Below are 84,853 nucleotides of genomic sequence, written 5' to 3'. Positions count from 1 at the left end.
AAATGCCCTAAAAGTTTCAATCATACAGACAGCAGCTCCTATAAAGGAAAAAGTTCAATTCTGCTATTACCGATTAGCGAAAGGTATCTCTGGTATACTGTCGTATGCAAAAGAAGGTGTCAGGCTTTGGTTCAGAACAAAACGTCCTGCATACCGTCAACTTTGCTTTAAGCTGATCGCATAAATAGATAACATAATATTTCTCTTAAAGTCCGGTCCCCACGGGGCTTGTTTCGGTGACTCTATTCGAAGTATTGTCCTTTTATTTTTCAAAAAAAAGACAGATTGGTACTTTAGGAGAAGTTATATTTTTTAAAAATTACATTTTACGGAAACTCAAGTTTTCTAGCGAATGACCTGGTTATGAATATCCTGCATCCTTAAATCTGTTTCTGCAATGGTATCGGCGCATTCCTTAAGCTCCCGGGAAACACTTTCCGGGATATTTTCCGGATCGACAGCTTTATACCGTAGCTGATGCTCCAGACTTGCCCAAAAATCCATGGCGATGGTGCGTACCTGCACCTCAACCTTTACCTGCTCCTTATGATCTGAAAAGAACACTGGGACCCGTACAATGAGGTGAAGGCTACGGTAGCCATTGGGCTTTGGCTCTTTAATATAATCCGTCACCCGGACTAACTCGATATCATCCTGGGCCTTAAGCAGCTGTTTAACGGTGTAGATATCTTCAATATAAGGGCAAACGATGCGTACCCCTGCGATATCATCTAAGTTCTCCCTGGCAGACTCACAGGTCAGTTCAAACCCTTTGCGGGCCAACTTTTCTACCACACTTTTCGGAGACTTGATTCGACTCTTCATGGTATGGATGGGATTTCGTTCGTGGGCATGCTGAAATTCATCACTTAAAATCTCTAGTTTCGTACTAATTTCTTTAATCGCAGCGCGATAACAATTCTGCATCTCAAAGAGCTCCTGAATTAGTCCCTGGGCAATTTTAAAAGAATCAATCTGATTCTCAGTCTCTGGGATAATTGCGGGATGAATCCGCTCTAAGATTTCTACCATTGGTGTTTTTTCCGTAATTTTTTTATTTAACATAGTTTCTCATTCCTTATTGCGCTGTTTAAAAAGCCTTGACGTTTTGTGGTTCTCCCTCCAGCCAACATCTTACATTATCAAATACAATGACCGCACGTTGGTAAAGAGATTCTTTTGTACTATAAGCAATATGAGGGGTTAAAACTGTATTTTTTGCACTCACAAGGGGTTCAGTCTCACTAAAAGGAGGCTCTTCATTGAAAACATCGATGCCGGCTCCAGCAATAATACCCTCATTGAGAGCTTCAGCCAATGCATTGTTATCCAAAATGCCACCACGGGCGGTGTTAATAAGAATGGCCGTTGGCTTCATCATTGCCAATTCCTTCTTCCCAATAATCTTAGCGGTGGACTCGGTGAGTGGAAGATGCAGTGTCACAATGTCACTGCGCTTTAGAACGTCCTCCATTGGGAGATATTTAATTCCCATATCCTGCCCCGATACCTTAACTGTCCGATTGTAGGCCAGGAGCTCGCAGCCAAAGGCCTTCGCGATTTCTGCCACCCTTAGACCAATGGCCCCTGTCCCGATAATCCCGATGGTCTTACCCTTAAGCTCTGTCCCCGGAATGCCCGTTACCACACCACCTCGCAAATTTTGATCACATGAACAAATTGTTCGGTAAAGGTCCACAATCAAGCCGAATACTAGCTCTGCCACCGCATTGGTGGAGTATCCCGCTGCATTACAGACCATGATCCCCCGTTCCTTACACGCGTCTAAATCCACATGATCCAGCCCCGTAAATGCCACATCCACAAGCTTGAGGTTATGGCACTGTTCAATCACCCTTCGGTTCAAGGGCTGGTTTGCTAAAATAATGACATCTGCATCGGCTACCCGCTCAATGAGTGCCTCTTCATTTTTGGCACGCTCATCGTAAGCGATGACCTGATGACCATCTGCCTTGAGCAGCATTGATAACGCCATAAAAGCATCATTAGAAATTCCCAATGGTTCCATGATTACTATTTTCATCACATTCTCCCTTCTGCCTTACATTCAATTGGATTCATCTTCCCGGTTCATAACCGCATTGATTTCATCGAAGCTAAATCCCCGGGAAGCTAAGTTACGCTTAATCCGCTGGTTCAGTTCCCAGCCGGAGTACCCCTTGCGCTCCTGCATCCGTCGATATTTTTCAAAATAGCCTTCGATATCCGACTGCCTTTTTTCTGCCATGTCCATGGCCGTTTCTAAGGGAACGTCTCCAATCATTGTATTAATCATATCATAAGAGAAGCCTCTACGCTGTAAATATGCTCCTACTTTTTGCAACTTTTTGCGTCCGAACTCTCCTGCATATTTCTTAATCGCCTTTTGCATCTGGCTTCTGCAGCATTCCTCTTCGGACTCTGTGGGGTAAAAAACTTGCAATTGATTCAGCAGCTCTCCCCTTATTCCCCTTCGGGCTAAATCCTGTTTTAATCTTAACCGGCCAAACTGATTTCCCATAAGATTCGTCCGAATGGCACTTTCTAAATAATCCTCATCATTAATATAATGATAAAAAACCAACTTCTCCATTACAGCGGCAATGGTTTGAGGCGATTTTCCTTTTTTTTCTAAGTATTCAACCATCTCCTTTTCCGTTCGGCTTCGATAGCTGAGATATTTTAACGCCAGATCGAAGGATTTCGCTATTTCTTCTTGTCCCACTTTTCTCTCCTTTAAAAAAGCTGCCAACGTTTGTCGGCAGCTACATATTTTTTCCTTTTGCACTTGCCGCCTATAGCGGTAAAAAATCGGTTACGGGTTGGGCCACACCATTATATTTCACTTCAAAATGCACATGATTGGCCGTTGAGGACCCCGTTGATCCCATTTCTCCGATACATTCACCCTGGGTTACCGTTTGCCCGGTGGAAACACCGATGGCACTCATATGACCATACAAGGTGCTATAGCCATTGCCATGATCAATTTCCACACAATTGCCATACCCGCCATACCAACCAGCCCGGGTTACGGTTCCACTGGCAGAAGCATAAATGGGTGTCCCTTCGCTGTTCAGGATATCCACAGCACAGCCACCGGTATGGTTTGAACCGGAATCTCCATCCCGGTAAATTTCACCGATGCTTCCTGCCGCCGGCATCCAAAACTGGCCACTCCCTGTGATGGCCGGATGGCTGCCAGCGCCCTTTGCTGCAGCAGCCCCAACCTTTTTAATACATTTCACAGGCTCCTGAATAATGGTCTCGCTCAGAACGTTTTTGGAAATCTCCTGACCATTCTCATAAGTAATGACGGCTTCAACTTCCTTTGAACCCGCTTGTCCCTCCTGCTGAATGGATTCCTTACCGGCTTCTAAGCTATTATCCGGTTGTTCTTCCGTTTCAAAGGGAATGTTCTCTGCGTATTTCTTCTGAACCGTCGCGGTAACCGTCAGCGCAGGTGCCTTGACCACAGTATTAATGATATCCCCTTCATTCAGGGCGTTCACATCCTTATCTTGATTCATGGCGGCCAGATGATCCAAGGAAGTCCCCCGATTGGCAGCGACTAAAACGCCATTGTTTCCTTCTCCGGCTTTTACCGTATCCTGGGTGACGCTCATGGCACCCTCTTTAAAATAATCCATGGTTTGATTATAATTTTTAGAGCTGCCGGTATCCACAGCGACGGCTGTCACTGATACTTTTTCTTTAAAGTTACAATCAGAAATGCTAATACCAGCAGCATCAGCACATTCTTTCTTATAGTCTTCTAAAACCTGGTCCGCCACTTTTTTTGATTCGACGGCGATGGTTTGATCATTGATGGTGATGGTTGCTCCAGCTAAAAGCACCTCTGGGCAAGTTGTTTGAATTTTAGCAGCACATTCCGTTAAATCCATCTTATCTGATAGGGTACTGGTAGGCTTAATCACCATTTCATCCGAGTCCACGCGATAGGCGTTCTCTTTTCCCGTTTGTTTTTGTGCTTCCCTATTTAAATTATCCACCACTTCTGTTGCCATTGCCGCATCCTGAACATATCCAATGGACTGGCCGTCTAAGAAAACCTCAAAGGAGGCTGTCTGGGCATGCGCAATCCCCGAGCCGGTGGCTACAAGAAAGGCCGCCAATACAACACCTGTGGTCCTTCTGGAAAATCTCTTTTGTTTAAGTGCATGCCACTTTGCTTCGGTACTGGTAAACCATCCTCCGCTTTTATTCTTCATTCATATCCTCCAACGTACAATTATTCCTTCAAATCCATTATTTTGTTTAATTATACCATCACTTGTTTCAAACTGCAATCCAAATGTAACTTTTTCGTTACATTATTGATACGTTTCATTGAAAATTTAAGATTTTATAACAAATGGGATTTTCACAATCCACATTTATGGTATACTTATTTTAATTGCAAATTGAAACAGAGGTACCTACTAATGAAGAATATTTCGATCCCGCGTATTGAGGCTTTTTCTTTTTACCGCTCAATTCTTGGACATTCGATGCTTATGGATTTTCGAAGTCTATGTGAAGCCTACGAGTCAGCTGACAGCCTTGAGGGCTTCGCCGCCTGCCATCGCGATACCTACTATCAGTTAAAATCAAAGATGCTGGCCTATTCCTTTGATAAAAACGAAGAATACCATTACTCCAAAACCCCCTGGTGTGATTATATCATCTCAGAGGTTATTTCGGACGAAAACCCCTTAACGCTGCTTTTTGAGCGCGGGAAAGTGGAGGAGAATCATCCCTTTTATACCAGCATGTCTGGGGAAATCAAGATTTTAAATGATTTGTATCATTTTGATTGGGGCCTCTTTTTAAAAGAAACCCAACTGGATGACAGCAATATTTTCTCTTCTCCTATTTTTTTCCCCATCCCGCCCCATGATCTCATTGATTCAGCTTTTAAAACCGGGGATGAATCGAAAATCTTTAGCGCCGTTAATCGCTATGTCAGTGAGTATGGCCTCGGTATTTTTGAAAACCATGTGTGCTTTAAAGTGGACAGCGCTACGGATCGCTTAGTTCCCATTGAAGCTCAGAGCTATAAAACCATGGATGGCCTGGTGGGACACGAACGACAAAAGGAAGAAATCATTGCCAATACGGCCTCCTTTATTCAAAACAATACGGGGTTAAACGTTCTGCTCCAGGGGGATATGGGAACTGGAAAATCCACCATGGTAAAAGCATTGCTCTCCACCTTCAAAGGCTCCAAGCTACGGATGGTCGAGCTGAAGAAAGAGCAAATTCGAAGTATTCCTGCTGTTCTTCGGGAAATCGCCGGCCGCCCCTATCCCATTATTCTATTTATCGATGATTTATCCTTCGATGATAAAGAAGGGGATTTCAAGCTTTTCAAAAATGTACTGGAGGGCTCCCTGGAGGAAAACCCTAAGAACGTCCGAATTTATGCAACCTCCAATAAACGGCATCTTGTCACAGAAACCCAATCTGAACGCACCGATGCTGTCCATACCAAGGATATCATGGAAGAAAAGCTATCCCTCAGCAGCCGCTTCGGCCTGATTCTTACCTTTACGGCTCCCAATCAAAACGATTATCTGGCCATCGTCCGGAAGATGGCCCAGGATGCCGGCATCGATCTTCCCACTGCCCGCCTGGAAAGCCAGGCCATCCAGTGGGAGCTCCGTCACCTTAATCGTTCAGGGCGTACCGCTGAGCAATTCATCCAATATCTCTTAGTAAACCAAAATAAATAGTACCCAATAAAAAAGCCAGGAAAAAATCCTGGTTTTTTTTCTGTTTTTTGGGGAAGTACAATTCGTTCCGCTTCGCTTCACTCATTCACGGCTATTTCTTTATACTTTTGTTTACTGACGCTTACGCGTAAGCATCAACCTCCAACGAGGTTTAAAAATAGGAGCATGACCAAAGCACCAGCTAAAATGGCATAATTAATATGATGCTGATCTTCCTCCCGATAAATCCCCGGGAGCAATTCATCAAAAAGGAGATAAAGCATAACCCCTGCTGTTACTGCCAGCAGTATTCCCTGAATGGCTTCTGTAATAATAAAGGAAAGAAGCCAATAACACAGAATGGCCAATGCCGATTGGGCAACAACCAGGGCCACCATCCCTTTTTTCGTCTTCCGGGGTGCGATGCCTAAAGCATCTAACTGTGCCACAATGATAAAACCAATGGGAATATTATGAATGGCAATGACCAATGCCAAAAGCATGCCAACGGTCATATCGGAGGCCCCGGCAATCAAAACACTGATGAGTTCGAAGAGGCTGTGAAGCCCAAAGGCAATCAGAGTGATGTAAAACAATCGATCCCGGGTATGGTAAACCGCCTCCTGGGGCGATAAATCATGGTGATGCTGCACCGGTAAAAGCTTTTCGAAAAAAACAATCAGAAATGCCCCCCCAGCCACTGAAAAGGGTAAAAGCCATCCCTGATAGCTGGGAAGTGACGTTTCCATCATTTCCGATGCTTCCGGAATGATACCCACAAAAATAATTGAAAGCAGGAACCCCGCAGATAAGGCCGTTAGGACCGCAATAGTCGAAGGGTTTTTCTTGTTGATTGTGATAAAAATCATTCCTCCCACCAAGGTCATCAGTGATGCAGCGACAATACAAATAATCATTAAAATCAGTGTAATCGACCTCCCATCTTTTAGGTGAAACTAAGGTTGGCAGAGTAGGATTAAAATAAATCAGAAACACAAGGGAGTGAATCTATGAAGCACCAATATAATCAGCTGGTTAGGGATAGAATCCCTGAAATCATTAAAGAAAGCGGACGGCGATGCGAATTCAAGGTATTAAGCAACAGTGAAATGCGAACAGCCTTAACTGAAAAGCTTCTTGAAAAGGCAAATATCTTTTCAAAAAAGCCTTCAGAGGATGAGCTTTCAGATATTTATGAACTCCTGGGGGCCATTACCGAAAACTTTGAATTCGAGCCCATGCATATTGACTACCTTAAGCTCCAAAACAAAGAGCATAAGGGGAGCTATTCCGGTCGCGTCTTTTTGATCTCCGTCGAAGATACGGAGTAAGCAAAGCGGTGGTTTGAGAAAATATCCCAGCCACCGCTTTTAAAATGCCATTAAAAAGGCATTCTCAATATGATTCGCGACGAGCCCTTCTTTAGAATCCAGTAATTCTATCACATCAAAGCGCACATTTTCTTGAAACAAATGCTTTTGCTTGATGTAGCACAAGGCTGTATTTACAATATGGCGCTGCTTTCGATAATCCACAGCCTGGCCAGGCGTTCCGTAGGCCAGTCCACTCCGATATTTTACCTCTGTGAAAACAATGGTATCCCCCAAACGGGTAATTAAATCAACCTCTCCCATTTTACAGCGATAATTTTTAGCTAAGAGACAATGCCCCTTACCCATCAGGATATCCAGGGCCTGGCCTTCTCCCCAGTCCCCCTTCTTTTTATTCTCTTTTTTACTCATCGGAAATTTTGTATAAAGCTTTGCCGATGGATGGAGGTCGGGCCATAGGCCTTTAAAGCCGCAATGTGCTCTGCCGTCCCATATCCCATGTTCCGGGCAAAGCCATACTCTGGATACACGTCATCATAACCACACATGAGCTCATCCCGGTAGACCTTGGCGAGTATACTGGCCGCTGCAACACTATAGCACCGGGCATCACCGTGGATAACGGACTCCACGGGAATGGCCGAAGGAATTTCCAGAGCATCGATGAGGAGTAAATCCGGAACAATGGTTAGGGCTTCCACGGCATCCCCCATGGCCGACTTGGTCGCCTGAAGGATATTGATGGCGTCGATGGTTTCCGGTGATTTAATTCCGATGGACCAGGCCAGAGCCTCTTCACGAATTTGTTCTGCTAATATCTCACGTTTTTTTGCCGAAAGCTTTTTTGAATCATCCACATACAAAAGCTGGGATTCCGGCGGCATAATGACAGCAGCACAAACCACCGGTCCTGCCAAAGGACCTCGCCCGACCTCATCCAGGCCACAAATAGCATGGTACCCCTTCTGCCGAAGCTGTCTTTCAATCTCCAGCATCTCCTGGGTTTTTGCCAGTGCCGTCTGGTACTTTTCGTAATCCCGTTTTAGCTTCATCCCCAGGCTTTGGACTGCCTTTCGGGAATCCATTGCCAATGCTTCAGACAGCATTGGATAGTCCGTTATAGGCGCTTTGGCAACGGCACTTTTAACGGCCGCCGCTGACAGTTCACTAAGCTTCGGGACATTCATCGATGGTAATCCTCCCGATTCTGCCATTTTTAAAGTCCCCCAAAAGCATTTCGCAGGCGCGGTAGTAATCGAGATCGCCGCCTCTAAGGAGCAGACCCCGGCTGATGGCCATGGCATCGAAAACCTCTGGCACGGTCCTGCCGTTAGTGGTGATATTATATTGCGCCTCCACCAATTCCGGATAACGTGCCACCAAAAATTTCATTAAATCCCCGGCAATATTTTCCTTTTCAAAAATCGTATCCTTAATGGAGCCAATCCAGGCTAAATGAATACCGATGGTTTCATCTTCAAATTTGGGCCATAAAATCCCCGGAGTGTCTAGGAGCATTAAGCCATCGGGTGTGGTCAGCCATTGCTGGCCCTTGGTGACGCCGGGCTTGTTGCCGATCTGGGTTTTTTTCTTGCCGATCAGGGCATTGATGACTGTGCTCTTGCCCACATTGGGAATCCCACAAAGCAAACATTTCAGCTGATTTTTTTCCTTTGGATTGTGCTTCCAAATGGTTTCCACCAGCTTTTTTTTATCCTTTAAATCAAAGGCGTTGAATAAAAGTACCGCATCAACACCCTCTTCTTGCTCAAAATAAGCCTTCCACCGTTCACTTTGAACAGGATCAGCCAAATCTGCCTTATTCAAAAGGATGATGTGGCGTTTAAAAGCTGTGTACTGCGCAATGTCCGGATTTCGACTGGCAACGGGCACCCGGGCATCAATGACTTCAATGACGGTATCAATGAGCTTCAGCTTTTCACGAATTTGACGCCCAGCCTTGGCCATATGACCCGGGTACCATTGGATTGCATCACTTTTTGCCATTTATTTCACCACGCCAAAGGTATTAAGAGGCCAAAACCGGAAAATGACATGCCCAATGATGGCATCCTCATCCACAAATCCCAGACTTTGGTAACGACTATCGGAACTATTGGCTCGATTATCACCCATCACAAAATACTTCCCTTCTGGTACGGTCACCATTTCAAAATCTTCATAAGGATCAGGATTGACATAAGCTTCATCCAATGGCTGACCATTTAAATAAACAATCTGATCCTTAATGGCAATGGTATCACCACCCTTGGCGATTACCCGTTTAACATACTCCACATTTTTACTGTAATTTAATACGACAATATCCCCATAATCGGGTGCTCCAATAGAATATTCGATTTTATTAATCACCAGGCGATCCCCGTTTTTAAGGGTGGGGAACATTGAGGAGCCCTGGACCAATACGAAATCAAATAAAAACATTTTGATAACGAAAGCCAGGACGACGGCAATGACAATGGATTGAATCCACTCCCGCAATTCTGATCTTTCGCGTTTCTGTGCTGCCATAGTTTCCAAATCCTTCCCTGGAAGTGCGTTCTGTTGATCTCACTTCCAATTTTATGCTTTTGTTGGCTACGCTATGAAGTATAACTCGTTCCGCTTTAATGGGTCTCGGTTTAAATCAGCCTTGCTAATTTCTCCAGACCGAGCGTTGACTTTGCCTTCAGGCGGTGCTCCCCCTTGGTCGCACCTTGCAGCTGCGCCGTGTAAAGATGCGCTTATAAGAGACCTTATAAAAACAAGTTTTTAACGGGCCCTTCCAATCACATCTTTATACTTCTGTTAGCTAACGCGTAATACAAAACAAGGGGACCGAAATTGGCCCCCTTCTTTTCAAAACGACTAAATACGTTCTTTAACCTTTGCGGCTTTACCGACACGGCTTCTTAAGTAGTTCAGTTTTGCACGACGTACCTTACCCTTACGGAGAACGTCGACCTTTTCAATTTTAGGTGAATGGATGGGGAAGGTTCTTTCCACACCAATTCCGGAAGAAATCTTACGAACGGTGAAGGTTTCACTCACACCACCGTGCTGTTTTTTAAGCACAACGCCTTCAAACATCTGGATTCTTTCCCGCTTACCTTCAATAACACGAACGTGGACACGGACGGTATCCCCCACTCGGAATTCTGGCTTTTCGGCCTTCATGTTTTCCTGCTGAATCTTTTTAATGATATCCATAACAATCTCCTTCTTGGATTTCGACGTTCTTATATGTCACCATACAGCGGACCATCTCATAATTAACATACCTTTATATACTAACTGAAACTCCAGGGAAATGCAAGAAAATATTTTTAAAAATGAAAATAGACTATTCATAAAACTTCTTTGATATAATCATCGGGTATCATAAGTCATACCATTGAGGAGTATCCCCATGAATATACGTCAATTAACCTATTTCGTCGAGGTTTGTAAACACCAAAGCTTCACCCGAGCGGCCGAGGCCCTTTTTGTCACCCAATCTGCCCTCAGCAAGATGATTAAGCAATTGGAAGGAGAACTAGGCGTACAGCTTGTTGACCGGACATCCAAACCCTTTAAGCTTACCACTGAAGGTTCAATCCTCTATGAAAGAGGCCAGCTTGCCATCAAACACATTGACGATGAGATCGCATCCCTTTACGACAGTCTTAATGTTTATCAAGGCCGAATCTGCGTTGGTATTCCCCCAGTCATTGGAACAGCGTATTTCTCGGAATCCATTCATAATTATCGAAATCGCTATCCCCAAATCGAGCTGATTATCCGAGAAGTCGGAGCCAATGCGGTAAGGGACAAAATCGATTCCGGCGACATTGATATCGGGGCCGTTATTCTCCCCTTTGAGTCCAAATGCTATACGGAATACCCGATTATCGTCTCAGAAAACACTTTGATTGTCAATGAGAATCATCCCTTTGCAACGCGGGAATCCGTGACTTTCCTCGAATTGAAGGATGAAAACTGGATACTCCTTGACAACACCTTCATGCTTCACGATCGCATTTTGCAAATCTGTGAAAGCGTGGGGTTTTCTCCGCATATCAGCTGTTTAAGCTCCCAGTGGGATTTCATTGCGAATATGGTCGCCTTTGGTGAAGGGATCAGCATCCTGCCCAAGCCCATCATCAAAAAATTTCGGGATAATCGCATTCGCATGGTCCCCTTAAAGGAGCCTGATTTCCCCTGGGATATCGCCTTGATTACAAGAAAGGACAAATACCTTTCAAAGCCCATCAAATCCTTCATTGAGGAGGCCCGTAAAGTCTAACACCCGGGGATTTTAATCCGCTTTATTTCTTTTACTCATGGTCATTATGATTTTTATCTGTTTTACAAAAAGAGCCTTTCCCCTTTATAATCGGATTAGCAGCAAGAACAGCTGGCCAGCATCATGTTCTTCACTATTTCCTGCGTTCGAATATTGAGTTGTCATAGAAAGGTGAGGTAAATCCTATGATTACACCATTAAAAATCGGAGACAGTTATACCATCAGCAAAAAAATCACTGAAGAAGATGTTGTTAAATTCGCAGAAGTGACGGGAGACAACAATCCCCTCCATTTAGATGCGGACTACGCCAGTAAAAGTATGTTTGGAGGGCGCATTGCCCATGGCATGATTAGCGCCGGCATTATTTCCGGTGCCCTGGGAACCGGGATGCCCGGTATTGGAACGACCTATCTCGGACAGGAGCTTAGCTTCTGTAAACCCGTTAAAATTGGAGATACCTTAACCGTATCCCTCACCGTTGACGAAATTCTTCATAAGAAAAAATTCGACATTGCCAAAATCAAAACCCTATGTACCAACGAGGTCGGTGAAACAGTCGTTAATGGTATAGCTACGGTTATTCCCCCACAATAAGGAGGTGCTTATCATGCAGAAAAAAATCAATGCCCAAAGGGCCGCTTCCTTAATAAAAAATAATGATACCATCGCCATCAGTGGTTTTGCCTTTGGCTTTGGTTTTGCTGAGGAAATTGTTAACGCAGTGGAAAAGCGATTCCTGAGCGAAGGAGAACCCCACAGTCTCACCCTCATCTTTGGTTCTGGTTGTGGGGATGCCGGAAAAAGCAATGCCGGCCTTGATCATTTTGCCCACGAAGGCATGGTCAAACGCATTATTGCCGGGCACATCGGATTAGCCCGAAAACTCAGCCAAATGATTTTTGAGAATAAAATAGAAGCCTATAACCTTCCCCAGGGAACGGTTACCCATTTATTCCGAGAAATTGCAGCGGGCCGCCCAGGGGTTATAACCCATGTGGGACTGGAAACCTATGTTGATCCCAAGCTTGATGGCGGAAGAATGAATACTGCAACAACCGAGGATTATGTTAAGTTGATTGACTTCGAAGGTGAAAAGAAGCTGTTCTATCCTTCAATTCCCATTAATGTGGCCATTATTCGCGGTACCACCGCTGATGAATTTGGCAATCTGTCTGCTGACAAGGAGGGGGTTCTTCTGGAGGCCATGCCCATCGCCCAGGCAACCAAAAATTCTGGAGGCATCGTCATCGCCCAGGCCGAAAAAATGGGGGTGCGTGGCTCCCTAGACCCCAGAAACATCCTGGTTCCCGGAATCATGGTCGATGCAGTGGTCATCGCCCTGCCCAATACCCAACACATGAATTTTGGGACACCCTACGATCCGTCTTTTACCGGGGATCTTCGCCTGCCAACCAATGCCATCCAACCAATGCCCCAAAGTGTCCGTCGGGTGATTGCAAAGCGCTGTGCCATGGAGCTGTCCGTAGATAGCACCATCAATTTAGGAATCGGCGTCCCAGAGGGCATCGCTCAAATTGCCAATGAAGAAGGTACTGGTAATCGTCTAGTGATGACCATTGAGGCGGGTGCTGTCGGCGGTATCCCTGGCAGTGGTTTCGATTTAGGGGCTTCTGCCAATGTGGAGGCCATTATCGGCCAACCTAATATTTTTGATTATTACGATGGTGGCGGCTTGGATCAGGCGTTTCTCGGTTTGGCCCAGGCCGATGCCCAGGGTAATATCAATGTCAGCAAGTTTAACGGGCGTATGGTGGGCTGCGGGGGCTTCATCAATATTACCCAAAACACCAAAAAGGTCATCTTCTGTGGCACCTTCACCGCCGGAAAGTCCGATATCACCATTTCAGAAGGGCAATTGACCATCCACCGGGATGGGACCATTCATAAATTTGTCAAAGCGGTGGAGCAGATCACCTTCAGCGGCTCTTATGCTAAGACACAGCACCAGGAGGTTTTGTACATTACAGAACGGGCTGTCTTTCAGCTCGGACCAAAGGGACTGGAGTTGACCGAGATTGCCCCGGGAATTGATCTTGACCTGGATATCCTCCAGCGAATGGATTTTTCTCCCCTCATCTCTAAGGATTTAAAAATCATGGACCCCAGTATTTTCTCAGAGATCGTCTTACCCGTTGACCCCAATGAATCCGGCGATTCAGATTGTTCCAATGCATCATAACAAGCTATTACATAACCCACAAAAGCCCTGTTCTCTTATAAAGAGCCCAGGGCTTTTTTATTTAGCATCCTCTTTTTCCAAAAGATCCGGTCGGTTTTTCTTTGTTTTTAAAAGGGATTGCTCCTCCCGCCACTGACGGATGGCCCCATGGTTTCCTGACAATAAAACAGACGGCACCTGGAGGTCCTCAAAGGACTCCGGGCGGGTATACTGGGGATATTCCAGCCGTCCATTTTCAAAGGACTCCTCGGACAGGCTTTCGGTATTGCCCATAAAACCCGGCACATGGCGGGCAATGGCATCCGCCATCACCAAGGCTGGCAACTCTCCCCCGGTCAGTACATAATCCCCAATGGAGTACTCCTGGGTGACATAAGCATCAATGACCCGTTGGTCGATGCCTTCATAATGCCCGCACAAAAAGATGAGGCCCTCCACGGCTGCCATCTCTACCGCATCACCACCACTAAAGGTCTTTCCCCCAGGGCTGGTGCAGATAAAGGGATAGCTTTCATAATCCGGAATGCTGCGCAGGGCACGGATAATGGGTGGTGCGGCCATGACCATTCCCGCGCCGCCGCCGTAGGGGTAATCATCCACCCGATTGTGCTTATTTTCTGCAAAATCACGGATATCAATGGCCTCGTACGTTATGACGCCATTTTCAAGTGCCCGCTTCATCATGCTTTCGTTAAAATAGCCGTGAATAATCTCTGGGAATAGGGTTAGAAAATACAGCCTCATAGCTCCATGAGCTCCACAGGGATATCCGCCTGGATTTCGCCATTTTCAAAATCAAAGCTGATGAAATAGATTTTTCGAAAGGGCACATAAATGGGCTTATCCGGGCCATTAATTTCCACCGTATCCACGGACCCTGTTGTTTGAAGGATGTTTCCAACCCTGCCAATGGTCTGGCCATCCGGTACCTTCACCGTCATTCCGATGAGATCGGTAATGAAAAATTCATCCTCCTCTAAATCCACCGCTTCGTCGCGGTCAATCAGGACCTCGGCGCCCTTACAGCTTTCTGCCGTATCACGGTCCCGAATCCCCTTAAGGGTCAGCAATACATTGCCTTTGTGCAGGCGGACCAATTCAATAGGATAGGTGGTTTCCTTCCCCTTAAGGCGAAGGGTCAGCACGTCTAATTCATAGTAACGGCCGGGATCGTCCGTTAGCGGCCGAATTTTTAATTCTCCACGGATCCCATGGACACCGGTGACTTCTCCGATTAACATTTTATCCATTATTTTACCTCGCAACTCATTTTGCTTGGCTGCCATCTGTCAGCTCAGGCGTAAAAAAAATGATTCGTAGCGTGTACGAACCATTTCAAATCCATTTTATTGTCGGAACAGTGCGGCTTAGACAATGTCCAGCATCACACGTTTATCTTCCTTGGTTGCAGCGGCCTTGATGACGGAACGAATGGCTTTTGCGATGCGTCCCTGTTTTCCAATGACCTTGCCCATGTCACTTTCTGCTACCTTGAGCTCCAGCACGATGGAACGGTTTTTAGTCATTTCTGTCACTTCAACCTCATCCGGATGATCCACCAAAGCTTTGGCGATTACTTCAACAAGCTCCTTCACGATCCGTCCTCCGATTAACCGATAATGTTTTCTTTTTTAAGTAATGCTGCTACAGTATCGGTGGGTTTTGCTCCATTTTTAATCCAGCCCTGAATCGCTTCAGCATCAAGCTTCAGTTCGACAGGTTCCTGGCAGGGATTGTAAAAACCAACTTCTTCGATGAATTTGCCATCTCTAGGCGCACGTGCGTCTGCAACGACGATTCTGTAGAAAGGTTTCTTTTTCTTACCCATTCTTTTCATTCTGATTTTAACTGCCATTATTGTTCCCCCTTTCGTTAGAACTTTCCAAATTGTAATGATATGATTTATATTTTACATGAAAGGCATTTTAAATCTGCCCTTTTTGGCTTTACCCATACTGCCCATTTGCTTCATCATTTTCCGGCTTTGTTCAAAACCCTTGAGAAGCCGATTGACATCCGCCACACTCGTGCCGCTGCCGTTTGCAATACGTTTCCGTCGACTTCCGTTGATGATTTGGGGCTTCCGTCTCTCCTCTGGTGTCATGGAGTAAATAATGGCTTCGGTTTGCTTTGTCTGACCATCCGCCATACTTAAATCCATTCCCTTGAGTTTTCCGGCTCCCGGCATCATTTCCAATAGACTGCTTAAATTCCCCATTTGCTGAAGCTGTTTAAGCTGGTCCAGGAAGTCATTGAGATCAAACTCCGAATTTCGGAGCTTTTCTTCCAGCTCCCGGGCCTTTTCTTCATCAACCATACTCTGGGCCTTATCGATTAATGAAAGGACATCCCCCATACCGAGGATTCGGGAGGCCATGCGGTCTGGATAAAACAGCTCAATATCACTAAGCTTTTCTCCAACCCCCATGTATTTAATGGCTTTTCCAGTGGTGTAGGCTATAGATAATGCGGCACCCCCACGGGTGTCCCCATCCATCTTCGTCAAAACCACACCGGAAATATCCAGTTGTTTGTTAAATTCATCGGCCACATTGACCGATTCCTGGCCGGTCATCCCGTCTACCACCAAGAGGATTTCGGTGGGTTCCACCAAATCCCGGATATCCACCAGCTCCGTCATCAGGGTTTCATCAATCTGAAGTCGGCCGGCTGTATCGATGATGACTAGATCGTAGCCTTCATCATTGGCCTTTTTCACACCCTGGCGTGCAATCAACCGGGGATCTGTTTCCCCATCCATGGTAAACACTGGAATATCCAGTTGTTCCCCTAAAACCTGAAGCTGTTTAATGGCTGCCGGACGATAAACATCACAGGCCACCAGCAGCGGCTTTAGTTTTTTCTCTTTTCGCAGGAGGTTTGCTAACTTTCCCGCGGTGGTGGTTTTACCAGCACCCTGGAGCCCCACCATCATGAAGATGTTGGCACCCTTGTCGACAAATTCCATTTTCTGGATTTCGCCCCCGAGAAGCCGGGTCATTTCATCATTGATGATTTTAATGAACTGCTGACCAGGTGTCAGGGATTTTAAAACCTCTGAGCCCTTGGCCCGTTCACTGACGGTCTTGGTAAACTGCTTGACCACCTTGAAGTTGACATCCGCCTCTAATAGGGCCAGCTTAATTTCCCGGCTGGCAGCCTTGATATCGGCCTCCGTCAATTTTCCCTTCCGTTTGAGTCCGGAGAAAATATTTTGAAATTTTTCACTTAAACTATCAAAAGCCATGTCTTCACCTAAAATCCTTCGATGACTTCCTCGATATCCTCTTTGAGCCGCGTCATTTCTGAAAGCACCTCGGGATTTTTGCTAATGCGCTCATCTCCCAGGAGTTTGCTGATTTCATCGGTAATATCGGTGAGCAGTCCCCGGCTTTTTGTATAGCGGGCCACAAGTCCAAGCTTTTCTTCATAATCAGCCATGAGGCCCTTGGCGCGCTTGTAAGCATCATGGATGCCCTGGCGGGTAATGCCCAGTATATCACCGATTTCTGCTAAAGAGTAATCGTCATTATAATAATAATCCAAAATCGTCTTTTGACGCTCCGATAATAATTCACCATAGAAATCAAATCGAAGCTGTTCCAAAACCTTTTCTTCCATAACGTCCTAGGGGTGTAAAGGCATTTGCTTTACACAATAAAGAATTCTACCGTTTCCTGATCCCTTTGTCAAGCTTTTTTCTTGACAGAATGGCTTATTCCAATATTTATTCTTCATCGTCATCCTTTTCATAAAGCATTCTGACAAAATCGCCAACATCGAAGGTAATGAGATCCTCTGGTTTTTCACCAATGCCTACATATTCGATGGGCACCTTGAGCTCATCGATAATGGGGATGACCACCCCGCCTTTGGCGCTGCCGTCCATCTTGGTCATAATGATGCCATCAAGCTTAACGGCGTCATTAAAGGTCCGGGCCTGAATCAGGGCATTTTGCCCCGTGGTAGCATCTAAGACCAGGATATTATGCACGTCAAAGCCCTCGCCCTCCCGTTCAATGATCCGGGTGACCTTTTCCAGCTCCTTCATGAGATTGACCTTATTATGAAGGCGCCCTGCGGTATCGCAAATGAGGATATCAATCCCCCGGGCCCGGGCGGCCCCGATGGCATCAAACACCACCGATGATGGGTCTGCCCCTTGGTTGCTTTTTACAATATCCACACCGATCCGTCCAGCCCATTCCTCTAACTGCTCCGCAGCAGCGGCACGGAAGGTATCCGCAGCGGCAACCATTACCTTTTTTCCTTCATCCAGATAACGCTGGGCCAATTTGGCAATGGTGGTTGTTTTCCCAACCCCATTAACCCCAACCACGGTGATAATGACCGGCAGTGTCATGGGGGCGGCCTCTGTCTCAACCATTTCTGACATGATGCCCTTTAAAAGCTCCACGGCATCCTGGGAATCACTGATTTTATGCTCCTTAATCCGTTCCTTCAAAAGCTCCACAATTTTAAGGGAGGTTTTCATTCCCATATCCGCCAGGATCAGGTTTTCCTCCAGCTCTTCAAAGAAATCATCATCCAGCTTGCCGTAGTACATGACATTTTCAATTTTTTCTTTAAAGCTATCCTTTGTTTTTTGCAGGCGGTTTCGCATCCGCTCATACAGGGTTAATTCTGACATCATACGCTCCTTTACAATTATCCTACGGCCTCAGCATAGTCCGATAAACGGACTGAGACCAGCTTGGAGATCCCGCTTTTTGACATGGATACCCCATAAATAGCATCACAGGCCTCCAGGGTACTTTTTCTGTGGGTGATGATCACGAATTGATTTTCCCGGGCCACCTGCTCCATATAGCTGGTAAACCGAAAAATATTATGGTCGTCCAGGGCGGCATCGATTTCGTCGATGACGCAGAAGGGGGATGGACTGAGCTCCAAAAAGGAAAACAACAGGGCAATGGCCGTCATGGATTTCTCCCCACCGGACAATAATGAAATATGCCGCAAATTCTTTCCCGGGGGCTGGGCCACCAACTCAATACCACTTTCTAGGACATGCTCCGGGTCGGTGTAGGTTATCTGCGCGCGGCCCCCTTCAAACAATACAGAAAATACCCGGGAGAAAATACCCTGGAGCTCTGAAAATCGCAGGGCGAATTGTTTTTCCATGGAGGTATACAAATCCTCGATAATGTGCTCCAATTCGGACTTGGCTTCAATCAAATCGTCAAATTGATTTTTGAGGAAACGGTACCGGTCATTTACCTCGGTGTATTCCTCAATGGCACCGACATTCACCTGACCGAGGGCAGCTAAGCGGCTGCGTAGGGCCCGCTGGTTTTCAGTAGAGCCATCCAATGCCTCCAAATTCAGCCCCTCTAACAGATCCATGGCCATAATATAGTTGAGCTCATAACGGGAATAAATGGTTTCTTCTAAATGATCCCGCTCTGCTACTACCTTACTCTTGGCAATCTCCAAGGGGCTTTGGGCTTCCTTTTGCAAAATCAAATCATGGTTCAAATCCCTAATGCTGCGATCCAGACCCTCAACCTCTGCATTATAGGCCTTTTCCTGCTCTGTCAAGCGGTATTTTTGTTCTTCAGCCTCTTGCTTTTGGGCATCAAGTACTCCTAAATCCTGTCTTCGGCCTTCTAGGAAGGCTTCCTGGGAAGTGGTATCCAAAATGGTTTGTTCCAGATCCCGGGTGATGGATACCAGGCGGCTAGCAACTTCCCTTTGGTGGGACTCTAACATTTCAATGCGTTTATCTACCGATCGTTTTTGTTCCTGGCGACGAGCTAATGCCACTTCATTCTCCGCAATCTGCTCACTGAGTCCCTGGATTTCTGCCTTCACTGTTTCGGCATCATCGGGATGCTCCATGGCAACCACAGCAATTTCCAGGGCTTCCAAATCTCCCAAAATTTCCCGCTCAATTCGCGCCTTCTCATCTAAAGCCAACTGGTCCTGTCCCAGGGATGTATCCAAAGCGGCCATCTGGCTTTCCAGCTCCCGGATGCGGTTCCGACAGGCGGTGCGGGCCTGGGTCTTTTGCCAATGGGCCTGTTCTAACACCGTCATTTTCCCGGTGATTTCATCCATGGTGTGGCGGTGGGACTGGAGAGCAGCCTCCCTTTGGGTACAAAGCCCCTCAATACGGGTCCGTTCCCTTTCCATTTGCCCCTGCTCCTGGGCGAGCTTTTCAATTTCTATTTTCTTGAATAAAGGCGATTGCTTCCCACCCTTGGCTGCACCACCAACGATGGCACCCCCGGGGTAAAAGATTTCACCCTCCAGGGTGACAATGGTATAGCCAGCCATGGATTTACGGATATGGCGGGCCGCCTTAAAATCCTCGGTGACGATGATACGCGCCAGGAGACTCTCCACCACTGGGGTAAAGCGAGGGTTGTAGTCCACCAAATCCGAGGCAATCCCCACCACTCCGGACATCCCGTCCATCAGACTTCGATCCCGTGGCTCCATTTGGCGATAGCGCAGGTTATCCATGGGTAAGAAGGTGGCTCGGCCTGCCCGTCGCCGTTTTAGAACATCGATACAGCGACTGGCGGTATTCACGGTTTCTACCACGACATTTTGAGCTTTTCCCCCCAGGGCCACATCAATGGCCCGGGCATATTGACTTGGGACGGTAATGAGTTCCCCCACGGGGCCGTAAATTTGCTGTTTTACGTCCTGGGTCAGATCCTCAGCCTTCATAATCAGCTGAATACTGGGAAAGTAATCGCTGTAATTCTGCTGAATTTTCTTTAAATAATCGGATTTGGAGATGTTGACCTTCAGATTATTATTCATGACGGCAATCTGATTTTTCAGCCCCGCCACAACCTTTGTAAGCTCAGTTTCCTCTGCGGCCATACGGGAAACATCCTGCCGGGTTTGGGTTAAGCGGCCATCAATATCCGCTACCTCCTGCCCCAAGGCCTGATCCTCAGCTACCTTGGCACTTCGCTCAGCCATTTGCTCCTTGCGCTGCTCCTGTCGCAGGGCAAGCTGGGCCTCCATCCCCCGAACGTCCTGTTTTAAGGTATTCAGCGCTGAATTCAGCTTTTCCCTTTTTAGGGACAGGGCTTCCTCCCTTTGGGATTGCTGCTCCATTTTAAGGCGAATGGATTCTACCCGCTGCTGGGCTTCGGATTTCTTGTGAATCAGTCCTTCTAATGTCTGCTGAATCCCTTTAATTTCTATGGTCGCCTGATCGCTTTCTGCAAACAGCTCCTGGGCTTCTGCAGACAGCCGTTCCGACTCCTGCTGCTGGCTCTTCTGCTGCCCCTTAAGGTGATTGGCATTTTCTGCCAAATGACGGCAGCGTTCTTCCCCCACCAGAATATCTCCGCTGGCTGAGGTCAAGGCCGTATTAATTTCTTCAATACGTTGATCCAATGTACCAGTCTCTGTGGCAATCTGCTTTATCTTGGCCTTAACCTCCTGGTAGCTTGTATCCCGCTGATCGATTTTATTTTGAATCGACCGAATTTCGGTATCCAGCTCCGTCATTTGTTTTTGGGAGGTGTCCAGCTGAGCCTGAATTTCTTCCATCCGTTCCCGGAAACGGAACAAATCAACAATTTTAAGCTCCTCCTGGATGGCCAGATATTCCCGGGCTTTTTTAGCCTGACGCTCCAGGGGCCCCCGACGATTGGCCAGTTCATCTAAAATATCCTGAACACGATCCATATTATCCTGGGTACGCTCCAGTTTCTTTTCGGCTTCCTGCTTTCGGGTTTTGTAATTGACAATACCTACGGCCTCCTCTACAATGCCGCGAAGCTCGCTGGGATTGGAATTGATGATGTTCTCAATCCCCCCCTGGCTGATGAGGGAGTAACCATTTTTACCCAGCCCAGTATCCATAAAGATGCCATGGATATCCTTTAACTTGCAGCTCTTTTGGTTCAGGCGGTATTCACTGTCTCCAGAGCGAAAGAGCCGCCGGGTTACCGAAATTTCATCTCCGGCATCAGCTACGGCACCATCCCGGTTATCCAGGGTGAGGACAACCTCGGCATAGGCCAAGGGGGCTTTCTTCTCTGTCCCTGCAAAAATAACATCCTCCATTTTTTTACCCCGGAGAGTTTTAGTGCTTTGTTCCCCAAGCACCCATCGGATGGCATCCGTTATATTGCTTTTTCCACTTCCATTGGGGCCCACAATGGCAGAAATCCCCTGGGAAAATTCCATTTCTACATTATCTGCAAAGGATTTGAAGCCCTTCATTTTAAGTTTCTTTAAATACATGTACTGCCTTTCCTGCGCTAGAGAGGAAACCCAATCTTAATGATGGGATTGGAGGTAGCGCTTTGCCGCAATTTGCTCAGCCTCCTTTTTGCTCTTTCCCGTGCCTTCACTTTCCTTCACCCCATTGATGTGAAGTTCGATATGGAAGGTTTTATCGTGCTCTGGACCTTCCGATTTCTTAAGAACATATTCAATAACATTGTCACTTTGCTTTTGAATTTGCTCTTGCAGCGCCGTTTTATAGTCATTGTTTAAATCACCATTAAGCGCTAGCTTGATATTTTCATTCAAAAGCTCCAGGATGATGACCCGAACCGTTTCGTAATTGCTATCTAAAAAAACCGCCCCCAGAACTGCCTCAAAGGCATTGGCCAAGTTAGACTTACGCTTTCTCCCACCGGTTACGACTTCCCCTTTTCCCAGGAGCAGATAATCCCCAAGGGATAGTTCATAGGCGGCCTTAGACAGGGACTCCGCACACACAATGCTTGCCCGCAGCTTGGTCATCTCCCCTTCAGATAAATTCGGAAACTGATAAAGATACTCGCTGGTTACCAGCTCCAGCACAGCATCTCCCAAGAATTCCAGCCGCTCATTATTCACGCTTTCACCAATATGAGAGCTATGGGTAAGGGCCAGCTTCAGCAGGTCTCTATTTTTAAACTGATATTTGATTTTTGATTCGATGCGTTCCAAAAAAACACCTCCTTGTTTTAATCGCTTTATTTTATCACAGTTGTCCTGGAATCTCCACAAAATAAAAAAGGACGCCGTACAATGCGGCGATCCCAAAGCGAGGCTGTTCGTCCGCTAGACTTGGTGGCAATGGGGCGGCTGATGCAGCTGCCGTGGCGGTACTTACAAACAAAGGGGAGGCAGACATATCTTTCACGTAAGTCTGCTTCAAGACGAACAAGCGTATGTTCGAAAGTGCGTAGCAGTTTCGGTAACATACCTTGTCCGGATTCGCGTGCAGACGAAGTGAAAGCATATGTCCGCCTCCCCGTTGCTTGCTGAGGGCTATCCCTGACGCCCCACTACCTTTATCCTCACTCTGAGAACGCCGCAAAGCGGCGATCCCTTGTACTTAACCCAATGCTTCGATAATGTCTGCGACCGTCTTGATCTTCTCCAGATCTTCATCTGGGATTTTCATATCGAACTCTTCCTCAAAGGCCATCACCAGCTCGATGATGTCCAAAGAATCCGCTTCCAAATCCTCTAGCAGGTTGGACTCCAGGCTGATCTTGTCCACGGGAATATCCAACTGCTCTGCTATGATGCCCTGGACCTGTGCAAATTTATCACTCATAACTCGACCTCCATATGGATTAATGATTATTTTGTATGGCTGAGGTTATTTTCCCCACCACATCATTTTCAATAAATATCACGCTTTGCTCGACGGCCTTTTTGATGGCATAGGGGCCGCTGCTGCCATGGGTTTTGATAATCCCGCCTTTGACACCTAAGAATGGCGCACCGCCAGCTTCATCGGAATCAAATTGCTTTTTAAAGGCCTTCAAGTCTTTTTTGATTAAGGCGCCGCCCAGCTTGCCCTTGGTCGATCCCATAATGGCGGTTTTAACCCCCCCCATCAGGTAGCTTGCCAGCCCTTCAATGAGCTTTAAAACAACATTGCCGGTGAAGCCATCGCACACCATGACATCCGCATCTGTGCTTGGGATATCCCGGGCTTCAACATTCCCTATAAAATTCAGGGCATCGTTCGCTTTAAGGAGTTGATAAGCCTCTTTTACCATGATGCTGCCCTTTTCTTCTTCTGTCCCGATATTGATGATGCCCACCTTTGGATTTTCAATACCCAGAACACTTTCACAATAAATGCTTCCTAAAAGGCCAAACTGGTCTAAATACTCCGCCTTGCAATCGGCGTTGGCACCGGTATCAATTAAGATGCTCACCCGATCACCCTTGGGCAGGGCTGCAGCTAAAGCAGGACGCTTGACACCCTTAATCCGCCCAAGCTTAAGTAGTCCGCCGGCGAGTAGAGCTCCGGTACTTCCCGCAGAAATCAGCACACTGTCCGGCTGACCCTTCATGGCATCCAGAGCTACTACCAGGGACGAATCGGTTTTCCTTCGGATGGCCATGGCCGGTTCTTCATCAAAACCAATGACGCTGTCCGCATTAAGAATCGTGATGGCATCCGTATTGTACTCATACTTTGCCAGCTCATTCGCTACGATTTCTTCTTTTCCCACCAGGGTGAGGGACACCCCATATTCTTTAACGGCGTCCACCGCCCCTTGTACAATGGCGGCTGGGGCGTTGTCCCCTCCCATGGCATCCACGTAAATATTCACTGTTAACCTCACAAATTATCGCCAAATCGAGAAAAAAAGGTTATCGCATTAAACGCCAAAAAGCATTAATGCGACAACCTTTTAGTCTTCTGCGATTACTTCTACGTCCTTATAAGTCCCGCAAGCTCTGCATACACGATGGGGCAATTTGATTTCGCCGCATTTCGGGCAAACGCTCATGCCGGGCACGCTTAATTTGTAATGCGTTCTTCTCTTATCTCTTCTTGCTTTAGAGATCTTATGCTTAGGTACTGCCATGATTCCACCTCCTGTTCAGTCTTTGCGCTAAAGCAGCTTTTTCAGAGCTTCAAGACGAGGATCAATATCCATCGTATCGTCGCACTGACATGCTTCGCAATTTAAATTTACACCACAACCTGGACACAACCCTTTGCACTCTTCACTGCATAACACCCTAAAGGGCTCATTGATGAAGAGACATTCTTCAACAAAGGGAACCAAATCGATGGTGTCTGAGCCAGCTTCCACAGGGATGGTATCTTCAAAATCGAAGTCTACCGCCACAGGCGTTGGCTTAAGACAGCGGGCACAGGGATAGAGCATGGTCCCTTTCACAGAAAAATCCAGCTCCACTGACTGCGCATTAAGCCGGTTTATTCTGCCTTGGACCAATAAGCCATCCTGATCTGGCCGTCCTTCAAATTCGTCCCCATAACTTTTGAACGCGTCGGCAGTGAGCCTGAATTCAAAACTTCGGGTTTTTTCGTTTGACAATTCAATAATCATCTTTAACTCCAAATGGGCAATCCTCATTATATATAGGATTGCCCATCTTGTCAAGTTTTTTTCTTTACAGAGACCTTGAAATTACGGATTCCCTTACTTGCTGGTTAATTCCACGGTATCCCGGGCAATCATTAATTCTTCGTTCGTCGGAATGACCATTACCTTAGTACGGGATTCTGGTGTGGTAATCACCATGGGTTCCCCACGCTTGCTGTTCTTTTCTTTATCCAGGGTAATGCCCAGGTATTTTAAGCCATTGCAGATTTCTGCACGGTCGATACTGGAATTTTCACCCAACCCAGCGGTAAAGATAATCCCATCGACCCCGTCCATGGCAGCAACATAAGCCCCAATGGTGGTCCGGACGCGATAGTGGAAAATCTTAAGGGCTAAGATTGCACGTTCGTTTCCAGCATTAGCGGCAGCTTCAACATCCCGGAAGTCGGAGCTGATACCGGAAATCCCCAGCACCCCGGATTCGTTATTGAGCATTTTATCGATGGCTTCCCGGGAGAAACCCTGTTCCCGTAGATAGAAGATGATCGCCGGGTCAATATCCCCACAACGGGTCCCCATCATCAGGCCAGCTAAAGGTGTCATCCCCATGGAGGTGTCCACAGATTTTCCAAAACGAACAGCGGCAATACTGGCACCATTGCCTAAATGACAGGAAATCAGCTTCAAATTTTTAATATCTTCTCCCAGGAGCTTTGCTGCTTCTGTGCTGACAAAACGATGGGAAGTCCCGTGGAATCCGTACTTACGAACCCGATATTTTTCGTACATTTCATAGGGCAGTGGATAAACATAAGCTTCCGGCGGCATGGTCTGATGGAAAGCCGTGTCAAACACGCCGACCATGGGAATTCCCGGGAGAACTTCCTGGCAAGCCCGAATCCCAATAAGGTTAGCCGGATTATGAAGGGGTGCCAATTCACTGCAGTCTTCCATTTTTGCAATGACTTCATCATCAATAATAACAGAGCTTGCAAAGGTTTCAGCACCATGCACGGTTCTGTGGCCGACAGCGTCGATTTCGTCCAGGCTTTTTAGAACTCCGCAGGTGGGGTCAACTAAAGCCTTCATGATGATATCCAATGCTTCCTTATGGGTTTCCATAGGACGTTGGAATTTCACCTTATCCTTCCCGGCGGGCTGGTGGGTAACCACTGAGCCTTCAATGCCGATGCGTTCTGCCAAACCTTTTGCTAATACGGCTTCGGTGTCCATATCAAGCATCTGATATTTCAGGGAAGAACTACCACAGTTAATAACCAATACATTCATTGTTTGTTTTTTCTCCTTTTCTCACATCAATATTTAGTTTTTTTATTATTTCTCTTGTATTATAATATCAGTAAACAATGGGCGGTTACAATGCTTTTTTAAAAATAGGCATATAAAAATTTGACCATTCGGAGGAAAAACATGCAAACACTGGGAATCATAGCAGAATATAACCCCTTCCATAACGGCCATGCCTATCAAATCATGGCCGCCAAAAAAGCCAGCGGTGCGACCCATACCCTAGTGGTCATGAGTGGCAGCGCTGTCCAACGGGGCAGTTTTGCCGTAGTGGATAAATGGACCCGGGCCCGACAAGCCGTAGAAAATGGAGCTGATCTGGTTTTAGAGCTCCCCTACGCCTACGCCTGCCAAAGCGCCGAGGCCTTTGCCAGCGGGGCCCTTTCATTACTCGACGATGCCGGCTGTCGGATGCTCTCCTTTGGGATGGAGTCCCCCCAAATAGAGCCCTTAGTCGCCGTCGCGCGTATTTTATGGGAAGAGCCTCCAGATTATCAACGCTGCCTTAAACAGGGTTTAGCTGAGGGGCTCAGTTTTCCTGCGGCCCGGCAACAGGCCATTTCCACTTTAATGGGCGCCCAATCTGCCAGGGTCCTCGCTTCCCCTAACAATATTCTGGCAATTGAATACTTAAAAGCAATAAACCGACAGGGAGCCGCCATCCAGCCGATTCCCATTAAACGCCAATCCGCGGGATACCATAGCCAGACGCTCCATGGCACCTTTGCCAGTGCCTCCGCCATCCGAAAACATCTTATGGAGGGACAAAGTGAGATGATTGGAGCCTGTATTCCCTACGATCCAGCAATCCTTTCCCCAAAGAAATGGCAAACACGGGTCCGAGGTTACCAGGACTACGTTTTAGGCCGATTGCTCACCATGGATCTGGGGGAGCTGCGGAAGTACCCAGGTGTATCTGAAGGTTTAGAATTCGCCTTGCATGGTGCCGTTAAGAAATGGCATACTTATGAGGACATCCTAAAGGCCGTGTCCTCTAAACGCATACCCCAAAGCCGCATTCGCAGAATTCTAATGCATCTATCCACCGAATTCACCACTACAGATTTTTCTGAGCTTACCCAGCCCGTATCCTCACCCTACTTTAGAGTCCTCGCCTTCAATAGGGCGGGCCGCCAGTGGATTCGCAGGCTAGCTCAAGAAAGTGACACACCTGTCATTTCTAATGTGCGCAGTAACCAAACCCGACTGGATGCCCGGGGAGGTCGAATGCTTTCCTTCGATTTAAAGGCCACGGATTTATTCTATTTATTTGGTGGCCAACCCGAAAACATCCATCAGGATTTTACCCAAAGCCCAATTTATATTGAATCATAATCCAAAGGAGAATAAACATATGTATACAGAAAATAAACAAAAGCTTGCCGATATTGCCGTCAACATCGGTGTCAATCTTCAAAAGGACCAGCTCCTTGTCATCAACTCACCTGTCGAATGTGCTGACTTCGCCCGATTGGTGGCCGATGCTGCCTACACCGCCGGTGCCCGGGATGTCATGGTAAATTACGGCGACCAGCGCTTAGCCCGTCTTCGATACGATCATGCCAGCCTGGAAACCCTCACTACCGTCGCCCCCTGGGTGATTGGCAAATATTTATGGATTGTGGATGAAAATGCCGCAATTATTTCCATCCATGCCGAAGACCCAACGGTTTTCCAGGGTGCCGATGCCTCTAAAATCCAGGCAGCCTCCAACGCTATCCAGGAGGCCACCGAATTCTATAGCCAGGCAATTTCCAATAATGATCGCCGCTGGTGCGTCATTTCAGTCCCCACACCGGGCTGGGCAAAAAGGGTCTTTCCGGATTGTACTGAAGCGGAAGCCCTGGACCGCTTATGGGAAGCCATTTTCAAAACCACCCGTACCGATCAGCCCGACCCCATTGCCGCATGGGAAGACCATGACCGTAATTTTGAGAGCAAATGTACCTTCCTTAATGACAAGCAATTTGATGCCTTCATTTATTCCAACAGCCTCGGCACCAACCTGACGGTGGGAATGCCGAAAAACCATGTTTGGGCCGGTGGCAGTGAAGTAGCGGCTGATGGCATCTCTTTCTTTCCCAACATCCCCACTGAAGAGGTTTTTTGTGCCCCCCACAAGTCACGGGTGAATGGCCGCCTGGTAGCCACCCACCCCCTCATCTATAAGGGGCAGCTTATTGATGGCTTTGAATTCACCTTCAAAAATGGTCAGGTTGTGGATTACGCAGCACAAGTTGGATTAGACGCCCTTAAAAGCCTGGTGGAAGCCAACCCTGGCTCTAACTTCCTGGGAGAAATTGCCCTCGTGGCCCACCACTCCCCCATTTCTGATTTAAACCTGCTCTTCTATAATACGCTTTTTGATGAAAATGCGTCCTGTCACTTTGCTCTGGGTTCTGCCTATCCTTCTTGTATTGAAGGGGGTACTCAAATGCACCGGGATCAGCAAGAAGCGGCTGGACTTAATTATTCCCTCACCCATGTGGATTTTATGGTGGGTAGCGCGGATCTTTCCATTATCGGTGTCGATGGGGATGGTCATCAAACACCGATTTTTGTCAATGGGGATTGGGCCATTTAGTATGGCTCAAATTAAAGAAAACTATTCCTGTGCGCTGCAGCTCAGCAATGATCTTATTGGAGGCAAGTGGAAACTGCGTATCCTTTGGCATGTTCTTAAGGGCGAGAACCGCTTTTCCAGCCTTTTAAAGGGTATTCCGGATATTACCGAAAAGGTTCTGGCCACCCAGTTAAAAGAGATGGAGCAGCAAGGCCTGTTGGATCGAAAAATAGAAAGGTCGAAACCCTTGAAAGTGACTTATACCACGACCCCCAATGCCGAATCACTTATCCCCATTGTTTACGCCCTATGTGACTTTGCCCGAGCTTATGCCCAGGAAAATCATGTCATTATTGAGGATTAAAAAATTCTTGATAGAAAGCACTGACTTATTTCTCAGTAATTGTTTTTTTTAACCATCTGGCAGATAATAGAATTATTATAATAAAGCGAGGTTTAAACATGAACGAAATTTTTTTGCGGCATTCGGTTCGCCGCTTTTCCGATTTACCCGTCGAGTCAGAAAAGATTGAAAAACTATTAAAGGCCGCCATGGCAGCCCCCACCGCCGGAAACCAGCGGGAATGGGAGTTTATCGTCGTTACCGATCCAGAACTCCTGGAAAAAGTTGCCCAGGCATCACCATACGCACGATGCACAGCAACAGCCCCCTTGGCGATCATCCCAGTGGCTAATTTACAAACGGCCCGTTTTCCTGAAAATTGGGAGCAAGACCTTGGTGCGGCAATGGAAAACATTCTCCTAGAAGCTGTTCACCTCAAGCTTGGCGGTGTCTGGCTTGGGATTGCGCCGCTGGAAGACCGCATGAATCAAATCTCAAAAATCTTTGATTTACCTGTTCATATCAAACCCTACGCCATCGCGACTTTAGGGTATCCGCTGGCTTTTCCTGCCGAAGACGGCCGCGACTATGATTTTAGCCTAGTCCATTACAACGGTTATACGAAATAAGAATGGGGCGATCTCACTCACAAGTGACAGCAGACTGCTTTGCTTCGTTAGATCGCCCGATCTATGCAATTTCTTTAACATATTCAACACCCTGAAGGGCATAGAATTCATCGAGTATCTCTTGATGATTCCGTTTTTTCGATAAATCAAGGGAAAAAGTAAGGGTTCCAAATTCCTCATCCAGCGTCTTTATTTTTCCCCTTTGCATCTCATATATTTCCATCCCCTGTTTTTCGGTATTTTTCGATAACGTTCGTAAGGAAAAGGCAGAATTGTATTCAATATAAATTTCCATACTTCTTGCGTGCTGTTTAATGTAAACATCAATCCTTTTTAATGAAATAAGCGCAAACACTGAAAACAGAAGGCCAATCATCGCACCTGCATAAAACCCAATTCCTACAGCAAGGCCTAAAGCCGCCGTTACCCAGAGACCCGCTGCAGTCGTTAACCCTCTTATTTCATTTTGTCGTGTAACAATAATGGTCCCTGCCCCTAGAAAGCCGATTCCGCTGATGACTTGTGCCCCAAACCGGGTGGGATCTGTTCCAGGAATCAGAATGGTAATGTATTGATTGGTCAGCATAAATATGGTGGCACCGACAGAAACCAAAACATAAGTCATAAAGCCCGCTGGTCTGTTGCGAATACCCCGTTCAGTACCAATAATCCCACCGATACACAATGAGACGAATATACGGAGGACAATGGCAGCAAGGCTTAATTTACTTGGAGCGGCAACCTCCGCAAATAACATTTGGTCAAAGGACATTTGATTTTTCAATTCCTTTATGGATTTTCAGTTTTTCCGGAAGACGGTTTAATCGACAGAAATACCGGTAAATTTCAAGTGCTGCAGCCGCTTGAACCGTCTCTGCGGTATTTTGGCAAATATCAAATAAGATTTTTTCCATTACCTGATTCTGAACATACTTAAAGGGAACACTCCCCCAAGGGTTTTGAATCACATTTTGTTTGAAATACTTCCAAAATGGAATTCGATGTTCATGGGGTAATATCAATTGGTACGTCTTGTGCAGTTTTACCTTTCCGTCCGTACATGTATCCCCCCAAAAGCGTTCGTCCACCATTGATACCCCAATAATCATTCGTTCATCCTCATTGCCTGGGGTGCAATCCGTCAAAACAATGGCCGAATTTGGTTGTATGTTTGCTGGAACTCGTGGTTTTCCCTTATTTAACCCACTTAAAAAGCACCCTGTATCCACATATTTCAATCCTTCAAAGGCCTCTTCTGAAAGATTATAAGCCATCTGGGATTTCGGCGGAATTTTCATTGTATAAAGACGACTTCGATATTGATTCTCCTCTGCAGCTTTTCGCTTCTTTTCATTTATTTTTTGTTCCCACTCTTCATTTATTCTCTCAATTTTTTTTTGGATTGCAGTATTTTTCAACGTCAAATACCGGGGAACGGCATCTGGAAATAAAAATATTTTTTTGTTTTTTGCAAAGTGTACTGTGATTTTATTATCACAACGATCCGTTATAACGCCCATCCCAAAGATTTTGTGCTTTACTGCCTGACCTAATAAATTCATACTTTCCTCCCGTAAAATATAAAAGAGCTCTTCCTGCACAACACTTTTCCGTCGGCATTCCAAGCTCTTTTGTGTTTACTATTTTCTGAAAAAGTTATTCTACATATCGGGGATGTGACGACTACTGTCTTTCATTAATACGAAAGATTATTTCATCCACATCGACCTGAAGTTCAATTTTATCGCTCATCAATTCTGGAATATCCTTTACGGTAACAGTATCTCCGGATTTCAATCCGTCGACATCAATGGTAATCGTATCGATCATATCTCCCGGCAATGAAGCATAGGGTATTTCTGTTAGGATTTTTTCCATCTGGCCGACAAACTTTTCATCATTTGCAGAAAGGATGTGAATAACACTATTCACTTTTTCATTTTCTGTTAATACTTGGAATCTAATATTTAAAATTTCATTGCTTAATGTATCTAAAGATTTTTCTTTGATCTGCACCGGAATAACTTGTCCGTCAATATCCAGTGAGATCTTGCTACCCTCACGTTTTTGACGAACCAATTGACGAGCGACCTTTTCGTCCATTTGAATTGAAATCGAATCCGACAATGATTTACCAAAGACGCTTCCCGGAACCATGCCGAGACGTCTTATTTTCTTTGCTTTTACCGTTAAATCCCGTTTCTGAACAGTAATGCTCTCCATTATTCACTACCTCCTGTAGTTTGTGACTTTATATTAATCGCACCTATTGGTGTCATTAATTGCTATTTCCTAACCTATAAAAAAAGAAGAGCCCTTCATATAACGCTGCTCAGCGTAATACCAAAAGCCCTTCTTCAAGACGGTTCTTTTTGTTTTTATTTTATTATCTATAGTATAACATGATTCTTTAGAAAAAGCAAATCCATCGGGACAAAGTTGCATTTTACCGCTTATTCTCCTATTTCTGATCGATCCGATGGGCCTGATAAAAAACCTTTAATTCAACCTTCATTTCATCCGCCAATTCAGCTTTTTTAATTCCCTGGATAGCGCCTTCCAAAGAATAAAGTCGATGGATACAGGCGGACGGGTCAATCTCCTGTATTTTAAGCCATGCGGCTTTGCTGCCAATCTCCTGAAGCTGCTTTAGGGTATTGATCCCTACTTTTTCTAACTGAGCCTCTAGGACTTTTCCGATATTCGGCTGTTGTGCAAGTTCTCCCATCCCCTTAGCCTCCAAAATATTCCACAGCCAACTGGACAACTCGGTCCGCACCGCCAAGGGCCGTCAATTCCTTCCCCAAAATCTGTGCGTTTTTAGCATAGCCTTTATTTTCGAGCAAAGTTCGCATAATTCCACGGATATAAGGGGGTTCAAAGCAATGGGTATCGAGGACAAGACCCGCTTTGTTTTTAGCAATGCTTTGGGCATTGTAGCGTCGTTCAAAAACCTTTCCGGGACAGAGAATCTGGGGAATACCATGGTAAAGGGCATCCATTATACTGTTTTGTCCTCCATGATTGATGGATAGGCAGCACCGGGGGTAAATCTCTGAAAAATCAAAATACTCACCAATATGGATAAAACCACGATGACTTTCCTTCACTCCCGGTGCCACAATGAACACCTCAAAATCCAGTTCACTAAAGACGGGATACAGGGCATTGACCAAGCGCTTTCCTGAGAGGGTCCCCGAGCCCATATAGGCTACAATAGCCGAACGCAGCCCATCCTCGTAATGGGTTTGATGAGCGGTAAAGGGACCGGTAAAGCAGACATTATCCCCAATAATGGGTTCCAGGCGCGGACTGCTGGGCACGATCCGCCGATCCACCCAGTCTAAAATATCCAGGCTGGAGTCGACCTGGGGCAAACCCAGGGATTTTAACACACGCTTTACCCCATAGCCCAACCCCGGGGATGCAGCAAAATCCACCTGAGTCGGACGGCTATAGCTCCCAAAGACAACCGTTCCAGCAAGCTTAGCCGCTGCGATTGCTGCCAGATTAAATTCAGAATAAACCACATCCGGTCGAAAGTCCTGAATAGCGGCCTGGATCTGATGAACCGCCCTTTTAAAATACCCTGGCTGGATATTCCCGCTAATAAACTGGACCTCTTCAAAACTGGAAATTGTTTTATGACTTTGAACCCCCGTTTTTGCCACCACGGGCAGTAGTCTTTTCCCCACCATTTTGGGCAGGCCCAAGGGTACTGGCGTCTCTAAATCATAAAGCGGATAGTCCGTGGTCCCGTCAAAATTTCCATCCTTAGCCGCACAAAGGGCAACCTGATTCCCCTTTTTTGTAAAGGCTTCGGCCAAAGCCTTCGGCCGGTTGATTGGACCAGACATCTTTCCCAGTGCTGCCATGGGGCATATCAGAATGCGCATACTCCCCTCCCTTTTTCTTAAATATTTTCTAGTATACCACGAACAAAACCCACATGCAAAACAAGAAAGTCTAGTATTATGTAACAGCATCTACCAGGTCGCCATACCCTGCCTCAACCATTTTATCTAAGGGAATAAAGCGCAGAGCCGCCCCATTAATACAATAACGAACACCTTGCGGTCCCTCGGCGCTCCCCCGGAACACATGTCCCAAATGGGAATCCCCCCTACGGCTGCGAACCTCTGTCCGATTCATACCGTAGCGATTATCTCGCTGTTCGGTAACGCCTGACTGCGCGATGGGTGCAGAAAAGGAGGGCCAGCCGCAGGTACTTAGAAACTTATCCTTTGAGGAAAACAAGGGCTCCCCGGTTACCACATCGACATAAATACCTGGTTTGTCGGCATCCCACAAAGGACTGGAAAAGGGGGGCTCGGTTCCATCCTCTTGAGTCACAGCATACTGCATTTCATTCAAGGTATGGCGGAGGGTCTCCTCTGATGGCCTTACAAAATGGTTTAAACTGGCTGCAAAATCCCTGGCTTTTGCCATTTTTTCCAAGGATATATGGCAATACCCCCCTGGATTTTTATCAAGGTAATGCTGATGGTATTCCTCTGCGGGATAAAAATTTTCTAAAGGTCCAATTTCAACCATAAAGGGTTCTCCCCCAGCTGCAACCATAGACGCCGCCCTTTCCACAACCGCTTTTTGTGCCGCGTCAATATAATAAATTCCGGTTTGATACTGATGCCCAACATCATTTCCCTGGCGGTCTGCCACTGTCGGGTCAATGACCTGAAAAAAAACGGACAACAGCGTATCCAGGGCTATTTCCAAGGGGTTATAGATTACCTCCACAGCCTCTTTAAACCCTGTTTGCCCACCGCACACCCTTTCATAATGGGCATCGGCCGCTTCCTTTCCGTTGGCGTAGCCTGCACGAGTTTCTAAAACTCCCGGCAAACCATCCATCAGTTTTTGCAATCCCCAAAAACAGCCACCGGCAAAGATTATTTTTAATCCTTTCGTATCCATATTCGGCCTCCTTTATCATTTTTACTATTTTAACATAGGAATCTAAAGGATAACGGGAGATGGGGACAAACAAAACATGACTCATTCCACCAAAAAAAGGGAGATAAGCTACCGATTATGGTTTTATCTCCCTAAACATTATAAGCAGCCCTCTTCCATTTTATGGACGATATGGTTAAGAGATTCCTTTAGAATTCCCACCACATGATGGTCATCCAAGGAATAATACATGTTTTTTCCCTCTCGGCGAGATTTCACCTGCCCGTTGAGTTTTAAAAGCTTCAGCTGGTGGGAAACCGAAGATTGAGAAAGGGTGAGTGCCTCGGCCAAATCGCCAACGCACATTTCCTGAATCGAAAGGGCATAGATAATTTTCACCCGGCTCTCTTCCCCAATCACCTTGAAAAAGGTGGAAAGACCGGTGATATACTCTGGCTTGATCATTTCCTCCCGGACCCGGGAGATCGCCTCTGAATCGTGCTGTTCCGTGTTCATCGTCCACCGTCCTAGTTTGCTCGGGTACAAATATAAGTGGCTAACTCCCGCAGGAAGGTAGTATCGTGGTCCAGACAATCCAGTGCTTTAAGTGCCCGTATCTCGAGCTCACCAACCTTGACTTCTGAGGATGCCAGACCATAAAGGGACACAAAGGTTGTCTTATGGTTTTTTTCATCACTCCCAATGGGTTTTCCAAGGGATTCTTCGGTTCCGGTCACATCTAAAATATCATCTACAATTTGGAAGGCCAAACCGATGGCATCGGCGTAATCCTCCAGGGCAGCCAACTCGGACTGCTTCGCCCCGGCGATGACAGCACCACATAAAACCGATGCTTTAATAAGGGCCCCAGTTTTATGGGCATGGATGTAAGCAAGTTTTTCTTCTGTGACCGCACCATCCTCTTCGCAGAGAATATCCCCGGTTTGTCCCCCGATCATGCCATTGGCACCGGAGGCGTAAAACAGAATCTGAAGGGCTCTGATATAACGGGCCATGGCCTCTGTTTCACTATTCGGTACCCCGGCCAGAGCCGTTTCCACTGCATAATTCAGCAAGGCATCCCCTGCTAAAATAGCAATGCTTTCACCGTATACCTTGTGGTTTGTCGGCTCGCCCCGGCGCAGATCATCATCGTCCATAGCCGGTAAATCGTCGTGAATCAACGAATAGGTATGAATCATCTCCAAGGCACAGGCCAATTTAACGACCATCTGAGAATCTCCCCCCAGACAACGGCAGGTCTCTTTCATTAAAACAGGGCGCAGGCGTTTACCGCCAACAAAAAGGCTATACTTCATCGCACTGATAATGATATCCGGCGAATCAAACTGCTCCATGAAGCAGGCGGTTAATTCCTCTTCAACTTCAGCTGCCAAGGTCTTCATTTTTTCAGAAAATTCACTCATTGGAATTCATCTCCTCCATAAAAGGTTTTTCTTCATCCGACTCGGTCAGAATCATGACCTGGTGAGAAGCAGCATCCAGCTCCTTTTCACAGGCCTTCAGTAGCGCCATTCCCTCTTCAAAGCTCGCCAGGGATTCCTCCAGTGCCAAATCGCCCTGTTCCAGGGCCACGGTAATTTCCTCCAAACGATTTATCTTTGTTTGATACGTTAATTTTTCCATCTCAATCCTCCGATACAATAACAGTCAGGTCACCCTTGGCAAAGGTCAGCTTTAGCCGACTTCCAGGCTCGATATCCCCCGGGATTCGAACAAGTTGTCCCTTCGTATCTCTGACGATGACGAAGCCTCGTTCCAAGGTTCCGCGAATATCCAATACGCTCATCCGTTCCCGGAACCCGGAAAGCAGAAGGTGCTGCTCTTGTAAGACAGAATGGATTCCACTTATAAGACGCCTCTCAAGATAAGCGAGGTTCAGCCGCTCCTTCTCCAGAACAATACCAGGATTTTTCGCTGCCATGCGGTAGGACAGTGCCTCCATCCATTGGCGACGGCTCTTAAGGGAGACCGTCATGGCCTCGGTCAAGCGCAGGTAGTAAGCCGCCAACATCTGATACCGCTCCCGGATATCCTGGGACACCATTTCTCCAGCTACCGATGGCGTTGGTGCCCGGAAATCCGCCACAAAATCAGCAATGGTAAAATCGGTCTCGTGACCAACTGCCGATATAATGGGGATATCGGCAAAGTGGATGGCCTCGGCCACGGACTCTTCATTGAAGGCCCACAGATCCTCTATGGACCCGCCCCCGCGACCAACGATAATGACATCAATATTCCCTAAATCACACAGTCGATCGATGGCGGAAGCAATAGAAAGCGCCGCACCATCTCCCTGTACCACGGTGGGACAGAGGAGGATTTCCACCCCCGGATCCCTTCTGGTAATAACTGAAATAATATCGTGGATTGCCGCCCCACTTGGTGAAGTGACGACCCCCACCCGCTTAATGACCTCCGGCAGCCCCAGCTTTTTTTCCGGGTCAAACCAGCCTTTCTTAGCCAGCCGTTCCTTCAAAGCTTCAAATTGCTGAAACAAATCACCCTGGCCGTCGGTCTCCATGGTCCGCACCAGTAGCTGGTACTGTCCACTGGGTTCATAAACAGAAATATTCCCCCGGACCACCACCTTCATCCCGTCCTCGGGGAGGAAGGTAAGCCCTCGGGTATTTCCTTTAAACAGGACACAGCTGATACGGCTGCCTGCATCCTTGAGATAAAAATACAGATGACCGGAGCCCTGGCGTTTAAAATTCGAGATTTCGCCCGTTACGGTCATGCGTTTTAACACGCTGTTCGTTTCTAAAAGCGTGCTGATATAATGATTGACCTGGGTAACGCTCAAATTTCGTTCCATGCTTTATTTCTCCTGTCGATAATGCTCCCACGCCAGTAAGGCTAATCCCACCGCATTGTCTGTGGCGTACCGGGGATCTGTGAAAAACAGTTGTATTCCACTGCCCTTCAAGCGATGCTCAATGGTCTTCCGCACGATGCCATTGGCCATGACCCCTCCGGAAAATACCACCTGTCGAATCCCCTCTGCCTGGGCCGATGCCCGGACAGCCCGTTCCAGGGTCTTCCCAATGGCGCGAAACAGGGCATAGGCTACCGCTGACTGGGCTGCTCCGCCCTCTAATAATGCCAGAGCCTGATTTTCCTGCCCCGAGAAATGGAAATTTTGTCCCTCTACCCGGGAAGAAATGGTAAATTGATGTTCCACATCCTGCCTGGCCAAGGCTTCCAATGCCTTTCCGGCAGGAAAACCCAGTCCCATGGCGACACCGATGCGATCGATAAGCTGCCCGCTGTTTAAATCCAGGGTCTTTCCAAGGATTTCACAATCATACCCTATCTCCCTGGGGGTGACCTTTAGAATTTCCGAGGTTCCACCCGAAAAATGGACGGATAAAAAGGGGGCATCCAGGCGGTCGGACTGAATCCCGCACCCGTACATTGCCCCCCGAATATGGTTTTCCTGATGGCTTAGGGGCAAAAAGGGAATGCCCAGGACATGGGCTAAAGTACGCCCTTGGCCGCTGCCAGCCCGAAAAACGGGCATATAGGAATCCTCCACCGGCCGAGGAGAGACCGAAGCGGCAATTCCCACTACCTGTACTCGGCTAAAATCCAGAGACTCCAGCATTTCCGGAAGATTTCGGACATGCTGAAACAATGCCTCGGATTGCCGAAGCCCTCGTTCCCCTGCCTTGACCATTAATACCTGGCGGCTGTCCGAAAGAAGCTGTCCATCCTCATCGCACAGGGCGATGGATGTGGTGTAATTACTGGTGTCAATTCCCAGAAAGCACGGGGTCATTTTGCCCCATCCTCTTTCCCGGTTTTCTTCAAGATGTTTTCATTGGCAAAATTATTCAAAATACCGTTGATATACTTTGTGCTGTCTTCATCCCCATACTTTTTTGCCAACTCAATGGCTTCATTCATAGCAATTTCCTTAGGGGTTTCCATATAGAGCATCTCTGCGATACTCAGGCGCAAAATAGCCTTTTCCGCATTGGGAAGACGATCCAGGGCCCAGTCTTCTTTGAGATATTTTCGAATATAGCCATCAATGGTGTCCCGATTCCCAAGAACCGCCATAATGATTCCTTCAGCAAAACCAGTGGTGTCACCGGGAATGCTGTCTTCCGATTTTACCTCGGCATCGCCTTCCATAAAGCGCTCAATACATCGTTCCACATCCCGCCCTTCTCCGTGAAAGGGTATTTGAAATATCCCACGGAGGGCCTGTTCACGTTCCTGGGTTCTGCCCATCTTACTTTTTTTATCTGACATTTTTCACTCTCTCAATAACGTTCAAAAAGGCCGCAAGAGTATGCCTGCGACCTTCTCAGCTTTAGTATTTTCCGCTGCCCTTAACATGGATATTGACTTGGGAGACCTGCTTTCCAGCCATGATCTCCACGGATTCCTTCACCTTGATCTGGGCCATTTTGGCAACCTTCACAATATCCACACCACTGCGCATGATGACGTGGATATCGATTGTATAGCCTTCTTCGTATTCAACGACTTTGACACCCTTGGATACTGCCGACGGATTCAAAGCATCAATAAGCTCATCTGAAATCCGCATGAACATCTTTTCAATACCATCAACACCTAAAGCGGCCAGATTTGCAATTGAGCAAATCATTTCATTGGATACTTCCTTTGATTGTACATTGGGAATTTCATTCATGTTCTCACCACCTATTCGTGATGCTGCCCACACTGGCACCCATCGGCATGGGTCAGCTCTTCTACAACCTTTTCTTCCAGTTTGAATTGTTCCCCGCATTCCGGACAGAATACCTCATCCTCTTCAAAGGATTCAAAATCGGTCAGGTAAGCTGATCCGCAGCTGGGGCAGATGACTTCGTATAAATCATCGTCATCCTCATAATACTCGTCGTCTTCATCACCGAAGGCCATATCGTCCTCCAGGATGTACTCCTCCAAATCCGTCATATCGTCATCGATCATTTCCACATAATCTTCGAGTTCATCCTGGGCTTCCATGAGACCGTCGAGGGCATCGGTAATATCATCCAAAACATCTAACATCTTAAGGATAACCTTGCCTTCATTGGTGCTGTCATCCAAACCCAGCCCGTCAGACAGCCCCTTTAGATAAGAGACCTTTTCTTGAATATACTTCATCGTGATTATACACGTTCCATGTATTCCCCAGTACGGGTATCTACACGAATCGTATCTCCTTCCTCTACAAATAGTGGTACTGTGATGGTCGCACCGGTTTCCACTGTTGCAGGCTTATTGGCACCCGTAGCGGTATCCCCTTTAAAGCCTGGTTCCGTCTTGGTAACCTGCAGTGTAACAAAATTGGGGGCTGAAACCGAGAAGGCTTCACCTTTGAAGAACTTAATGGTTGCCGTATCATTTTCCTTTAAATATTTAAGGGCTTCTTCAACCACTTCAAAATTCAGGGGAATCTGTTCATAGCTTTCCGAATCCATGAAATAGTATAAATCACCATCACTGTACAGATATTCCATTTCCTTGGTATCAATGTGGGCTTTTTGAAATTTGTCGTTGGGGTTAAACGCTTCTTCCCGAATGGCACCAGTAATGACATTGCGATACTTTGTCCGGACAAAAGCAGCACCCTTTCCCGGCTTGACATGTTGGAAATCCACCACGACAAACACATTACCGTCCATTTCAAAAGTGACACCCTTACGAAATTCTCCTGCTGAAATCATCTATTCTATACCTCCATTTAAATACGCATAATTCTCTATATTATTTATAATAGCACAACTCGTTTTCAAACTCAAACGCTTTACTGTTCTTTATAGGAGTTTTTATATCCACCAACAGCCCGAAGGACCCCAATTAAATCCCGTTCCTCGGTATCGATGGTAAATCCTGCCGTTACCATGCGCTGGGCTAAGTCTCCAGCCTGGCCATCTCCTGCTTCAAAAAGAAGACGACCGCCATCCACTAGATGGTCTGGCGCCCCCTGGATAATCCGATTGTAGAGTTCAAAGCCATCATAGCCACCATCTAAAGCGAGGTGCGGCTCAAAGCCCTGAACATCTAACTCTAAGCCAGGGACAAGATCCCTTGGGATATACGGTGGATTGGAAACGATCAGATGAAACCGCCGGTCTTGTAAATCGGCAAACAAATCACTCTGAACAAGCTCTGCCTTTAGCCCAAGAGCATTGGCGTTTTCTGTTGCAGTGGTTAAAGCCCCCGGGGAGATGTCTGCCAGGACGACCTCCGCCTCTGATCGAAATTTTTTAATGGACAGGCCGATGGCTCCAGAACCCGTGCATAAATCCAGGACTCTTATCCCACGCCCATTCCCTGGTATTTGTGCTAGGGCAGCATTTACCACGGTTTCTGTATCTGGCCTGGGAATCAGTACCGCCGGACTGACGATAAAATCTAACCCCATGAATTCTTTCTTACCTAAAATATAAGCCGTGGGTTCATGGGCACAGCGACGTTCAATCAGGGCCTCATATCCCTCAACATCCTTCTGGGTAAGGGAATGATCCGGGTGGCTGTAAAAGTATACTCGGCCACAGCCAAGGACAGCATCCAACAAAATCTCTGCTTCCAAACGAGGCTGAGGAATATTTGCTTCATTAAATTGATAAACCGCTTTTTTTAAAGCATCTGTTATAGTCATCATTTTTTCATTATACACAAAAAGAAAAAGCCGGTTAAACCGACTCTTACTCTTCGCTCTTTAAACCAAATTTTCTGTTGAAACGTTCTACACGTCCGCCGGTGTCGACCAACTTCTGTTTCCCTGTAAAGAAGGGATGGCAAGCAGAACAGATTTCCACTTTCAGTTCATCTTTGACGGAACCAGTTTCAAAAGTATTACCGCAAGCACACTTAACGGTTGCTTTGCCATACTTTGGATGGATACCTTCCTTCATCAAATTCACCTCATTTCGTATCTTGTATTGATTATTATCATTTTGTATTCTAACAACTTGATTATTATAGCAAACAACGGGCTAAAAGGCAATTCCTATTTTGAAAATCTTTAAGAATTCTTTTTAAGGAACATTTTAAGGAACTCTTCATTATTATCCGTCCGCTCCAAAGTATTGATCACCTTGTCTGTTAGCTGAATGGCACTGGTAGACGCGTAGCTTTTACGAATATTATAGGTTACCTTCAGCTCCTCATTACTGAGCAGCTTATCCTCCCGGCGGGTTCCGGATTTATGCAGGTCGATGGCTGGAAATACGCGCCGTTCTGCCAATTCCCGATCTAAATGGAGCTCCATATTCCCCGTTCCCTTAAATTCCTCAAAAATAATATCATCCATACGGCTCCCTGTATCGATAAGGGCAGTGGCCAAAATTGTCATACTGCCGCCATGCTCAATTTTCCGGGCCGATCCAAAAAACTTCTTTGGGAAGTATAAAGACTCCGGGTCTAACCCCCCGGACAAGGTCCGTCCCGATGGAGCAATAACTAGATTGTTTCCCCGGGTTAGTCGGGTGAGGCTGTCCACCAAAACGACAACATCCTTCCCTTGTTCAACCAAACGTTTTCCACGCTCCAGCACGATTTCTGCCACACGAATATGGTTTTCCGGGGGTTGGTCAAAGGTTGAAAAGACAATATCCGCCTGAACCGAGCGTTTCATATCTGTCACTTCTTCCGGTCGCTCATCCACCAGTAAAATAATGAGCTCAATCTCCGGATGGTTTTTTGCAATTCCCAAGGCAATGTTCTTTAGAAGGGTCGTTTTCCCAGCCTTCGGTGCCGCCACAATCATCCCACGCTGTCCCTTACCAACCGGTGCAAATAAATCAATCATCCGGGTGGAGACCACATCCGAAACGGTTTCTAAGGTAATGCGCTCATTGGGGAAAATTGGTGTTAACCGCTCAAATTTTGGACGATGGGTCACGGTCTCGGGTAAATCGCCATTCACCCGCTCCACATATAAGAGCGCATCGTATTTTTCACCTTCATTGGGTTTTCGGATTCTTCCCTCAAGCTTATCCCCAGTTCGCAGATTATAACGGCGGATTTGGTTAGCTGCCACATAGATGTCTTTTTCTCCAGAAAGATAATTATTGGTCCTTAGAAAACCAAAGCCTTCGGAGTTAATGTCCAAGATCCCCCATTGGGTCCGCTTATAGCGATCTGTATCCTCTTTATCCTCGGTGTACATCAGGCTATTCATTTTTTCAATAATTTCGGTTGTCGGAGTCCCATTAACAATTTCCAAAAATAGCATCGCCGCATACTTTTCTCCGGTTTTGGGAGGGCGTACCTTTCCGCCAATGATGTCACCTGTTACCAATTTAAACTTTTGGATTTGTGAACCAGAAACATAAATGGGCAGCTCATTATCCCCACGATGAATAAACCCAAAGCCTTCAGGCAGAACTTCGACCGGTCCTTCAATTTCCACCGCATCCTGTATATTATCCTTTATCTTCGCGTAGCGGTTGTTGCCGCCATTGCGGCCTTTCCCCTTGATGTTCATACCTTTTTGGGGTTTTCTTTCCTTATTTTCCCGTGCTTTATACGACCCTCCGGTGGTCTGCTTACCTTCCTCATTTTTGACTTCTGGCTCTGTCTTTGTGGATGGTGCTTCTGCTGGTGGCTCTGACTTAGCCTTTACCGCTTGTCCTTCATTTAAAATAGCATCTACCAATTCCTGCTTTTTCATTCGACTAATTTTTTTAATTCCCAGTGCTTCTGCTTCCTGACGCAGCTCGGCCACTGTTTTTTTACTCATGTTTGCTTGATCCAAGGGAACCTCCATCCGAGAATTCTTTAAAGAAAAGAAAAAACTATGAAAAATATTTTGAAGATATTATTCAAAATATTATCATAGTTTCTACAATGTGTCAAAAAGGTTATTCAATGTTTTCTTCATCAGATGCACGTTTGCGTCTCAGCCTGGGCATAAACCGAGTGACAAAACTATCTTCCTTCCGATTTTTAATATAAATTAATCCAAAAATTGAGAAAACGACAGCTCCTACAAAATTAACGAATAAATCGCTCATGGTGTCAATCAGTCCAATATCAATGTAGCCAGGCCATTCCTGTCCATTAATCACCACACGATTAATATCCCAGGCTACAGCCACGTTGGCCCCATCGGGATTAAGAAACACCGAGCTGACCCAGGGCAGCCAGGTATCCTTTTGCATATCCGTTTTAAACATCATATCCATGAAAAATTCATAAAATTCCCATAAAACGCCGATGGTCATTGAAAAACAGAAGGCAAAGACAGCCACAAAAGCCGGGCTTAAATTAAAGGTAACATTTTCATTCCGGTTAAGAATATCAATAAGGGAGAATCCGATAGCAGCCATTAGAAAGCCGTTTATAGTGTGAAGCACGGCATCCCAATGTCCAAAAATCAGGTAATACTCCTGTATTTCCCCAAGAATTTCTGCTGAGAAAATAAAAATGACGATAATAACTTCTAGGGTCGTTGGTAGTTCAATGTGAAGCTGCTTATCAACAAACGTTGGAATCATGAATAGGACCAAGGTCAGTACACAAAGAAACACATTATTCCAATTTTGATTGTAAATTTGAGCAATCATCACCCCAACGACCGCAACCCGAAGGATGATATAGACAAAAGCCTTTACCCTCTTTTCAAAACGCTCATCCTGTTCTCTGGACTCCTTGGTTTTTTTATCCATGCTCTTCCCTTTCTAAAATCCTACCTGTCCTTACGAAAATAAAAAAGCGAAAGCCCTCAATTAGAAGGGTTTTCGCTTACGCTCTTGATGGAGCTGAGAGGGGGATTCGAACCCCCGACCTATTGATTACGAATCAATTGCGCTACCAACTGTGCCATCCCAGCAAATATCCACATTCTTTCAGATGCAGATTAAATAATAACAGAAAAAACAGGTGCCGTCAATAATAAAAACGGTGCTTTCAACGAAAGAAAGCACCGTTTTTCATTACATCGTGCTTAATAGGGAAGGAAATTCAGTGGATCTACGTAATTTCCACCGCCATCAATAAAGCTGATGTGGATATGGGCACCCGTTGAGTTCCCTGTACTTCCCACATAGGCGATGACGTCGCCCTGATTGACATAATCCCCCTCAGATACAGCCAGGGCACTGTTATGTCCGTACAGGGTCGAATAGCCATCATTATGGGCGATCATAACTGCGTTCCCGTAGCCCCCCCAATATTCTGACAGGGTGACAACCCCACTGGCCGCTGCATAAACAGGCGTTCCGTAGGATGCGCCTATATCCAACCCCTGATGATTAGTACTCCCGATACCACCAGGAGATTCCCGATAACCAAAATAGTCAGTGATAATATAACAATCACTTGGCCAGATGTAACCTGAAGAGGAGGCTACATTGGAACTTCCAGAAGAACTGCTACTGTCAGAGCTACTGGATGATGAGCCATTATTTGCTGCTGCTTCAGCTTGGCGCTGGGCTTCTTCTGCCTGGCGCTGGCGTTCTACCTCTGCAGCTTTTTCTGCTGCAATTTTAGCTAAACTATCTTCAGCCGCCTTAATTTCTGCATTCTGCTTTGCCACTTCTGTTTTGTATTCTTCAATAATGGCGTTATTTTTTGCTAACAGCTCATCCTGCTGAGCCTTGATCCCGCTTTGTTGGCTCAGAAGAGTTTCCTGCTCCGCCTTTGCCGACTCCGTCAGGGCTTTATTACTTTCGATGGTTGCCTTCTTCTTTTCGATTTCCTTCTGGGTCTGTTCCAACTGTGCCGCTGAATCCTGGTCCGCCTGGGCAATGGAAGCGACCATATCTGCCTTAGAAATCAAATCCCCAAAATCCGTTGCAGAAAAGAGGACCTCCATATAGCCTTCATTACCATACATATACATCACGCGAAGCCGTTCTTCCAGCTCTTTTTGCTGCTGGTCGCGCTTTGCTTCTGCTTTCTGTAACTCTGCCTCTGCACTCTTCTGTTGGGTGCTTAAGTCGCTTATTTTGCTGTCCAAATCGTTAATCTTTGTGGTTAATAAGGTAATCTGTTCATTGGCCTTATTGATTTCCGCGGTGATACCATCGATAGTGGTCTGGGTCATATCCACCTGATATTGAGCGGCATCTTTCTTCTGGGTAGCCTCTGCCTTTTGTTGATTCAGTTCATCCTCTGTAGCTGCCGCCACAGATGTTGCAATAATGGTCAGGCAAAAGAAAAAGGTAAAAATAAATCCAAGTCGTTTTAAATGCTTCATGTTTCCTCCAAATATTATACATCAAGGAATTTCCGAATGGCAAAGATACTCCCCAGGGCACCAATCACCACGCCATACACAATGAAAAAGAAAGACAATTGCCCCACCACAGCTCCGGGCGTGGCTAAGGTTGAGGTGATGGACAGCAACGAATTGCCACTTAAAAATCCCAACATGAAGAAGTAACCACTGCGCAGTGCCAGCAAGGCCACCACCGCCGCAATAATTCCTAAGAAGGTACCCTCCAGTACGAAGGGGATTCGAATATAGCCATCCGTTGCGCCAACATACTTCATAATACCGATTTCCTTACGTCTGGCAAAAACGGTAATTTTAATGGTATTGTAAATGAGTAATAAGGCAATAACGGATAAAACCGCCGTGACAACAATACTCATTAAATTGGCAAAGTGGTTAAAATTCGTCAATGCCGTGACATAATCTTCACCGTACTTAACGTATTCAATCCCCGTAGAGCTCAACCCCTCAGCATAGGTTTTAATGGCTGCCATATCCTCTGCATTCTTTGCCGTTACCACAAAGGATTCCGGCATGGGGTTGTTCTCAGCATTGAAGGAGGATAATAAACTGGAATAGCTGCTTAATTGGCCTGAAAAATTATTCAGGGCTTCATCCTTGTTTTCAAATTTAACACTTGCGATCATATCGCTGCTGCGAAGACCTTGTTCAATGGTTGTTTTATTCGCTTCCGTTACATCTTGCTTCAAAAACACTTTAATTTCTAATCCGGATTCTACATTGGCCGTGGCCTGTCTGATATTAATGGTGAGAATGAGGAAGAAGCCGAGAATGACCAGCGCCGCCATGATGGAAAAAACCGACGCCAAACTCATCAGGCTGTTCCGCTTAATACTGTTGGCGGTATCCCGGATCACCGACCGGGACATCGCATGCCATTGACTATTGGGCATTGGTGTATCCGCCCCTTTCATCACTGGTTAAACAGCCTCCCTCTAAGGTCAGCACACGCTTCTGCATAACATCCACCATTTCACTGTCATGGGTAACGACAACCACCGTCGTGCCATGGCGATTGATTTCCAGCAAAATCCGCATGATATCCTTGGAGGTCTCCGGATCAAGGTTTCCTGTCGGTTCATCACAGATGAGGATACTGGGATTATTAATAATCGCCCGGGCGATAACCACACGCTGCTGCTCCCCACCGGAAAGCTCATGGGGATAATGGTACATTCGATGGGATAGCCCCACCATTTCCAACGCCAGTGGAACCTTTTTCCGTATTTTACGCTCTGGCCGACCGATGATTTCCATGGCGTAAGCCACATTTTCATACACATTCTTATTTTCAAGCAGGCGGAAATCCTGGAAAACAACGCCTAGTTTCCGTCTCAGATATGGAATTTCCTTTTTTGAAAGCTTGGAAATATCATGGTTTTTAATTTTAACCACACCTTGGGTGGTTTCGATTTCCCTCAGCAATAATTTGATGAATGTCGATTTCCCGGCGCCGCTTCGGCCCACCAGGAAGACAAACTCTCCTTTATCGATGAAAAGATTGATATCCCTTAATGCGTCTTTTTCATTTTTTTCATAAGTTTTAGTTACATTAATAAACTCAATCATCTTAATACATCCTTACTAGTCAGTCTTTTCGTCACTAACCGATTCTTGGTATGATTATAACCGAAAAACGACATAATGTCCTTAATAAAGTGAATTTTTTTCAAAAAAAATTATGCCCTGAAGTTCTTCCAGAGCATAATCTTTTACGAAAATATCAGCTGTGACTTTTATAAGATTTCCTTGAAAACATCCACTAAATCCGTGTTTTCCCAGGGCAATTCAATATCATCCCTTCCAAAATGGCCATATGCCGCCGTCTGTTTGTAAATGGGTCGGCGCAAACCAAGATTACGAATTATAGCTTCAGGTCTTAAATCAACATGATTTTGAATCACATTAACTATATCTTCCTCACTTACAACTCCCGTGCCGAAGGTATCGACATAAATGGAGACTGGCTTTGCAACACCGATGGCGTAGGCCAGTTGGACTTCGCATTTCTTAGCCAATCCAGCGGCCACAACGTTTTTAGCAATATAACGGGCCGCGTAAGCAGCGGAGCGGTCAACCTTTGTCGGATCCTTCCCGGAGAATGCACCGCCGCCGTGACGCCCCATTCCGCCGTAGGTATCCACAATAATCTTTCTGCCGGTGAGGCCAGCATCCCCCTGGGGTCCACCAATGACGAAACGCCCGGTGGGATTGATAAAGATTTTGGTGTTCTCATCCATCAGGTCATCACTGATGACAGGCTTAATGACATTCTCAATCAAATCTCTGCGAATCGTTGCAAGATCCACAGCTGCATCGTGTTGGGTTGAAATAACCACAGTATCCACTCTCACCGGTACACCATCTTCGTATTCCACGGTGACCTGGGATTTTCCATCAGGCCGTAAATAAGTTAGCGTGCCATCCTTACGGACTTCCGAAAGCTTCCGGGCCAGCTTATGGGCCAGATAGATGGGCATTGGCAGATAAACCGGGGTGTCGTCGCAGGCATAGCCAAACATCATTCCCTGGTCTCCAGCACCGGTGGCCAGCTCGATATCATCGACTTCGCCTTCCTTAGCTTCCAGACCTTTATCAACACCCATGGCAATATCCGCAGATTGCTCATCAATGGACGCCAGTACCGCACATGTATCACAGTCAAAGCCGTACTTGGCCCGATCGTAGCCGATACCACGAATGGTTTCCCGGACCACCTTTGGAATATCGACATAACAATTGGTGGAAATCTCTCCGGAGACTAAAACGAGGCCGGTGGACACCGAGGTTTCACAGGCTACCCGGGCCATGGGGTCTTGTTCTAAAATAGCGTCTAAGACCGCATCAGAAACCTGGTCACAAATTTTATCCGGATGCCCTTCGGTTACGGATTCAGAAGTAAATAAACGTTTCATATACACTCCTTATGTTGTTATTTTTGTAATCGCGTGTTTACCTGGAATTCATTCGTTTATACGAAAAGGGCCCCAATGGAAACTGGGACCCTTTTGTGTCATCCCATCATCGCAGTTTTACTGCAGGTATTGGCACCATGCATCTGCTGGTTGCCGGGCTTCATCGGGCCTGTCCCTCTGCCTCTCTGGATAGGTAAATATTCAATTACTGCTTAATATCTTAATCATGGCAGGTGCTTTTGTCAAGTCCCTTAAGTATTAAATTCGATTAGATTTCATCCAATTCCTTAGGAATTTGAGGGGAAAGATTAACAGGGCCTTGGGTGGTGACGAGTATATCATCTTCAATGCGTACGCCGATTCCATAATCGGCCAGGTAAAGCCCGGGCTCACAGGTAATCACCATCCCAGGGGCAAGGACCATGCCTGGCTGTCGCCCTAAATCATGGGTATCTAATCCCAGGGGGTGGCCAACACCATGGTAATAGTACTGACCGATATCCCCATCTGGCGGCTCAATCCCGCGACGGCTTAAGTTTTCACAAAGCAGCTCTTTAGCGGCCTCCTGAATTTCTGCCATAGGCCGTCCCGGGGTGTACAGGGTAATGAGCTTTTTTTGCGCCTCTAATACCGATGCGTATACCCGTTCCTGATCCTTTGTAAAATGACCAGAGGCGGCCAGTGTCCGGCTGATATCCCCGCAATAACCCTCGTATCGGGCTCCTAAATCCAGTAATACCAGATCATCCTGGCCGATGGGATCTTGATTTGTAATATAATGCAGAGTCGGCCCATGGACACCCGAAGCCACGATGGTGTCAAAGGAGACGCTTTGGGCCCCAGCCATGGCAATGGCGTATTCAAACACTGCCTGTACCTGATATTCCATCATCCCAGGCTTTAAGTTCTGACGGACCGCTTTAATGCCTTCAGCAGTCATGGCAATGGCCCGACGAAGGGCCTCGATTTCCACATCCTGCTTGATATTGCGCAGCGCCTGCATTAAAGGGGCACTATCAGCAGATTCTGAACCAGACCACCCGGTGAGCGCCATTTCAATATTTCTTTTCTGATGTGGCGGAACCTCTGAATCCAGATAAAGACAGGTTTCGGTCTGGCCTTCCAGCCAATGAGCTAAGTGGCTTTGATAATCCACCTCATCAATTCCGGAAATCTGGGTGGCTTCTTCCTTACGAATCTTTTTCCCCACCCACTTTTCCAAAAGAGGGTCTACCTCATTGATAAAGAGATGGCAGGACACTTCGCCATCCCCAGTCTTGACCACGGCCAAGGTGACTTCTGGATCGGTAATGCCCGTCAAATAATAAAAATTGTTATTGGTAAAAAAGGGATAGTCTGCATCACCAGAACGCACCACTGACCATCCTGAAAAGAATAGTGCGATGCTATTCGGGGCCAGTTTTTCCCCCAGGCGCTGCCGATTTCCCGCGTAAAATGCTGCATTAAATGCCATAATCAAACCTTCTTCCTGTTATTGCATCATAAAATGTATCGCTCGATGAGCCAGGCGATTCCGTCCTCATCGTTAGTTTTTTCTCCAACGATATCCGCCGCTGCCTTCACATTTTCCATGGCGTTGGCCACCGCAAATCCTAAGCCGGCGCCCTCAAGCATCTGAATGTCATTTTCACTATCGCCGAAACAGGCGATTTCAGACAGTTCCACCCCGTAGATTTTCGCAATTTCCTTTAAACCATTTAATTTATTCATGTCCACCATGGTAATTTCCCGGAGGTTACGCCCCGCACTAAAGTTGATGGTCCCTGGTTGCTGGATTTCCTGAATACGGGCCAGCTCTTTCTCGGAGGTAAAGGCAAAGACGAATTTCATGGGGTTTTCCACTGCCATTAAATCATCAACGGGAAAGATATAGTCCCGCCGCGCCCCCTTGGCCTGATTATAGATGCTGCGCAGAGGCTGTTCTGCAATGTCGTAATACACATTCTCCCCATTGGTCACATAGCAGGGCAGCCCAATTTCCCGAACACGCTTGAGTACAGCGGCATAAATCCTTCGGGGAAACGCTCCCATGATCTCGAGAATCCCATCTTCATTAAAGATTGTGCCGCCGCCATCCCCTAAATGGGGATTTTTTTCCAACCCAAGGTTTATCATCCGGATAAAGGCCAATTGGGATTCATTGAACCGCCCGCTGGCTGTCACCACGTGAATGCCCTGATCTAAGCACGACAGAAGTGCCTGCCGATTGCCCTCCGTTACCCGTTTATCAGAAGTCAGAAGGGTATCATCCAAATCTAAGGCTAACAGCTTAATCATTTTAAGCCCCCACAGCAGCCAATCCCATGGCACACAGGATCGTCATAATGACCCCGGCAACCGCAGAGCCTAAAGCGACGGAGAGCATTCCCTGTTTAAAATCCATTTCAATAAGGGACGCTGCCAGACACCCGGTCCATACGCCGGTTCCCGGAAGGGGGATGGCCACAAAAATCATCAGTCCCCAGAATTTGTATTGGGTAATCTTCTTGGATTTATTGATTCCCCTTGTATGGAGCCAATTGGCAAAGGGTCCAAAGATCTTTGTTCCCCGCATCCAATTCAGCACAGCCGGCAGAAATTTTAAAATAAAGGGGGCCGGCACAATACTCCCAAGCCATGCCAGTAAAAAGGTCTGCAAATAGGGCATACGTAAAACCAAGTCTCCCCATGGGATGGCACCACGCAGCTCCACCACAGGAATCATCGAAATGATAAAAATCTCCAGCCAATCTGGGAAAAATGCAAAAAAATTAATAATCGATTGTGTCATTCGGATAATCTCCTTTGTTGTTTTCTTTTCCATAAAATGGTAAGATAAGAATAATTAGCATTCTGAAACGAATGCTTTCCCATTGTATCGGTTTTTCATCCCGATGACAACTAAAATGAAATTTTTTATAAAGGATTTATCAAGATATGCAAAAAATTCTCGGCTCAATGCGTCGGGCCATTCAGACCTTTAATATGATTACCGCTGGTGATCGTATTGCAGTGGGACTTTCTGGGGGCAAGGACAGCATTGCCCTATTATCCGCCCTTAAGCACTATCAGATTTTTTCGCCAGAGCCTTTTGAGCTCGAGGCCATCACCCTGGACATGGGCTTTCCAGGAATGGATTTTACCCCTGTTGTCGAGTACTGTCACCGCATTGGGGTTCCCTATACCATTGAAAAAACCCAAATCGGTCCCATTGTCTTTGATGCACGACGGGAGAAAAATCCCTGTTCCCTCTGCGCCCGCATGAAGCGGGGTGCCCTCCATGACCTGGCCCTTAATCGAAACTGTCACACCATTGCTCTGGGCCACCATATGGATGATGCGGTAGAAACCTTTTTCTTAAGCCTTTTTTATGAGGCCCGGGTTAATACCTTTCAGCCGGTCACCCATCTGGACCGAAAAGATATCACCTTGATCCGTCCCTTGGTCTACACCCGGGAAAAAGACATTCTCTTTAATAAAGAATGCCAGGCCCTTCCCATTGTTAAAAGCACCTGCCCGGCGGATGGCCATACCAAACGAGAGGAAATGAAAAACCTTTTAGCCCATATGCGAAAGATCATTCCGGAGCTGGATGACCGGGTACTGACGGCCATCCAGAATAAAGCACAATTTAATTTATGGTTTTAATGATAGAACAAAGGAGATCCCATGAACGAAAAAATTTTGGTGGTGGATGACGAAGCTGCCATCGTCGACTTAATTAAAATGGAGTTAGAATTTGAAGGCTACCAGGTAGAAACAGCTTATGATGGTGAAGAGGCCATTGAAAAGGGAAAGCGTTGGCTTCCGGATTTAATTGTCTTAGATATTATGCTGCCCAAGGTGAATGGGTACGATGTCTGTAAAACCCTCTCCCCTGTTTTAGAGGTTCCCATCATCCTCCTCACGGCTAAAACCGATATCGTCGATAAGGTATTAGGCTTAGAATTAGGCGCGGACGATTACCTCACCAAGCCCTTTGACAACCGGGAGCTTCTGGCCCGAATCAAGGCCCATCTCCGCCGTTCATCCCGTTCTTCGGATAATAAAAGCAAGAACGTCATTATCACCAACGGTCCTTTAAGCATTATGCCCGAGGAGCGAATGGTGCTTCTGGAGGGAAATGAAATCCATTTGACCCCCAAGGAATTTGATTTATTGTATCTCCTGGCCTCTAATCTGGAGCAGGTTTTCCCCAGAGATGCCCTTTTAGAAAAGATTTGGGGGTACGATTATTATGGTGATACCCGTACTGTAGACATGCACGTCCAGCGAATCCGCCGAAAAATTGATACCCAACCCAATAAATTTATCCAGACGGTTTTTGGTATCGGCTATAAAATGAGAAAAATCTGAGGAAAAACCCATGCAGCTAACCTATCGTGGCCGGATTATAGCCTATAATATCGCTATCTTCCTAGCCATCTTTGGCTTCATCCTGTTTTGCATCGTCCAGGGGACGATCTACCATTATGTAATCACCGCCCGCTCAGAGCTGGCGGTGATGGGACAAAATGCCACCCTTTATATTGAAGAGTCTGCTGAAAGTAATTCAGACGGAAGTGATGCTGCCGCCTATTTTAATAAAATGGCCCGTCAGATCAGCCGCACTCTCTCCGCAACCACCAATACGCCTGCCCTCATTTTTTCATCAGATGGCAAATCCTTATATAATCCCACGGATGACAGCTCCCTGGATTTTTCCGAGGCCATTTCCCAGGCAAAGGCCACCGGCAATGCCACAATGCTCTACACTGAATCCATGGGAACACCGGTTGTCGAATTTTTACAGCCCATCACTTTGGATGGGGTACACATCGGCTATATTGGCTTTCTATACTCCCTGGCTGCCATGGACGCCCAGCTGAATACCTGTCTGTTTTTTTACGCTCTGGGCTGCGCCCTGGGATTTCCCCTTTTGATTGTCATTACCCTATCCTATTCCAATCATTTCATCCAGCCCATTAAGGAGCTGACGAAGATATCAAAGGAAATCACCCATGGGAATTACAATGTCCAAATCCATTACCGCCGGGAGGATGAAATTGGGGATCTGACCCGAGTGTTCAACAGCATGACCCAGAACGTCAACAATGTCATCAATCAGCTGAATTCAGAACGAAACCGGCTGGCCAGCGTCTTAGCTTCCCTGGATGATGGTCTTTTAGCTTTAGACGCCAAGGGGAATGTCATTACATCCAATTCATATATTAAAACATATTTTGATGTCAGCAATCCGAAGACCATTTATGATTTTCAATATCAGTCCTTCCTCCGGGATATCTTTGATGATTTAAAAAACGGCAAACTGCATATTTCTGTGGAAGTCGACAGCAATGACCGAAATCTTCTGATTATCGGAAGTCCCATTCGAAAAGCTGAATTTGAAGAGAATTATATGATTGTCATCCGAAACATGACCTCAACCAAGCAGATTCAAAAGGAACAGCAGCAGTTCATCAGCTCTGTATCCCACGAGCTGCGGACTCCCCTGACCACCATCATCGGATATACCGATATGCTGAGGCGGCGTCAGGTTATGGAGGGCGAGATTTTAAACCGCTCTTTGGATACCATGAACCGTGAAGGCCATCGGCTCCTCCGCCTGGTGGACGATCTTTTAAATGTCAACCAGCTGGAACGGCCGGAATTTGATGTCAAAAAGACCAATCTGAACCTCCATACCCTCCTTGACGAGGTGGTGGAGCAAATGGAAATCAAATCCCAGCAAAAGGAAATCAGCATTAACTACAAATCCGATGAAAACCTCCCCGAAATCCTGGGCGATTACGGTCGGCTCCAACAGCTTTTTATCAATATCCTCCATAACGCCATTAAATATTCAGACAAGGGTGACATCATCGATGTGGTGTCGACCTTGGAAGAGGACAATATCATCGTTTCGATCCGGGATTATGGGGTTGGTATTTCTGAAAATGACCAGAAGAAGATTTTCTCAGCCTTTTACCGCGTGGAAGAAGATCGGGCCAGAAATGAAGGCGAAGGCGGCGCGGGCCTTGGCCTTTATCTGGCCAAACAAATTGTGGATAAGCATCATGGAACTATTTCCATGGAAAGCGTCCTGGGGGAAGGCACCAATATCAGTATTAGTCTTCCCATTTTGATTAAAACCGTACAGGAGGGCCTGGCCAATGAATAAACGACTCAAGATTATCGCAATCCTCCTAATATCGGCCCTTATGCTTTGCCTTGCTGGCTGTCGGAGCTTCTTCGTCCCAAGAAATGCTCCCATCACCGTTACCAATGCCACCGACGGAGCCATTCTTTCAGAGAAAAAACTAACCTCCCTGGGGAGAGGGAGTTTAATGGACATTAATGCCGCGAGCGATTATCTGTTAACCTCCGGCACCTCGGATACGCCGCCCATCACCTATAATCTGGATTTATATCGCCTGGATGCCAACAGCGGTTCCTGGTCTATTCTAAACTTTATTAACTCCGATAAACGTCAGCGCGGGGCCATATTTGCTGGCAACGGCAGCGGTGTCTTTTATATCGAAAAGGGAACCCTTCCCTCGGATGGCAGTGAAATCCTCCAATTGGTTTGGACCTCCCTGGATCGCACCAGCACCCGGGTCCTTTCGACCCAGGGGGAAAACATTATCTCCCCCCTCACGGTCGTGGGCGATGACATGGTTCTTTTTATCAACAATAAGCATGAGCTGGTCATGACGAACCCCGCCGGCGAACGCCGAACCTACACCATGGAAACAGGTTTTACCATTAAACAGCTGGATTATAATGTAAAGACCAAAACCATTTATTTTATCGGCTCACCCAATACCGCTGAGGAAAACAACCTTTACAGCATGGCCCTGGACAATGATGGTCAAAAGCTAAAACCTTCCCGTCTCGCCCAGGATGTCAATTGGCTTGATGTCAGTACTGATTCCTCAGATGTGCTTTATATTCAAAGGAATATGCCGATGGATAAGCTTTTTATCTACAGTCCGGAAAAAAAGCTTAAAACAGAAATTAGCCAGGGGAATTATACCCAGGCCTTTTTCGACCGGAATACCGATCATATCATTGCTGCCCAGTTTGATGATCCGGACATTCCCCAATACCAAAGCATCTGGATTATGGGTATTGATGGTAAGAACAAGCAGCAAATGCTTTCTCCCCATCTGCTGTCCTCTAACATTCGGATTTCTCCCGCCTCAGACGCTATTTATTTTTCAGCTTTAGAAGAAGATCCCACGATGAATGACCAGCAACGGGATATGCTTTACGCCATTACTTACCGACCATAGAAAAAGGGAAGGCCTCACTGAGGCCTTCCCTTTTTCTTTAACGGCGAATCGCCAATGGACATTCCCGGCTTAGCATTAAGGGTTAAATCCCCCAGCCTCCCGGCTTTAAAATTATAATAAGCCATGGATCCAATCATGGCAGCATTGTCGGTGCAAAGGATGGGGTCTGGATAGTACAGGGCAATCCCCTGGGCATCACAGGCCGACTGCATGGCCGCCCTTAGAGCGCTGTTGGCGGAAACTCCGCCAGCCAGGCAAAGCTTGTCCAGGTGGTACTCCGCAGCACAGGCTATGGCCTTTTCCACCAACACCTCCACCACCGCTTGCTGGAAGGAGGCCGCCACATCCTCTGCTACCACCGGCTCGCCCTTCATTTTTTTACCATTCAGATAGTTCAGAACCGCCGATTTCAGACCACTAAAGCTAAAATCATAGCTTCCCTTTTCCAGGGTAACCCGGGGGAAATCAATGGCCCTGGGGTTCCCCCTCTTAGCCGCTGCATCAATCCGTGGACCGCCAGGGTAGGGAAACCCCAAAACCCGGGCGATTTTATCATAGGCTTCTCCTGCCGCATCATCCCGGGTGCGTCCCACCACTTCAAAATGATCGTAATCCCTTAAAATAATGAGATTGCTATGGCCCCCAGAGGTTACCAGTGCCAGCAGTGGCGGTTCTAATTCCGGATATTGCAGGAAATTAGCGGCAATATGCCCTTCGATATGGTTAACCCCGATGAGGGGCTTTTTTAAGCTATAGGCCAGGGCCTTTGCCTCGGATACCCCGATGAGAAGGGCTCCCACCAGGCCTGGACCATTGGCCACGGCGATGGCGTCAATGCCATCCCAGGTTAATCTGGCTTCGGCCAGAGCATCCTCAATAATATAAGGCAGCTTAATGACATGGTTCCGGGAGGCAATTTCCGGAACCACCCCGCCGTATTTTTGATGGATATCAATTTGGCTATAAATCTGATTGGATAAAACCCGGCGGCCATCGGTAACGATGGCCACCGAGGTTTCATCACAGGATGTTTCAATGCTCAGTATATTCATTCTTTTTTTGTTTCTCCTCACTGCTTTCGATTCTTTTCATTCGGACACGCCCCGCAATGCCCAGGGCCACAAAGAAAAGGTCCATGGCCGCGGCCATACCGGCAACTCGAAGGGCCAAGTGGATAAAATAGGGCTCTGGTACAATGTTAATCAGTAAATCTTTTTTGGGGTCTAACAGCCAAAGATCATTGCTGAAGATCAATCGATGGGCTCCCTCAAAGACCGCTGTAAAATCCATACTTCCCAACAGGGCCAGGACAATCAACAAACCTAACCCCCAAAGGCCGCCGTAAATCAGTCCGCGGTATAGGCCTCTTTGGTCCCTTAAAAACAAAATGGTGCCACAGCACAAAAGGGTTAAAAGGGATACCGCCAGCAGAATACGGGACAAGGCGGTCAAGCCAGCCACATCAACCATGTGCTGTTGTTCATCCTCGTTAAACAAATGGCGGGTTTGCCCCGCTGTGTTTATGGTAATATCAAAATCCGACCGCTCCCCTTCCAGGTAATTGAAAATTTCCACGGCCACGTCACGTAATTCAGAATCGCTCAATCCCGTACGTTGGCTCACCCCATTGGTTTCTGCCTGAGCCATAAAATCATCCACATCATAAACGGACACTGGAATGGCGGCCATCAGGGCGAAAATCAGTACCCCCAGCCCAAGACAATAGGATAAAACCTTATTCATGGGTATCCGCCTCTTCCACAAGGGATTTAATCATCAAAATACCATCGGAATGATCCGGATAATAATCCTTTCGCAAACCATTGCGCTCAAAGCCTAACCCTTCATAAAGGCTGATGGCCCTGGTATTTCCAGCTTTGACTTCCAGAGTCATCACCACGCAGCTATGGCTTCGCCCTTCTGCCATGAGTGCCTTCATCAGCTGTTTTCCAAGGCCACGGCCCTGACCCCTGGGAGCCACTCCAATATTCATGACCTGGGCCTCATCGACGACGCACCAGATCCCTGCAAAGCCCAAAATTTCACCAGCTTCTTCCAGCACAATATACTGGGCCACGGGGTTATCCACTTCCCCTAAAAAGGATTCCTCTGACCAGGGAGACAGTCCGCAGGCTTCGCACAATTTATTGAGAGCACCTGCATCCTGGGGCATCATCTTTCGACTATTCATTTTTTCTTTTGTTCCTCCGCATAGGATGGCCGGATATACATTGGCTCAATGGTTTTATAATCCTGAACCTGACCTTTTTGAAGCTTTCTAAGGGCCAACCAAGCCGCCGAGGAGGCCCGATTCATCCGGATATGGGGTGGAGCCTTAAACGTATCCAGCTCCTCGGATATGGTTTCAAAATATTTGGGAACGCCGTCCCCCAGAACGTGGATGGGGCCATCAGTGATTTCAGACAGATGGCGGATTAAGGCGTCGATGGAAAGCACTGTATCCGGCAGCAAGGTTTCAAAGCAGCCATTGATAAATTGATACACTCCGGTGTAAACCTGGTCCCTCTGGGCGTCCAGAATGGGGCAGATAATCCCCTGGGTATAGGGTAAATTATAGGCCAAGGCCTCCAGGGTGGACACGCCAACCACTGGTTTATTTAACGCCTGGGCAAAGCCCTTCACCGTGGCCATCCCGATGCGCAGCCCCGTAAAGGAGCCCGGGCCGCAAACAATGCCAAAGGCATCCATCTCAGAAATATCCAGCCCAGCATCTGTTAAAAGATGATCGATGGCGGGCAGCAGCTTTTCTGAATGTTTTTTCTGGTGGTTAATAATGACTTCTCCCACCAGCTTTTCTTCTTCTATGACTGCAGCAGAAGCCACAATCGTCGCCGTATCTACCATTAATAAGCGCATTAAATCTCCTTCTTTATTTCCTTTAAATTCGCGTTGATTTCTTCCAGTAGTCTCTCTGGAAAAATATCTTGGGGAACCAGCTTTTGGATGCGCCGGAGGGTTAAGCCCATTCGAGCTGCAACACGCAGCTGTTCACCATCTAGAATATCCTCTGGGCAATACCGAGCCAAGACAGCCCGGGTATCCGGGTTATTCAGAAGGACGCTCATTTTATCCTCTACTGAATAGACCGTCGCCACATTGCCCTTAATGATCTTTCCAACCCAATCAAAAATTCCGGCAATCAATCCCTTGGAGGTTCCTCCTGCCGCTTCATCCCCGACCTTTAGCCTCTCCATGGTAAAGGTATCTGTTAAATCGCCATTATTCAAATATTCAATCAGAAGCGCGATGGTACGAGGGGCAATCAGCCCATGGGAAGCCGTCGTCAGCTTACAGATCGGTGTGCTGTAAAACATGGTTTTCGCAAAGCCCTGAAGATCCATGACGTTCTCGCCCGTTAACTGCTCCAGCTCTCTGGTAATGACCTCAAAGACCTGCGGGCCTTTGGGATGATCCAGGATATCCCCTAAATAGCTGTACTTTGTAATGGTTGGGATATAATTTCGGGTGATTTCCACGTCACTGGCTAAGGGAAGACCTCGGCTGGATTCCCCCACTTCAATGGTGTGGACTCCCCCTTCGGTGCACCATTTTTTCTCCTGGGTATTATAATACGTGAAAGCATCTTCCCCCAGTTCAAATTCCAGGGTAACCTGCTCCCCTGGGTTAAGGGCTACTTTTTTAAAAGTCCGAAGCTCACGAATCGGCCGCATGATTTTAGGGGTTCTCTGCCCGGTATACACCTGGACCACGGTTTTGCCCTTCACCGCCCCAGTATTCTTTACCTGACAGCTAATTCGAAAGGTATTATCCCCCAGGTGCTGAATGTCAAGATCTGTGTATTCAAAGGTTGTATAGGACAATCCGAAGCCAAAAGGATAACGCACCGGGCAGTCCACATGGTCATAATGGCGATAGCCCACAAAAATTCCTTCGCCATAAACAGCCGTATTCTCATCCCCGGGGAAGGAATCGTAACAGCCCGTATCCTGGAGTCTAAAGGGAATACTTTCAGCTAAATGGCCGCTGGGATTCACCTTCCCCGTCAAGATGCCGGATAATGCACTGCCAATGGATTCGCCCCCCAGCCAGGCCTCGATAATGGCTTGGGCTGCATCCCCTTCGGCCAGATCCAGGGCTCCTCCATTCATATAAATGAGAACCGTATGGGGATTGACCTGGGAAATGGCGGTAATTAGATCCTGCTGGTTCTTTGGAAGGGCCATATCCCTGCGATCATACCCCTCAGATTCCCATTGGGCTGGGAGCCCGACAAAGAGTAAGACAACATCCGTGTGGGCTGCCAAGGCCTGAGCTTCCGCCATCAAACACTCATTGCGCTCGGCATCACTATCAGAATAGCCCTGGCTGGAAACAATCTCTATCACCGACTCCAAGGCCTTTGTCAATGCCTCGTAAGGGGTATCGATGCTGATTTCATTGATTTTTGAGCTCCCGGCCCCCTGAATCCTTGGATCAAAGGCCATTTTACCAATAATGGCTACCTTCTGAAATTTTTCCTTCGTAATGGGTAGAAGATTTTCCTCATTTTTAAGCAAGACGATGCTTTCCTCTGCAATGCGCCGGGCTAGGGCATGCTGGGCCTCATAATCCACCTCACCACTGGGTTCTTCCCACTGTTCCCGGTGTTTAGCCGCTGTTAAGGCAAAATCGATATTGCGTTCCACCAAGGCATTCAAACTGCTTTTGCGCAGGGTCCCATTTTGGATGGCACAGGCCACCTGCTGGTCTCCCACACCGCCACTCCCTGGCATTTCCAGATCTACCCCGGCTTTGACGCCCTTTATCCGATTATACACCCCATTCCAATCGGTCATGACGATGCCGTCAAAGCCCCATTCCTTCCGGAGCACATCCGTCACAAGGGCCTTGTTTTGACTCATAAAAGCACCGTTCACCGCATTGTAAGCAGACATAACTGCCATGGGATGACTATTCTTAACGGCGATTTCAAATCCCTTGAGATAGATTTCCCGGAGGGTACGCTCATCGATATGGGCATCCACCGTCATCCGGCGGGTCTCCTGATTATTCGCTACAAAATGCTTGAGGGTACAGCCCACGGATTCCGCTGCCGCCCCCGTCACAAAGGCCGACGCCAATTGCCCGGATAGTAAAGGGTCTTCGGAATAATACTCAAAATTTCGACCGCATAAGGGCGAGCGCTTAATATTCAGCCCTGGCCCCAGAATAAGATCTACCCCTAGCTTTTTGGCCTCTTTGGCAATGGCTGAAGCCATCTCTGAAATCAGGGCCGGATTCCAGCTGCAAGCGGATAATCCCGCCGTTGGGAAGCAGGTTGACGGATAGCTGTCGGCGGCGTTAAAGCCTTCCCGAGGCTTTTCCACACGCATGCCATTGGGCCCATCAGACATCACCACTGCCGGAATTCCAAGATCTTCATAGGCTTCCGTTTCCCAATCATTTTTTCCTGAACAAAGGGATGCCTGTTGTTTTAACGTCATCCTTCTCCGTATCTTCTTTGCACATTCAGACATATTTTCATCCGTCCCTTCTACATTGTGTAAAGGCGCCCCATACCATTAAAGCCGGCACGAGTATTCCTCCGAAAAGTGACATCCACAAATCCGAGGATGCACCGCTTAAGCTGGTCTGAAGAAGCATTTGAATAAATTGTACCCCCATGACAATCATTCCCATCCAAAATAAACGCGGCATCCAGGGCCAATCATAAAGATGGCGAAGGACTAAAATACCGGTGACCATCTCCAAGCCATAAATCAATCCATAAACCACCATCTTTATATAATAAACGGCAATGGGCAAGCCACTGGCTTCACTCATGGCCAATCGCACCGAAGCATCTACCATCATGAAACCGATCAGGCCCACCACCGCGAAGATAACCCCAAACACCCCGATGATAATCATTAAAATCCCACCGATCCGCAGTCTGTTCATTTGTTGACCTCCATGTTTTATCCACCTCTTATATTGTTTAATATTATAGCACAGACTGATGCCAAAGTTAGGAGTTTTCCCTTATAATTGACAAAGTGACTATTTAACCCTATTATTATAGGTATGAAATCTCAGTTAGCTAAATTCAAAAAAATTAAAGACAAGCCCTTATCCGATATTTTACATATTCTGCACCTCAGTGAAGAGCGCCTTTACACTCTGTGCCATATGTGGATCGATCAGGGCCACCTCAAAAAAGATGACCCCATTTTCACAGAAATACGGGAACACCGACAAGCCCGAAGACAGCACTCCATCCAAAACCGACGCGAACAGGAATTAAAAGCCTATCAGGAATTACGGGATGCTGATCTGACCATCGGTGAAACGGCCAAACGCTTGCGCTTTTCCAGGCTGAAAATGGACCACTTTTTCAAAAAATGGTACCAAACCCTCTCCCAACAGGAACAGTCTGATACTGAAATTGCCCATATTCTTCGGGTCAATACCACCCATTTTGAAAATATCCGCACCGAATATGAGGAAGAGGCCCGACTCAAATTAGAAGCCCGGGAACGCCGTCTTTCTGCCAACCGCCTTTACGCCGATACCCATCTGGCGGGGATCCAGGAAGATTTGCAAAGGGGTACCCAGCGCTACTTAATCTTCGATATCGAAGCCATACAATGCCCGGATGAACCCATTGAAATTTCCATGATTGACTGCCATGGCAATACAGTTTTCAATCAACTGATTAAGCCTGAAAACAAAATTAATTGGCGTATTGAAAAGCTCACTGGCATCACCAATGACATGGTAGCCAATCAGCCCAACATCCACAGAGTCATGCCCATTATCAAAGAGCTAACCCAAGGGCGCACGCTCCTTTCCTGGGGATCGGATTACGATGCTGTTCTCTTTGAAACGGCCTGTGAAGAAACCGGTACTGACTTAAAATGTACCTTTGGATGTGCCCAGCGTATCCATATGGGTGTTCTGAATTCTAAAAACCAAATTGCCCTGGGAACAGCCGCTGGCACCGACACCCAAAGCCATCGGGCCCTGGATGATTGCCTCTTGGTCCTCGATATTTTAAAACGAGACATTGCACTGAAAGGACTCTAGTATGGAAATGGACTACAATCTCAGCCTGCTCTTTTTATACTTCTTTTTTTATGCCGTACTTGGATGGTGCAGTGAGGTTGTTTATTGTTCAATTCCTCAAAAGAAATTTGTGAATCGAGGCTTTTTAATTGGCCCCTATTGTCCCATTTATGGTGTTGGTGCCGTCATCCTGATTGGTCTTCTCACCCCCTTCTTAACCAATCCCATCTTTGTTTTCATCATTGGGGTGGGATCAACCTCTGCCTTAGAGTACCTGACGAGCTGGGGTATGGAAAAACTCTTTCATGCCACCTGGTGGGACTATTCGAGCTGCCGATTTAATCTGAATGGCCGCATTTGTCTCAAAAACTCTGTACTTTTCGGCATCATGTCTGTTGTGCTTTTGTACATCGTCCACCCCCTTACCGCTGATTTTCTTAATCGGCTTCCCACCATGGCTACCCTTATCACGGCCAGTATCCTGGTGTGCCTGATGCTCATTGATCTCATGATTTCCACCATTGAGACCATCGATTTGAAAAATAAGATTCACCATGTTTCTGAGGTAGCGGATACCGTGACCTCTGATTTAAGGGATCTGGGAATCAGCACAATGGCCCAGTTCTCTGAAAAGCTGGGAGACACCCGAAAGGCCGCCGATGCACTTCGGAGCAATGCGGCGGCCGGCCTGGATGATCTGGAAATGCGACTCAATCATTTTGCGGAAAACCTTCTGGAAAAAAAGGGCCTCCACCGCTATGCCCATCGCCGTCTGCTCAGAGCTTTTCCCGCCCTTAAATCCCAGGTTGATGCCAAGGCCACCGAAATTTACCGTAGCGCCATGACCCGGAACAAACACCTTCGAAAAGCGAAAAAACAATTGTTAAAACTGAAGAAAAAGGACCATACCAAGGAATGATGAAACCACTCTCCCACAGCCAACTCAATTTATTAAGTCAAATAACCGCCCTGGCACTCCCCGTCCCCCCTGAAAACGTCCCGTGTCTGACGGTTGCCAATATGGTAAATTTTCACGCCGATCGGGTTAAGTATCTCGATGGGGATGCTGCCATGTCCCCCAAGGAATGGCAGGAATCCCTCAGCCGTATTCAGCAGGATGATCAATTGATGGATCTGCACATCCTAGCCTCCATCGACCGCCCCTATAACGGCCTTCATAGCCTGTGCTTTAGCGATAAAAGCCGGGAGCGGGGAATCTTAACCTTCCGTGGAACCGTCAGCCTTGGAGGCTGGATTGATAATTACCGGGGGGGCTTTGTGGCCGATACACCCCAGCAGGCCAGCGCCCTTGCCTTTAAGCACCGCATGGACCGAACGTACCATTTTAAAACCTACGATTTGGCCGGCCACTCCAAGGGTGGCAATTGTGCCCAGTACATTACGATTTTAGAGGGCAACACCATCGACCGATGCCTCACCTTTAATGCTCCCGGCTTCTCCGCCGAATTTCTGGAAAAATACAATGATGGGATAAACGCCTATCAGCATAAAATAACGGCCTACGAGGGTGCTTATGACATGGTAAACGTGCTATTAAACAGTGTGGCCGGAGAACGCATCATGGTGGATAAGGGCAGCATCGATCCTAACCAAAACCATAAGCCCAATCGTTTTTTAGATGCCCGGGGACAGATCCGCAGACGCCGAAAACGAAACCCCATTCTGGTGGCCATGCAAAACGCCACCATCGGCCTCACCTTTGCCGCCAAGGATGCCAAGGCCCATGTTCAGGAGATGAATCAGAAAAGAAAGAAAAAGAAAAAAACCGGAACCCATTCCTGAGTTCCAGTTTAGTCCATGAAAATGATCAATTAGTACTTAATCCCATTCCAATACACCGGAGCGAAGATTTCTGCCTTTTCCGGCAGATGGACATCCCGCAGCGCCCATTTTTTAAATTCTTCAAAGCCGGTACGATCGACAATATAGCCGATATGTTCCTTCCCGCCTGGGGAGGTGGGGTCGATATATTCTTTAACGTAGTCGTAGGTATTGAGGATGATTTTCACAATACTTTCTGCATCCGCCCATTTGATAAAGTCCTGGCCCATCCGGGGGTTTTTCTTCCCCGTCCGGCCAAAGAGGGTCAGGCGGTAGTATTTTTCCGGACTCCGGGTCCAGGCGACATTGGGACAGGCCAATACACATTCCCCGCAGCCAATGCAGCGGTCTGCATCCCGCTGGGGTTTAAAATTAACAGGGGTTAAAACATCCGCAGATTTCCGCTTACAGGCTTTGATACAGGCTCCACAGCTGACGCAGCGGGTCGAATCAAATTGGGGCTCGGTCATCCCCATGATGCCAAAATCATGCATTCTAACTTTCACACAATCGTTGGGGCAGCCCGTCACCGCTACCTTGAAATGCAAATCGTTGGGAAAAATAGCCTTTTCGATTTTCTTGGCCAGGGCCGTTGTATCGTAGCAGGCATAGGGACAGACCTTATTGCCAATACAAGCCACAATATTCCGGGTGCCTGCTGCGGGATACCCCCCCAGAACTTCCTCCTGATTAATCTCAAGCCCATCGATGATATCCTGGAGGGCTTGATTAACCTCGGGCATCTTCTCAAAGGGGATTCCGGTAATTTCAAATCCCTGACGACTGGTGAGATGGACGCCGCCATCCCCGTACTCCTGAGCAATTCTCTGGATATCCCCAAGGTATTTTGCCTCTATATGACCACCAGGAACCCGAACCCGGGAGGCCGCAATCCCTCTTTTTTTTGTGACACGAAAGGCATTCTTTTTAAGCTTCTTCGTATTAATATCCATGGCGCATTCCTCCCTAGTCCACCAAGTTTTTTCCGATGGTGTACTTGAACACCGGTCCATCCAGACAGACGTAGGCTTCACCAATGCGGCAATGGCCACATTTTCCTAAGCCACAGCACATTTTTCGCTCCTGGGATATCCAGATATTTTCTTCCGGAATGCCAATGCCCAACAGCCCCTGGACTGAAAAGCGCATCATTGCCGGAGGGCCCACCACAATGGCCACTGCTGTCCGGGGGGTTGTAAGTTTAATTTGCGGGATGAATTCCGTCACCAGACCAACCTGACAGGCGGTGTCCCCTTCGGCACAGTCCACGGTGAGAATAACGTTCATGGTTTTCTGCCATTTTTCAATATCAGACCGAAACAGCGTATCCCTTGGAGTTTTAAAGCCGCAAATCAGGGTCATCCCCTGACGTTTTTCAGGATGCTCGGCGAAATACTCCACCACGCCCCGGACTGGAGATAAACCCGTTCCCCCAGCCATCACGACGATTTCTTTACCAGCATAATCCGAAACATCAAAGCCATTACCGTATGGTCCCCTGAGGAACAGGGTTCGCCCAGTGTAATATTCAAAAACCTCGTCGGTCACCCGGCCAACCCGTCGGATGGTGAGGTCCACATAATCAGAGCCAATGCCGCTGACCGAAATGGGGGCTTCGCCATATTTAGGAATGGACACCTCAAAAAACTGCCCGGGGCGAACATCCCCCACATAGGCCATCCGGAAGGTATATTCAATATCCGTATGCTTTGAAACAGCTAATACCTTTGATGGAAATGGAATATAATGATTGTTCCCCATTACTGACTCACCTCCTTCATGGCTTGTTCAAGGCCATTAATCGAGTGGGAAAAGGAAATATACTCTGGGCAGACATCATCGCAGCGGCCACATCCGACACACATCTGAAAGCCATGCTTCGCCTTAAAATCCAGGACCTTATGGAGGACCTTGAACCGCATCCGCTGACCATTTTTCTGGCGGTAGCTTCCGCCACCGGCCACATCGGTAAAGCCATCCACCATACAGGAGGCCCACACCCGCCGTCGTTCTCCGGCTTTGCCGTTTTCGGTATAGGGCATATCCTGCATAGTAAAGCAGGTACAGGTGGGACAGACAAAGTTACACCGTCCACAGGCAATGCACCGGCTGTCATAATCATTCCACAGGGTACTTCCTACTACCCGTGCATTGAGGTTTTCGGGGATTTTCACCGTCACCGCATTTTCTGTCACAAACTCAGGCATAACCGCCTGCTGGGGGATGCCATCCTCAAGGAGCTGGTTCTGCCAGGACACATTCCGACAATCGACGTGGAAGGCACCGTCCTTGGAATCGACACTCAAATCATAATCCGTGGTTTCACTCGTCCCCATGGAAACACAAAAGCAATTGTCGTAGGAATGGGGGCATCCAATGAGGATGATCTTAATCTTCTCCCGCAGGCGTTTGTAGTAATAATCCTCGGGGCCATTGTCCAGATACATGGCATCCAGGGCTTTAAGACCATGGACATCACAGCTGCGCATAAAGACTACCGCCCCTTTTTGGGGGGCGTCCGCCAGGGTTACCTTATCCTCGGTAAAGTAGAATAAGGTTTCAATCACCGGGAGCAGCACCTCTTTAAATGAATACAGGGATTTCTCTTGAAATTCAATCTCCGATACCGATGACACTTCACCGTAGCGGATGATATCTGTATCGGAATAAATTCCATCCCCGGAATAACGCCTTGGGGCAAAAATCCGATAATCTGATGCCAGGCAGGAAAGATATCGGTCCATTTCCGCCTGATTCAATACAAAACCCATTGCACACCTCCTACTAGTATTTAAGTCTTCTCAAACCATACTGCGCTTACTTTGTTAAAAAACAGTCAATCCTTTTAGCTAATAGTATATCGCAAAAAAGAGAAATAAGATGTTGCACATACAACATTTATTTCTCTTTTGGGACTCTCTTAAGATAACTTTGTCAATCTATTTCTAATCTGCGATGACGGTAAAACGTCCGTCTTTAAAATCGATGGTTAATACATCCCCTTCGTCCAAGCTTCCGCGGATAATTTCCTTGCCCACCATGGTTTCAATATTCTTTTGAATAAAGCGCTTCAATGGACGGGCGCCATAGCTTGGGTCATAGCCCTGGTCAATAATGGCTTCCTTAGCGCCCTCAGTTAAGACCACCGATAAGCGGTTGTCCTCCAGGCGTTTTTGCAGCTCGGCCATCATCAAATCGACAATATGGGTAATGGATTCCCGGGACAATGGCTTGTAAAGCACAATTTCATCGATCCGATTGAGGAATTCCGGCCGGAAATAGTTTCTGAGGGAGGACATCACGGCATCTTCCGTTTCTTCCTTAATCTCTCCATCCGGTCCAATACCCTCTAACAGGAATTCCGACCCAATATTGCTGGTCATAATGATAATCGTATTCTTAAAATCCACCGTCCGACCCTGGGAATCGGTAATCCGACCATCATCCAGTACCTGGAGCAGGATATTAAAGACATCCTTGTGGGCCTTTTCAATTTCATCCAGAAGGATGACCGAGTAGGGTTTACGCCGGACGGCTTCGGTCAGTTGCCCGCCTTCTTCATACCCGACATATCCCGGAGGTGCTCCAATCAAACGGCTCACCGAGAATTTTTCCATATATTCACTCATATCAATACGGACCATATTGTTTTCCGTATCAAAGAGATTGGCAGCCACAGCCTTAGCCAGCTCGGTCTTCCCAACCCCGGTGGGTCCTAAAAACAGGAAGGAGCCAATGGGAGTATTGGGGTTCTTGATCCCAGCCCGGGACCGGATGATAGCATCCACGACCTTTTTAATGGGCTCTTCCTGACCAATGACCCGTTCCTCCAAGGTTTCTTCCAAATTAAGAAGTTTTTCCCGTTCACCGGAAACCAGTTTACTCAGGGGGATACCCGTCCAATTGGAAATAATTTCTGCAATTTCTTCTTCAGAAACCCGTTCCCGAATCAGGGACTCGTCAGCGCCTTTGCTTTCAGCAAGCGCTTCTAGCTCTTCCATCTTCTTCTTCAGCTCTGGCAGCTTGCCATACTTCAGCTCCGCTGCTTTATCCAGGTCATATTCCCGTTCAGCCTTTTCAATTTGATGATTAACCGAATCGATTTCCTCTTTAACCTTCTGGACCTCTTCAACGGCATCTTTTTCGTTTTGCCATTGGATCTTCATGCCATTGAAATCATCCTTGTATTCGGCCAATTCCTTTTGGAGCCGTTCCAGGCGTTCCTTGGAGAGCTTATCATCATCCTTTTTCAAAGCCGCTTCTTCAATTTCCATTTGGATGATCTTCCGGTTGACCTCGTCCATTTCCACCGGCATGGAGTCAATTTCCGTCCGGATCATGGCACAGGCCTCATCCACTAAGTCGATGGCCTTGTCTGGCAGGAACCGGTCCGAGATATAACGATTGGACAGTACTGCCGCAGAGACCAAGGCGTTATCTAAAATTTTAACCCCATGAAAGATTTCATAGCGTTCCTTGAGCCCCCGGAGGATGGCGATGGTATCTTCAACAGTGGGTTCATCCACCATAACTGGCTGGAACCGACGTTCAAGTGCCGGATCTTTTTCAATATACTGGCGATATTCATCCAGGGTCGTCGCCCCAATACAATGGAGCTCGCCCCTGGCCAGCATGGGCTTTAGCATATTGCCGGCATCCATGGCGCCATCGGTTTTGCCCGCCCCCACAATGGTGTGGAGCTCATCGATAAAGAGGATGATTTCCCCGTCAGAATCTTTAACTTCCTTTAATACAGCCTTAAAGCGTTCTTCAAATTCACCGCGGTATTTGGCCCCGGCGACCAGTGCCCCCAAGTCAAGAGAGATGATACGCTTGCCCTTTAAGCCTTCTGGGACATCCCCAGCCACAATTCGGGCTGCCAATCCCTCGACGATAGCGGTTTTACCAACCCCCGGCTCCCCAATGAGCACCGGGTTATTTTTCGTCTTCCGGGACAAAATCCGAATGGTATGGCGAATTTCAGAATCCCGCCCAATGACAGGGTCCAGCTTGTTATCCATACAATCCTGAACTAGGTCATGACCATATTGGGCCAGAGCTTCATAGGTGGTTTCAGGATGATCCGAGGTTACCTTTTGGCCCCCCCGCACATCATTTAATACCGTATCGATGCTGGCCTTTGTAATGCCATAGCGTCCCAACAGCTCCACCACCGGGCTTTTTTTGCCTAAATCAAACATTCCCAGGAGAATATGCTCCACGGAAATGTATTGATCATCCATATTCTTTGCAATTTTATAGGCCTCATTCAGGACCTTTTCGGTGTCTCGGCTGATGTATACCTTCCCCGGCTCCCGGCCAGGACCACTGATTGATGGCTTATTCGCCACCAACCGCTTTAATTCTTCAATAATAGGGTAAGTCGCTTTCCCCATTCGTTCAAAAATCCGAGAGACCACGCCATTTTCCTGGGTCACTAGAGCCAATAAAAGATGGTCCGGTTCGATTTCCGGCGCATTATGATCAAGGGCAATTTTTTCAGCATCCTTGACCGCCTCAATGGATTTTTGAGTCAACATATTCATATCCATAGTATACACCTCACTTTGTGTTCATTTTATTTGTTATTCATTCTTATAGTAGCTTATATAGATGTCTTCAAGTTCTCCAGCAATATTTGCCACAGAATCAACATCTGCAAAATAGTGGGTCATTGCAGAATCAATCATCTGCAGATAACGGGTTAAAGTTTCAGTGATGCTTTCCACGTCCCGGGTGACTTCTCCGCTGGTTTTAAACTCCCGAACAAATTTATGATTGGTATCGCCCGGGCCGTATTGTCCATCGGCGACCGCATGGGATGACTCGATTCCTTTTATAATATCAAAAAAATCCTGGAAATGGGCATTCAAATCCTGGGACTGGGTACGGGAACTGATTTTCAGAACAGCGTACTTATTTCCGCCATTTCCGATGAATTCATAGCTGTATCGTACTTTGGGACGATACTTGTACTTCAGGCTCTTTCCAAACTGAATGCTGGAGTTTTTAACCATCTGTCCCACAGACAATTTATTTTCAAAATTCTCTTCCAGGGATTCCAATACCGCCTGAACCTTTTGTTCTGGCGTTTCTAACCCGATATGCTCAGCTAAAATATCATTAATGAGCTGGGACCGATTGGTATTCTTTAAATAAGCCAGTTGATCGATCTGCTCGACAATCTCATCAAACAGCATCAAACTATAGACGCTCTTCTTCATATCTACACCTCACTATGTACTTATCATACAGCCTCTCTTTAAATTTGTCAATTAATATACGTAAATTAAGATACAATTTATATTTTTTTAATTTTGATTTAAGGCGTATTGATTACTTAAAAGAAGATTAAAAAAAGGCAACCACCGGAGCAGCTGCCTTAATTCGTCCTAAGAATACATTCGATTCGTCCCTATTTTTGGTATGAAGCATAAACCGCTTCTAAGTCATCCCTGGATAAGGTATCCATGACATATTGGGCGTATTCAGCGCCGGTTGCACCGGTATCCCGCCCTGTCAGCTCAAGCTTCTTTTCAAACAAGCCACAAATATCCAGGGCCATCTGAAGCTTTTTCGCTTCGTCATTTTTCCCGATATGTTCCAGAAGCAGACCCGCTGCCCGGAGCATACTGCAAGGATCGGCGTATTGGCCACGGCCTTCTTTGACCATCCGGGGTGCTGAGCCGTGGATGGCTTCAAACATGGCATAGCGTTTGCCGATGTTGGCCGATCCGGCAGTTCCAACGCCACCCTGGAATTCAGCGGCTTCATCCGTTAAAATATCCCCATACAGGTTCGGCAGAACCATAACCTTAAACTGGGTCCGACGTTTTTCATCTACCAGCTTCGCCGTCATAATATCGATGTACCAGTCATCCATTTCTACTTCCGGGTATTCCTTAGCGATAGCCTTAGCCGTATCTAAGAATTTACCGTCCGTGGTCTTGATGACGTTGGCCTTGGTGACCACCGTTACCTTATTTTTTCCGGATTTCTTAGCATAATCAAAGGCTGCACGAATAATCCGTTCCGAGCCCTCCTGGGTTGCTACGGTAAAATCAATGGCTAAATCGTCATTCACATGGATGCCCTTGCTGCCAACGGCGTAGCCACCTTCTGTATTCTCCCGATAGAACATCCAGTCGATGCCCTGTTCTGGTACACTGACCGGGCGCACATTGGCAAAGAGGTCCAGCTCCTTACGCATGGCCACATTGGCACTTTCAATATTCGGCCATTCGTCTCCTTCCCTTGGGGTTGTTGTGGGTCCCTTAAGAATAACATCACAGGCCTTCAGCTCTGCCAGCACGTCGTCTGGAATCGCCTTGCCGCAAGCGGCACGGTTTTCAATGGTCAAACCATCAATTTCCTTGAACTCAATACGTCCAGAGGCAACTTCATCCTTTAATAAAAAGGCTAAAACCCTTTCTCCTTCAGCTGTAATAAAAGGTCCAATGCCATCCCCACCACACACGCCAATGACTATGTGATCCTTATTGGCAAAATCAACAAAGTCCTTTTCTTCCTTCATCTTCTGGATTCTGGCGAATTGCTCTTCGATGATCTGTGCAAAGTGATTCTTTGCCGCTTCAATTTCTACGCTGTAATTATTTCCCATTTTTCCTCCAGTATATCTTAATTTTTTTATTGGCTGATGACTAAGCCGCCCGAAGCTTCCGATAGAGCTTACGCGGCGTGTGCTCCTGGGCCATTTCCTTAATGGCCACCCCTTTATCGACCATGGTAACCACCCAGCTTTCCAAATGCATGGGGGGCACGATGGTTAAAGGAAACATATGCTTGAGGATCATGTCCTCTTCTTTTTCATTTAAATTAAAATAAATCGTTGCATTGCGCAGGGCATCCTTGGGGTGCTTAAAGCCATGCATTTCTTTGATGCGCCCAAAGCCCTTCTCGGTTTTTTCAGCCGCTTTCCAATCTTCAAAAAAGAAATCATGGAGTAAGGCTCCACGCGCAACGGATTCGGCATCCAAACCTAATTTTTTTGCAATGATGTATGAATTGTAGGCAACAGAAATACAATGCTCCTGCAAACCGTTGCCGTGGTGCTCTATGGACTTTAGTCCTATGAATTTGGGATGATTCAGAATATCCCAAACAATCCCTTCAAACTCGACTTGATACTTTCTATCTTTCATAAAACCTTCACTTCCGAAAAGAATTTGTGCTCAACATCTCCCTTTCTGATTGAATTATACCACAAAAATGATTTATTTCATTAAAAAATTCTAAATTGTATACAATATCTTTTTGCTCTTTTATGCTATCATAATAGACGCAAGAATTTTAAAGGAAGTGACCCCATGAAAGAACGCTTTAGAAAAAAGTTTGAAGAACAATTGGCGATTTCAGAATCCATGATTCTCTGTCTTACCCTCGCCATCGTTGGAGGATTTTTAGACGCCTATACCTATATCTCCCGAGGACAGGTCTTTGCCAATGCCCAAACTGGTAATATTGTTTTGCTTGGAATTGGCATCGCCAAGGGGGAGCCCATGGCAGCGGTCCATTATCTTCTCCCCATCCTGGCCTTTGCGGTGGGTATTGTGGTATCCGAATACTTAAAGTCCATCAACAGCGACAATCTGCATTGGCGCCAGCTTGTCATCGGCATCGAATTTGTCATCATTGCCATCGTCGGCTTTCTCAGTCCCGATAACCTTGATTATATTGCCAATGTCGCTATTTCCTTTGTCTGTGCCCTCCAGGTCCAGGCCTTTCGGCGCATTCATGGAACCCCCTTTGCCACTACCATGTGTACCGGCAACCTACGAACCGGCATGGAGTTTTTCTGTGTCTACCTGAAAACCCACGACCCCTCGAAGCTCCGCAAAACCCTCCAGTATTTTTTGGTCATCGCCTTCTTCGCCCTGGGGGCCTTCCTGGGAGCCCACCTCACCTGGCGATGGGATGCCCATGCCATCTTCTTCTGCAATATCCTTTTAGCTGTTGTCTTTTTGCTATTATTTGAGGAGAAGCGGTTTTATAAGGAAGATGTCATTAAAAAAACGCCACCCCAATAGGGTGGCGTATGATTAGGCTTGTAGTTTTTCCCGCACGATTTGGTTGACGAGCTTGCCGTCTGCCAAACCTTTAACCTTGGGCATAAGTGCGCCCATGATTTTTCCCATATCTTTCGCGCTTTGGACTCCGGTTTCCGTAATGGTTTCGTCCACGATTGCCTCGATTTCTTCCCGGGACAATTGTTTAGGAAGGTAAGCGTCGATGACTGCCATCTCTGCTTTTGTCTGCTCAATCAGGTCGTCTCTTTCGGCCTTTTCAAAATCCTCCAAAGCATCTCTGCGTTGTTTGCGCTGCTTGCTAATGATATCCAGAACTGCGGAATCATCCAGGACAACCTTTTGATCCTTTTCCACTTGTAAAATAGCGGCACGGATCATGGTAATGGTTGCTTTACGCACCTTATCCTTTTCTTTCATCGCTGTTTTTAAATCAGCTTGTAATTGTTCCTTTAATGTCAACTATTGACACTTCCTATCTTTTTTTCATTTTTCTTTTTCTGGCAGCTTCTGATTTTTTCTTACGCTTCACACTCGGCTTTTCGTAGTGCTCTCTTTTGCGAATTTCAGACATAACCCCTGCCATGGCAGTTTTTCTTTTAAAACGACGCAATGCGCTTTCAAGCGTTTCATTTTCTTTAATTCTTACTTCAGACATCTTCAACCCCCCTCTCTTATGCAAAACTTAGTTTGGAAACCTGCATATCTAGTTTGAGCAACAATCATTATATTTTATTTTCTGTCAAAAGTCAACTAAATATTCCAGATCGGCCCGGATATATGCAAAAAAACACAGACATCCTTTAGTGGTAATTCAATCAACCGGGAGGCCACTCCATATTTCGTCCGCCAAGGAGGTGATAATGGAGATGGGGCACGGTCTGTCCCCCGGCTTCACCACAATTATTCACCAGCCGAAAACCGTCGTCAGCAATTCCAAGCTTTAACACGATGCGATTGGCAACCGTGTGAATATGGCTGATAATATCATCCCCTGCAGGAACCGAAAGAATGGAATCATAATGCTCTTTTGGGATGATGACGACATGGACCGGAGCCTGTGGGGCGATATCCTTAAAAGCCAGCACCGCATCATCCTCGTAGACCACTGTAGCTGGAATTTCACCAGCTGCGATTTTGCAGAATAAACAATCCTCTGCCACTTAATTCACCTCTCAATTTTCAAACTGGGTTTGTACCCATAAACAGCACTTTATCTTTATATGATACTTCAACTGGTACAATTTTTCCACAATTATTTTGGGAACCCCTCATTTTAACCGGAAGATAGTTGTCGGTATGCCCTTCCATTAAACCATCCTCCGTCAGACGTTCAAAGAGAACCTCTAACTGTCGGCCATGATTGGCCTTTAAAAAGTCATCCTCCAGGGCCTTGGAGAGGGCAATCAGGTGCTGGCTGCGCCTTGTTTTTACATCCTCAGGAATCTGATCCACCATATCCGCTGCCGGGGTCCCCTGGCGTCTGGAGTACTTAAAGACATGGACTTGATAAAACTGGATGGCTTTCACAAAGGTCAGGGTTTCCTCAAACTCGGCCTCAGTTTCTCCGGGAAAGCCCACCATGATATCCGTGGTGATGGCCGGGTAATCAAAATACCGGCGAATCCGTTCCACAATTTCTGTGTACTCCGCCGTGGTGTAACGCCGATGCATTCGCCCAAGGACAGTATCGCTGCCACTTTGGAGGGAGAGGTGAAAATGGGGACAAAAAGCCTTGATTTTCGAAAGCTCCTGCACAAAATCCTCACTTAAAATCAGGGGCTCCAGTGAACCCAGGCGAATCCGGTGCACCCCTGGCACGGCGGCCACGGCCTGGATGAGCTGAAGCAGACCCATATCCCCATCCATATCCTTCCCGTAGGAGGTGATGTGGATACCCGTCAGCACCATCTCCAAAAATCCGGCCTCTACCAGCCGGGAGACTTCCGCTACAACGGAATCCAGACTTCTACTACGTACCCGTCCCCGGGCATAGGGCACAATACAATAGGTACAGAACTGATCACAGCCCTCCTGGACCTTTAAAAACGCCCGGGTATGGGAACGGTTTTCCGATACGGTCAATTCTTCAAAATCACGGCTGCGGCTATTATCATAGACGGCGTTATATTGGCCTTCCTCCCGGCAGAAGCCCTCAACCATCTCAACAATTCGCAGCCGATCCTGGGTTCCAATAATCAGATCCACCTCGGTGACAGCTGCCACTTCCTCTGGGGCCACCTGGGCGTAACAGCCTGCCGCCACAATGGTGGCCCCCGGGTTATGGCGTCTGGCACGCCTGAGCATATTCCGGGATTTCCGATCCCCTAAATGGGTGACGGTACAGGTATTCACCACATAAACGTCTGCGGCCCCGTCAAAGGGGACGACCTCATAGCCGGCCTTTTCAAAAAGCTCTGCCATTGCCTCGGTATCAAAGCTATTGACCTTGCAGCCCAAGGTGTAAAATGCTACTGTTCCTTTATACATCCAAACTCCACTAATTCATAAAATAAATTCAAGCTGGCCAGTACTGCGGGGCCAGCCGTTTCTGTCCTTAAAATACGTCTTCCCAGGGAAATGGAACGGGCCCCTGCGGCGGTCATGGCGGTGACCTCTTCCTGGGCTAGGCCCCCCTCAGGTCCGATAAGGATTCCCATCGTCATGGGCTTTTTCTCACCGGATGTGAGCACCTGGGCCAGTCCCTGGCCCCGTTCATCCTCATAGGCCACCAGGAATAAATCATAGCCGGGTATTTGCTCTAAAACAGCCCCCATGGTTAGGGGTTCATGGACCGCCGGAATGATCCCCCGCTTGGATTGCTTGGCCGCAGCGTAGGCTATTTTGTTCCAGCGCTCAGCCTTCTTCTTGCCTTTATCCCGGAGGTCCACCACCGTTCGTTTTGAGGAAAAGGGGATGACTCCATTCACCCCCAGCTCCACGGATTTCTGGATGATGTCATCCATCTTCTGTCCCTTGGGCAGCCCCTGGAAGAGGGTGACCCGGAGGGTATTTTCACCGAAACAGGGTTTCGTTTCAATAATCCGGCAATCCACCCCACTGCCATCGTCCTGGTCGATGGTGCAGATGTGCTCGGTACCCTGGCCATCACAGACCTCAAAGGCTTCACTCGGACCGATACGCAGCACCTTGGATAGGTGCTTATAATCCTCGCCTGTAATGCGCAGGGTGCCCTCCCCCACGCTTTCTGGCGCCACGAAAAAGCGGTGCATTACTGCACCACCTGTTTCCTGGCAATGATACTATTCCACTCACCCATGGTATCGATGGATTCCACCTCGAAGGCATGATCCTTTAGGGACTCCAGTACCATTTCCAGACGATCAGCGATAATACCGGAGGAAACGAAGGCTCCCCCGGGCTTTAAGAACGGGGTAATGGCGGCGGATAGTTCGACGATGGCCTCTGCCAAAATATTGGCCACAATGACATCGGCCTTTTCATCGGGCTCCAGGACCTCCACCAGGTTCCCTTCCCGGATTTCAATGGCATCGTCCACCTTATTTAAGGCGAGATTTTCCCGGGCGACCTTTACGGCCACCGGATCTAAGTCGATCCCAATGATATGCTGACAGCCCAGCTCTGCAGCCACGATGGACAGAATACCAGTGCCACAGCCAATGTCAAAGACAGTGTCCTCTGATTTTATGACCTGTTCCATGGCTGCCACACACAGCTGGGTGGTTTCATGGGTTCCGGTGCCAAAGGCCATGCCGGGGTCCATATTGACCACAATATCATCCTCACTGGGCTCGTAGGGTTCCCAGGTGGGCTTAATCACGATATTTTTTCCCACCTTGGTGGGCTTGTAGTATTTCTTCCAGGAATTGGCCCAATCTTCTTCCAAAAGCTCTGTGATGGATACCTCACAGGCCCCAGGATCTAATCCGTACTCCGGCAGCTTCTTAATCCCCGTAAACAGCTGGTGGGTACATTCATCTAAATTGAGCTCCTCGCTAAAATATCCGCTGATAATCGAGGTATCCGGATCCATGGTGAGGAGCCGTTCGTCAATATAATTCACCGTGGGGTCCTCCTGCACCAGCAACAGATTCTCCGCAGACTCGATGACGACACCCTTTGCCCCCGCTTCATAAAACAGCTCTGCAATGGCTTCTTCCGCCTCCAGAGTCGTCTTAATTTGAACTTCATACCATATCATGAAAATACCTCCGTCCCTATACTAATCCTTATTATAATACGCCGTTCCGAGTATTACCACCTATAAAATGAATGCAAACAAATTCACCCCACAATTTTTTTGCCCTATTCCAGCAAATTTTCGCCGGGCGTGAAACGGTATTCAGATTTATGTTACAATATGTTTAATCATTATGCGCAAAAAGGAGTTAAACGACATGTCTGACGATCGTAAAGAACTAACCCGTTCCATACAGGAATACGTCCCTGGGAAACAGGTCACCCTGGCCCATGTCATTGCCAATCCAAAGCAGGATGTCTACATCAAGCTGGGCTTGGATGAAGAAAACAACGATGCCATCGGCATCCTAACCATTACCCCCAGTGAGGCTGCCATCATTTCCGCGGATGTCGGAACGAAAGCCGCCCCGGTGGAAATTGGATTTTTAGACCGTTTCAGCGGTTCCCTTATTATCACAGGTCGGGTGAGCGATGTCAACTCATCCATCAAGGAAATCATCAACTTCCTTAAAAACACCCTTGGCTTTGATATTCCAGACCGCATCACCCATTCCTAATCAATGGCCAGTAATCGAAACCGTGTCGCCCTCATCGGAAAGATTGGGTGTGGCAAAACGACCCTCGTACAGCGCCTGACGGATCTGGAAATCCACTATTCAAAAACCCAAACGGTAACTTATATGGATAATTTCATCGATACCCCTGGTGAGTTTATCGAATTGCCCATTTTTTGCCGCCAAGCCATCAATGTTTCCTGCGATGCCGGACTGCTCATTCTATTAAATTCGGCCATCGATTCACAAAACAAGGTATCCCCCAACTTCGTTCACACCTTCAACATTCCCGCCATTGGGGTGGTGACTAAAATCGATTCCCCCAAGGCCAATGTCGAACGAAGCCATCGATTCCTCAACTTTGCCGGAATCCATAAAAATAAAATTTATGATGTCAGTGCCATCACCGGTGAAGGCATTGAAGCGTTAACCGAGGTTATCCATCACTATGTAGAATTAAAGAAAAAGTAGTATTACAGAAAAGGAGACAACATGCCCGAAACCATCCTATCAACCAATGCCCAAGTAGAAGCGTATTTAAAGGATAAGGGGATTTTTCCCCAGGACACCGTCCTCATCGTCGAAGACCTTCGGGCCATAAAGGAAAGCGTGGAGGGCTTTGTCAACACCATCTACCGAATTCGTGGTGATAATGGCCACTCCGCCGTTATGAAGCAAGTGGCCGCTCTGCCCATCAGCCGGGCAGAAGAACAGGGAGACGGCCAGCCTGATACTCACCTTCAGGACTGGACCCTGGACCCAGGGCGCCTGCGTAACGAAATTTCCGTTCTGATTTTTTGGAATTCTGTACTCCCTGGCATCTGTCCTGAAATCTATCTTTTTGACGAGCCCCGGGGCATTATCGTCATGGAGGATTTATCCCACCTCAGTCTGCTGCGTTATGAATTTTCCAGAATGAAGCCCTTTCCCCTTTTAGGGGAGCGGCTGGGGGATTTTTTCGCCCACAACCTCTTCTATTCCTCCGACCTGCACATGACGCGCTTTCGGCGCAAAACCATGCAGGATTTCTTTGAAAATCCGGAGTATACGGCTCTGGAGCCCTTTCTCTTTGAAGATTGTGCCATTGTCTCAGATCATCGAACCATGCCAGAGGCCACCTGGCCCTTGCGCCAGAGCATCCTGACGGACACCACCTGCCAAAATGAAATCAAACGGCTGCGCCAGCTTTTTACCACCACCAAGGAATGCTTGATCCACACAGATCTCCATTCCTCCAATATCATGGTGGATGAAGCCACCGTTAAAATCATCGACACAGAATTCGCTGGTTTTGGCCCCATCGCCCAGGATTTTGGACGGCTGACCGCCAGCTTTTGTCTTAACTATTTGTCCTGGCTGGGGGATGATGGCAGCTATACACCAGCGGCCCGTCTGGCCTACCAAGAAAGCGTCCTGGATATTTTAGAGACCATGTATACCCGCTTTGAATCCACCTTCCAGTCCCTCTGCCAGGAAAACCAGGCGGACAGTTATATTCTCAAGAGTTTAGATGTGGAAGGCTATCTCCGAAGCCATTTTGTCGATGCCCTGAGCTACACGGCCCTCAACGCCGGCTCCCGTATCGCCGACCGGGGATTATGCTACGATTTGGCTCGTTTGCCCGAGGAAGAACGCGTCTATCCCCAGCAGCTTATTCTCATCCTCTGCCGCACACTGCTCACCAGTGGTGGACGTTTGGGCCACATTATCGAACTCACCGCATTACTGCGCAAATTACCGGAGCAATATCCCCGGAATTCTGAATTTCTGACGAAAGGATGACATTATGAAGCCAATGACCAAGGCGGATGTCCAAACCTACCTGGTTAAAAAAGGAATTTTTACACCGGGCGCTCATTTTTATACCGTTGATATTTTAGAGGAAACCGACACTGCAGAGGGATATGTCAATCATATCTTTCAGGTGAAGGACCTGGTCACCCAAAAATCCGTGGTGGTCAAGCAGGTGATGCCCTATATGCTGGCTATGGTCAAGGCCACGGGCGAGGAGCACCCCTTTTCCATGGACCGTATGCGGACTGAAATTCGGACTCTGGCTTTTTTGAACAAGCTGTGTGAGGGCATTGTCCCGGATATTTATCTGGCGGATTATGCGGCCGGCATCTTTGTTATGGAGGATTTAAGCCATCTGGATTTAATGCGCTTCCAAATTACTGCGGGAGTGGAATACCCGGATTTTGGAAAACGCATGGGGGCCTTTTTAGCCGGGCTGTGTTTTTACACCTCCCCCGATTATTTAAGTCCTTCGGCTCAAACAAAAATGGAAGCCTACTTCCAAAGTGAAGAGAGCAATCGGCTGAACGCCTTTCTCACCACAGATTGTCCCTTAATTAATTTGGCAAAGCCCATGGAGCCGGAAAACGCCCCTCTACGGGAGCGCATCGCCAATAATCCGGATATTTTGAAGATGATTGCCCATTTGTCGGAACGCTTCGAGCATTCCCATCAATGTTTAAGCCACAACGACCTCCATACCTCCAACATCATGTTAAACGCCTCGGAGCTTAAGATTTTGGATACGGAGTTTTCCGGCTTTTCTGCCGGCTTTATGGATATGGGCCGTCTGACCAGCAGCTTCATTTTAAACCACGTCTCCTGGCTGGGTACCCCGGAAATTCCCATGGCGACCCGCACCCGGATGCAGTCCTATGACCTGGGGGTAATTGCTGACTTACACCACGCCTTTAATCGGATGTTTCAAAAGCTTTGGCAAAAGCACGGCCTGGATGGCGATTGTGCAGCCACCGTGGATGCCATCCTCCGGGATGCCCTGAACTACGCCACCGTCAGTGCCACCATTCGGATTACCTCAGACTTTGCTCAAAGCTGTGAAATCAAACGCATTAAAAAGCGTGAGGATTTAGCCCACATCCAAAGACGGGTTCTGGAAGTGGCCGAATATACCTTGCTGCATCAAGACCAATTCCATGAGATTGAGGATTATTGTGATTTTCTGCGCTGCTGCTGTGATATCACGGTGCAATAAAGCCATTTATAATGATTAAAAAGGAGGTCTTCGCCCCGGCGGCGAAGACCTCCTTTTTATATCTTTTTTCCATTAATTATTTTGCCTTCGGACCAGCGTCTACCACTTCTTGGGGCATATTTTCGTATTTTGCAAAATTCTTTTCGAATTGCTCAGCTAAATGTCTGGCCGTCTTATCGTAGGCGGCTTTATCTTCCCAAGTGTTTCTGGCAATTAAAACATCCGCAGGCACCCCGGGGCAACTGGTGGGAACTTCCATATTGAAAATATCATCGTGGATATACTCCGCCTTGGCTAAATCCCCATTAATGGCTGCGGTAATGATGGCCCGTGTATAGGACAGCTTCATCCGTTCACCCACACCGTAGGCCCCACCAGACCACCCAGTATTAACCAGGTAGACATTACAGTCGTAGGCATCAATCCGTTCTCCTAAAAGTTCTGCATAACGTGCTGCCGGCAAGGGCAAGAAGGGTGCCCCAAAGCAGGTGCTAAAGGTTGTTTGAGGCTCCGTAATCCCCCGTTCTGTCCCGGCAAGCTTACTGGTGTAGCCACTGACAAAGTGATACATGGCCTGGCTCCGATTGAGTTTTGCCACTGGTGGCAGGGTCCCAAAGGCATCGGCAGCCAGGAAAATCACCGTCTTGGGATGGTTACCCACACTGGGAATCACACAATTGGGAATATATTCCAGGGGATACCCCACCCGGGTGTTTTCTGTGTATTTTTTATCGGTAAAATCCGGATCGCCATTTTCGTCATAGACCACATTTTCAACCACCGATCCAAAACGGATTGCTCTAAAAATTTCCGGTTCCCGTTCCTCCGTCAAATCGATACATTTGGCGTAACAGCCCCCTTCAAAATTGAAGATACCATTGTTACTCCAACCATGTTCATCATCTCCAATGAGGGAGCGTTCAGGGTCTGCGGAAAGGGTTGTTTTCCCTGTCCCGGAAAGGCCGAAGAATAAGGCGGTATCGCCGTCTTTCCCCATATTTGCCGAGCAGTGCATGGGAAACACATTTTTCTGGGGTAAGAGATAATTCATCACCGAGAAAATGGATTTCTTGGTTTCCCCACAATATTTTGTCCCTGCGATGAGAACGACCTTTTTCTTAAAGCTCAAAATAATGGCTGCTTCACTATGGGTCCCATCAATCTCCGGATCACAAAGGAATCCGGGCATGGAAATCACCGTGAATTCTGGTGTAACGACCTCTCCTTCTGCCGCATTAATAAATAAATTTCGCGCGAACAGGCTGTGGCTGGCGTATTCATCCACCACACGGATAGGGAGTCGATAATCCGTATCGGCACCGGCAAAGCCATCAAAAACAAGGAGCTCATTGGCGTTCGAGGCATAGGCCGTTAATTTTTTATATAATGCTTCAAATTTTTCTTCTGAAAATGGTACATTGGTCTTTCCCCACTCAACGGTATGGTGACTGACTTCATCATCCACCACAAAGCGGTCGTCAGGAGAACGGCCGGTATATTTCCCCGTGTAGGTGGCTAATGCCCCTGAGTTAACCAGCTGCCCCTCCTCTTTTTCTACTGCCCGTGTAATCAGCTCTGCTTTTCCCAAATTCAACAGGCCTTCACTCTTAATTCCTAAACAGTTTAAGTCGACTTTTTTCATTCTAAAATCTGTATGATACAATCATACAACCCCTTTCTCTATAACCTCTCCATGTTGCTTTTATACATTACAGTGTTATTTTGTCCCACCTTTACAAAATCAATTTAATTATACCATAATTTAAATGAAAAGGGTATATCAAAAAATAATCTCTCTCAAATCCACATAAAAAAAGCCCTCAATGGGCTTTTTCAAGTCTAAAGATTATCGTTCATTTAGTGGGACATAGTCCTTACGTTCCTCAATGGCCAGATACGCCGGACGGATAATCTTACCCGCATTAATCAGTTCTTCTAAACGATGGGCACTCCATCCTGAAATCCGAGCAAAAGCAAAAATCGGGGTGTACAGCTCCGTGGGTAATCCTAACATATGGTAGACAAAACCACTATAAAAGTCCACATTGGCACTAACACCTTTATAGATCTTACGCTCTTCCGCAATGACTTTTGGTGCCAAACGCTCAACATTAAAGTATAGATTAAATTCATCCATGCGTCCTTTTTCTTCTGCCAGGCTTCGGACAAATTCCTTAAAAACTTCCGCACGGGGATCAGACTTGGAGTAAATAGCATGACCCATCCCATAAATCAGACCAGCATGGTCAAAAGCTTCCTTGTTTAGGAGACGCCCTAAATACGCTTCAATTTCTGCTTCGTCATCCCAATCCTTGACTTCTTTTTTCAAATCCTCAAACATTTCAACCACCTTGATGTTGGCGCCGCCATGCTTGGGTCCCTTAAGGGAACCTAATGCTGCTGCAATCGCCGAATAGGTATCCGTGCCCGAAGAAGTAACGACGTGACAGGTAAAGGTCGAGTTATTCCCGCCCCCATGCTCCGCATGAAGCATCAAGGCAATATCTAAAATTCGGGCTTCCAACTCGGTATACTGACTATCCGGTCGCAGAATATGGAGAATATTCTCTGCTGTTGACAGCTCCGGGTCAGGGGAATGAATGAACAGACTTTCACCGTGCTCGTAATGCCGGTAGGCCTGATAACCATAAACTCCTAAAAGCGGAAAAAGTGCGATAAGTTCAATACACTGGCGCAGAACATTGGAGACCGAAGTATCACTGGCAAAATCATCATAAGAATAGAGCGTCAGCACACTTCTTGCCAAGGTATTCATCATAGATTTACTAGGTGCTTTTAAAATAATATCCCGAACAAAACTCGTTGGAAGTGTCCGGTAATGGGACAAAACATCAACAAAATCCTGAAGCTCCTCAGTATTAGGCAAAGAGCCAAACAACAAGAGGTAGGTCGTCTCTTCAAATCCAAAACGCTTTTCTTCCACACATCCTCGAACCATATCTCGGACGTCCACTCCACGGTAAAATAAGCGGCCATCACATTGCACCCTTTTTCCGTCCTTTTCGATATGGGATTGAATCTCGGAAATTTCCGTGAGACCGGTTAAGACCCCTTTACCCTCGAGATCCCGGAGGCCCCGGTTTACTTTATATTTTTGGAAAAGCTCTTCTGGAATCCGATCATTCTCGAATAACAACTTCGTATATTTTTCCAG

Annotated in this window: 93 protein-coding genes, 1 tRNA gene and 1 riboswitch (1 of these 95 running past the window's edge); of the genes, 22 read left to right on the top strand and 72 right to left on the bottom strand. The window is 47.0% G+C overall.

What is annotated here, in order from left to right; genetic code table 11:
- Window positions 1–184: hypothetical protein (locus BLW33_RS14205; protein ID WP_341456140.1), on the top strand; the 184-nt coding region annotated here is incomplete at its 5' end.
- 161 nt (window positions 185–345) lie between these two features.
- Here BLW33_RS14205 and BLW33_RS02180 read toward each other — a convergent pair.
- The 4 genes from BLW33_RS02180 to BLW33_RS02165 form a co-directional block, all read right to left on the bottom strand.
- The gene (locus BLW33_RS02180; protein ID WP_090304609.1) at window positions 346–1,065 is read right to left on the bottom strand and encodes a GTP pyrophosphokinase; all 720 of its coding nucleotides are present in this window, start codon (window positions 1,063–1,065) and stop codon (window positions 346–348) included.
- 25 nt (window positions 1,066–1,090) lie between these two features.
- Window positions 1,091–2,044 carry an NAD(P)-dependent oxidoreductase gene (locus BLW33_RS02175; RefSeq protein WP_090304607.1) on the bottom strand — a complete coding sequence of 318 codons (954 nt, stop codon included), beginning with the start codon at window positions 2,042–2,044 and terminating at the stop codon, window positions 1,091–1,093.
- Window positions 2,045–2,068: 24 nt separating this feature from the next.
- Window positions 2,069–2,725 carry a RecX family transcriptional regulator gene (locus BLW33_RS02170; RefSeq protein ID WP_090304606.1) on the bottom strand — a complete coding sequence of 219 codons (657 nt, stop codon included), beginning with the start codon at window positions 2,723–2,725 and terminating at the stop codon, window positions 2,069–2,071.
- A gap of 70 nt (window positions 2,726–2,795) precedes the next feature.
- Window positions 2,796–4,232, bottom strand: coding sequence for a peptidoglycan DD-metalloendopeptidase family protein (locus tag BLW33_RS02165; RefSeq protein ID WP_090304604.1), 1,437 nt, complete (start codon window positions 4,230–4,232; stop codon window positions 2,796–2,798).
- A gap of 285 nt (window positions 4,233–4,517) precedes the next feature.
- Between BLW33_RS02165 and BLW33_RS02160 the strand changes: the two genes are divergently transcribed.
- Complete coding sequence (locus tag BLW33_RS02160) at window positions 4,518–5,735, top strand: ATP-binding protein (RefSeq protein WP_242911566.1); 1,218 nt, start codon at window positions 4,518–4,520, stop codon at window positions 5,733–5,735.
- 134 nt (window positions 5,736–5,869) lie between these two features.
- Here the strand turns inward: BLW33_RS02160 and BLW33_RS02155 are convergent, their stop codons facing one another.
- Window positions 5,870–6,631, bottom strand: a complete 762-nt coding sequence (locus BLW33_RS02155; protein WP_090304601.1) for a ZIP family metal transporter — start codon at window positions 6,629–6,631, stop codon at window positions 5,870–5,872.
- 93 nt (window positions 6,632–6,724) lie between these two features.
- On the opposite strand from BLW33_RS02155, the gene BLW33_RS02150 reads away from it, so the two are divergent.
- Window positions 6,725–7,045 (top strand): nucleoside triphosphate pyrophosphohydrolase, encoded by a 321-nt coding sequence (locus BLW33_RS02150; RefSeq protein ID WP_090304599.1) that lies wholly within the window; start codon window positions 6,725–6,727, stop codon window positions 7,043–7,045.
- A gap of 39 nt (window positions 7,046–7,084) precedes the next feature.
- Here BLW33_RS02150 and BLW33_RS02145 read toward each other — a convergent pair whose 3' ends face one another.
- From BLW33_RS02145 to rplS, 5 genes are all read right to left on the bottom strand, one after another.
- The gene (locus BLW33_RS02145; protein ID WP_090304598.1) at window positions 7,085–7,456 is read right to left on the bottom strand and encodes a YraN family protein; all 372 of its coding nucleotides are present in this window, start codon (window positions 7,454–7,456) and stop codon (window positions 7,085–7,087) included.
- Entirely contained in the window at window positions 7,453–8,232 is a 780-nt protein-coding gene (locus BLW33_RS02140) for a ribonuclease HII (RefSeq protein WP_090304596.1), read from the bottom strand. Before BLW33_RS02140 ends, BLW33_RS02145 begins: the two co-directional genes overlap by 4 nt.
- Entirely contained in the window at window positions 8,213–9,052 is an 840-nt protein-coding gene (gene ylqF / locus BLW33_RS02135) for a ribosome biogenesis GTPase YlqF (protein ID WP_090304594.1), read from the bottom strand. Before ylqF ends, BLW33_RS02140 begins: the two co-directional genes overlap by 20 nt.
- Window positions 9,053–9,577 (bottom strand): signal peptidase I, encoded by a 525-nt coding sequence (gene lepB, locus BLW33_RS02130; RefSeq protein ID WP_090304592.1) that lies wholly within the window; start codon window positions 9,575–9,577, stop codon window positions 9,053–9,055.
- 336 nt (window positions 9,578–9,913) lie between these two features.
- Window positions 9,914–10,255, bottom strand: coding sequence for a 50S ribosomal protein L19 (rplS, locus tag BLW33_RS02125; RefSeq protein ID WP_090304590.1), 342 nt, complete (start codon window positions 10,253–10,255; stop codon window positions 9,914–9,916).
- Window positions 10,256–10,454: 199 nt separating this feature from the next.
- Here rplS and BLW33_RS02120 point away from each other — a divergent pair, with 199 nt between their 5' ends.
- The 3 genes from BLW33_RS02120 to BLW33_RS02110 all read left to right on the top strand — a co-directional run bounded on the left by BLW33_RS02120 (window position 10,455) and on the right by BLW33_RS02110 (window position 13,532).
- Window positions 10,455–11,330, top strand: coding sequence for a LysR family transcriptional regulator (locus BLW33_RS02120; protein ID WP_090304588.1), 876 nt, complete (start codon window positions 10,455–10,457; stop codon window positions 11,328–11,330).
- A gap of 185 nt (window positions 11,331–11,515) precedes the next feature.
- Entirely contained in the window at window positions 11,516–11,926 is a 411-nt protein-coding gene (locus BLW33_RS02115; RefSeq protein ID WP_090304586.1) for a MaoC family dehydratase, read from the top strand.
- Between the two features lie 13 nt (window positions 11,927–11,939).
- On the top strand, window positions 11,940–13,532 hold the full coding sequence (locus tag BLW33_RS02110; protein ID WP_090304584.1) for an acyl CoA:acetate/3-ketoacid CoA transferase: 1,593 nt from the start codon (window positions 11,940–11,942) through the stop codon (window positions 13,530–13,532).
- Between the two features lie 57 nt (window positions 13,533–13,589).
- On the opposite strand, the gene trmD is transcribed toward BLW33_RS02110, so the two are convergent.
- From trmD to BLW33_RS02035, 14 genes are all read right to left on the bottom strand, one after another.
- Window positions 13,590–14,276 carry a tRNA (guanosine(37)-N1)-methyltransferase TrmD gene (gene trmD / locus BLW33_RS02105; RefSeq protein ID WP_090304582.1) on the bottom strand — a complete coding sequence of 229 codons (687 nt, stop codon included), beginning with the start codon at window positions 14,274–14,276 and terminating at the stop codon, window positions 13,590–13,592.
- Window positions 14,273–14,782 (bottom strand): ribosome maturation factor RimM, encoded by a 510-nt coding sequence (gene rimM / locus BLW33_RS02100; RefSeq protein ID WP_176966581.1) that lies wholly within the window; start codon window positions 14,780–14,782, stop codon window positions 14,273–14,275. The genes trmD and rimM overlap by 4 nt, the downstream gene beginning before the upstream one ends.
- A gap of 117 nt (window positions 14,783–14,899) precedes the next feature.
- Complete coding sequence (locus tag BLW33_RS02095) at window positions 14,900–15,127, bottom strand: KH domain-containing protein (RefSeq protein ID WP_090304578.1); 228 nt, start codon at window positions 15,125–15,127, stop codon at window positions 14,900–14,902.
- Between the two features lie 14 nt (window positions 15,128–15,141).
- On the bottom strand, window positions 15,142–15,387 hold the full coding sequence (rpsP, locus tag BLW33_RS02090; RefSeq protein WP_090244276.1) for a 30S ribosomal protein S16: 246 nt from the start codon (window positions 15,385–15,387) through the stop codon (window positions 15,142–15,144).
- 54 nt (window positions 15,388–15,441) lie between these two features.
- A complete protein-coding gene (ffh, locus tag BLW33_RS02085) occupies window positions 15,442–16,779 on the bottom strand; it encodes a signal recognition particle protein (RefSeq protein WP_090304576.1) in 1,338 nt (445 codons plus the stop codon).
- An 8-nt stretch (window positions 16,780–16,787) separates the two neighbouring features.
- The gene (ylxM, locus tag BLW33_RS02080) at window positions 16,788–17,153 is read right to left on the bottom strand and encodes a YlxM family DNA-binding protein (RefSeq protein ID WP_090304575.1); all 366 of its coding nucleotides are present in this window, start codon (window positions 17,151–17,153) and stop codon (window positions 16,788–16,790) included.
- 106 nt (window positions 17,154–17,259) lie between these two features.
- Window positions 17,260–18,183, bottom strand: a complete 924-nt coding sequence (ftsY, locus tag BLW33_RS02075) for a signal recognition particle-docking protein FtsY (protein WP_090304574.1) — start codon at window positions 18,181–18,183, stop codon at window positions 17,260–17,262.
- A gap of 17 nt (window positions 18,184–18,200) precedes the next feature.
- Window positions 18,201–21,770: a chromosome segregation protein SMC gene (gene smc, locus BLW33_RS02070; protein ID WP_090304572.1), complete on the bottom strand. Its 3,570-nt coding sequence runs from the start codon at window positions 21,768–21,770 to the stop codon at window positions 18,201–18,203.
- 36 nt (window positions 21,771–21,806) lie between these two features.
- Window positions 21,807–22,466: a ribonuclease III gene (rnc, locus tag BLW33_RS02065; RefSeq protein WP_090304570.1), complete on the bottom strand. Its 660-nt coding sequence runs from the start codon at window positions 22,464–22,466 to the stop codon at window positions 21,807–21,809.
- Between the two features lie 391 nt (window positions 22,467–22,857).
- Window positions 22,858–23,082 carry an acyl carrier protein gene (gene acpP, locus BLW33_RS02055; protein ID WP_090304567.1) on the bottom strand — a complete coding sequence of 75 codons (225 nt, stop codon included), beginning with the start codon at window positions 23,080–23,082 and terminating at the stop codon, window positions 22,858–22,860.
- 19 nt (window positions 23,083–23,101) lie between these two features.
- Window positions 23,102–24,097 carry a phosphate acyltransferase PlsX gene (gene plsX / locus BLW33_RS02050; RefSeq protein WP_090304565.1) on the bottom strand — a complete coding sequence of 332 codons (996 nt, stop codon included), beginning with the start codon at window positions 24,095–24,097 and terminating at the stop codon, window positions 23,102–23,104.
- Between the two features lie 81 nt (window positions 24,098–24,178).
- Complete coding sequence (gene rpmF / locus BLW33_RS02045; protein ID WP_090244259.1) at window positions 24,179–24,355, bottom strand: 50S ribosomal protein L32; 177 nt, start codon at window positions 24,353–24,355, stop codon at window positions 24,179–24,181.
- A gap of 27 nt (window positions 24,356–24,382) precedes the next feature.
- Window positions 24,383–24,844, bottom strand: coding sequence for a YceD family protein (locus BLW33_RS02040; RefSeq protein WP_090304564.1), 462 nt, complete (start codon window positions 24,842–24,844; stop codon window positions 24,383–24,385).
- Window positions 24,845–24,937: 93 nt separating this feature from the next.
- Complete coding sequence (locus tag BLW33_RS02035) at window positions 24,938–26,131, bottom strand: acetate/propionate family kinase (RefSeq protein WP_090304562.1); 1,194 nt, start codon at window positions 26,129–26,131, stop codon at window positions 24,938–24,940.
- Window positions 26,132–26,272: 141 nt separating this feature from the next.
- Between BLW33_RS02035 and BLW33_RS02030 the strand changes: the two genes are divergently transcribed.
- The 4 genes from BLW33_RS02030 to BLW33_RS02015 all read left to right on the top strand — a co-directional run bounded on the left by BLW33_RS02030 (window position 26,273) and on the right by BLW33_RS02015 (window position 29,684).
- A complete protein-coding gene (locus BLW33_RS02030; RefSeq protein ID WP_090304561.1) occupies window positions 26,273–27,484 on the top strand; it encodes a nucleotidyltransferase in 1,212 nt (403 codons plus the stop codon).
- Window positions 27,485–27,503: 19 nt separating this feature from the next.
- A complete protein-coding gene (locus BLW33_RS02025; protein ID WP_090304558.1) occupies window positions 27,504–28,733 on the top strand; it encodes an aminopeptidase in 1,230 nt (409 codons plus the stop codon).
- A gap of 1 nt (window position 28,734) precedes the next feature.
- Window positions 28,735–29,076 carry a winged helix-turn-helix transcriptional regulator gene (locus BLW33_RS02020; RefSeq protein ID WP_090304556.1) on the top strand — a complete coding sequence of 114 codons (342 nt, stop codon included), beginning with the start codon at window positions 28,735–28,737 and terminating at the stop codon, window positions 29,074–29,076.
- 98 nt (window positions 29,077–29,174) lie between these two features.
- Complete coding sequence (locus BLW33_RS02015) at window positions 29,175–29,684, top strand: nitroreductase family protein (protein ID WP_090304555.1); 510 nt, start codon at window positions 29,175–29,177, stop codon at window positions 29,682–29,684.
- A 61-nt stretch (window positions 29,685–29,745) separates the two neighbouring features.
- On the opposite strand, the gene BLW33_RS02010 is transcribed toward BLW33_RS02015, so the two are convergent.
- The 27 genes from BLW33_RS02010 to BLW33_RS01880 form a co-directional block, all read right to left on the bottom strand.
- On the bottom strand, window positions 29,746–30,456 hold the full coding sequence (locus BLW33_RS02010; RefSeq protein ID WP_090304553.1) for an MgtC/SapB family protein: 711 nt from the start codon (window positions 30,454–30,456) through the stop codon (window positions 29,746–29,748).
- Window positions 30,446–31,246, bottom strand: a complete 801-nt coding sequence (locus BLW33_RS02005) for a hypothetical protein (RefSeq protein WP_143032576.1) — start codon at window positions 31,244–31,246, stop codon at window positions 30,446–30,448. Before BLW33_RS02005 ends, BLW33_RS02010 begins: the two co-directional genes overlap by 11 nt.
- A 121-nt stretch (window positions 31,247–31,367) precedes the next feature.
- On the bottom strand, window positions 31,368–31,907 hold the full coding sequence (locus BLW33_RS02000) for a 50S ribosomal protein L25/general stress protein Ctc (protein WP_090304549.1): 540 nt from the start codon (window positions 31,905–31,907) through the stop codon (window positions 31,368–31,370).
- Window positions 31,908–32,145: 238 nt separating this feature from the next.
- Window positions 32,146–32,412 (bottom strand): TfoX/Sxy family protein, encoded by a 267-nt coding sequence (locus BLW33_RS01995; RefSeq protein WP_090304548.1) that lies wholly within the window; start codon window positions 32,410–32,412, stop codon window positions 32,146–32,148.
- 4 nt (window positions 32,413–32,416) lie between these two features.
- The gene (locus tag BLW33_RS01990) at window positions 32,417–33,580 is read right to left on the bottom strand and encodes a glycosyltransferase (RefSeq protein ID WP_176966580.1); all 1,164 of its coding nucleotides are present in this window, start codon (window positions 33,578–33,580) and stop codon (window positions 32,417–32,419) included.
- 76 nt (window positions 33,581–33,656) lie between these two features.
- The gene (msrB, locus tag BLW33_RS01985) at window positions 33,657–34,619 is read right to left on the bottom strand and encodes a peptide-methionine (R)-S-oxide reductase MsrB (RefSeq protein ID WP_090304544.1); all 963 of its coding nucleotides are present in this window, start codon (window positions 34,617–34,619) and stop codon (window positions 33,657–33,659) included.
- Window positions 34,620–34,757: 138 nt separating this feature from the next.
- Window positions 34,758–35,114, bottom strand: a complete 357-nt coding sequence (locus tag BLW33_RS01980) for an ArsR/SmtB family transcription factor (RefSeq protein ID WP_090304542.1) — start codon at window positions 35,112–35,114, stop codon at window positions 34,758–34,760.
- Between the two features lie 11 nt (window positions 35,115–35,125).
- On the bottom strand, window positions 35,126–36,025 hold the full coding sequence (locus tag BLW33_RS01975) for a polyprenyl synthetase family protein (protein ID WP_090304541.1): 900 nt from the start codon (window positions 36,023–36,025) through the stop codon (window positions 35,126–35,128).
- Entirely contained in the window at window positions 36,018–36,245 is a 228-nt protein-coding gene (gene xseB / locus BLW33_RS01970; protein ID WP_090304539.1) for an exodeoxyribonuclease VII small subunit, read from the bottom strand. Before xseB ends, BLW33_RS01975 begins: the two co-directional genes overlap by 8 nt.
- A 1-nt stretch (window position 36,246) precedes the next feature.
- A complete protein-coding gene (xseA, locus tag BLW33_RS01965; protein ID WP_090304538.1) occupies window positions 36,247–37,440 on the bottom strand; it encodes an exodeoxyribonuclease VII large subunit in 1,194 nt (397 codons plus the stop codon).
- A 3-nt stretch (window positions 37,441–37,443) separates the two neighbouring features.
- Window positions 37,444–38,403, bottom strand: coding sequence for a Kae1-like domain-containing protein (locus BLW33_RS01960; RefSeq protein ID WP_090304536.1), 960 nt, complete (start codon window positions 38,401–38,403; stop codon window positions 37,444–37,446).
- The gene (nusB, locus tag BLW33_RS01955) at window positions 38,400–38,882 is read right to left on the bottom strand and encodes a transcription antitermination factor NusB (RefSeq protein ID WP_090304534.1); all 483 of its coding nucleotides are present in this window, start codon (window positions 38,880–38,882) and stop codon (window positions 38,400–38,402) included. Before nusB ends, BLW33_RS01960 begins: the two co-directional genes overlap by 4 nt.
- A 61-nt stretch (window positions 38,883–38,943) precedes the next feature.
- Window positions 38,944–39,288: an Asp23/Gls24 family envelope stress response protein gene (locus tag BLW33_RS01950; RefSeq protein ID WP_090304533.1), complete on the bottom strand. Its 345-nt coding sequence runs from the start codon at window positions 39,286–39,288 to the stop codon at window positions 38,944–38,946.
- Between the two features lie 11 nt (window positions 39,289–39,299).
- Complete coding sequence (locus BLW33_RS01945) at window positions 39,300–39,749, bottom strand: CD1247 N-terminal domain-containing protein (protein WP_090304531.1); 450 nt, start codon at window positions 39,747–39,749, stop codon at window positions 39,300–39,302.
- A 5-nt stretch (window positions 39,750–39,754) separates the two neighbouring features.
- Window positions 39,755–40,312, bottom strand: coding sequence for an elongation factor P (gene efp / locus BLW33_RS01940; protein WP_090304529.1), 558 nt, complete (start codon window positions 40,310–40,312; stop codon window positions 39,755–39,757).
- Window positions 40,313–40,392: 80 nt separating this feature from the next.
- Window positions 40,393–41,253: a peptide chain release factor N(5)-glutamine methyltransferase gene (gene prmC, locus BLW33_RS01935; RefSeq protein WP_143032575.1), complete on the bottom strand. Its 861-nt coding sequence runs from the start codon at window positions 41,251–41,253 to the stop codon at window positions 40,393–40,395.
- Between the two features lie 43 nt (window positions 41,254–41,296).
- On the bottom strand, window positions 41,297–41,506 hold the full coding sequence (gene rpmE / locus BLW33_RS01930) for a 50S ribosomal protein L31 (RefSeq protein WP_090304526.1): 210 nt from the start codon (window positions 41,504–41,506) through the stop codon (window positions 41,297–41,299).
- Between the two features lie 110 nt (window positions 41,507–41,616).
- A complete protein-coding gene (rho, locus tag BLW33_RS01925) occupies window positions 41,617–43,350 on the bottom strand; it encodes a transcription termination factor Rho (protein WP_242911565.1) in 1,734 nt (577 codons plus the stop codon).
- A gap of 106 nt (window positions 43,351–43,456) precedes the next feature.
- Window positions 43,457–44,263 (bottom strand): DUF2238 domain-containing protein, encoded by an 807-nt coding sequence (locus BLW33_RS01920; protein WP_090304522.1) that lies wholly within the window; start codon window positions 44,261–44,263, stop codon window positions 43,457–43,459.
- Window positions 44,264–44,351: 88 nt separating this feature from the next.
- Window positions 44,352–44,427 (bottom strand) — tRNA-Thr (locus BLW33_RS01915).
- Between the two features lie 114 nt (window positions 44,428–44,541).
- Complete coding sequence (locus BLW33_RS01910; RefSeq protein ID WP_143032574.1) at window positions 44,542–45,795, bottom strand: murein hydrolase activator EnvC family protein; 1,254 nt, start codon at window positions 45,793–45,795, stop codon at window positions 44,542–44,544.
- Window positions 45,796–45,809: 14 nt separating this feature from the next.
- Entirely contained in the window at window positions 45,810–46,748 is a 939-nt protein-coding gene (gene ftsX / locus BLW33_RS01905) for a permease-like cell division protein FtsX (RefSeq protein ID WP_242911568.1), read from the bottom strand.
- The gene (gene ftsE, locus BLW33_RS01900; protein ID WP_090244206.1) at window positions 46,717–47,403 is read right to left on the bottom strand and encodes a cell division ATP-binding protein FtsE; all 687 of its coding nucleotides are present in this window, start codon (window positions 47,401–47,403) and stop codon (window positions 46,717–46,719) included. Before ftsE ends, ftsX begins: the two co-directional genes overlap by 32 nt.
- Window positions 47,404–47,570: 167 nt before the next feature.
- The gene (gene metK / locus BLW33_RS01895) at window positions 47,571–48,749 is read right to left on the bottom strand and encodes a methionine adenosyltransferase (protein ID WP_090304520.1); all 1,179 of its coding nucleotides are present in this window, start codon (window positions 48,747–48,749) and stop codon (window positions 47,571–47,573) included.
- Between the two features lie 100 nt (window positions 48,750–48,849).
- A riboswitch (SAM riboswitch) is annotated at window positions 48,850–48,945 on the bottom strand.
- 72 nt (window positions 48,946–49,017) lie between these two features.
- The gene (locus BLW33_RS01890) at window positions 49,018–50,223 is read right to left on the bottom strand and encodes an aminopeptidase P family protein (protein WP_090304518.1); all 1,206 of its coding nucleotides are present in this window, start codon (window positions 50,221–50,223) and stop codon (window positions 49,018–49,020) included.
- A 26-nt stretch (window positions 50,224–50,249) separates the two neighbouring features.
- Window positions 50,250–51,047 carry a Cof-type HAD-IIB family hydrolase gene (locus BLW33_RS01885; RefSeq protein WP_090304516.1) on the bottom strand — a complete coding sequence of 266 codons (798 nt, stop codon included), beginning with the start codon at window positions 51,045–51,047 and terminating at the stop codon, window positions 50,250–50,252.
- A gap of 1 nt (window position 51,048) precedes the next feature.
- Window positions 51,049–51,540 carry a COG2426 family protein gene (locus BLW33_RS01880; protein ID WP_090304514.1) on the bottom strand — a complete coding sequence of 164 codons (492 nt, stop codon included), beginning with the start codon at window positions 51,538–51,540 and terminating at the stop codon, window positions 51,049–51,051.
- 146 nt (window positions 51,541–51,686) lie between these two features.
- On the opposite strand from BLW33_RS01880, the gene BLW33_RS01875 reads away from it, so the two are divergent.
- Genes BLW33_RS01875 through BLW33_RS01860 form a run of 4 tightly spaced genes read left to right on the top strand, consistent with a single transcriptional unit; the run spans window position 51,687 to window position 56,023 of the window.
- Window positions 51,687–52,397: a tRNA 2-thiocytidine biosynthesis TtcA family protein gene (locus tag BLW33_RS01875; RefSeq protein ID WP_090304512.1), complete on the top strand. Its 711-nt coding sequence runs from the start codon at window positions 51,687–51,689 to the stop codon at window positions 52,395–52,397.
- Between the two features lie 21 nt (window positions 52,398–52,418).
- Complete coding sequence (locus tag BLW33_RS01870) at window positions 52,419–53,105, top strand: response regulator transcription factor (RefSeq protein WP_090244198.1); 687 nt, start codon at window positions 52,419–52,421, stop codon at window positions 53,103–53,105.
- Between the two features lie 10 nt (window positions 53,106–53,115).
- Window positions 53,116–54,909 (top strand): sensor histidine kinase, encoded by a 1,794-nt coding sequence (locus tag BLW33_RS01865; protein WP_090304510.1) that lies wholly within the window; start codon window positions 53,116–53,118, stop codon window positions 54,907–54,909.
- Window positions 54,902–56,023 carry a hypothetical protein gene (locus tag BLW33_RS01860; RefSeq protein WP_090304509.1) on the top strand — a complete coding sequence of 374 codons (1,122 nt, stop codon included), beginning with the start codon at window positions 54,902–54,904 and terminating at the stop codon, window positions 56,021–56,023. Before BLW33_RS01865 ends, BLW33_RS01860 begins: the two co-directional genes overlap by 8 nt.
- A 14-nt stretch (window positions 56,024–56,037) precedes the next feature.
- On the opposite strand, the gene tsaD is transcribed toward BLW33_RS01860, so the two are convergent.
- Genes tsaD through BLW33_RS01830 form a run of 6 tightly spaced genes read right to left on the bottom strand, consistent with a single transcriptional unit; the run spans window position 56,038 to window position 61,945 of the window.
- On the bottom strand, window positions 56,038–57,075 hold the full coding sequence (gene tsaD / locus BLW33_RS01855) for a tRNA (adenosine(37)-N6)-threonylcarbamoyltransferase complex transferase subunit TsaD (RefSeq protein ID WP_090304507.1): 1,038 nt from the start codon (window positions 57,073–57,075) through the stop codon (window positions 56,038–56,040).
- Window positions 57,056–57,766: a TIGR01906 family membrane protein gene (locus BLW33_RS01850; RefSeq protein WP_090304505.1), complete on the bottom strand. Its 711-nt coding sequence runs from the start codon at window positions 57,764–57,766 to the stop codon at window positions 57,056–57,058. Before BLW33_RS01850 ends, tsaD begins: the two co-directional genes overlap by 20 nt.
- Window positions 57,759–58,214 carry a ribosomal protein S18-alanine N-acetyltransferase gene (gene rimI, locus BLW33_RS01845; protein WP_090304503.1) on the bottom strand — a complete coding sequence of 152 codons (456 nt, stop codon included), beginning with the start codon at window positions 58,212–58,214 and terminating at the stop codon, window positions 57,759–57,761. The genes BLW33_RS01850 and rimI overlap by 8 nt, the downstream gene beginning before the upstream one ends.
- Window positions 58,211–58,900 (bottom strand): tRNA (adenosine(37)-N6)-threonylcarbamoyltransferase complex dimerization subunit type 1 TsaB, encoded by a 690-nt coding sequence (gene tsaB, locus BLW33_RS01840; RefSeq protein ID WP_090304501.1) that lies wholly within the window; start codon window positions 58,898–58,900, stop codon window positions 58,211–58,213. Before tsaB ends, rimI begins: the two co-directional genes overlap by 4 nt.
- Window positions 58,900–61,488, bottom strand: a complete 2,589-nt coding sequence (locus tag BLW33_RS01835; RefSeq protein ID WP_242911564.1) for a glycoside hydrolase family 3 C-terminal domain-containing protein — start codon at window positions 61,486–61,488, stop codon at window positions 58,900–58,902. Before BLW33_RS01835 ends, tsaB begins: the two co-directional genes overlap by 1 nt.
- A 37-nt stretch (window positions 61,489–61,525) precedes the next feature.
- Window positions 61,526–61,945, bottom strand: coding sequence for a hypothetical protein (locus tag BLW33_RS01830; RefSeq protein ID WP_090304498.1), 420 nt, complete (start codon window positions 61,943–61,945; stop codon window positions 61,526–61,528).
- Window positions 61,946–62,068: 123 nt separating this feature from the next.
- Between BLW33_RS01830 and BLW33_RS01825 the strand changes: the two genes are divergently transcribed.
- From BLW33_RS01825 to BLW33_RS01815, 3 genes are read left to right on the top strand one after another with little or no spacing between them, the layout of a single operon-like run.
- Window positions 62,069–63,070, top strand: coding sequence for a 3'-5' exonuclease (locus BLW33_RS01825; protein WP_090304496.1), 1,002 nt, complete (start codon window positions 62,069–62,071; stop codon window positions 63,068–63,070).
- 7 nt (window positions 63,071–63,077) lie between these two features.
- The gene (locus BLW33_RS01820) at window positions 63,078–63,968 is read left to right on the top strand and encodes a putative ABC transporter permease (RefSeq protein ID WP_090304624.1); all 891 of its coding nucleotides are present in this window, start codon (window positions 63,078–63,080) and stop codon (window positions 63,966–63,968) included.
- Complete coding sequence (locus BLW33_RS01815; RefSeq protein WP_090304494.1) at window positions 63,965–64,852, top strand: Tle-like phospholipase domain-containing protein; 888 nt, start codon at window positions 63,965–63,967, stop codon at window positions 64,850–64,852. Before BLW33_RS01820 ends, BLW33_RS01815 begins: the two co-directional genes overlap by 4 nt.
- A 29-nt stretch (window positions 64,853–64,881) precedes the next feature.
- Here BLW33_RS01815 and asrC read toward each other — a convergent pair whose 3' ends face one another.
- The 7 genes from asrC to BLW33_RS01780 all read right to left on the bottom strand — a co-directional run bounded on the left by asrC (window position 64,882) and on the right by BLW33_RS01780 (window position 73,053).
- Window positions 64,882–65,844: a sulfite reductase subunit C gene (gene asrC, locus BLW33_RS01810; protein WP_090304493.1), complete on the bottom strand. Its 963-nt coding sequence runs from the start codon at window positions 65,842–65,844 to the stop codon at window positions 64,882–64,884.
- Between the two features lie 13 nt (window positions 65,845–65,857).
- Entirely contained in the window at window positions 65,858–66,652 is a 795-nt protein-coding gene (gene asrB / locus BLW33_RS01805; RefSeq protein WP_090304491.1) for an anaerobic sulfite reductase subunit AsrB, read from the bottom strand.
- The gene (asrA, locus tag BLW33_RS01800) at window positions 66,652–67,662 is read right to left on the bottom strand and encodes an anaerobic sulfite reductase subunit AsrA (RefSeq protein ID WP_090304490.1); all 1,011 of its coding nucleotides are present in this window, start codon (window positions 67,660–67,662) and stop codon (window positions 66,652–66,654) included. Before asrA ends, asrB begins: the two co-directional genes overlap by 1 nt.
- Before the next feature lie 174 nt (window positions 67,663–67,836).
- The gene (clpB, locus tag BLW33_RS01795) at window positions 67,837–70,443 is read right to left on the bottom strand and encodes an ATP-dependent chaperone ClpB (protein WP_090304488.1); all 2,607 of its coding nucleotides are present in this window, start codon (window positions 70,441–70,443) and stop codon (window positions 67,837–67,839) included.
- A gap of 33 nt (window positions 70,444–70,476) precedes the next feature.
- Window positions 70,477–71,115, bottom strand: a complete 639-nt coding sequence (locus tag BLW33_RS01790; protein ID WP_090304486.1) for a hypothetical protein — start codon at window positions 71,113–71,115, stop codon at window positions 70,477–70,479.
- 191 nt (window positions 71,116–71,306) lie between these two features.
- Window positions 71,307–72,512 carry an isocitrate/isopropylmalate family dehydrogenase gene (locus BLW33_RS01785; RefSeq protein ID WP_090304484.1) on the bottom strand — a complete coding sequence of 402 codons (1,206 nt, stop codon included), beginning with the start codon at window positions 72,510–72,512 and terminating at the stop codon, window positions 71,307–71,309.
- Between the two features lie 40 nt (window positions 72,513–72,552).
- Complete coding sequence (locus BLW33_RS01780) at window positions 72,553–73,053, bottom strand: HDIG domain-containing metalloprotein (protein ID WP_090304483.1); 501 nt, start codon at window positions 73,051–73,053, stop codon at window positions 72,553–72,555.
- Between the two features lie 165 nt (window positions 73,054–73,218).
- Here BLW33_RS01780 and BLW33_RS01775 point away from each other — a divergent pair, with 165 nt between their 5' ends.
- A complete protein-coding gene (locus tag BLW33_RS01775; RefSeq protein WP_090304481.1) occupies window positions 73,219–73,938 on the top strand; it encodes a YoaK family protein in 720 nt (239 codons plus the stop codon).
- Window positions 73,939–73,950: 12 nt separating this feature from the next.
- Here the strand turns inward: BLW33_RS01775 and BLW33_RS01770 are convergent, their stop codons facing one another.
- The 6 genes from BLW33_RS01770 to prmA all read right to left on the bottom strand — a co-directional run bounded on the left by BLW33_RS01770 (window position 73,951) and on the right by prmA (window position 78,118).
- Window positions 73,951–74,397, bottom strand: a complete 447-nt coding sequence (locus BLW33_RS01770; protein WP_090242662.1) for a GatB/YqeY domain-containing protein — start codon at window positions 74,395–74,397, stop codon at window positions 73,951–73,953.
- Between the two features lie 13 nt (window positions 74,398–74,410).
- A complete protein-coding gene (gene rpsU / locus BLW33_RS01765; protein ID WP_090242660.1) occupies window positions 74,411–74,593 on the bottom strand; it encodes a 30S ribosomal protein S21 in 183 nt (60 codons plus the stop codon).
- A 160-nt stretch (window positions 74,594–74,753) separates the two neighbouring features.
- The gene (locus tag BLW33_RS01760) at window positions 74,754–75,098 is read right to left on the bottom strand and encodes a histidine triad nucleotide-binding protein (protein ID WP_090304480.1); all 345 of its coding nucleotides are present in this window, start codon (window positions 75,096–75,098) and stop codon (window positions 74,754–74,756) included.
- A gap of 19 nt (window positions 75,099–75,117) precedes the next feature.
- Window positions 75,118–76,425 (bottom strand): tRNA (N(6)-L-threonylcarbamoyladenosine(37)-C(2))-methylthiotransferase MtaB, encoded by a 1,308-nt coding sequence (gene mtaB / locus BLW33_RS01755; protein ID WP_090304479.1) that lies wholly within the window; start codon window positions 76,423–76,425, stop codon window positions 75,118–75,120.
- A complete protein-coding gene (locus BLW33_RS01750; RefSeq protein WP_090304477.1) occupies window positions 76,407–77,168 on the bottom strand; it encodes an RsmE family RNA methyltransferase in 762 nt (253 codons plus the stop codon). Before BLW33_RS01750 ends, mtaB begins: the two co-directional genes overlap by 19 nt.
- Window positions 77,168–78,118, bottom strand: a complete 951-nt coding sequence (gene prmA / locus BLW33_RS01745; RefSeq protein WP_090304475.1) for a 50S ribosomal protein L11 methyltransferase — start codon at window positions 78,116–78,118, stop codon at window positions 77,168–77,170. Before prmA ends, BLW33_RS01750 begins: the two co-directional genes overlap by 1 nt.
- Window positions 78,119–78,314: 196 nt before the next feature.
- On the opposite strand from prmA, the gene BLW33_RS01740 reads away from it, so the two are divergent.
- Genes BLW33_RS01740 through BLW33_RS01725 form a run of 4 tightly spaced genes read left to right on the top strand, consistent with a single transcriptional unit; the run spans window position 78,315 to window position 81,678 of the window.
- A complete protein-coding gene (locus BLW33_RS01740) occupies window positions 78,315–78,674 on the top strand; it encodes a BMC domain-containing protein (protein WP_090242649.1) in 360 nt (119 codons plus the stop codon).
- Window positions 78,675–78,677: 3 nt separating this feature from the next.
- On the top strand, window positions 78,678–79,142 hold the full coding sequence (locus BLW33_RS01735; protein ID WP_090304473.1) for a EutP/PduV family microcompartment system protein: 465 nt from the start codon (window positions 78,678–78,680) through the stop codon (window positions 79,140–79,142).
- A 21-nt stretch (window positions 79,143–79,163) separates the two neighbouring features.
- Window positions 79,164–80,453 (top strand): phosphotransferase, encoded by a 1,290-nt coding sequence (locus BLW33_RS01730; RefSeq protein WP_090304471.1) that lies wholly within the window; start codon window positions 79,164–79,166, stop codon window positions 80,451–80,453.
- A gap of 4 nt (window positions 80,454–80,457) precedes the next feature.
- Window positions 80,458–81,678 carry a phosphotransferase gene (locus BLW33_RS01725; RefSeq protein ID WP_090304470.1) on the top strand — a complete coding sequence of 407 codons (1,221 nt, stop codon included), beginning with the start codon at window positions 80,458–80,460 and terminating at the stop codon, window positions 81,676–81,678.
- A gap of 76 nt (window positions 81,679–81,754) precedes the next feature.
- Here BLW33_RS01725 and pckA read toward each other — a convergent pair whose 3' ends face one another.
- Together pckA and BLW33_RS01715 are read right to left on the bottom strand one after the other, a co-directional pair.
- Entirely contained in the window at window positions 81,755–83,320 is a 1,566-nt protein-coding gene (pckA, locus tag BLW33_RS01720) for a phosphoenolpyruvate carboxykinase (ATP) (protein ID WP_090304468.1), read from the bottom strand.
- A 204-nt stretch (window positions 83,321–83,524) separates the two neighbouring features.
- Window positions 83,525–84,853 carry the 3' portion of a citrate/2-methylcitrate synthase gene (locus BLW33_RS01715; RefSeq protein WP_242911563.1) on the bottom strand. 9 nt of this gene lie beyond the right edge of the window, so the window shows 1,329 of its 1,338 coding nt (coding positions 10–1,338); the start codon falls outside the window, past its right edge; the stop codon is at window positions 83,525–83,527.

The sequence above is a fragment of the Eubacterium aggregans genome, assembly GCF_900107815.1.
Lineage (GTDB): Bacteria > Bacillota > Clostridia > Eubacteriales > Eubacteriaceae > Eubacterium_O > Eubacterium_O aggregans.
The sequence above is the reverse complement of the archived record's forward strand: the minus strand, read 5'-3'. Positions and strand labels throughout refer to the sequence as shown.

Coding starts and splice junctions, on each gene's coding strand:
- ylqF (WP_090304594.1), bottom strand. CDS start 9,052: ATGGCAAAAAGTGATGCAATCCAATGGTACCCGGGTCATATGGCCAAG.
- BLW33_RS02115 (WP_090304586.1), top strand. CDS start 11,516: ATGATTACACCATTAAAAATCGGAGACAGTTATACCATCAGCAAAAAA.
- rpmE (WP_090304526.1), bottom strand. CDS start 41,506: ATGAAGGAAGGTATCCATCCAAAGTATGGCAAAGCAACCGTTAAGTGT.
- asrC (WP_090304493.1), bottom strand. CDS start 65,844: ATGGATATTAATACGAAGAAGCTTAAAAAGAATGCCTTTCGTGTCACA.
- BLW33_RS02160 (WP_242911566.1), top strand. CDS start 4,518: ATGGATTTTCGAAGTCTATGTGAAGCCTACGAGTCAGCTGACAGCCTT.
- tsaD (WP_090304507.1), bottom strand. CDS start 57,075: ATGAATATACTGAGCATTGAAACATCCTGTGATGAAACCTCGGTGGCC.
- BLW33_RS01920 (WP_090304522.1), bottom strand. CDS start 44,263: ATGGATAAAAAAACCAAGGAGTCCAGAGAACAGGATGAGCGTTTTGAA.
- smc (WP_090304572.1), bottom strand. CDS start 21,770: ATGTATTTAAAGAAACTTAAAATGAAGGGCTTCAAATCCTTTGCAGAT.
- BLW33_RS02035 (WP_090304562.1), bottom strand. CDS start 26,131: ATGAATGTATTGGTTATTAACTGTGGTAGTTCTTCCCTGAAATATCAG.
- rimI (WP_090304503.1), bottom strand. CDS start 58,214: ATGAATAGTCGAAAGATGATGCCCCAGGATGCAGGTGCTCTCAATAAA.
- BLW33_RS02025 (WP_090304558.1), top strand. CDS start 27,504: ATGTATACAGAAAATAAACAAAAGCTTGCCGATATTGCCGTCAACATC.
- rplS (WP_090304590.1), bottom strand. CDS start 10,255: ATGGATATCATTAAAAAGATTCAGCAGGAAAACATGAAGGCCGAAAAG.
- BLW33_RS01865 (WP_090304510.1), top strand. CDS start 53,116: ATGCAGCTAACCTATCGTGGCCGGATTATAGCCTATAATATCGCTATC.
- BLW33_RS01725 (WP_090304470.1), top strand. CDS start 80,458: ATGAAGCCAATGACCAAGGCGGATGTCCAAACCTACCTGGTTAAAAAA.
- ftsY (WP_090304574.1), bottom strand. CDS start 18,183: ATGTCAGAATTAACCCTGTATGAGCGGATGCGAAACCGCCTGCAAAAA.
- BLW33_RS02165 (WP_090304604.1), bottom strand. CDS start 4,232: ATGAAGAATAAAAGCGGAGGATGGTTTACCAGTACCGAAGCAAAGTGG.
- prmA (WP_090304475.1), bottom strand. CDS start 78,118: ATGATATGGTATGAAGTTCAAATTAAGACGACTCTGGAGGCGGAAGAA.
- BLW33_RS02000 (WP_090304549.1), bottom strand. CDS start 31,907: ATGGAGAGCATTACTGTTCAGAAACGGGATTTAACGGTAAAAGCAAAG.
- BLW33_RS01990 (WP_176966580.1), bottom strand. CDS start 33,580: ATGCGCATTCTGATATGCCCCATGGCAGCACTGGGAAAGATGTCTGGT.
- BLW33_RS01880 (WP_090304514.1), bottom strand. CDS start 51,540: ATGACACAATCGATTATTAATTTTTTTGCATTTTTCCCAGATTGGCTG.
- BLW33_RS02040 (WP_090304564.1), bottom strand. CDS start 24,844: ATGATTATTGAATTGTCAAACGAAAAAACCCGAAGTTTTGAATTCAGG.
- lepB (WP_090304592.1), bottom strand. CDS start 9,577: ATGGCAGCACAGAAACGCGAAAGATCAGAATTGCGGGAGTGGATTCAA.
- asrA (WP_090304490.1), bottom strand. CDS start 67,662: ATGGGTTTTGTATTGAATCAGGCGGAAATGGACCGATATCTTTCCTGC.
- BLW33_RS01860 (WP_090304509.1), top strand. CDS start 54,902: ATGAATAAACGACTCAAGATTATCGCAATCCTCCTAATATCGGCCCTT.
- BLW33_RS02155 (WP_090304601.1), bottom strand. CDS start 6,631: ATGATTATTTGTATTGTCGCTGCATCACTGATGACCTTGGTGGGAGGA.
- BLW33_RS02110 (WP_090304584.1), top strand. CDS start 11,940: ATGCAGAAAAAAATCAATGCCCAAAGGGCCGCTTCCTTAATAAAAAAT.
- ftsX (WP_242911568.1), bottom strand. CDS start 46,748: ATGAAAGGGGCGGATACACCAATGCCCAATAGTCAATGGCATGCGATG.
- efp (WP_090304529.1), bottom strand. CDS start 40,312: ATGATTTCAGCAGGAGAATTTCGTAAGGGTGTCACTTTTGAAATGGAC.
- BLW33_RS02150 (WP_090304599.1), top strand. CDS start 6,725: ATGAAGCACCAATATAATCAGCTGGTTAGGGATAGAATCCCTGAAATC.
- BLW33_RS01825 (WP_090304496.1), top strand. CDS start 62,069: ATGAAATCTCAGTTAGCTAAATTCAAAAAAATTAAAGACAAGCCCTTA.
- xseA (WP_090304538.1), bottom strand. CDS start 37,440: ATGGAACGAAATTTGAGCGTTACCCAGGTCAATCATTATATCAGCACG.
- ftsE (WP_090244206.1), bottom strand. CDS start 47,403: ATGATTGAGTTTATTAATGTAACTAAAACTTATGAAAAAAATGAAAAA.
- BLW33_RS01740 (WP_090242649.1), top strand. CDS start 78,315: ATGTCTGACGATCGTAAAGAACTAACCCGTTCCATACAGGAATACGTC.
- BLW33_RS02005 (WP_143032576.1), bottom strand. CDS start 31,246: ATGAATTTATTAGGTCAGGCAGTAAAGCACAAAATCTTTGGGATGGGC.
- BLW33_RS01820 (WP_090304624.1), top strand. CDS start 63,078: ATGGACTACAATCTCAGCCTGCTCTTTTTATACTTCTTTTTTTATGCC.
- BLW33_RS01835 (WP_242911564.1), bottom strand. CDS start 61,488: ATGACGTTAAAACAACAGGCATCCCTTTGTTCAGGAAAAAATGATTGG.
- BLW33_RS01750 (WP_090304477.1), bottom strand. CDS start 77,168: ATGCACCGCTTTTTCGTGGCGCCAGAAAGCGTGGGGGAGGGCACCCTG.
- BLW33_RS02020 (WP_090304556.1), top strand. CDS start 28,735: ATGGCTCAAATTAAAGAAAACTATTCCTGTGCGCTGCAGCTCAGCAAT.
- BLW33_RS01875 (WP_090304512.1), top strand. CDS start 51,687: ATGCAAAAAATTCTCGGCTCAATGCGTCGGGCCATTCAGACCTTTAAT.
- metK (WP_090304520.1), bottom strand. CDS start 48,749: ATGAAACGTTTATTTACTTCTGAATCCGTAACCGAAGGGCATCCGGAT.
- BLW33_RS01885 (WP_090304516.1), bottom strand. CDS start 51,047: ATGATTAAGCTGTTAGCCTTAGATTTGGATGATACCCTTCTGACTTCT.
- BLW33_RS01960 (WP_090304536.1), bottom strand. CDS start 38,403: ATGACCCCGTGCTTTCTGGGAATTGACACCAGTAATTACACCACATCC.
- asrB (WP_090304491.1), bottom strand. CDS start 66,652: ATGGGGAACAATCATTATATTCCATTTCCATCAAAGGTATTAGCTGTT.
- mtaB (WP_090304479.1), bottom strand. CDS start 76,425: ATGTATAAAGGAACAGTAGCATTTTACACCTTGGGCTGCAAGGTCAAT.
- BLW33_RS01870 (WP_090244198.1), top strand. CDS start 52,419: ATGAACGAAAAAATTTTGGTGGTGGATGACGAAGCTGCCATCGTCGAC.
- BLW33_RS01735 (WP_090304473.1), top strand. CDS start 78,678: ATGGCCAGTAATCGAAACCGTGTCGCCCTCATCGGAAAGATTGGGTGT.
- BLW33_RS02120 (WP_090304588.1), top strand. CDS start 10,455: ATGAATATACGTCAATTAACCTATTTCGTCGAGGTTTGTAAACACCAA.
- BLW33_RS01790 (WP_090304486.1), bottom strand. CDS start 71,115: ATGAAGAAGAGCGTCTATAGTTTGATGCTGTTTGATGAGATTGTCGAG.
- BLW33_RS01815 (WP_090304494.1), top strand. CDS start 63,965: ATGATGAAACCACTCTCCCACAGCCAACTCAATTTATTAAGTCAAATA.
- rpsU (WP_090242660.1), bottom strand. CDS start 74,593: ATGTCTGAAGTAAGAATTAAAGAAAATGAAACGCTTGAAAGCGCATTG.
- nusB (WP_090304534.1), bottom strand. CDS start 38,882: ATGTCAGATAAAAAAAGTAAGATGGGCAGAACCCAGGAACGTGAACAG.
- BLW33_RS01945 (WP_090304531.1), bottom strand. CDS start 39,749: ATGAAGTATATTCAAGAAAAGGTCTCTTATCTAAAGGGGCTGTCTGAC.
- ylxM (WP_090304575.1), bottom strand. CDS start 17,153: ATGGAAGAAAAGGTTTTGGAACAGCTTCGATTTGATTTCTATGGTGAA.
- BLW33_RS01975 (WP_090304541.1), bottom strand. CDS start 36,025: ATGAGTGAATTTTCTGAAAAAATGAAGACCTTGGCAGCTGAAGTTGAA.
- BLW33_RS01850 (WP_090304505.1), bottom strand. CDS start 57,766: ATGAATAAGGTTTTATCCTATTGTCTTGGGCTGGGGGTACTGATTTTC.
- BLW33_RS01950 (WP_090304533.1), bottom strand. CDS start 39,288: ATGAATGAAATTCCCAATGTACAATCAAAGGAAGTATCCAATGAAATG.
- prmC (WP_143032575.1), bottom strand. CDS start 41,253: ATGATGACTATAACAGATGCTTTAAAAAAAGCGGTTTATCAATTTAAT.
- pckA (WP_090304468.1), bottom strand. CDS start 83,320: ATGAAAAAAGTCGACTTAAACTGTTTAGGAATTAAGAGTGAAGGCCTG.
- clpB (WP_090304488.1), bottom strand. CDS start 70,443: ATGGATATGAATATGTTGACTCAAAAATCCATTGAGGCGGTCAAGGAT.
- BLW33_RS01730 (WP_090304471.1), top strand. CDS start 79,164: ATGCCCGAAACCATCCTATCAACCAATGCCCAAGTAGAAGCGTATTTA.
- BLW33_RS01980 (WP_090304542.1), bottom strand. CDS start 35,114: ATGAACACGGAACAGCACGATTCAGAGGCGATCTCCCGGGTCCGGGAG.
- BLW33_RS01995 (WP_090304548.1), bottom strand. CDS start 32,412: ATGGGAGAACTTGCACAACAGCCGAATATCGGAAAAGTCCTAGAGGCT.
- BLW33_RS02010 (WP_090304553.1), bottom strand. CDS start 30,456: ATGTCCTTTGACCAAATGTTATTTGCGGAGGTTGCCGCTCCAAGTAAA.
- BLW33_RS01780 (WP_090304483.1), bottom strand. CDS start 73,053: ATGAAAGATAGAAAGTATCAAGTCGAGTTTGAAGGGATTGTTTGGGAT.
- rpmF (WP_090244259.1), bottom strand. CDS start 24,355: ATGGCAGTACCTAAGCATAAGATCTCTAAAGCAAGAAGAGATAAGAGA.
- msrB (WP_090304544.1), bottom strand. CDS start 34,619: ATGGATACGAAAGGATTAAAAATAATCTTTGCCGGTGGCTGTTTTTGG.
- BLW33_RS02175 (WP_090304607.1), bottom strand. CDS start 2,044: ATGAAAATAGTAATCATGGAACCATTGGGAATTTCTAATGATGCTTTT.
- BLW33_RS02140 (WP_090304596.1), bottom strand. CDS start 8,232: ATGAATGTCCCGAAGCTTAGTGAACTGTCAGCGGCGGCCGTTAAAAGT.
- BLW33_RS02180 (WP_090304609.1), bottom strand. CDS start 1,065: ATGTTAAATAAAAAAATTACGGAAAAAACACCAATGGTAGAAATCTTA.
- rimM (WP_176966581.1), bottom strand. CDS start 14,782: ATGGATAAAATGTTAATCGGAGAAGTCACCGGTGTCCATGGGATCCGT.
- BLW33_RS01775 (WP_090304481.1), top strand. CDS start 73,219: ATGAAAGAACGCTTTAGAAAAAAGTTTGAAGAACAATTGGCGATTTCA.
- xseB (WP_090304539.1), bottom strand. CDS start 36,245: ATGGAAAAATTAACGTATCAAACAAAGATAAATCGTTTGGAGGAAATT.
- BLW33_RS01830 (WP_090304498.1), bottom strand. CDS start 61,945: ATGAACAGACTGCGGATCGGTGGGATTTTAATGATTATCATCGGGGTG.
- BLW33_RS01910 (WP_143032574.1), bottom strand. CDS start 45,795: ATGAAGCATTTAAAACGACTTGGATTTATTTTTACCTTTTTCTTTTGC.
- ffh (WP_090304576.1), bottom strand. CDS start 16,779: ATGGCTTTTGATAGTTTAAGTGAAAAATTTCAAAATATTTTCTCCGGA.
- BLW33_RS02145 (WP_090304598.1), bottom strand. CDS start 7,456: ATGAGTAAAAAAGAGAATAAAAAGAAGGGGGACTGGGGAGAAGGCCAG.
- rpsP (WP_090244276.1), bottom strand. CDS start 15,387: ATGGCAGTTAAAATCAGAATGAAAAGAATGGGTAAGAAAAAGAAACCT.
- BLW33_RS02030 (WP_090304561.1), top strand. CDS start 26,273: ATGCAAACACTGGGAATCATAGCAGAATATAACCCCTTCCATAACGGC.
- BLW33_RS02015 (WP_090304555.1), top strand. CDS start 29,175: ATGAACGAAATTTTTTTGCGGCATTCGGTTCGCCGCTTTTCCGATTTA.
- tsaB (WP_090304501.1), bottom strand. CDS start 58,900: ATGCGCTTATTAATGGTAGATACGGCGACGATTGTGGCTTCTGCTGCA.
- BLW33_RS01890 (WP_090304518.1), bottom strand. CDS start 50,223: ATGGCATTTAATGCAGCATTTTACGCGGGAAATCGGCAGCGCCTGGGG.
- trmD (WP_090304582.1), bottom strand. CDS start 14,276: ATGAGGCTGTATTTTCTAACCCTATTCCCAGAGATTATTCACGGCTAT.
- acpP (WP_090304567.1), bottom strand. CDS start 23,082: ATGAGTGATAAATTTGCACAGGTCCAGGGCATCATAGCAGAGCAGTTG.
- BLW33_RS01785 (WP_090304484.1), bottom strand. CDS start 72,512: ATGGGAAATAATTACAGCGTAGAAATTGAAGCGGCAAAGAATCACTTT.